This is a genomic window from Dactylosporangium thailandense (genome assembly GCF_059739745.1).
This window is the reverse complement of record NZ_AP029195.1, coordinates 6,255,451-6,368,438: the sequence shown is the minus strand read 5'-3', so window position 1 is coordinate 6,368,438 and position 112,988 is coordinate 6,255,451. Positions and strand designations below refer to the sequence as shown.

102 protein-coding genes and 5 pseudogenes (1 of these 107 running past the window's edge) are annotated in these 112,988 nt (G+C 71.8%); 55 read left to right on the top strand and 52 right to left on the bottom strand.

Translation table 11 applies throughout. From position 1 onward, the window contains the following. The first annotated feature begins 303 nt into the window (after positions 1–303). The 4 genes from AC6JBM_RS28005 to AC6JBM_RS27990 all read left to right on the top strand — a co-directional run bounded on the left by AC6JBM_RS28005 (position 304) and on the right by AC6JBM_RS27990 (position 6,386). A complete protein-coding gene (locus AC6JBM_RS28005) occupies positions 304–1,968 on the top strand; it encodes a fibronectin type III domain-containing protein (RefSeq protein ID WP_497977039.1) in 1,665 nt (554 codons plus the stop codon). A gap of 758 nt (positions 1,969–2,726) precedes the next feature. Next, complete coding sequence (locus AC6JBM_RS28000; protein WP_497977038.1) at positions 2,727–4,007, top strand: EAL and HDOD domain-containing protein; 1,281 nt, start codon at positions 2,727–2,729, stop codon at positions 4,005–4,007. 555 nt (positions 4,008–4,562) lie between these two features. Beyond that, positions 4,563–5,906 carry a dihydrolipoyl dehydrogenase family protein gene (locus tag AC6JBM_RS27995; RefSeq protein ID WP_497977037.1) on the top strand — a complete coding sequence of 448 codons (1,344 nt, stop codon included), beginning with the start codon at positions 4,563–4,565 and terminating at the stop codon, positions 5,904–5,906. Positions 5,907–5,936: 30 nt separating this feature from the next. Beyond that, positions 5,937–6,386, top strand: coding sequence for a VOC family protein (locus AC6JBM_RS27990; RefSeq protein ID WP_497977036.1), 450 nt, complete (start codon positions 5,937–5,939; stop codon positions 6,384–6,386). Between the two features lie 102 nt (positions 6,387–6,488). On the opposite strand, the gene AC6JBM_RS27985 is transcribed toward AC6JBM_RS27990, so the two are convergent. The 4 genes from AC6JBM_RS27985 to AC6JBM_RS27970 all read right to left on the bottom strand — a co-directional run bounded on the left by AC6JBM_RS27985 (position 6,489) and on the right by AC6JBM_RS27970 (position 12,119). Next, a complete protein-coding gene (locus AC6JBM_RS27985; RefSeq protein WP_497977035.1) occupies positions 6,489–9,233 on the bottom strand; it encodes a tetratricopeptide repeat protein in 2,745 nt (914 codons plus the stop codon). Between the two features lie 268 nt (positions 9,234–9,501). Then, on the bottom strand, positions 9,502–10,161 hold the full coding sequence (locus AC6JBM_RS27980) for a methionine ABC transporter permease (RefSeq protein ID WP_497977034.1): 660 nt from the start codon (positions 10,159–10,161) through the stop codon (positions 9,502–9,504). Between the two features lies 1 nt (position 10,162). Beyond that, positions 10,163–11,191 carry a methionine ABC transporter ATP-binding protein gene (locus AC6JBM_RS27975; protein WP_497977033.1) on the bottom strand — a complete coding sequence of 343 codons (1,029 nt, stop codon included), beginning with the start codon at positions 11,189–11,191 and terminating at the stop codon, positions 10,163–10,165. A gap of 1 nt (position 11,192) precedes the next feature. Then, positions 11,193–12,119 (bottom strand): MetQ/NlpA family ABC transporter substrate-binding protein, encoded by a 927-nt coding sequence (locus AC6JBM_RS27970; protein WP_350615622.1) that lies wholly within the window; start codon positions 12,117–12,119, stop codon positions 11,193–11,195. A 72-nt stretch (positions 12,120–12,191) separates the two neighbouring features. Here AC6JBM_RS27970 and AC6JBM_RS27965 point away from each other — a divergent pair, with 72 nt between their 5' ends. Further along, a complete protein-coding gene (locus AC6JBM_RS27965; RefSeq protein ID WP_497977032.1) occupies positions 12,192–13,496 on the top strand; it encodes a M20/M25/M40 family metallo-hydrolase in 1,305 nt (434 codons plus the stop codon). 45 nt (positions 13,497–13,541) lie between these two features. On the opposite strand, the gene AC6JBM_RS27960 is transcribed toward AC6JBM_RS27965, so the two are convergent. Further along, positions 13,542–13,874 carry a winged helix-turn-helix transcriptional regulator gene (locus AC6JBM_RS27960; protein ID WP_497977031.1) on the bottom strand — a complete coding sequence of 111 codons (333 nt, stop codon included), beginning with the start codon at positions 13,872–13,874 and terminating at the stop codon, positions 13,542–13,544. Positions 13,875–14,036: 162 nt separating this feature from the next. On the opposite strand from AC6JBM_RS27960, the gene AC6JBM_RS27955 reads away from it, so the two are divergent. Beyond that, positions 14,037–14,906, top strand: coding sequence for an alpha/beta fold hydrolase (locus AC6JBM_RS27955; RefSeq protein WP_497977030.1), 870 nt, complete (start codon positions 14,037–14,039; stop codon positions 14,904–14,906). Positions 14,907–15,393: 487 nt separating this feature from the next. Beyond that, positions 15,394–15,762 (top strand): hypothetical protein, encoded by a 369-nt coding sequence (locus AC6JBM_RS27950; protein ID WP_497977029.1) that lies wholly within the window; start codon positions 15,394–15,396, stop codon positions 15,760–15,762. A 103-nt stretch (positions 15,763–15,865) separates the two neighbouring features. Here the strand turns inward: AC6JBM_RS27950 and AC6JBM_RS27945 are convergent, their stop codons facing one another. Further along, positions 15,866–16,366, bottom strand: coding sequence for a MarR family winged helix-turn-helix transcriptional regulator (locus AC6JBM_RS27945; RefSeq protein ID WP_497977028.1), 501 nt, complete (start codon positions 16,364–16,366; stop codon positions 15,866–15,868). Positions 16,367–16,484: 118 nt separating this feature from the next. On the opposite strand from AC6JBM_RS27945, the gene AC6JBM_RS27940 reads away from it, so the two are divergent. Genes AC6JBM_RS27940 through AC6JBM_RS27905 form a run of 8 tightly spaced genes read left to right on the top strand, consistent with a single transcriptional unit; the run spans position 16,485 to position 24,831 of the window. After that, a complete protein-coding gene (locus tag AC6JBM_RS27940; protein WP_497977027.1) occupies positions 16,485–18,077 on the top strand; it encodes an ABC transporter substrate-binding protein in 1,593 nt (530 codons plus the stop codon). 2 nt (positions 18,078–18,079) lie between these two features. Continuing rightward, the gene (locus AC6JBM_RS27935; RefSeq protein ID WP_497977026.1) at positions 18,080–19,060 is read left to right on the top strand and encodes an ABC transporter permease; all 981 of its coding nucleotides are present in this window, start codon (positions 18,080–18,082) and stop codon (positions 19,058–19,060) included. Then, positions 19,057–19,908, top strand: coding sequence for an ABC transporter permease (locus AC6JBM_RS27930; protein ID WP_497977025.1), 852 nt, complete (start codon positions 19,057–19,059; stop codon positions 19,906–19,908). Before AC6JBM_RS27935 ends, AC6JBM_RS27930 begins: the two co-directional genes overlap by 4 nt. Further along, entirely contained in the window at positions 19,905–21,566 is a 1,662-nt protein-coding gene (locus AC6JBM_RS27925; protein ID WP_497977024.1) for a dipeptide ABC transporter ATP-binding protein, read from the top strand. Before AC6JBM_RS27930 ends, AC6JBM_RS27925 begins: the two co-directional genes overlap by 4 nt. Then, positions 21,551–22,624, top strand: a complete 1,074-nt coding sequence (locus AC6JBM_RS27920; protein WP_497977023.1) for an LLM class flavin-dependent oxidoreductase — start codon at positions 21,551–21,553, stop codon at positions 22,622–22,624. The genes AC6JBM_RS27925 and AC6JBM_RS27920 overlap by 16 nt, the downstream gene beginning before the upstream one ends. Then, on the top strand, positions 22,617–23,003 hold the full coding sequence (locus AC6JBM_RS27915) for a PPOX class F420-dependent oxidoreductase (RefSeq protein WP_497977022.1): 387 nt from the start codon (positions 22,617–22,619) through the stop codon (positions 23,001–23,003). Before AC6JBM_RS27920 ends, AC6JBM_RS27915 begins: the two co-directional genes overlap by 8 nt. 35 nt (positions 23,004–23,038) lie before the next feature. Then, a complete protein-coding gene (locus AC6JBM_RS27910; protein ID WP_497977021.1) occupies positions 23,039–23,914 on the top strand; it encodes a sulfurtransferase in 876 nt (291 codons plus the stop codon). Continuing rightward, complete coding sequence (locus tag AC6JBM_RS27905; RefSeq protein ID WP_497977020.1) at positions 23,911–24,831, top strand: LLM class flavin-dependent oxidoreductase; 921 nt, start codon at positions 23,911–23,913, stop codon at positions 24,829–24,831. Before AC6JBM_RS27910 ends, AC6JBM_RS27905 begins: the two co-directional genes overlap by 4 nt. Before the next feature lie 70 nt (positions 24,832–24,901). On the opposite strand, the gene AC6JBM_RS27900 is transcribed toward AC6JBM_RS27905, so the two are convergent. From AC6JBM_RS27900 to AC6JBM_RS27875, 6 genes are all read right to left on the bottom strand, one after another. Continuing rightward, positions 24,902–25,627, bottom strand: a complete 726-nt coding sequence (locus AC6JBM_RS27900; protein ID WP_497977019.1) for a sulfurtransferase — start codon at positions 25,625–25,627, stop codon at positions 24,902–24,904. Positions 25,628–25,703: 76 nt separating this feature from the next. Then, positions 25,704–27,263, bottom strand: a complete 1,560-nt coding sequence (nikE, locus tag AC6JBM_RS27895) for a nickel ABC transporter ATP-binding protein NikE (RefSeq protein WP_350615628.1) — start codon at positions 27,261–27,263, stop codon at positions 25,704–25,706. Beyond that, a complete protein-coding gene (locus AC6JBM_RS27890; RefSeq protein WP_497977018.1) occupies positions 27,250–28,158 on the bottom strand; it encodes an ABC transporter permease in 909 nt (302 codons plus the stop codon). Before AC6JBM_RS27890 ends, nikE begins: the two co-directional genes overlap by 14 nt. After that, positions 28,148–29,089, bottom strand: a complete 942-nt coding sequence (locus AC6JBM_RS27885) for an ABC transporter permease (RefSeq protein WP_497977017.1) — start codon at positions 29,087–29,089, stop codon at positions 28,148–28,150. The genes AC6JBM_RS27890 and AC6JBM_RS27885 overlap by 11 nt, the downstream gene beginning before the upstream one ends. A gap of 74 nt (positions 29,090–29,163) precedes the next feature. After that, complete coding sequence (locus AC6JBM_RS27880) at positions 29,164–30,786, bottom strand: ABC transporter substrate-binding protein (RefSeq protein ID WP_497977016.1); 1,623 nt, start codon at positions 30,784–30,786, stop codon at positions 29,164–29,166. A gap of 92 nt (positions 30,787–30,878) precedes the next feature. Beyond that, the gene (locus tag AC6JBM_RS27875; protein ID WP_497977015.1) at positions 30,879–32,258 is read right to left on the bottom strand and encodes an NtaA/DmoA family FMN-dependent monooxygenase; all 1,380 of its coding nucleotides are present in this window, start codon (positions 32,256–32,258) and stop codon (positions 30,879–30,881) included. A 304-nt stretch (positions 32,259–32,562) separates the two neighbouring features. Between AC6JBM_RS27875 and AC6JBM_RS27870 the strand changes: the two genes are divergently transcribed. After that, a complete protein-coding gene (locus AC6JBM_RS27870) occupies positions 32,563–33,225 on the top strand; it encodes a GntR family transcriptional regulator (RefSeq protein ID WP_497977014.1) in 663 nt (220 codons plus the stop codon). 66 nt (positions 33,226–33,291) lie between these two features. Here AC6JBM_RS27870 and AC6JBM_RS27865 read toward each other — a convergent pair whose 3' ends face one another. Next, complete coding sequence (locus tag AC6JBM_RS27865) at positions 33,292–33,966, bottom strand: alpha/beta hydrolase (RefSeq protein WP_497977013.1); 675 nt, start codon at positions 33,964–33,966, stop codon at positions 33,292–33,294. Between the two features lie 124 nt (positions 33,967–34,090). On the opposite strand from AC6JBM_RS27865, the gene AC6JBM_RS27860 reads away from it, so the two are divergent. Then, the gene (locus AC6JBM_RS27860) at positions 34,091–34,405 is read left to right on the top strand and encodes a winged helix-turn-helix transcriptional regulator (RefSeq protein ID WP_497977012.1); all 315 of its coding nucleotides are present in this window, start codon (positions 34,091–34,093) and stop codon (positions 34,403–34,405) included. A gap of 237 nt (positions 34,406–34,642) precedes the next feature. Here AC6JBM_RS27860 and AC6JBM_RS27855 read toward each other — a convergent pair whose 3' ends face one another. Beyond that, entirely contained in the window at positions 34,643–34,987 is a 345-nt protein-coding gene (locus AC6JBM_RS27855) for an ArsR/SmtB family transcription factor (RefSeq protein ID WP_497977011.1), read from the bottom strand. A gap of 51 nt (positions 34,988–35,038) precedes the next feature. On the opposite strand from AC6JBM_RS27855, the gene AC6JBM_RS27850 reads away from it, so the two are divergent. The 3 genes from AC6JBM_RS27850 to AC6JBM_RS27840 all read left to right on the top strand — a co-directional run bounded on the left by AC6JBM_RS27850 (position 35,039) and on the right by AC6JBM_RS27840 (position 37,808). Further along, positions 35,039–36,334 (top strand): enoyl-CoA hydratase/isomerase family protein, encoded by a 1,296-nt coding sequence (locus AC6JBM_RS27850; RefSeq protein ID WP_497977010.1) that lies wholly within the window; start codon positions 35,039–35,041, stop codon positions 36,332–36,334. Positions 36,335–36,351: 17 nt separating this feature from the next. Beyond that, positions 36,352–37,338, top strand: a complete 987-nt coding sequence (locus tag AC6JBM_RS27845; RefSeq protein WP_497977009.1) for an MsnO8 family LLM class oxidoreductase — start codon at positions 36,352–36,354, stop codon at positions 37,336–37,338. A gap of 113 nt (positions 37,339–37,451) precedes the next feature. Next, positions 37,452–37,808, top strand: coding sequence for a hypothetical protein (locus AC6JBM_RS27840; protein WP_497977008.1), 357 nt, complete (start codon positions 37,452–37,454; stop codon positions 37,806–37,808). A 32-nt stretch (positions 37,809–37,840) separates the two neighbouring features. Here AC6JBM_RS27840 and AC6JBM_RS27835 read toward each other — a convergent pair whose 3' ends face one another. The 5 genes and pseudogenes from AC6JBM_RS27835 to AC6JBM_RS27815 all read right to left on the bottom strand — a co-directional run bounded on the left by AC6JBM_RS27835 (position 37,841) and on the right by AC6JBM_RS27815 (position 40,817). Beyond that, complete coding sequence (locus AC6JBM_RS27835; protein WP_497977007.1) at positions 37,841–38,290, bottom strand: DUF1931 family protein; 450 nt, start codon at positions 38,288–38,290, stop codon at positions 37,841–37,843. A 202-nt stretch (positions 38,291–38,492) separates the two neighbouring features. Then, a pseudogene (locus tag AC6JBM_RS27830) lies at positions 38,493–38,666 on the bottom strand (HAD family hydrolase); the annotation flags it as partial. Positions 38,667–38,792: 126 nt separating this feature from the next. Further along, positions 38,793–39,353: a DsbA family protein gene (locus tag AC6JBM_RS27825; protein WP_497977006.1), complete on the bottom strand. Its 561-nt coding sequence runs from the start codon at positions 39,351–39,353 to the stop codon at positions 38,793–38,795. A gap of 60 nt (positions 39,354–39,413) precedes the next feature. Further along, complete coding sequence (gene trxA / locus AC6JBM_RS27820) at positions 39,414–39,848, bottom strand: thioredoxin (RefSeq protein ID WP_497977005.1); 435 nt, start codon at positions 39,846–39,848, stop codon at positions 39,414–39,416. A gap of 117 nt (positions 39,849–39,965) precedes the next feature. After that, on the bottom strand, positions 39,966–40,817 hold the full coding sequence (locus AC6JBM_RS27815; protein ID WP_497977004.1) for an aldo/keto reductase: 852 nt from the start codon (positions 40,815–40,817) through the stop codon (positions 39,966–39,968). 107 nt (positions 40,818–40,924) lie between these two features. Here AC6JBM_RS27815 and AC6JBM_RS27810 point away from each other — a divergent pair, with 107 nt between their 5' ends. The 9 genes from AC6JBM_RS27810 (at position 40,925) to clpB (ending at position 50,563) form a co-directional block, all read left to right on the top strand. After that, positions 40,925–42,349: an NAD-dependent succinate-semialdehyde dehydrogenase gene (locus AC6JBM_RS27810; protein WP_497977003.1), complete on the top strand. Its 1,425-nt coding sequence runs from the start codon at positions 40,925–40,927 to the stop codon at positions 42,347–42,349. A 92-nt stretch (positions 42,350–42,441) separates the two neighbouring features. Then, positions 42,442–42,648, top strand: coding sequence for an Hsp20/alpha crystallin family protein (locus AC6JBM_RS27805; protein WP_497977002.1), 207 nt, complete (start codon positions 42,442–42,444; stop codon positions 42,646–42,648). A gap of 50 nt (positions 42,649–42,698) precedes the next feature. Beyond that, complete coding sequence (locus tag AC6JBM_RS27800) at positions 42,699–43,460, top strand: DUF2267 domain-containing protein (RefSeq protein ID WP_497977001.1); 762 nt, start codon at positions 42,699–42,701, stop codon at positions 43,458–43,460. Positions 43,461–43,688: 228 nt separating this feature from the next. Continuing rightward, positions 43,689–44,183, top strand: a complete 495-nt coding sequence (locus AC6JBM_RS27795) for a YflT domain-containing protein (RefSeq protein ID WP_497986539.1) — start codon at positions 43,689–43,691, stop codon at positions 44,181–44,183. 51 nt (positions 44,184–44,234) lie between these two features. Next, on the top strand, positions 44,235–46,142 hold the full coding sequence (gene dnaK / locus AC6JBM_RS27790; protein ID WP_497977000.1) for a molecular chaperone DnaK: 1,908 nt from the start codon (positions 44,235–44,237) through the stop codon (positions 46,140–46,142). 3 nt (positions 46,143–46,145) lie between these two features. Next, positions 46,146–46,688 (top strand): nucleotide exchange factor GrpE, encoded by a 543-nt coding sequence (locus AC6JBM_RS27785; protein WP_497976999.1) that lies wholly within the window; start codon positions 46,146–46,148, stop codon positions 46,686–46,688. Beyond that, positions 46,681–47,643: a DnaJ C-terminal domain-containing protein gene (locus AC6JBM_RS27780; RefSeq protein WP_497976998.1), complete on the top strand. Its 963-nt coding sequence runs from the start codon at positions 46,681–46,683 to the stop codon at positions 47,641–47,643. Before AC6JBM_RS27785 ends, AC6JBM_RS27780 begins: the two co-directional genes overlap by 8 nt. After that, on the top strand, positions 47,640–47,939 hold the full coding sequence (locus AC6JBM_RS27775; RefSeq protein ID WP_497976997.1) for a chaperone modulator CbpM: 300 nt from the start codon (positions 47,640–47,642) through the stop codon (positions 47,937–47,939). The genes AC6JBM_RS27780 and AC6JBM_RS27775 overlap by 4 nt, the downstream gene beginning before the upstream one ends. Continuing rightward, complete coding sequence (gene clpB, locus AC6JBM_RS27770; RefSeq protein WP_497976996.1) at positions 47,921–50,563, top strand: ATP-dependent chaperone ClpB; 2,643 nt, start codon at positions 47,921–47,923, stop codon at positions 50,561–50,563. The genes AC6JBM_RS27775 and clpB overlap by 19 nt, the downstream gene beginning before the upstream one ends. 88 nt (positions 50,564–50,651) lie before the next feature. Here the strand turns inward: clpB and AC6JBM_RS27765 are convergent, their stop codons facing one another. Both AC6JBM_RS27765 and AC6JBM_RS27760 read right to left on the bottom strand, forming a co-directional pair. Then, positions 50,652–52,325, bottom strand: coding sequence for an FAD-dependent oxidoreductase (locus tag AC6JBM_RS27765; protein ID WP_497976995.1), 1,674 nt, complete (start codon positions 52,323–52,325; stop codon positions 50,652–50,654). A gap of 273 nt (positions 52,326–52,598) precedes the next feature. Further along, positions 52,599–53,750, bottom strand: coding sequence for a glutathione-independent formaldehyde dehydrogenase (locus tag AC6JBM_RS27760; protein ID WP_497976994.1), 1,152 nt, complete (start codon positions 53,748–53,750; stop codon positions 52,599–52,601). A gap of 542 nt (positions 53,751–54,292) precedes the next feature. On the opposite strand from AC6JBM_RS27760, the gene AC6JBM_RS27755 reads away from it, so the two are divergent. Continuing rightward, entirely contained in the window at positions 54,293–55,318 is a 1,026-nt protein-coding gene (locus AC6JBM_RS27755; protein ID WP_497976993.1) for an alpha/beta hydrolase family protein, read from the top strand. Between the two features lie 146 nt (positions 55,319–55,464). On the opposite strand, the gene AC6JBM_RS27750 is transcribed toward AC6JBM_RS27755, so the two are convergent. Then, positions 55,465–56,145: a serine hydrolase domain-containing protein gene (locus AC6JBM_RS27750; protein ID WP_497976992.1), complete on the bottom strand. Its 681-nt coding sequence runs from the start codon at positions 56,143–56,145 to the stop codon at positions 55,465–55,467. After that, positions 56,111–57,217: an epoxide hydrolase family protein gene (locus tag AC6JBM_RS27745; protein ID WP_497976991.1), complete on the bottom strand. Its 1,107-nt coding sequence runs from the start codon at positions 57,215–57,217 to the stop codon at positions 56,111–56,113. The genes AC6JBM_RS27750 and AC6JBM_RS27745 overlap by 35 nt, the downstream gene beginning before the upstream one ends. 113 nt (positions 57,218–57,330) lie before the next feature. Here AC6JBM_RS27745 and AC6JBM_RS27740 point away from each other — a divergent pair, with 113 nt between their 5' ends. Continuing rightward, positions 57,331–57,810 (top strand): MarR family winged helix-turn-helix transcriptional regulator, encoded by a 480-nt coding sequence (locus AC6JBM_RS27740; RefSeq protein ID WP_497976990.1) that lies wholly within the window; start codon positions 57,331–57,333, stop codon positions 57,808–57,810. Between the two features lie 54 nt (positions 57,811–57,864). On the opposite strand, the gene AC6JBM_RS27735 is transcribed toward AC6JBM_RS27740, so the two are convergent. From AC6JBM_RS27735 to AC6JBM_RS27710, 6 genes are all read right to left on the bottom strand, one after another. Continuing rightward, the gene (locus tag AC6JBM_RS27735) at positions 57,865–59,718 is read right to left on the bottom strand and encodes an Hsp70 family protein (RefSeq protein ID WP_497976989.1); all 1,854 of its coding nucleotides are present in this window, start codon (positions 59,716–59,718) and stop codon (positions 57,865–57,867) included. Beyond that, positions 59,715–61,679 carry a hypothetical protein gene (locus tag AC6JBM_RS27730; RefSeq protein ID WP_497976988.1) on the bottom strand — a complete coding sequence of 655 codons (1,965 nt, stop codon included), beginning with the start codon at positions 61,677–61,679 and terminating at the stop codon, positions 59,715–59,717. The genes AC6JBM_RS27735 and AC6JBM_RS27730 overlap by 4 nt, the downstream gene beginning before the upstream one ends. A gap of 8 nt (positions 61,680–61,687) precedes the next feature. Beyond that, complete coding sequence (locus AC6JBM_RS27725; protein WP_497976987.1) at positions 61,688–62,791, bottom strand: hypothetical protein; 1,104 nt, start codon at positions 62,789–62,791, stop codon at positions 61,688–61,690. Next, the gene (locus AC6JBM_RS27720) at positions 62,788–63,879 is read right to left on the bottom strand and encodes a hypothetical protein (RefSeq protein WP_497976986.1); all 1,092 of its coding nucleotides are present in this window, start codon (positions 63,877–63,879) and stop codon (positions 62,788–62,790) included. Before AC6JBM_RS27720 ends, AC6JBM_RS27725 begins: the two co-directional genes overlap by 4 nt. Beyond that, positions 63,876–65,804, bottom strand: a complete 1,929-nt coding sequence (locus AC6JBM_RS27715) for a protein kinase domain-containing protein (protein ID WP_497976985.1) — start codon at positions 65,802–65,804, stop codon at positions 63,876–63,878. The genes AC6JBM_RS27720 and AC6JBM_RS27715 overlap by 4 nt, the downstream gene beginning before the upstream one ends. 160 nt (positions 65,805–65,964) lie before the next feature. Next, entirely contained in the window at positions 65,965–67,215 is a 1,251-nt protein-coding gene (locus AC6JBM_RS27710) for a diguanylate cyclase domain-containing protein (protein WP_497976984.1), read from the bottom strand. Between the two features lie 78 nt (positions 67,216–67,293). Between AC6JBM_RS27710 and AC6JBM_RS27705 the strand changes: the two genes are divergently transcribed. The 4 genes from AC6JBM_RS27705 to AC6JBM_RS27690 all read left to right on the top strand — a co-directional run bounded on the left by AC6JBM_RS27705 (position 67,294) and on the right by AC6JBM_RS27690 (position 70,122). Beyond that, positions 67,294–68,082 (top strand): DUF4097 family beta strand repeat-containing protein, encoded by a 789-nt coding sequence (locus AC6JBM_RS27705; RefSeq protein ID WP_497976983.1) that lies wholly within the window; start codon positions 67,294–67,296, stop codon positions 68,080–68,082. A gap of 119 nt (positions 68,083–68,201) precedes the next feature. Further along, complete coding sequence (locus AC6JBM_RS27700; protein WP_497976982.1) at positions 68,202–69,335, top strand: RNA ligase RtcB family protein; 1,134 nt, start codon at positions 68,202–68,204, stop codon at positions 69,333–69,335. Further along, on the top strand, positions 69,332–69,940 hold the full coding sequence (gene prfH / locus AC6JBM_RS27695; RefSeq protein WP_497976981.1) for a peptide chain release factor H: 609 nt from the start codon (positions 69,332–69,334) through the stop codon (positions 69,938–69,940). Before AC6JBM_RS27700 ends, prfH begins: the two co-directional genes overlap by 4 nt. Before the next feature lie 38 nt (positions 69,941–69,978). Next, complete coding sequence (locus AC6JBM_RS27690) at positions 69,979–70,122, top strand: hypothetical protein (RefSeq protein ID WP_433087507.1); 144 nt, start codon at positions 69,979–69,981, stop codon at positions 70,120–70,122. Here AC6JBM_RS27690 and AC6JBM_RS27685 read toward each other — a convergent pair. Further along, positions 70,119–70,793 (bottom strand): hypothetical protein, encoded by a 675-nt coding sequence (locus AC6JBM_RS27685; protein ID WP_497976980.1) that lies wholly within the window; start codon positions 70,791–70,793, stop codon positions 70,119–70,121. The two genes, AC6JBM_RS27690 and AC6JBM_RS27685, sit on opposite strands and share 4 nt — an antisense overlap. Continuing rightward, positions 70,790–71,458 (bottom strand): hypothetical protein, encoded by a 669-nt coding sequence (locus AC6JBM_RS27680; RefSeq protein ID WP_497976979.1) that lies wholly within the window; start codon positions 71,456–71,458, stop codon positions 70,790–70,792. Before AC6JBM_RS27680 ends, AC6JBM_RS27685 begins: the two co-directional genes overlap by 4 nt. Before the next feature lie 81 nt (positions 71,459–71,539). Between AC6JBM_RS27680 and AC6JBM_RS27675 the strand changes: the two genes are divergently transcribed. Further along, complete coding sequence (locus AC6JBM_RS27675) at positions 71,540–73,186, top strand: methyl-accepting chemotaxis protein (RefSeq protein ID WP_497976978.1); 1,647 nt, start codon at positions 71,540–71,542, stop codon at positions 73,184–73,186. Positions 73,187–73,261: 75 nt separating this feature from the next. Further along, positions 73,262–74,053, top strand: a complete 792-nt coding sequence (locus tag AC6JBM_RS27670) for a hypothetical protein (RefSeq protein WP_497976977.1) — start codon at positions 73,262–73,264, stop codon at positions 74,051–74,053. 279 nt (positions 74,054–74,332) lie between these two features. On the opposite strand, the gene AC6JBM_RS27665 is transcribed toward AC6JBM_RS27670, so the two are convergent. From AC6JBM_RS27665 to AC6JBM_RS27650, 4 genes are all read right to left on the bottom strand, one after another. Continuing rightward, entirely contained in the window at positions 74,333–75,490 is a 1,158-nt protein-coding gene (locus AC6JBM_RS27665) for a serine hydrolase domain-containing protein (RefSeq protein ID WP_497976976.1), read from the bottom strand. 32 nt (positions 75,491–75,522) lie between these two features. After that, positions 75,523–76,341, bottom strand: coding sequence for a CPBP family intramembrane glutamic endopeptidase (locus AC6JBM_RS27660; RefSeq protein WP_497976975.1), 819 nt, complete (start codon positions 76,339–76,341; stop codon positions 75,523–75,525). A gap of 375 nt (positions 76,342–76,716) precedes the next feature. Next, on the bottom strand, positions 76,717–77,391 hold the full coding sequence (locus AC6JBM_RS27655; RefSeq protein ID WP_497976974.1) for a response regulator transcription factor: 675 nt from the start codon (positions 77,389–77,391) through the stop codon (positions 76,717–76,719). A gap of 403 nt (positions 77,392–77,794) precedes the next feature. Continuing rightward, the gene (locus AC6JBM_RS27650; protein WP_497976973.1) at positions 77,795–79,180 is read right to left on the bottom strand and encodes a sensor histidine kinase; all 1,386 of its coding nucleotides are present in this window, start codon (positions 79,178–79,180) and stop codon (positions 77,795–77,797) included. A 275-nt stretch (positions 79,181–79,455) separates the two neighbouring features. On the opposite strand from AC6JBM_RS27650, the gene AC6JBM_RS27645 reads away from it, so the two are divergent. From AC6JBM_RS27645 to AC6JBM_RS27620, 6 genes are all read left to right on the top strand, one after another. Next, positions 79,456–80,898: a M28 family metallopeptidase gene (locus AC6JBM_RS27645; protein ID WP_497976972.1), complete on the top strand. Its 1,443-nt coding sequence runs from the start codon at positions 79,456–79,458 to the stop codon at positions 80,896–80,898. A gap of 67 nt (positions 80,899–80,965) precedes the next feature. Continuing rightward, on the top strand, positions 80,966–81,898 hold the full coding sequence (locus AC6JBM_RS27640; RefSeq protein WP_497976971.1) for an ADP-ribosylation family protein: 933 nt from the start codon (positions 80,966–80,968) through the stop codon (positions 81,896–81,898). Between the two features lie 66 nt (positions 81,899–81,964). After that, entirely contained in the window at positions 81,965–82,957 is a 993-nt protein-coding gene (locus tag AC6JBM_RS27635; protein WP_497986538.1) for a S66 family peptidase, read from the top strand. Positions 82,958–83,438: 481 nt separating this feature from the next. Then, positions 83,439–83,867, top strand: a complete 429-nt coding sequence (locus tag AC6JBM_RS27630) for a DUF1707 SHOCT-like domain-containing protein (RefSeq protein WP_497976970.1) — start codon at positions 83,439–83,441, stop codon at positions 83,865–83,867. A gap of 45 nt (positions 83,868–83,912) precedes the next feature. After that, positions 83,913–84,035: a hypothetical protein gene (locus tag AC6JBM_RS27625; protein WP_497976969.1), complete on the top strand. Its 123-nt coding sequence runs from the start codon at positions 83,913–83,915 to the stop codon at positions 84,033–84,035. 230 nt (positions 84,036–84,265) lie between these two features. Further along, on the top strand, positions 84,266–85,522 hold the full coding sequence (locus tag AC6JBM_RS27620; protein ID WP_497976968.1) for a multidrug effflux MFS transporter: 1,257 nt from the start codon (positions 84,266–84,268) through the stop codon (positions 85,520–85,522). Positions 85,523–85,531: 9 nt separating this feature from the next. Here the strand turns inward: AC6JBM_RS27620 and AC6JBM_RS27615 are convergent, their stop codons facing one another. From AC6JBM_RS27615 to AC6JBM_RS27595, 5 genes and pseudogenes are all read right to left on the bottom strand, one after another. After that, positions 85,532–86,479: a phosphotransferase family protein gene (locus AC6JBM_RS27615; RefSeq protein WP_497976967.1), complete on the bottom strand. Its 948-nt coding sequence runs from the start codon at positions 86,477–86,479 to the stop codon at positions 85,532–85,534. 158 nt (positions 86,480–86,637) lie between these two features. Further along, a complete protein-coding gene (locus AC6JBM_RS27610) occupies positions 86,638–86,955 on the bottom strand; it encodes a hypothetical protein (protein ID WP_497976966.1) in 318 nt (105 codons plus the stop codon). A gap of 46 nt (positions 86,956–87,001) precedes the next feature. Continuing rightward, positions 87,002–87,127, bottom strand: coding sequence for a hypothetical protein (locus AC6JBM_RS27605; protein ID WP_497976965.1), 126 nt, complete (start codon positions 87,125–87,127; stop codon positions 87,002–87,004). Between the two features lie 91 nt (positions 87,128–87,218). After that, positions 87,219–87,371: pseudogene (locus tag AC6JBM_RS27600) on the bottom strand (DUF8548 family protein); the annotation flags it as partial. Positions 87,372–87,456: 85 nt separating this feature from the next. Then, positions 87,457–87,675: pseudogene (locus tag AC6JBM_RS27595) on the bottom strand (hypothetical protein); the annotation flags it as partial. On the opposite strand from AC6JBM_RS27595, the gene AC6JBM_RS27590 reads away from it, so the two are divergent. After that, positions 87,583–87,774 carry a hypothetical protein gene (locus tag AC6JBM_RS27590; RefSeq protein WP_497986764.1) on the top strand — a complete coding sequence of 64 codons (192 nt, stop codon included), beginning with the start codon at positions 87,583–87,585 and terminating at the stop codon, positions 87,772–87,774. The pseudogene AC6JBM_RS27595 and the gene AC6JBM_RS27590 sit on opposite strands and share 93 nt — an antisense overlap. 291 nt (positions 87,775–88,065) lie before the next feature. Here AC6JBM_RS27590 and AC6JBM_RS27585 read toward each other — a convergent pair whose 3' ends face one another. After that, positions 88,066–89,349 carry a hypothetical protein gene (locus AC6JBM_RS27585; RefSeq protein ID WP_497976964.1) on the bottom strand — a complete coding sequence of 428 codons (1,284 nt, stop codon included), beginning with the start codon at positions 89,347–89,349 and terminating at the stop codon, positions 88,066–88,068. Between the two features lie 381 nt (positions 89,350–89,730). Between AC6JBM_RS27585 and AC6JBM_RS27580 the strand changes: the two are divergent. Continuing rightward, positions 89,731–89,995 (top strand): annotated as a pseudogene (locus tag AC6JBM_RS27580) (IS5/IS1182 family transposase); the annotation flags it as partial. A gap of 253 nt (positions 89,996–90,248) precedes the next feature. Here the strand turns inward: AC6JBM_RS27580 and AC6JBM_RS27575 are convergent. The 3 genes and pseudogenes from AC6JBM_RS27575 to AC6JBM_RS27565 all read right to left on the bottom strand — a co-directional run. Continuing rightward, a pseudogene (locus tag AC6JBM_RS27575) lies at positions 90,249–90,431 on the bottom strand (DUF4279 domain-containing protein); the annotation flags it as partial. Between the two features lie 154 nt (positions 90,432–90,585). Next, on the bottom strand, positions 90,586–91,590 hold the full coding sequence (locus tag AC6JBM_RS27570) for an NAD(P)-dependent alcohol dehydrogenase (protein ID WP_497976963.1): 1,005 nt from the start codon (positions 91,588–91,590) through the stop codon (positions 90,586–90,588). Positions 91,591–91,834: 244 nt separating this feature from the next. Next, a complete protein-coding gene (locus AC6JBM_RS27565) occupies positions 91,835–92,959 on the bottom strand; it encodes a sensor histidine kinase (RefSeq protein ID WP_497976962.1) in 1,125 nt (374 codons plus the stop codon). A gap of 172 nt (positions 92,960–93,131) precedes the next feature. On the opposite strand from AC6JBM_RS27565, the gene AC6JBM_RS27560 reads away from it, so the two are divergent. Then, a complete protein-coding gene (locus tag AC6JBM_RS27560; protein WP_497976961.1) occupies positions 93,132–95,870 on the top strand; it encodes an Hsp70 family protein in 2,739 nt (912 codons plus the stop codon). 5 nt (positions 95,871–95,875) lie between these two features. Here the strand turns inward: AC6JBM_RS27560 and AC6JBM_RS27555 are convergent, their stop codons facing one another. Then, positions 95,876–96,094 (bottom strand): hypothetical protein, encoded by a 219-nt coding sequence (locus AC6JBM_RS27555; protein ID WP_497976960.1) that lies wholly within the window; start codon positions 96,092–96,094, stop codon positions 95,876–95,878. 99 nt (positions 96,095–96,193) lie between these two features. Here AC6JBM_RS27555 and AC6JBM_RS27550 point away from each other — a divergent pair, with 99 nt between their 5' ends. The 6 genes from AC6JBM_RS27550 (at position 96,194) to lexA (ending at position 102,844) form a co-directional block, all read left to right on the top strand. Next, positions 96,194–98,212, top strand: coding sequence for a hypothetical protein (locus AC6JBM_RS27550; protein WP_497976959.1), 2,019 nt, complete (start codon positions 96,194–96,196; stop codon positions 98,210–98,212). 252 nt (positions 98,213–98,464) lie between these two features. Continuing rightward, positions 98,465–100,051, top strand: a complete 1,587-nt coding sequence (locus AC6JBM_RS27545) for a methyl-accepting chemotaxis protein (RefSeq protein WP_497976958.1) — start codon at positions 98,465–98,467, stop codon at positions 100,049–100,051. 333 nt (positions 100,052–100,384) lie between these two features. After that, positions 100,385–101,176, top strand: coding sequence for a hypothetical protein (locus AC6JBM_RS27540; protein WP_497976957.1), 792 nt, complete (start codon positions 100,385–100,387; stop codon positions 101,174–101,176). An 82-nt stretch (positions 101,177–101,258) separates the two neighbouring features. After that, positions 101,259–101,453, top strand: coding sequence for a hypothetical protein (locus tag AC6JBM_RS27535; RefSeq protein ID WP_497976956.1), 195 nt, complete (start codon positions 101,259–101,261; stop codon positions 101,451–101,453). Between the two features lie 72 nt (positions 101,454–101,525). Beyond that, positions 101,526–102,050: a sigma-70 family RNA polymerase sigma factor gene (locus AC6JBM_RS27530; RefSeq protein WP_497976955.1), complete on the top strand. Its 525-nt coding sequence runs from the start codon at positions 101,526–101,528 to the stop codon at positions 102,048–102,050. After that, positions 102,047–102,844 carry a transcriptional repressor LexA gene (gene lexA / locus AC6JBM_RS27525; RefSeq protein ID WP_497976954.1) on the top strand — a complete coding sequence of 266 codons (798 nt, stop codon included), beginning with the start codon at positions 102,047–102,049 and terminating at the stop codon, positions 102,842–102,844. The genes AC6JBM_RS27530 and lexA overlap by 4 nt, the downstream gene beginning before the upstream one ends. Before the next feature lie 16 nt (positions 102,845–102,860). On the opposite strand, the gene AC6JBM_RS27520 is transcribed toward lexA, so the two are convergent. Further along, positions 102,861–103,250, bottom strand: coding sequence for an NUDIX hydrolase (locus AC6JBM_RS27520; protein WP_497976953.1), 390 nt, complete (start codon positions 103,248–103,250; stop codon positions 102,861–102,863). A gap of 64 nt (positions 103,251–103,314) precedes the next feature. Further along, the gene (locus AC6JBM_RS27515; protein ID WP_497976952.1) at positions 103,315–103,911 is read right to left on the bottom strand and encodes a TetR/AcrR family transcriptional regulator; all 597 of its coding nucleotides are present in this window, start codon (positions 103,909–103,911) and stop codon (positions 103,315–103,317) included. 97 nt (positions 103,912–104,008) lie between these two features. On the opposite strand from AC6JBM_RS27515, the gene AC6JBM_RS27510 reads away from it, so the two are divergent. Next, entirely contained in the window at positions 104,009–104,590 is a 582-nt protein-coding gene (locus AC6JBM_RS27510; protein ID WP_497976951.1) for a hypothetical protein, read from the top strand. Positions 104,591–104,682: 92 nt separating this feature from the next. On the opposite strand, the gene AC6JBM_RS27505 is transcribed toward AC6JBM_RS27510, so the two are convergent. Then, positions 104,683–105,615: a GNAT family N-acetyltransferase gene (locus AC6JBM_RS27505; RefSeq protein WP_497976950.1), complete on the bottom strand. Its 933-nt coding sequence runs from the start codon at positions 105,613–105,615 to the stop codon at positions 104,683–104,685. A 132-nt stretch (positions 105,616–105,747) separates the two neighbouring features. Here AC6JBM_RS27505 and AC6JBM_RS27500 point away from each other — a divergent pair, with 132 nt between their 5' ends. Further along, positions 105,748–106,971 (top strand): hypothetical protein, encoded by a 1,224-nt coding sequence (locus AC6JBM_RS27500; protein ID WP_497976949.1) that lies wholly within the window; start codon positions 105,748–105,750, stop codon positions 106,969–106,971. On the opposite strand, the gene AC6JBM_RS27495 is transcribed toward AC6JBM_RS27500, so the two are convergent. Continuing rightward, positions 106,892–108,211, bottom strand: a complete 1,320-nt coding sequence (locus AC6JBM_RS27495) for a phenylacetate--CoA ligase family protein (RefSeq protein ID WP_497976948.1) — start codon at positions 108,209–108,211, stop codon at positions 106,892–106,894. The two genes, AC6JBM_RS27500 and AC6JBM_RS27495, sit on opposite strands and share 80 nt — an antisense overlap. A 218-nt stretch (positions 108,212–108,429) precedes the next feature. Between AC6JBM_RS27495 and AC6JBM_RS27490 the strand changes: the two genes are divergently transcribed. Continuing rightward, the gene (locus AC6JBM_RS27490) at positions 108,430–110,340 is read left to right on the top strand and encodes a family 43 glycosylhydrolase (RefSeq protein WP_497976947.1); all 1,911 of its coding nucleotides are present in this window, start codon (positions 108,430–108,432) and stop codon (positions 110,338–110,340) included. Here the strand turns inward: AC6JBM_RS27490 and AC6JBM_RS27485 are convergent. From AC6JBM_RS27485 to AC6JBM_RS27475, 3 genes are all read right to left on the bottom strand, one after another. Next, positions 110,337–111,932, bottom strand: a complete 1,596-nt coding sequence (locus AC6JBM_RS27485) for a sodium:solute symporter family protein (RefSeq protein WP_497986537.1) — start codon at positions 111,930–111,932, stop codon at positions 110,337–110,339. The two genes, AC6JBM_RS27490 and AC6JBM_RS27485, sit on opposite strands and share 4 nt — an antisense overlap. Before the next feature lie 35 nt (positions 111,933–111,967). Continuing rightward, the gene (locus AC6JBM_RS27480) at positions 111,968–112,180 is read right to left on the bottom strand and encodes a DUF3311 domain-containing protein (RefSeq protein ID WP_433087535.1); all 213 of its coding nucleotides are present in this window, start codon (positions 112,178–112,180) and stop codon (positions 111,968–111,970) included. A gap of 79 nt (positions 112,181–112,259) precedes the next feature. Beyond that, positions 112,260–112,988: the 3' portion of a hypothetical protein gene (locus tag AC6JBM_RS27475; RefSeq protein ID WP_497976946.1), read on the bottom strand. Its footprint extends 684 nt past the window's final position; the window shows 729 of its 1,413 coding nt (coding positions 685–1,413); its start codon lies off the right edge, out of view; the stop codon is at positions 112,260–112,262.

The following is a 112,988-nucleotide window of genomic DNA, read 5'->3' as shown; positions in this document are numbered from 1 at the left end:
CCCCGTGGCCGATCGCCCTCGCCGCCGTGGCCCTCATCACCTGACGCTTCGCTTTCCTGGCATCGGTACCGTCGGCCATCGCCGAGATCCTCACCCGCCGCTGGGGCGCGTCGTGGCGCGAGCAGGTGCGCACCCCCCGGCGGCGATCGGCATCAGCTCGATGCGCAGGCGAGTGGCGTACCCGAGGCGTCAACTGGGCTGGCAACCGCGACGCCGGGGATCTGCGGCATACACAGCCCCGACGTGCAGTTCTTGAGCCACGCGTACCGGTAACTTTTGCCCTATTTGTGCGTTTAGTGCAGTGTGTGGTCTCCGCGCCTCGCCGCCGCGCTCGTCCTGCCCGCTCTCGCCACGCCGCTCGCCACGCCGGTTTTCGCCGCCGCGCTCGTTCTGCCCGTTCTCGCCACGCCGCTCGCCACGCCGGTTTTCGCCGCCGGACGGCCCGATACGATCACCCGTTTCGCCGGTACCGCCGGCCTCGCGCAACTGGCCGCAGACGCTCAAGGCGGCCTGGTCGCAGCCGATCCGAGCGGCGATCGAGTGGTGCGCATCGCACCCGACGGCGCCGTGGCGGTCGTGGCCGGCGGCCCGGAGGCAGGACTCGACGAGCCCGAGGGCGTCGCGGTCGGGGGCGACGGCACGGTGTACGTCAGCGACGCCCGTCACCGTGTCGCGATGATCACGCCGGATGGTCGAACGCGCACCGTCGCCGGCAACGGGGTGGCCGGCGCTCCGGTGCCCGGCCCGGCGCTCGCGTCCCCGCTGAGCGCCCCGGCCGGTCTGGCCATGGACCGCGAGGGCAACCTGTTCATCGCCGACGACGGCGCCGTGTTGCGCGTTTCCCCATCCGGCACGCTGTCCGTCGCCGCCGAGACGACAGATTCGCGCACTGTCGCTGTCGACTCGCTCGGCAACCTGTACGTCTCCGGTCCCGGCTGCAGCATCGAGCGCATCGCGGCGGACGGTGTGCGCTCCGCGTATGCGGGGTCGGGCTGCGGCCACCCGACGCCCGGTCCCGCACGCGAGTCGCGACTGGACGCGATCGAGCACTTGAGCGTGGACGATCGTGACAATTTGGTGCTCGCCACGGACAACGGGGTCGCGATCGTCGCGCCGGACGGCACGCTCAGCCTGCGCGGCGAGGGTGTGCGCGGTGAGGGTGTGCGCGGTGAGGGTGTGCGCGGTGAGGGTGTGCGCGGTGAGGGTGTGCGCGGTGAGGGTGTGCGCGGTGAGGGTGTGCGCGGTGAGGGTGTGCGCGGTGAGGGTGTGCGCGGTGAGGGTGTGCGCGGTGAGGGTGTGCGCGGTGAGGGTGTGCGCGGTGAGGGTGTGCGCGGTGAGGGTGTGCGCGGTGAGGGTGTGCGCGGTGAGGGCGTGCGCGGTGACGGCGTGGGCGGTGAAGGTGTGCGCGGGGAGGGCGTGCGCGGAAGGTCGGCGGTCGCGAGCCTGACGGGCGCGGTCTTCGTCGGTGGCCCCGAGGGCGTCGCCCGGATCGGTCCCGCCACACCGAGCGCCCCGCGCGATCTGCGTATCACGCCGCGCGATCGCTCACTCGAACTGTCGTTTCGCGCACCGTTGGACCCGGGCGCCGATCCGGTCACCGGCTATCAGGTCAGCCTCGACGGCGCCCAGACCTGGCAACCGCTGGCGACGGAGCCCGACGGGGACCGGCTGACGGCCGCCGTTTCGCGGCTGGACAACGGCGTGCAGTATGCGGTGCTCGTATCTGCTCGAAACGCCGGTGGCGTGTCGCCGGGCAGCGTCATTCTGCCCGCCGTGCCCGGCGCGGCGTTCCTGGCGGTGACCGGGCCGGATGTGGCGGTGCTCGGGTGGGCCGGGCTGTTCGCGGTGCTGGTCGGGGCGGGGCTGGTGGCGGCCGGAGCAGTAGAGCCGTCGTGCCGGCCGCGCCGTGTGCGGCGTTCGTGGCGGTGGCGGGTGCTGCCGTGGTCGGGCTTGGCCGGGTCGGGCTGACTGGGTGCGGCGTTCGTGGCGGTGGCGCGCGCTGTGGTCAAGCTTGGCTGGGACGGGCCGATAGGGCGCGGCGTTCGTGGCGGTGGCGGGTGCTGCCGTGGTCGGGCTTGGCCGGGTCGGGCTGACTGGGTGCGGCGTTCGTGGCGGTGGCGCGCGCTGTGGTCAAGCTTGGCTGGGACGGGCCGATAGGGCGCGGCGTTCGTGGCGGTGGCGGGTACTGCCGTGGTCAAGCTGGCTGGGACGGGCCGATAGGGCGCCGTTTCCGGTGAGGGGACGGATATCGCCGAGGCCGCGCGTGCCGGGACGGTCGCGGGCTGCTCGACGTGGAGCGGCCGGCGGTTGACGAGCGGCCGATGGAACGGGATGGAACGCGGGTGAAGCGGAGTCCGGTCAGCCCCCTGACCCGGCACGGCGGCCCGCGTGCATGTCTACCGCCTCGATGCCCGGGCGGGACCGGACCCGCCGGTGGCCCGCCCGGTTCGGTCGGTCCCGGGCCACCGGCCGGGCTGGCCGCCTTCCGCCGATGTCGGGCACGCCCGGCAGTGAAAAGGCGGATGCCGTTGTGGCCTTCGGAAATCACTGTCGAAATGGCCGTCCTGGCCTGCGCCGGCAGCCGCGGCCGGCCCCGGTTCAAGCTCGGGCGTCCGCTCCTGGTCCGGCCAGCCGGGCGCCCTTCGCGCCGGTTGCGAGCCCCGGGGTTTGCTGTCGATTTGCCGGTTTTGGCAGCATTGATGGGGGCTGGGGCCGACAATCGACGGGTGGAGCAACTGGACAACGGCGGTGGTGCGACCGCGCACGTCGGGCGGCAGCCGATTTACGACCGGGACGGGGCCGTCGTTGCGTACGAGCTGCTGTTCCGCGCCGGCACCGACGCGTTGAGCGCTGCGCGCACGGACGATCACGCGACAGCGCGCGTTCTTGTCGCCGCGTTCACCGAGTTCGGCCTCGAGGAGCTCACCGGCGGCAAGGTGTGCTTCCTCAACGTCACCAAGGCGTTCCTGACCGGGATGCTGCCGCTGCCGTTCGACTACAGCCAGGCCGTGCTCGAGGTGCTCGCCAGCGTCGAGGTCGACGATCAGCTCGTGGCCGGGCTGACGGTGTTGTCCGAACGTGGCTTTACGCTCGCGATCGATCACTTCGTGTGCGGCGGGCCCCGCGAGGTGCTGCTGCCGCTGGTCAGCTACGTGAAGATCGACATGCTCGCGGCCGACGAAGCCGGGGTGCGCGCGTGTGTGGAGCTTTGCCGGCGGTACCCCCACCTGCAGCTCGTCGCGGTGCGCCTCGAAAGTGCGGAGTCGCTGCGGCTCGCCTTCGAGCTCGGGTTCGATCTGTTCCAGGGGCACATTCTCGGGCGGCCGCACGTCGACACGACCTCGGCGCTCGCCCCGGGCAGGCTCGCTCGGCTGCGGCTGCTCGCCACGCTCACGGCGGACGACGTGGACCTCGACGAGGTCGTCGCGCTCGTCGGTCAGGATGCCGGTTTGAGCATGCGCGTGCTGCGCGCGACGAACGCGGCCACGTTCGGACTGAACCGGACGGTCACATCCGTGCGCGAGGCGATCGTCGCGATGGGGCTGAACCGGCTGCGGCAGTGGGTCACGCTCATGCTCGTCTCCGACCTCACCACCGCCGACCACGAACAGCTCGCGCGCATCCTGGTCCGGGCGCGGCTGTGCCAGCTGCTCGTGGACTCCTCCGAGTTCCCGGGCGCCGAGGGGCAGGGCGACGCGGCGTACCTCGGCGGTTTGCTCTCCGCCGTCGCCGACCATTTCGCCGTCCCCGTCGGCGAGATCGTGGACGGGCTGCCGCTGGGGCCGGAGCTGAGCGGGGCGCTGCGGGCGGGAGACGGCCCGCTCGGTGCGATCCTGTACGCGGCGCGCGCCTACACCGACCCGGACCCGGACAACGACCACGGCGAACCGGGCGCGATCGTCGCCGCGTATCTGTCGGCCCTGCGCTGGACCAACGGCGTCCTCGGGGAGCTGAGCCAGGAGATCCCGGACCGCGCCGAGGAGCGGCTGCACGCCCTTGCCGGCTGAGCGTTCGTGCAGTTGAGCGTTCGTGCAGTTGAGCGTTCGTGCAGCCGGTTCTGTTCGTGGCGCCGGTCGTGTGGCTGGTGCAGAACGTGTACTACGGCGGCAACGACGGCCTGATGCACGTGGGTCGCTCAGCACGGTGAACTGACTGCCCGTCCACCCCGCACGTTCACGGCGGGGGCTGGTTGAACTCCTGAACCGGGCCTCGCATGACGCATCCGGAACCCCATCGGATCCGTAGTCGCCGTCACGTGTGCGATGCCGGCATGCGGGGAAGTGGTGACGAGGCCCCGGATGAGGCCGGCGGTCCAGCGGTGCCGCTCGCACCGCGGGCCGAACCGTGTCGGTGGCGTCGGCGATGAGCTGTTGCCCGGGTCTGTGCGTGCTCGTGACGTCGCCGAGCTGTCGGCGGCGGCATGCTGCGGGTTCGCCCTCGCTCAAGTCGCCCCCCGCGGTGTGTAGCCGGTCCGCCGCGGGGAAGGAACCACCGTCCGCGGTCCCAGTACCACCCAGTCAGTACGTGGTCCGGGAGCAGGCCGCAGAGGAGGTACCCGAGCGATGAGCGACCACGACGTGATCGTCCTGGGCGGGGGCTCGCCGGGTGAGCACTGCGCCGGCGAGCTGGCCGACGGCGGCCTGCGCGTGGCCTTGGTCGAGCGGGATCTGGTCGGGGGCGAGTGCTCGTACTGGGCGTGCATCCCGTCCAAGACGCTGCTGCGGCCCGGCGAGGCGGTGCACGGCGCTCGCGAGGCGGCGGCCACGGCGCGCGTCGACGTGCGGGAGGCGCTGGCCTACCGCGACTTCATGGTCTCGGGCTACTCCGACGCCGGGCAGCAGCAGTTTCTGGCGGGCAAGGGCATCGACCTGATCCGCGGCACCGGCCGGCTCGCCGGGCCGGGTGTGGTCGAGGTCGACGGCGTGCCCCACACCGCCCGGCACGTCGTGGTGGCCACCGGCTCGGACCCGGTCATCCCGCCCGTCCCGGGCCTGCACGAGCTGGACGGCATCTGGACCAGCCGCGAGGTGACCGGCATGCAGGCCGTCCCGCGCCGCCTGCTCATCCTCGGCGGCGGGCCGGTCGGCACCGAGATGGCCCAGGCCATGCGCCGCCTGGGCGGCGAGGTGGCCCTGGTCGATGGCGCCGGGCATGTGCTGGCCCGCCAGCCCGAGCCGCTGGGTCAGGCGGTCGGCGAGGTCCTGCGGGCCGACGGCGCAGAGCTGTACCTCGGCATGCGCGCGACCGCCGCGCGGCGCGACGGCGCGGAGTACGTCCTGACCCTCGATGACGGTCGCGAGCTGCGCGGCGACCACCTGCTCCTGGCCACGGGCCGGCGTCCGCGGATGCCCGCCGGCCTGGACTCGGTCGGCGTCACCGCCGGCCCCCACGGCATCGGCGTCGACGCGCACCTGCGCGCCGACGATCGGCTGTGGGCCATCGGGGACGTCACCGGCATCCGGCTGCTCACCCATGTCGGCAAGTACCAGGGCGAGATCGTCGCCGCGAACATCCTGGGCGAGCCCCGCGAGGCCCACTACGAGGCCATACCGGACGTCGTCTACACCGACCCGCAAGCGGCCGCGGCAGGCGCCACCGAGGCCGCCTTCAGCGCCACCGTCCCGGTGTCCGAGGTGGCCAAGACGGCCACCTACACCCACGCCTACGCCACCTCCAACGGCTTCCTGACCCTGCTGTCCGACGGCGACCGGCTGACCGGCGCCTACGCGCTCGGACCCGAGGCCGGAGAGTGGCTGCAACAGGCCACCCTGGCCATCCGCGCCCGGGTGCCGCTGCCGGTGCTGCGGGACGTCATCCAGCCGTTCCCCACCTTCTCCGAGATCTATGTCGCCGCGCTGAAGGAGCTCCGCGGCCAGATCGCGGCCGCCCGTGGGCCGGGCGAATGACGTACGAGTCCCGACAAGTGGAGGTGCCAGATGGCCGAGCTCACACCGCCCGCCGGGGGAATGGTGCTGGCCCATTTCATCGTCTCGGATGATGTCGAGCGCTCGCGGCGCTTCTACACCGAGGTACTCGGCGGCAGGGTGGTCTTCTCCGGAGAGCCGACCTATGTCGCGCTGGCCAACAGCTGGATCGTCATCAACGGCGGGGGAGGCCCGACCGACGACAAGCCCGCGGTCACCCTGGAGACGCCACGCGAACCCGACCGGGTCAGCGGCTTCCTCAATATCCGGGTCGCGGACATCCAGGCCGTGTACGCCGAATGGAGCGCCCGGGGTGCTCAGTTCCTGACGCCGCCGAAGCAGCACCAGTACGAGATGCGTTGCTACATTCGCGATCCCGACGGTCATCTGATCGAGGTGGGCCAGACCACCGATCCGGAGGGGGACTGGTCGCCGTGGTTGCCGTCTCCCTCGGTGCCGTGACGACGGCGATGGTCGCTGCGGCCTGGGTGAGCCGGGCGAGAGGCCTCGTGCTGTGGCGGCTCAGACCCTGCTGGGCGGGCTCAGGGGTTGGTGGCCCGTCTGCTATCGAAGGCGTTGTACGACAGCCTTGGCCCTGGCCAGGTCTTGTTGGTAAGCGGGATGTGTCACGGCCAGCCGCTGGTAGACGGCGACAGCCTCCTCGGCGGCGGTCAACGCGTCCGTCCGCCGCCCCGTCGTTCCCGCCAAGCCGATCGCGAGGCTGCTCAGCGCCATCGCGAGCATGCTGTCGTGTCCGCCTGCCGGATCGGTCTCGGCCAATCGCCGCAGGATGGTGACGGCCTCCCCCGACGCCTTCAGACCTTCCGGCAGCGCGATGCGAAGACGGCCCAACGTGTACAGCGAGTACGCGAGACCCTTCCCGCTTCCTGAATTGGCCGCCTCCAAGCGCCGGAAGATGCCGATCGCTTCGCGCACAGCCGCCAGAGCGTCCTCCAGGCGCTTCGAATCGGCCAGCGCATCGGCGAGATTGTGCAGAGCCGTCGCGAGCGCGCGTTCGTTGATCACCGGGTTGAACGCGGCCAGCCGTCGGCGAATCGAGACCGCCTCTTCGGCCGCGGCCACCGCCCGATCACGGTCGTCGCCGGTCCCGGGCAATCTGGCACAAAGATTGTCCAACGACCGGGCGAGGTCCTCTTCATGAGCGGCCGGGTCGATTGCGGCCAGCCGCCGGCGAATCGCGAGCGCTTCCTCGGTCGCCGTGATGGCGTCGCTCAACCGGCCGTCGCTGAGCATGAATGCGTAGTCGTCGAGCGCTCGGGCGAGCGCGGCGTCGTTGCCGTCCGGGTCTGTTCCGTGCGCCGAACGGAGGAGGGCGACCGCCTCCTCGATGGCGACCAGCGCTTCGTCGCGCCGCCTCGACTCGTGATGGCGCTCCATGAGCCCGTGCAGCGCCTTGGCGAGTTGGGGGGTGTAGCTGGTCGGATCGGCAATGACCATCCGGCGGAAGATCGTGACCGCCTCCTCGGAGGCAGCCAGCGCTTCGGCTTGCCGTCCTGCCGAGGACAGCTGTGTGTCGAAGCCGAGCAGCGCCGCACCGAGGCCGGGCTCGTAGACTGCCGCATCGGTCTCGGTGAGCCGTCGCATGATGACGACTGCCTCTTCGGCGGCGGCCAACGCTTCGGTATGCCGCCCGAGCCCGGGCAGCCAGCGGCTGAGCCTGGTCAGATGGCGGGCACGGCCTTCGGCGGTGTCGGGCAGGGCCAGGCGCGCCGAAATGACCGCGACCGCGGTACGGATCAGGTTTTGCGAGAGCCGGTTCGGGATCAGTTCGTCAAGAGCGGCGAGCTCGTCAGCGGACAGGCCGGTCGCGTTCACGGCGGCGGCCACGGCCTCGTCAATCGGGCCGATACCGTTGCGGGCGGCCTGGATCGCGACCGGCAGGAGTCGACGCTCCTCCCGGAGCAGGCCCCGCAGCGCCTGCGCTGCCGCCGGTTCATAGCGTGCGGCGTTCGCCAGCGTGGAAACAAGACGCGCCGGGCGGGCGCCGGGCACGATCCCGGCCGCGGGTTGCCGCTCCGTGGGTTCCACGGCCGCGGAAGCGATGGCGGCCAGCTGGGACGGGTTGGCGACGAGGTACCCGACCACGTACCGCTCAACGAGCCGTCCGGGTAGGTGCGGGCTCAGCCAGCCTCCGGCTTTCGCCGGATACAGGCCGCGGATCCACAACGCCAAGTCTCGCAGGAGCTCGGCCCTCGCACCCGTCAGGCCGGGAAGCCGGCGCAGGACCTGGACCGCGTCGTCGAGATCATCCGCGCCGAGCAGGACGCCGGCCACGATGGCTGAGCGCAACAGCGGTAGACCGATCGCAGGCAGCCCGGCCGATACCGCGCGGTCCTGCCACCAGCGCTCCTCGATGTCGAACAACCGCCGCACAGCGTCGTCAAGGACGACCCGGCCGGAGAGGCCGTCCCGCACCGTGACGGCTGCCGCCGCGTGCACGAGCAGCATTGACACGGGCGCATCCGAGGAGACCAGGTTCGCCGCCGGAGCCGGGACGTCCCAGGAGCGGGCGAAATGCCGAATCGCCTGCGCGAACCGCTGCCGCTGACTCGATGCGTCCGGCGTGAGCGTGGTGAGCCGGACCTGCGGGCTCGCGGGCATTGCCACGTCGACGTCCTGCTCCAGGCCGGCTCGGACTCGCGACCACCATCCGGCGGTGTCGCGAGCGGCGGCGACGACGCGTACGTCATCGCTGTCGCGAACGACCTTGACCAGCATGTCGGCGAGATCCGGATAGGTATCGGCGTCGTCGACGATCAACAGCACGGGCCGGCCCGAGCCGGCGGCGGCAGCGACCGCTGCCGCGCCCTTCCCGCGACGGACCCAACCGGACAACCATGGCTTCTCGAGCCGCGCAACGGCCTCGACCAGCAGCCGTGTCTTGCCGGAGCCCGCGTCGCCGGTCATCAGCCACAGTCGCTGCGGCGACGGCTCGTCGCACCAGCGCAGCAGCCTCCGCACTTCAGCATCCCGGAGCGGGCTGAAGCCCACGATCTCGCGGTCCGGGTTGAGCGCTGCCAGGAGACTGTCACTGTCCTCGGCCGAGCCGAGCGCCGGGCCTGGATCGACCAACGTGTCCCATTCGCGGCTCAGCGCCCGGCGAGCGGTCCGCTGTTGCCATAACAGACCGCCGGCCAGGCCGGCGCCACCGGACACTGCGCCGAGACCGACCGCGACCGGCCACGGCACGAAGTTGGCGCCGGCCGCGGTCGCGGCCGCGGCGACCGTCAGGCCCGGTGCGGTGGCCGCGGACAGACGTCGCAGGCGTTCCCGAGGCCCCGTCGGCATTCGAGACTCCCCCACAGCCATCAATATGGAACGACCATCACCGTGTCACAGAACCGCCGGCGCGTGCAGGAGCGGATCGGCCATTGTTGCGGCACCGTGGGGACGAGGCCAGGCTCGAACGGTCAGCCGGATTGGCAAGGCGGCGCGACGTCGTGCGCGAAGTGGCAGCTCGCCTGTTCCGCGCCGAGTACAGCGGCGCCACCCTCCGCGAGCACCTCGGCCTGGCCCGGCCGGCGCCGCTGCCGGGACGGGTTCCCGGCCAGCAGGGCTAACGCCGCAGGGCGCGCCGGGCCAGAGCGTTGCCGAGGAACTGGCCCGCCTGCACGATCACGATGATGGTGGCGACGGTGATGTAGACGACCGGCCAGTTGTAGCGCTGCGAGCCGTACGTGACCGCGAAGTCGCCCAGGCCGCCGCCGCCGAACAGGCCCGCCTGCGCGGACATGTCGACCACGCCCACGAAGATGAAGGTGTACCCCAGGATGACCGGCCCGAGCGCCTCCGGTACCACCACGGTGAGCAGGATGCTGATCGGGCGGGCGCCGGCGGCCCGGGCGGCCTCGATAACCCCGGGCTCGACGGCGAGGAGGTTCTGCTCGATGATGCGGCTCACCGCGAACGCCGCCGCGAGCGACAGCGCGAACGTGACCGCGTCGGTGCCGATCGTCGTGCCGATCGTCACCAGCATGAGCGGCTGGATGGCGGTGAGGAAGATGACGAACGGGATCGGGCGCACCACGTTGACGAGGATGTTGATGATGACGAAAATCAGCCGGTTCGACAACAGGCTGCCCGGTCGCGTGGCGTACAGCGCCAGACCCAGGATCAATCCGAGCAGGCCGCCGGCCACGACCGAGATGACGACGATGTAGAACGTCTGCCAGATCGCCTCGCGGAACACCGGCAGGTTGGTGACGAACTCGTCCACGTCAGTCCTCCTCGACGACATCGACGCCGTCGGCGCGCAGCGCGGCCAGGGCGGCGTCGATGCCCTCGGCCGGGCCGGTCAGCTCGAACGTGAGGCTGCCGACCGCCCGCTGCTGCAGCTCGCTGATCCCGCCGTACACGATGCCGGCCGCCACCCGGTGCTCCAGGAACGTCTCGGCCAGGGCGGTCTGGAAGCCGGTGCGGTCCCGCACGGCCACGCTCACCAGGCGCCCCGGGTGCGTGCTGCGCAGCCGCTCCAGGGTCTCGGGCGACGGCCGGTCGCGCAGGGCGCCCCGCACGAAGTCGGCGGCGGCGGTACTGCGCGGCTGGGCGAACACGTCGTACACCGTGCCCGCCTCGGCGATCCGGCCGCCGTCCATGACCGCGACCCGGTCGGCGACGGCCCGGATCACGTCCAGCTCGTGGGTGATGAGCACGATCGTCACGCCCAGCTCACGGTTGACCCGGCCCAGCAGCGCGAGCACCTCAGCCGTGGTGCGCGGGTCGAGCGCGCTGGTGGCCTCGTCGGCCAGCAGCAGCGAGGGCTCGGTGGCCAGAGCCCGGGCGATGCCGACGCGCTGCTTCTGCCCGCCCGAGAGCTGCTCCGGGTGGTCGTGCGCACGGTCCAGCAGGCCTACGAAGTCGAGCAGCCGCGCCACCCGCCGGTCCCGTTCGGCCCGCGGCACGCCGGCGACCTTGAGCGGGTACGCCACGTTCCCCGCCACCGTCCGGGAGCGAAACAGGTTGAACTGCTGGAAGATCATGCCGATGTCGCGGCGGACCCCGCGTCTGTCCCCTTCGGACAGTGTGGAGATCTCGTGGTCGCCGACGAACACCCGGCCGCTCGTCGGCGACTCCAGGCCGTTGATGAGCCGGATCAGCGTGCTCTTGCCCGCCCCGGACTCGCCGATGACGCCGAACACCTCGCCCTGGCCGACCTCCAGGCTGACGTCGTCGAGGGCGACCACCCGGGAACCGTCGCGGCCCCGGGTGAACGCCTTCGTGACATGCTCGATGCGTACGTGCGGCACGTTACTTCTTGCCCGCGGCGACGGCCTGGTCCTGCACCGTCTTCAACAGCGACTGCAGCTCGCCCGGGGCGACCTTGCGGAACACCGCGGTGCCGCCGTTGGACTCCTGCACGCCCTGCTCGACGCTCGCCTCGTGGTAGAGCTCGGCGAGCTTGAGATACGTCGGGTCGTCCTTGTCGGCGGCGCGGGCCACGAAGATGTTGACGTAGGGTGCGGCGCTCGCGCTGGCCGGGTCGTCCTGGAACACGGCCGCCGTCTTCGGCAGCCCGGCACTGGTGGCGTAGTTGTTGTTGACGATCGCCGCGGCGACCGAACCGCTCTTGAGCGCCCCGGCGGTCTGCGAGGCGTCGAGCGTCACGACGTCGACCTTCTTGGTGTCGATGTCGGCCGTGCTGGAGAAGGCGGTACCGCCGTTCTTCAGCGTCACCAGCCCGGCCGCCTGCAGCACCAGCAGCCCCCGGGCCTGGTTGATGGCGTCGTTGGGGATGGCCACCTTGGCATTGGCCGGGATCGCCGAGGGCGACGTGTAGTTCAGCGAGTACAACGGCAGCGGGTAGACGGCCGTCGCGCCGATCGGCTGCAGGTCGTCGTGGGCGGTGACGTTGTAGTTGGCGAGGTACTGGATGTGCTGGAACTCGTTGAGCTCGAGCTGCTTCTCCTTCAGCGCCGGGTTCGGCTGGCTGTAGTCGTTGAAGTTCACGAACTGCACGGTCACGTTCAACCGCTGCTTGGCCAGGTCCGCGTAGGTCTTCCAGTACGGCTGGGATGCGTCGGTGACGCCGATGCGCACGGTCTTCGCGCCGTCGTCGTCCGATCCGCCGCGGGTGACGGCGAACACGACGATGGCGGCCACGACGACGACGGCGGCGATGCCCGCGATCCAGGGCCAGCGGCTGCGCTGCCGCGCCGGCAACTGAGGTTCTGACATGCCGCCAGGTTAGACCACTATTCCGATAGGAAAAATGTGTCATACATCTATCCGGAGGTCTAGGGTGGGGGCATGACCGCGAGTGCCGTGGACGAGGTTGCCGCGCTGACCAGCGACCTGATCCGGATCAACACGACGAACACCGGCGACCCGGCGACGCTCGCCGGTGAGCGGGTCGCCGCCGAGTACGTCGCGGAGAAGCTGGCCGAGGTGGGCTTCGAGCCGCAGTACGTCGAATCGGGGCCCGGCCGCGGCAACGTGGTCGTCCGGCTGGCCGGGGCCGACCCGGGCCGCGGCGCGCTGCTCGTGCACGGCCATCTCGACGTCGTGCCGGCCGACCCGGCCGAGTGGTCCGTGCACCCGTTCTCCGGCGAGATCCGCGACGGCTACGTGTGGGGCCGCGGCGCGATCGACATGAAGCACATGGTCGCGATGAGCCTCGCGGTGGCCCGGCAGTTCAAGCGCGACGGCACGGTACCGCCGCGGGATCTGGTCTTCGCGTTCCTCGCCGACGAGGAGGCCGGCGGCTTCAACGGTGCCCGCTGGCTGGTTCAGCACCGCCCGGAGCTGTTCGCGGGCGTCACCGAGGCGATCAGCGAGGTCGGCGGATTCTCGCTGACCCTCGGCGACGACGTGCGCGCCTACCTCGTCGAGACGGCGCAGAAGGGCATCATGTGGCTGCGGCTCAAGGCCGCCGGCACCGCCGGGCACGGGTCCATGGTGCACACCGACAATGCCGTGGCCAAGCTCGCGGCCGCGGTGGCCCGGCTCGACGCCCATCGGTTCCCGATCGTGCTGACCGGGGCCACCCGCGAGTTTCTGGAGGGCGTCGCCGAGCTGACCGGGGTGCCGTTCGATCCCGACGACCCGGAGGCGGCCGTGGCCCGGCTCGGCTCCGTCGCCCGGCTCATCGGCGCCACCCTGCGCGACACCGCCAACGTCACCATGTTCAACGCCGGGTACAAGACGAATGTCGTGCCGTCGCTGGCCGAGGCCACCGTCGACGGGCGGATGCTGCCCGGCCGCGAGGACGTCTTCGCCAAGACTTTGGCCGAGGTGCTCGGGCCGGATGTCGAGCTCGACTGGGACCAGCTCCCGCCGGTGGAGACGACGTTCGACGGACACCTGGTGGACGCGATGGCGGCGGCGATCTCGGCCGAGGACCCGGGTGCCCGGCTGCTGCCGTACATGCTGTCCGCCGGTACCGATGCCAAGTCCTTCCAGTTGCTGGGCATCCGCAACTTCGGCTTCGCACCGCTGCGCCTGCCGCCGGGTCTGGACTTCGCCTCGCTGTTCCACGGCGTCGACGAGCGGGTGCCGGTCGACGGCCTCGAGTTCGGCGTCCGGGTGCTGACCCGGTTCCTGCTCGCCAGCTGAGTCAGCCGGCCTCGCGCGCGGCGACAGCGACACGCTGGCCTCGGCTCAGCGGTCTGTGCCCGCTGCGTGGACCGTCACGGCGTCGAAAGCGGTGGCGTTGTCCTGGACCTGTCGCATGTTCTGCTCGGCCCATGCGCGCAGAGCCAACAACGGCGGGACGAGTGATGTGCCCAGCTCTGTGAGGCGGTAGTGCACGCGTGGAGGCGTGGTTGCCTCCACGCGGCGTGCGACGAGTCCGTCTCGCTCCAAGGATTTGAGCGTCTGGGCCAGCATCTTCTGGGATATCCCGGCCATCCGGCGTTTCAGTTCCGTGAACCGCAGTTCGCCCTGGACGCTCGCCAGCGAGAGAACGGCCATGGTGGTCCATTTCGAGCCCACCCGGTCGAGCAGAAGTCTCGTCGGACATGCGGGGTCGAAGAGGTCTCCTGAGCGGGACGGCGTTACCTGGGGGTGACCTGGTGTGTGCAAGGTGCCTTCTTGCTGCGTCGGGGGCGGTCTCCTACGGTTACCAGGTCGCCAAGTGTAAGTGAGGAGACCACTGTGCGCCAGGATGCATTCACTTCCCACATCCCCGCAGCCACCGTGCGCCGGATTCCGGTCGACGGCGTGGAACTCGCCGTGGAGCTCACGGGCCACGGCCCCGCCGTGCTGTTGCTCCACGGATTTCCGCACACCCGCGCGATCTGGCGGGACGTCGCACCGCAGCTGGTCGCGGCAGGGTTGCGGGTTGTCGCACCCGACTTGCACGGGCTGGGCGACAGCGGGCCTGCCATGCGCGGCTACGAGGCGCCGGTGCTCGCCGCGGATCTGATCGGTCTCCTGGACGTCCTCGACATCCGCCAGGCACATGTCGTCGGTATCGACCTGGGTGTGGCGCCGGCATTCGCACTCGCAGCGGCATTTCCGCAACGGGTGGTCAGTCTGACGTTGTCCGAGGGTCTGATCGGCTCGCTGCCTGGTGCCGAGGCATTCCTGCACAACGGGCCGCCATGGTGGTTCGGCTTCCATCGCGCCCCCGGCGGCCTGGCCGAAGCTGTCGTCGAACACGCCGAGGAGCGGTACGTCCGCCACTTCCTCGAGTCGGGAAGCCGCCGAGGCGTGCCGGAGGACCTTACGCGGATTCTCGTCGAGGCGTACCGCGGCCGGGAGTCCCTCACGAATGCTTTCGACCACTACCGCGCCATGCCGGCGAATGCCGAATGGATCTCGAACTGGGCGCGAGAGCACAGGTTGCGGATGCCGGTTCTGGCTATCGGTGGCAACGCCGTCGGTGAGGCCACCGCATTGCAGCTCCGGCCGATCTGCGGAACCCTCGCACAGCACAACCTCCCGGACAGCGGTCACATCACGCCGATCGACCAGCCGGACGCGTTCGCCGAACTCCTGGTCGATCACGCCGGAAGAATCTGAACGCGCACGCCGTTTGAGAAGGCCCCGGGCGGTTGATCGCGGCGGCGACAATCGACGGTGTGGACGTGGTGGGTGTGCGGCCGTCGAACGCGCCCCGCACGCTGCAACCGCTCTGGAAAGCCGCCGTAGCGGCCGGCGCGAGCACGGCGTCACCCTGCTCGTCGCCACCATGGCCGCGGCCGAGTCGGCGCCCGCGCCGCAACCTGTCCCCGACCCGGCAGCGGCACCCACAAAAGGCTGGCCGCGGGAACGGAAGACCCGCCGCCCCACGCCGCCGCTGGACGCGGGCGCACTGAGCGCGCTGCGCTCGGCCAGCACGGCAGCCAGGTGATCCCTTCGTCGGCACAACACACCTCTTGGTGACCATGCTTCGCGACGGCGACGACCCAGCCGCCGACCTCCTCCGCAGGATCGGCACGGACCCCGAAACAATCGCCGGTCACGCATCCACCACCCAGGGGTGACACGCCGCTGACGATGTGCATCGGTGCTCGATCAATCGGTCGTTCGGGTGGCCGGTTCGCCGGTCGAGGTGGCGTTGCCGGTCGGTGCGGCTCGTGCGGCGAGGAAGCCGACCGCGATGCCCAGTGCCGCAACGCCGGCCGCCAGCCAGAACAGGTTGGTGAAGGTGGAGTCGGGCAGCGGGCCGGTGCCGGCGGAGGTGATGACCGCGGCGGCGAGGGCGGTTCCCCACGGCGCTGCCGACGGTACGGGCGATGTTGTTGATGAGTTTCAGCGCCGGCACCACCACGGTCTGCATGAGTGCGGAACCGAAGACAGCCACCACGAGCGCGACCAGGACTCTGATCCCTCTGGCGTCCGGGCGTTCCTCCACCGTCGTCATGACACCCTCTAGTTCGATGAACGTACGATTCGCAGCGCGAACTACTTTAGTTCGCACTGCGAATAATCGTCAACGCGGCGAGGCTGCGCCTTCGTCGATGCGGTGTCGGCCTGTGTCAGTGTGGCAGCTTCCAGGGGTGGCCGGTCATGGTGGTGTGTGCCTGGAGTAGCCCTTGCAGTGCCGAAACGACGGCGTTCAGCACGGGCGCCGGGATGTCGGCTGCAAGCGCCTCGATGCGGGCGGTGATGGCGGCGTGGCAGTCGGCGGCGATGGCGGCGCCACTGGGCGTCAGTGCGAGGTTCCAGGCCCGCCGGTCGTTCTCGTCGGGCTGGCGCACGATGAGGCCGCGTTCCTGGACGCGGTCGACGAGCCCGGTGAGCCCCGACTTCTCCAGGTGTAGCAGGCGGCCGAGCTCGCGCATGGGCAGCGGGCCGCGGGTCAGTAGGCAGATGAGCTGGGTGCGTTGCGGTGTGAGTCCGTGCTGGCGGCTCACCTCGGCGAAGACGTGATTGACCATGTGGGTGCAGCGCACCAGGGTGTCGGCGAACGTCAGGGTCTCCGTACCCCCGAGTGCTTCGGTCGGGTCGGATGAGGCGGTCGCTCGTGTGACTCCCACTCCACCATCTTAGTTCACGTTGACAGTGGTCCGCATTGCACACTAATTTGGTTCGTATTGTAGGTAATACGCGTTGCGAACCATTGCCTCCCCGTGTGCCATTTCTCGAAGGACATCGATGTTTGCTTATCGGCGCCGTTGGCCGACCTTGTTCGCCGGCTCCGCTCTTGCCCTGGCCGGGCTGCTGGCGTCGTGCTCCAGCACCCCTTCCGACTCCGCGGAGGCGGGAACCCCGCACGCCGGCGGCACGCTGCTGATCGCGGCCGGCGCCGACCCGGGCTGCTTGGACCCCCAGCAGACCGGCCAGCTGCAGGCGCTGGACATCAGCCGGAGTCTGGTGGACTCGCTGACCGCCCAGGACCCCGAGACAGGCCAGATCGTGCCCTGGCTGGCGGAGTCCTTCACGATCAGCGCTGACGCCCGCAAGTTCAGCTTTGTGCTCCGCGCGGGGGTCTCCTTCAGCGACGGGACGCCCGTGAACGCACAGGCGGTCAAGGCGACCTTCGACGCGCTGTCGAGGCTGCCGCCCAATGGCGCGCCCGCATACATCCAGGGCTACACCGGTACCGCCGTCGTCGACGACACGCGTTTCGACGTCGGCTTCGGGCAGCCGAACACGCAGTTCCTGCAGGCCACCTCCACCGCCGGGTTCGGCATCCTGTCGGTCGCCACCGCGACCAAGCCACTGGCGGAGCGCTGCCGCGGCCAGTTCGCCGGTTCGGGGCCGTACGTGCTGCGAAGCTACACACCGAACCAGAGCGTCGTGCTCGCGCGGCGTTCGGAGTACGCCTGGCCGTCGTCGCTGGCAACGAACAAGGGCGCCGGCTACCTGGATGAGGTCAGGTTCAACTTCGTCTCCGAAGCCGGTGCCCGCACCGGCGCGCTGAGTTCTGACCAGGTGCAGGTCGCCGAGAACGTGCAACCGACCGACCAGGGCCAGTTCACGGGTCGCGGCTTCCATCTGCTGGTCAAGGCGGCCCCCGGGCTGGTGCCGCCGTTGTCGCTCAACCATCGCGGCGTACTCGCCGACCAGAACATTCGCACGGCCCTGCTGCGGGGCATCGACCGTGGTGCACTGGTCGGCACCGTGTTCAACGAGCACGTCCGCCCGGCCACCAGCGTGCTGGCCTCGACCACCCCGTACTTCGTCGATCAGAGCGTCAAACTGGCCTACGACCCTGACGGCGCGCGGCAGTTGCTCGCCGCGTCGGGCTGGACGCCAGGCCCCGACGGGATCCGAGTGAAGGACGGCCAGCAGTTGACGTTGCGGTGGCTCATCCCCGCACCGCTACCACCGGCGAACGAGTACGTGCAGCAACAGCTGCGCACAATCGGCGTGAATGTGGTGCTGGACGTGGTGCCGCCAGCCCAGTACGTGTCGCGGCAGTCGGCGGGGGACTTCGACCTCACGGCCGTCGCCGTCACCCGGGCCGACCCGGACGTGCTGCGCAACATCTTCTCCACCAAGGGCGCCAACCTCTGGCACCTGTCGCCCAGCCAGCTCGACACCTACCTCGAGGAGCAGGCCGCCGCGACGACCGCCGAGGCCCGGCAGGCCGCGGTGACGAGTGCGGCCGGCTGGATTCTCGACCACGCCGACACCGTCCCGCTCTACGAGACCGCGATTGTCCACGGCGTCTCCGACCGCGTGCGAGATCTGCGGGCAACCGCCTCGACCCAGCTGGACCTGCACGACGCTTGGCTGCGCTGACGATGCGATTCGTGGTCAATGGGACCGGCAGCTACGTGCTTCGGCGACTGGCGCAGGCGGCGGTGGTGGTCTGGGCGGCGTTCACGGTCACCTTTGCGGCGATCCGGTTGCTGCCCGGCGACCCGGTGGCACTGATGTTGTCCGGTCGCAACGGGTTCTCCGCGCCGACCCCGGAGCAGGTCGCCGAGGCACGGGCTCGGCTGGGTCTCGACCGCCCGCTGCTCGTGCAGTACTGGGACGCGTTGGCCGACGCGCTGCACGGCGACTTCGGGTCCTCTATCCAGACCGGCCGACCGGTATCGGCAATGATCAGCGAGACACTGCCGGCCACCCTCCAACTCGGCGCGGCGGCCCTCGTGCTCTCCCTCGCCGCCGGCACCGCCGTGGGGATCACGGCCAACCTCGTCGGCGCACCGTCGGCTCGCCAGTGGCTGCGATCGCTGCCCGCGGCGGGGATCTCCCTGCCGTCCTTCTGGGTCGGCCTGGTACTGCTGGAGCTGCTGTCCTTCCGCTGGCGGGTCTTCCCGTCGTTCGGCTCGAACGGGCTGACCGGACTCGTGCTCCCGGCGTGCACGCTCGCGCTACCCGGAGCGGCACTGGTGGCGCAGGTGCTGGGCAAGAGCCTGCACGACACGCTGCTGCAACCGTACGCGGACACGTTGCGCGCGAGCGGCGCCGGCGCGTGGCGCCTGGTGGTCGGGCACGGACTGCGCAACGCCGCCATCCCCACGGTGACCGCGGCCGGGCTGCTGGTCGGACACCTCATCGGCGGTGCCGTCGTGGTCGAGACGGTGTTCTCCCGTCCGGGGCTGGGGCGCATCACGCAGGCCGCCGTCGGCGAGCAGGATCTCCCGGTCGTGCAGGGCGCCGTCGTGGTCGCCGCCGTTGCCTTCGCGCTGACCAACCTGGCGATCGATCTGTTGTATCCGCTGCTCGACCCGCGGATCCGCGCCACCGTCCGGACGGCGGTGACGCCGGCATGAGCGACAGATCGCCGATCGCCGCGCGGCCGCGCCGCGTGGTCGGCGCCGTGGCGCGCCGTCCAGGTCTCGTGCTGTCCGCTGTGGTCCTGCTGCTGGTCATGGGCTGGATTCTGGTGCCGGATTGGTTCGGCGGTCAGTCGCCGACAGCCGGCGTTGTGCGACAGCGGCTCGAGCCCCCGAGCAGCCGGCACCTGTTCGGCACCGACCAGCTGGGCCGGGACGTCTACGCCCGGGTCGTGCACGCGGCCGGGCTGTCGTTGGGGACCGCGCTCGCCGCGACCGCCATCGCGTCGGCCGCCGGCGTCCTGCTCGGGCTGGCCGCCGGCTACTTCGGGCGCACAGCCGACGTGGTGATCTCGCGGATCGTCGATATCACGCTGTCCATTCCGTCCGTGCTGCTGTCGCTGCTGATCATCAGCGCGATGGGAAGCGGGACCCTCCACATCGCGGTCGCGGTCGCGGTGACCAGCATCGCCGGCTTCGCCCGGCTCGCCAGAGCTGAGGTACTGCGGATCCGTACGGCGGTCCACGTCGAGGCGGCCGCCCTCTGCGGGGCCCGCTGGTGGCGAATCCTCGCCCGGTACGTCGCTCCAGCGGTTGCCGGCCCGGTGCTCGGGCTGGCCGCACTGGACTTCGGCCTGGTCGTCCTGGCCGTGTCCGCCCTGAGCTTCCTCGGCTACGGGCCTCCACCGCCCGCGCAGGAATGGGGCGCCCTCGTCGCGTCGGGCCGCAACTACCTGGCGACGGCCTGGTGGCTGAGCACGCTGCCCGGTCTGACCGTCGCGGTCGTGGTGCTGGCCGCGAACAGACTGTCCCGAGCACTGGAAACCGAACGGAGCCACACGTGACCGAGCGACACCAGGTGCTGAAGGTCCGCGGCCTGCGGGTGACCTACAGGAGTCGGGCGGGTCGCGTGACCGCCGTCGATGGCGCCGACCTGACGGTCACCGCCGGGCAGATCACCGCCATCGTGGGGGAGTCCGGATCGGGCAAGAGCAGCACCGCACACGCCATCCTCGGCCTGCTGCCCCCGACCGGGCGCATCGAGGCCGGAAGCATCAGCCTGCGCGGGCAAGAGCTCGCCGGCCTGAGCCGGCGGGCATGGCAGCACATCCGGGGAGCCCAAATCGGGCTGGTACCGCAGGACCCCGCCGTGTCGCTGGACCCGCTCACGCCGATCGGCCGGCACGTCGCCGAGGTGCTGCGCATCCACGGCCTCGCCACGCGCACCACCGCGCCGGACAGGGCCGTCGAGCTGCTCGCCGAGGCGGGCATCCCCGACGCCGCCACCCGGGCCAGGCAGTACCCGCACGAGCTCTCCGGCGGCCTGCGCCAACGAGTCCTGATCGCCATGGCTACCGCCGCCCGGCCCGCACTGCTCATCGCCGACGAGCCCACGTCCGCCCTGGACGTCACCGTGCAACGACAGATCCTCGACCACCTGGACACCCTCGTGTCCACCGGCGACCTCGCGATCCTGCTCGTCACCCACGACCTGGCCGTGGTCGCGCAGCGCGCCCAGCATGTCGTCGTCATGTCCCACGGGCAGGTTGTCGAAGCCGGTCCGACCAGCGACATGCTCACCGATCCCCGCAGTGACTACACCCGCCGCCTGATCACGGACGCCCCCGGGCTGCGCAGCCGGAGACTGCGGCCGTCGGCCACCGCCACGCCGCCGCCCGCGGCGGACGCTCCCGCGCCGGGACCGCTCCTCGCGGTCGACCACCTGCGCCTCAGCTACCCCGCCCACGGGATTCGCGGACGAGGTCGGCTGGCCCGGGTCGCGGTCGACGACGTCAGCTTCACCGTACCGGCACGCACCACGCTGGGCCTGGTCGGCGAGTCCGGATCCGGCAAGACCAGCCTCGCCCGGCTGATCCTGGGCCTGGCCCGCCCCGACGCCGGCCGGATCCGCCTGGACGGGCGCGACATCACCGGGCTGCGACGGCGCCATCTGCGCACCATGCACCGCCGCGTGCAGCTGGTCTACCAGAATCCCTACGCGTCGCTGAACCCCTACTTCACCGTCGACGAGCTCGTCGGTGAACCGCTCCGCAACTACGGCATCGGCGATCGGGTCGCCCGTTCACAGCGCATCGGGGAGTTGCTGGACAGCGTCGCGCTGCCGGCCGGCATCCGCCGCCGCAGGGCGGCCGAGCTCTCCGGCGGACAGCGACAGCGGGTGGCGATCGCCCGCGCGCTGGCGCTCAACCCGGACCTGCTGGTCTGCGACGAACCCGTGTCCGCCCTCGACGTCACGGTCCAGGCGCAGATCCTGCAGCTCCTCGTCGACCTGCAACACCGCTACGGCCTCACGTACCTCTTCATCTCCCATGACCTCGCCGTCGTCCGCCAGATCGCCGACCGTGTCGCCGTGATGCGCGGCGGGCGGCTGCTCGAGGTGGCCTCAACCGACGACATCTTCGCCGCGCCCCGCCACCCCTACACACGAGCGCTGCTGGACGCAATCCCCAACCAGAAGGACCCATCGTGGAACTTGGACTGATCACCTTCGGCAGCCTGCTGCCTGACCCCACCACCGGCACCGCGCTCACCCAGCGGGAGCGCCTGCGCGACGTCGTGCGGGCCGCGCCGGTCGCCGAGGACCTCGGCTTCTCCTGGTACGCCGTCGGCGAACACCACTTCGGCGACCGGGACGTCATCCCCTCGCCGGCGATCGTCCTGGCCGCCATCGCCGAACACACCTCGCGGATCCGGCTCGCGACCGGGACCACGCTGCTCGCCAACCGCGACCCCGTGTTGGTGGCCGAGGACTACGCGCTGGTGGACCTGCTGAGCGAGGGCAGGCTGGAGCTCATCGCCGGCGGCTCGTTCTTTCCCGAGCCGTGGGCGGTATTCGGACAGAACCCGCAGAGCAAGGCTGTCCGCAAACGCGAGGGCGTCGAGCTGCTGACACGGCTCTGGCAGGAGGAGCGGGTGACCTGGACCGGACAGTTCCGGCCACCACTGCACGAGGTCCGTCTCCAGCCCCGCCTCGCGCAGGACCGCTTGCCGTTGTGGATCAGCGCCGGTGTCGGTACCGACTCCATCGACCTGGCGATCGCGCACGGCCTGCCGATGGTGGTCGGCACCACCGCGCGCCCGCCGCTGGACTTCGTCGACGTGTTCGCCGGGTACCGCCGGAGGTGGACCAGCAGCGGCCGGCCGGACAAGCCAGGTCGGCTCGGCGCGGCCAGCCACGCCTTCGTCGCCCGCACGTCCCAGGCCGCCCGGTCGCTGTGGCGCGATCACATCAACAACTACCTGTCGGTCAACGCCCCGTCGCACGGCCCGGCCCGCGGCCCCCTCCACTTCGACACCTACATCGGTGCCGACGGGCCGGCCCTGTGCGGCAGCCCCGCCGAAGTCCTCGACAAGCTCGGCCGCCTGCACGAGCTGTGGGGACACGACCTGCACCTGCTCGCCATCGACATCGGCGGTATCCCGTACGCGGACGTGCACACCGCGATGGAACTGATCGCCTCCGACGTCCTCCCGCACCTCACGCAGCCGGCGGGCGCCGCCGGTCGGGGATCGACCCCGGCGGTGAGCACGGGTGCTTGACCAGGACGTCCGCGAGCTCGCGACCGGCACCAACCTCGGCTTCTTCAGCACGCTCATGCCCACCGGCCAACCTCAGCTCAGCATCGTCTGGCCGCACGCCGACGAGGACCACATTCTGATCGGCACGCAGACAAGCCGGCAGAAGTACCGCAACGTCGTCGCCGACCCCCGGGCCGCGATTCTGCTCCTGGACGCCGCGAACCCTCGCCGATACATCGAGATCCGTGGTCGCATCGTCGGCACCGAGACCGGAGCCGCCGCCGTGCGGCTCGCCCACACCACCTTCACAAAATGGACCGGCAGCCCCACGCTGCGCCCCGCTGACGGGGAACGGGTGCTCCTGCGCCTGCATCCGCAACACATCCATCGCAAGGAATGAATCTGTCGCTTCCGGTCCTCGAGAAGGAGCCGCCGATGAGCATCGACCACCCACTGACCCTCGCCGATCTTCGCCCGATCGTCGACGCGGACTGGCTACGCCGATCCCTCGACCGCGTCGTCGTCGCCGACATCCGCTGGTACCTCGACGGACGCAGCGGCAGGGAAGCATACCTCGCCGGGCACATCCCGGGCGCGATCTGGGTAGACGTGGACACCATCCTGTCCGCGCCGCCGGACCCACGGGCCGGACGTCATCCCCTTCCCGACCCGGCCGAGTTCGCCCGATCCCTCGGCCAGGTCGGCATCCCCGACACGGTCACGGTCGTCGCCTACGACGACTCCGGCGGGGCCTACGCAGCCCGCCTCGTGTGGCTGCTGCGCCGGCTCGGCCAACCCGCGGCACTGCTCGACGGGGGCCTGGCCGCCTGGCCGGGCGATCTCGACACCGGGCAGGTCACCCTCCCGCCGGTCCGGCGCGCCACCGTCGAATGGCCGGCCGATCGGCTGCGAACCGCGGACGACGTCGAGCGGGCCATCACCAGCGGTGCCACCGTCGTCCTCGATGCCCGTGCCCCCGAGCGCTACTCGGGCGACAGCGTGCTCCACACCGACGTGCGCTCCGGCCACATCCCCGGCGCGAAGAACGCCCCATGGCCGGCAAACCTCACACCGGACGGCACCTTCGCCGCCCCCGACCGGCTGCGAGAGCGTTACGGCACGCTCGGGATCGACCCCGGTGCCGAGGTCATCGTCTACTGCGGCAGCGGCGTGACCGCATGCCACGACCTGCTCGCGCTCGAACTGGCCGGCATCGACAACACCGCGCTCTACCCAGGCTCCTGGTCGGCCTGGTCCGCCGATCCCAGCCGGTCGATCGCCACCGGCCCGCTACCGGCCGGTGCGGTGTGAGCGCCCTGTTCGAGCGGCGGCTGGTGTTCGGCGCCGGCGGGGCGGTCAGCGGGCTGTCCGCATCCCAGACGCTCGACCTCGCCCAGAGCGCCGACGAGCTCGGCTACGACCTGTTCACCCTCAGCGACCACCTGCACAGCCATCGCCCGACGATCGAACCCTTCACCGCGCTCGCGTGGCTGGCCGGCCGGACCACTCGCATCGAACTCGGCACCAACGTGCTCGCCCTGCCGTACCGGCCCCCACCCGTCGTCGCCAAGACGGCGGAAACCCTCGACCGCATCAGCGGAGGCCGGTTCGTGCTGGGCCTCGGCGGAGGCGGATTCGACGACGAATTCCGTGCCTTCGGCCTCCCCGAGCGCACCCCTGGTCAGAAAATCACCGGTCAACGCGAGGCGATCGCCATCATCCGCAGCCTCTGGACCCAGCCCACGACCACGCTCCACGGCAGCGAGTTCGACGTCACCGACGCCCGGATCGACCCCCAGCCCGAGCATCGGATCCCGATCTGGCTCGGCTCCTACGGACCACGCGCCCTCGCCCTCACCGGACAACTCGCCGACGGCTGGATTCCATCCCTGGGCAGAATCGGCCTTGACCGGGCCCGGCAGATGCGAGCCGCCGTGCGAGCCGCCGCCACAACGGCGGGCCGCGACCCCGACTCGATCACCTGTGCGTGCAACATCATCGTTCGCATCGACCCGTCGCTGGAGCCCACGCCACAGGCCGTCGTCGGGAGCGTGAGCTCGGTCGTCGGGCAGCTCCGTGAGGTGATCGCGGCTGGCTTCACCGCCCTGCTCCTGGCCGTCGCCACCGTCGCGGAGCAGGAACTCATCGCCAAGGAGGTCATTCCGGCTCTACGCGCCGAGGCCGCATCAGGCACCGGCCAGCTGCCGCCGTCGGCGATGGCACCCTGATGGAGAGTGTCGTGGAAACGTACAGCGGCACCACGCCTACCTGACGAGTGCTGCAGCCATGTCCGGCCGGTCAGGCCTGCTCGATTGGCCGGCCGGCATCGGCTGTCCACCCCGACCACGAGGCGACGTAGACCGGGACGGTGTGGCCGAGCGTGGCGTAGGCGAACGCGACAGTGGTGGCCGAGACCCCCGCGCCGCAGTACACGGCCGCCGGAACGGGGAGTGCGGACCGCAGGGTCTCCGCGCTCTTGAGTCTGCCGTTGTCGAACACGGGACTTGGTACGAGTCGCGCGCCGGGGATGTGACCACCGGCGTAGGCGGCCTTGTCGCGGGCGTCGAGAAGGTTCCCGCGGGCGCCGAACTTGGCTGCGCGATCGGCGTCGATCGTGGGCAGGTGACCGGGCGATGCGGTGAAGTCGCTCGGCACCGCGGGAGCCGTCGCGGCGATGTCCTCGGTGCCGCCGCCCTCCGCCCGGCAGGCGTCGAGCCCGCCGTCGAGGAGCCGGACGTCGGGCAGCCCGGCCCAGCGCAGGACGAACCAGGCCCGGGTGGCCGCGGAGACGAGTTCGGATCGGGCGGCGTAGACGATCACCGGCGTTCCGCCGTCGATGCCCCAGCTTCGTATCCGATCCGTCAGGCTGGGGGCGTCGGGCAACGGCAGCCTCCCGCGCTCGCCGTCCGCGGGTCCCGCGAAGTCGTCCTCGAGTTCGGTCACGTGGGCGCCGGCGATTTTCACCTGTGGCGCCGGAAGCGTCGCGGACGCCCGGCCGATGTGCAGCACGACGGGTCGTGGCACCGGATGGTCGATCAGCTCTCGGGCACTGATCAGGTGTTGTGTGCGGGGGTCGGACACGGGACTCCTCGGGATTGGTCTACAGCACGGACTCGAGCAGGACGCGGGTGTACTCCTCGGCCGGTGACCGGAAGACGTCGGCGACACGGCCGGACTCGACGGCGGTACCGCTGCGCAGGATCGTGACCGTGTGGGCGAGGCCGGCCACCAGGCGCAGATCGTGGGAGATGAACAGGTAGGTCAGCGAACGTTCGCGCTGCAGCGTCTGCAGCAGCTGCAGCACCTGATCCTGGATTCGCACGTCGAGCGCGGAGGTCGGCTCGTCGAGCACGATGAGTTTCGGGTTGAGGGCAAGCGCACGCGCGATCGCGACCCGCTGCCGCTGGCCGCCGGACAGTTCACGTGCCCGGCGCTGCAACACGTTGGCAGGCAGGCCCACGGCGTCGGCCAGCTCACCGATGCGTGCCTGTCGCTGCCGACGGTCCCCGGCGCGGTAGCCGACCAATGGCTCGCCGATGATGCGTGCCACCGTGTACCGCGGATCGAGCGAGCCGTACGGATTCTGGTGCACGATCTGCAGGTCGCGCCGGACCTTGCGCAGGGCAACGCGATCCGTGGGGTCGACCGGCTGTCCGGCGAGCCGCACCGCACCGGAGTCGGCGTGCAGCAGGCCCAGCACGATCCGGGCGAGGGTCGTCTTGCCCGACCCCGACTCACCGACGAGCGCGTGTGTGGTGCCCGACGGGACGTCGAAGGAGACGGCGTCGACCGCCGTCAACCGGCCGAAGGTCTTACTCACGCTGTCGACGGTGAGGGCCGGCCCCGGGGCCTCCCGGGCGGTGTCGTCGGCGCGTTCGGCGAGCGTGACGGCGACCGGCTTGGGGGCGCTCGCGAACAACGCTTCGGCATACGGCGCCGAGGCCACCCGGCCCCGGTCGAGCGTGACGACCTGATCGCTGTGCGCCGCGGCGAGGGCCAGATCGTGCGTGATGAGCAGGACCGCGAGGCCGAGCTCGGTGCGCAGTTGATCGAGCGTGTCGAGGATGCCCTTCTGGATGGTCGCGTCGAGCGCGGAGGTCGGCTCGTCGGCGATGAGCAGCCGCGGCCGTCCCGCGATCGCCGCGGCGATGAGCGCGCGCTGCAGCAACCCGCCGGACAACTGATGCGGATAGGAGTCCAGCACGCGGGCGGTGTCGGAGACCCCGGCCCGCCGCAGCAGAGCCTCCGCTGCTGCGGCCGGACCGTGCTCGGGTCCGGTAAGGCGGAGGATCTCGTACAGCTGGCTGCGCACTGTACGCAACGGGTTGAACGACATGGTCGGGTCCTGTGGCACGTAGCCGAGCTCGTGCGAGCGGAGCTGCCGCAGCTGCCGTCGCGACGCCCGGCCGAGGTCGGTGCCGTCGAACAGGATCGTGCCGCCCGTGGTACGCGCGTTGGCCGGCAGGATCCGCAGCACGGCGCCGGCGAGCGTGGTCTTGCCGGAGCCGGATTCCCCGATCAGCGCGACGGTCTCGCCGCCCCGGACGTCGAAGGAGACGTCGTGCACCACAGGGTTCCACTGCCGGGCAGCCCGGTAGGCGATCGACAGGTTTCGTACTCGCAGCAGCGGCGGATCGGCGGGTGCTTCAGAGCGACTCATCGAATGCCCTCGCGTCGAGGTAGGTGGACAGGCGGTTCACGGCGAGCACGACGATGACGACCACGGCGGCGGGGGCGTAGACGAGCCACGGCGCTGCGTAGAAGAAGTTCGCGCCCTCGGCGACGAGCTGCCCCCACTCCGGGTCGGGCGGCTGGGCGCCGAAGCCGAGGAACGACAGCGTCGACAGCGCCAGGATCGCCGCGCCGAACTCCAGAACCGCCAATGAGATGAGCGTCGTGGCGATGTTGGGCAGCAGATGTACGACCACGACTCCGACGCGGGTGGTGCCGGCGACTTCCGCGGCCTCGATGTACGGCGCCGAACGCACGCGCAGCGCTTCGATCCGGGCCACCCGGGCGAAGCTGGCGATCATCGAAAGTCCCACCGCGACGGCGGCGTTGGCGCTGGAGAACCCGAAGGCGGCGACGAACACCATCGCCAGGAGCAATGACGGGATCGCGAGCAGCACGTCGATGAGCCGCATCAGCGGTGTCTCCAGCCACCGTGGCCCGAGTGCCGCGGCGAGGCCCGTGACCGTGCCGAGGCTCACGGCCACGGCGACGGCGAGGATGGCGCTGAGCACCGAGGTCCGGGCACCGTGGACGATCCGCGAGTGCATGTCGCGGCCGAGGTAGTCGGTGCCCAGCCAATGTGCCCCGCTCATCGACGCGAGCTTGTCGGACGGGACGCCGTTGATCGGGTCCTGACCGGCGAGCAGCGAGGGCGCGACGGCCGAGACGAGCACGACCACAATGACGAGCACGGACAGCACGACGGTGGGCGGGATTCGGCGTCCCCGCAGGCGCGGGGCGGTGCCTGAGCGTCCGGCTTCGATACCGGGATCCGGTTCGGTACCGAGGTCGGCGAGCAGGGTGTCGTGGGCACTACTTGGCATGGCTGAACCTCGGCTGGACACGTGGGTCGAAGCGCGGATAGACGACGTCGACGAGGAGGTTGGCAAGCATGAACACCGCGGCGTTGACCACGACGATGCCGAGCAGCACCGGCTGATCGTGTTGCTGCACGGCCTTCTGGGTGAGCGCCCCGAGTCCGTAGCGGGTGAACACGGTCTCGGTGACGACGGCGCCGCTCATGAGGTAGCCGATGGTGATGCCCAGGACGGTCAGGCTCGGCAGCGCGGCGCCCGGCAACAGATGCCGGGTGAGTATCCGCAACTCGGGGATGCCCCGGGCGCGGGCGACGGTGATGTGCGGCAGCCGGTCCGCGGTGATCAGGCTGCGGACGAATACCTGGATCAGCGGTGGCGAGATGGTGATGCCGAGGACGCAGGCCGGCAGCAAGGTGGCGGCGAATCCGCCTTCGCCGTTGAGCGGTACCCAGCCGAGCTGGAACGAGAACGCCTGGATGAACACGACGGCGACCAGGTACACCGGCAGTGAGTAGACGAGCGACGGCACCGACATGAACGCCACGCGCAGCGCCGGGATGCGGCCGTACAGCGCGCCGAGTCCGACGAGGGCGGTGAGGACGAGCACGACCAACAGTGCGATGCCGCCCAGCTCCAGCGTCGGTGCGAAGGCGTCGGCGAGCTTGCCGGTCACGGGCTGCCCGTCGGCGAGCGAGTGTCCCAGATCGCCGTGCAGAGCCCGCAGCAAGCCTTCCGCGTACCGCAGCGCCGCGGGCTTGTCGACGCCGTAGTACTGCTTGAGCAGATCCACCGTCTGCGGCGTGTAGCCCGCGTCCGGGTCGCTGAGGCGGTTGCTGATCGGATCGCCGGGCAGCACGACGAGCACGACGAACACGAGCGTGTAGACCAGGAACAGAACCAGCGCGAGTACGCCGGCCCGCCGCAGTAGCTGTTTCACTGTGCGCTCTCTTCGCTCAGTCCGGGCGGGACGCGCACGCCCCGCCCGGTCGAGATGGTCGGTCCGGAGCCCGGCTACTTGCTCAGCCAGGCGTCGTAGAAGAACAGCCGCCCGTACGCGTCGACGTTCAGGTCGTGCACCTTCTTCGCCACGGCGAATGTCTGCTGGTTCGTGTCCAGCGGGATCACGTACGCCTGGTCGATCAGGTAGTTCTGCAGTTCGCTGACCGCCTTGGTGTAGCCGGCGTCGTCGGTGGCGTTGCTGAGCGCGTCGACATGACCGTCAAGCTCGGTGTCCTTGGCCAGCGCACCGCTGTTGAACCAGCTCGTGGTGACCGCGCTGTGGAAGTTGTTGCGCATCGGCCCGGACACGGTCGGCACGCTGCCCAGCGAGATGGACAGGCTCACGCCGGGCGCGCCGACCGCCGCCGTCTCGTTGTTGGAGTCGACGTTCTTGACCGTCAGCTCGACGCCCACCTTCTTCAGCTGCTGGGCCAGCAGGAGCAGTTCGGGCTGCGACTGCCGGATCCACGACACGGAGTACACCAGGAACGACAGGCGCTGGCCGTCCTTCGTGCGGAAGCCCTGCGGGTCCCGGGCGGTCCAACCGGCCTGGTCCAGCAGGTTGTTCGCCTTGTCCACGTCGTTGGTGAGCTTGGCGGACAGGTCCACCCAGCCCGGCACGCCCGACTCGATCACGGATGTCGCCGGCTTCCAGATGTCGGTGAAGTAGAGCGTGTCCACGAGCTCCTTGCGATTCACGGCGTGCTGGATCGCCTGCCGCACGCGGACGTCCGCCGTCGCGGCACTGTTCGGCCGGACGCGGATCTGCACCGAGTACGCGATCTGCTTGGCCGGCAGGACGGTGAATCCCGTCTGGCCGAGTCGCTGCTCGTCGGCCGTGGGCACGTCGCGAATGACGTCGGCCTGTCCGGACTGCAGCAGGCCGGTCCGCACGCTGTTCTGCCCGGCGATCCGGACGGTGATCTTGTCCAGGTAGGCGGAACCGGTGTGCCCGACACCGTCCGGAGCCCAGTCGTAGTCCTTGCGCTTGTTCAGGACGTACTGTTCGCCGGGGGTGTAGCTGTCGAACACGAACGGGCCGCTGCCGACGAGGTTCTTGATGTCGGAGCTGTCCTGGAAGCTCAGCTTGAGCGTCTTCTCGCCGACGATGCCGCTGTGGTAGAAGGTCAACGCCCGGATGAAGCCGTACGCCGGCCGGGAGAACTTCACCGCCACGGTGTCGGCGTCGGTCACGGTCGCGCTCTCGAAACCGGCGGGCCAGGTGTAGGTGCCCGGGATGCCGAGCGCCTTGTCGCCCTTGCCTTTGATCGTCAGGTTGTCGGCGACGACTTGCGCGTTCAGTGCCGAGCCGTCGCTGAACGTCACACCCTTGCGGATCTTCAGGGTGAACTGGGTACTGTCGGGGTTGGCCGTCCACGACTCGGCCAGCCACGGCCTGAGCGTGCTCGACTTCGCGTCCCAGTAGACGAGCCGGTCGACGAGAGCGCTGAAGATGATGCCCGGCTCCCAGTCGTTGACGTCGGTCCACTGGAAGTCGGGGTTGTCGTAGGAGGCGAGGTAGACCAGGTTGCCGCCGGACACCGGCTCGCCGGCGTTCTGCCCCGGCGAGGCCGCCGGGTTCGAGCCGCATGCGGCCAGGACGGCGACGAGCGCTGCCGCGATGGTCGCGGTCAATGCTGAGGCGGCACGGCCTGAGCGGCGCCGGATGCTGCCGGGCCGAGTAGGGGGTTGACCGTCGAACATGTGAAATAGCTCCTTCTCGGGGCTCATGCGATGCCGAGGTTCTCGGCCAGCAGACGGGACTCGTACTCGCGGCGGAACAGCCCGCGCCGCTGCAGTTCCGGCACGACGTTGTCGACGAAGAAGTCGGCCGGCCCGCGGTGGTACGGCGGGAACAGCTGGATCCCGTCGAAGACCCGCTCGACGAAGTTCGCCTCGAGCCAGTCGGCGAAGCCGGCGGTGTCGCCGACGAAGATCTGCTCGCCGTGCAGGTGGCTCTGCACCGCGTGGTACAACTCGGCCAGCGTCAGATCCTCGCCGAGCCGCTTGGCCAGCAGGTCGTGCAGCCAGTGCGCGTCGTCGAGCCCGCCGCGTTTGACGGTGCTCGCCTCCCTGGCCAGACCGCCGGTCTGGTTGGTCTTGAGGGCGTCGCCGTGCAGCCGTTCCAGCGGCAGCACGTCGGCCGCCCGGCTCGACGCCCGGACGCCGGCCAGGTCGACGCCGAACACCTTCGAGAAGTAGGCCGGGATGACCTCTTCGGTCTGGACGCGATGGGCGTCATTGAACTTCTCCCGCGCCTCGCGCTTGGTGCCGGCGACGAAGAACGTGATGCCGGGGATGATCAGGAACTTGTCGGGATCCCGTCCTGCCTCGGCGACCTGGTGCTTGACCTGTTGGTAGCGGCGTTTGCCCTCCTCGAATCCGTAGTACGGGGAGAAGCGCACCTCGGCGTGGCGGATTCCGAGTTCGAGTGAGCGGGCCGACTCGCCGACGTGGATCAGCGGCACCTTGGGCTGCACCGGCGGCGGCGCGTTCAGCGGGCCCCGGACCTGGAAGTGCTTGCCCACGAAGTCGATCGGGTGCCAGCTGTCCGGCCGGATCAGGGTGCCGCCGTCGCGGTCGTCGAGCAGGAGGTCGTGTTCCCAGCTGTCGTGCAGCAGCCGGAACAACACCTCGGTGAACTCGTCCGCGCGGTCGTACTTGGACTGATCGTCGGGCAGCGGCCAGCCGCCGAAATTGCCCGCCGGTCCGCCCTCGCGGTCGATGCCGTAGACGAGGTTCACGCCGATGCGGCCGGCGCTGAACCGGTCCGCGGTCGCGATCTGCCGGGCGACGAAGTACGGGTGCTCGAAGGAGGTGTTGTAGCTGGGGAAGAACCCGACATGCTCGGTGACGGCCGCGAGCGTTCCGGCGTACACCGAGTTGTCCCACCGGAAGACCCGGTTCAGGCGGTTCGGTTCGGTCGCGAGCGCGCTGCCGCTGAAGACGTAGTCGAGCTTGCCCCGCTCGGCGATGCGGGCGACGTCGACGATGACGCTCGGGTCCAGCAGTCCAGAGTTCGTGGCGCCCGGCAGCCGCCAGGCCTCCAGATCCCATCCGGTTCCATAGGCGGCCAGGCCGATCCTGAGCCGGCGTGCAGAAGACACGGCTGTTCCTTCCGTACTGAGAGAGGCACGCGCCACGGCAGGAGCCGCCGAACGATCGGCAGGCAGCGGGGATCGGGGGAGCGGCGCGCGGGGTGCGGTGAAAGAGGCTGGGCTGATCAGCGACAGCGCGCGCTGCAGACCAACATCATGTCGACGGCACGGCGGCGCGTCAGCAACGCTGAGCGCATTCCCGCCATCACCGAACCTCCATGTGGATCCACAATGAATCCATACCGTATCACTAGGAACTAAGCATGGCTACAGTGGTGATCGACAGCGGCGCACAGCGAGGAGATGTTCCCAGGTGGCAGCACAGCACGAGAACCCGGCGAAGCAGCTCGGCGCGGACGACATCTACGCCCAGATCCGGCGCCGGATCGTCGAGGGTCAGGTCACGCCGGGCCTGACGCTCGGCGAGGCTCAGCTCGCCGCCGAGTACGGCGTGTCCCGCACGCCGGTCCGCAACGCCCTGGCCCGGCTCGAGCAGGACGGCCTGTTCGAACGCGTGCGCTTCGGCTACGCGGTGCCCGTCCGCAGTCCCGAACAGGTCGTCGAGCTGTTCGAGGCCCGCATCATCCTCGACGTCGCCGCGGCCGAGCTGGCCGCGCAGCGGCGCAGCGAGCTCGATCTGGCCCGGCTCCGGCACCTTCTCGAGCAGGCCGAGGCCGCCACCGGGGCAGACCTCATCCACATCAACGACGCGTTCCACGACGCACTGCGCGACGCGGCCCACAACCCGACGGTGGCACAGTTGGCGAGCCGGGTCGACGCCCAGCTGGCCGCCTACGAAGCCCGGCCGGCCGGCACGCCCGACGATCGGCAGACCACCCAGGACGAGCACCGGCGGGTGTTCGACGCCGTCCACGACCGTGATCCGGCCCGCGCGCGCAGCGAACTGCGGGCGCACGTTGAACGGGCGCGCGATCTGCGTATCGCCGTGCTCGCCCGCGAAGACCGCAAGGCCTGATCCGCCGGGGGATCACCTCTCCGTCACGGCGCCGGCGGGCGCCCGTGACGGAGAGGTTCCGTCTCCTCAGTGCGCTTTGAGGAGGAGTTCGGTGAGCTCGAAGGGTATGGTGATCATGCAGTCGTGGCCGGTCGGCAGCTCAAACACCTCGTCCTGCGGGGGGACGGGGCGCCGCGGCGGAGCGTCGGCGGTGCAGTGGATGTGGGTGCGTGGGATCGCGTGCGCGGCCGGATTGTCGAAGGCGACCCGCTGTTGCAAGCAGCGGACCGGTTGGTCGGACAGCATCGTGTCCAGCCAGGCGAGGTCGGCCGGCTCCGTGACGCCGAAGGAGCGGGACATCGGTGGCAGGCGCCACGGGGTGTCGGTCCGTGCCGCCTGGTCGATCAGGTGCTGGGTGGCCGGCATCACGTCGATGGCGCTTTCGCCGTCTCGGGGAACCATGGCATCGAGGAAGACGAGGCGGGCGATCTTGTCCGGTGCGCGGTTCGCCGTTCCGGTGATGACCATGCCGGCGTAGCTGTGGCCGACGAGGATGACGTCGTCCTGGTCGTCGAGCAGGCGCACGACGTCGTCGATGTGCGTGTCGAGTCCGACTTCGGGGCTGAGGAGGTGGATGCGGTCGCCGTAGCCGGTCAGGGTCGGCGCGAGAACCCGGTGGCCGGCGGCGCTCAGCAGCGGTACGACGCGGTCCCAGGCCGCCCCGCTGTGCCACGCACCATGGATGAGGACGTAGGTGGACATGCCTATCCTTCGCTGTGTGAGGGTGTGAGTGGGAGTTCGTTCATGCTCTGACGAATCTCACGCACCGGGCAATCAGGCACATTCCGGTGCCTCGGTTCTCTGGAGGTACAGCGGATGTCGCCCGTTGATCGAGGACAAGTGGTCACTGCTTGTCATCTCGATGCTGCACGCGGGGCCGAGGCGGTTCAGCGAGCTCAAGCGGGGGCTGGACGGCATCAGTCAGCGGATGTTGACCGTCACCCTGCGTAATCTTGAACGCGACGGCATCCTCGTCCGTACCGTGCTCGAGGTCATGCCCCCGCACGTCGAGTACCGGCTCACCGAGATGGGCGTCACCCTCCACGAAGCCGTCAAGCCGATGATCGCCTGGGGCAGGGAGAACGTGGCCGGTGTGGAGCGGGCCCGTGCGGCCTACGACACCCGGACCGTCGTGGAATGAGCCGCGCGGCGACGCCATCCGGGTCGCCCGCGGCCTCGGCGGACCGGCGCTGAGGTGGCGCTCGTCGTCCTCGGCCGGACATCGACTGTGCCGACCCGCCGGCGATGACCCGGTGTGCCCGGCAGTCCGGCCGGCCGAAGGTTCGTGTGGTGGCCGCGCTCGCGAGCCGCTGCGACGGCGTTCTGCGTGGCGAGGGCTGCGACGGCGGAGCCGATGACAGCGCTCGCAGGGGACCGCTCAGGCCCGGTCGGCCGCCGTGCCGCCCAGCGGGACTTCGGTGGTGGTGAGGGCGTCGATCAGGCCGGGGAAGCGTGCGTCGAGCTCATCGCGGCGCAGCTCAATGGTGTGTGTGCGGCCGGCCACGACGGTGCGCGTCAGGCCCGCCTGCCGCAGCGTGCGGAAGTGGTGCGTCATGGTCGACTTGTGCACGCCGAAGTCCCAGTGCGTGCCGCATTTGCCGTGCGGCCGGCCGTCGGCGAGTGTCTGCACGATGCGCAGGCGGATCGGATCGGCGACCGCCCGCAGCACGTCGACCATCGTCACGTCGGCGATGTCCGGCATCGCGTCGTCTTCCCGGGCCATACCCCCACCCTACTGTTGGACATCCATCATACTATTGCCTATGTTGAAGGTATGACGGATGTCCAACAATCGGGCTCGGCGCGCTGGTCCTGGGACGCCGACGGCGTCGTCACCGTGACGCTCGACGACCCCGGCCGCACCGCGAACATGCTCAACCGCCGCCACTACGACGGGCTCGGCGACTGCCTCGACGACCTCACCCGGCAGCTCGACCGGCTGCGCGGCGTGGTCCTCACCTCAGCGAAACGCTCCTTCATCGCCGGCCCCGACTTCGTGCCGAGCGAGATCACCCCGGACGAGGCGGCCGGCACCTACGACCTGCTGACGCCGCTGCGCGACCAGGCGCGCCGGCTGGAGACCCTGGGCCGGCCGGTCGCCGCCGCGCTCAACGGCTCCGCGCTCGGCGGCGGCTTCGAGCTCGCGCTGGCCTGCCACTACCGGGTCGGCCCGAACGACCCGTCGGTCGTGTGGGCGCTCGCCGAGACCGGGATGGGCATCATTCCCGGAGGCGGCGGGACGGTCCGAGCGACGCGGATGTTCGGGATCGCCGCGACGGTGCTCGAGATCGTCGGGCCGGGCACGGCGTATCACCCGGCACAGGCGCTGGCCGCCGGCCTGGTGGACGAGCTGGCCGACGACGTGGTCGCCGCGGCGCGGGCCTGGGTGCTGGCGCAGCCGGCCGGGCGTTTCGTGCAGCGGTGGGAGCGGCCCGGCTATGAGATCCCCGGCGGCACCGCGGAGCCACCGAGTCTTGCCGAGGAGGTGAGACGCCGCTCGGCGGGGTCGCCGGTGCGTGCGCTCGCCGCGGTGCTGCAGGTGGCGGCGCGGAGCGCGGCGGCGCCGCTGGATGAGGCGTTCGAGATCGAGACGGCGGCCTGCCGGGCGTTGCTGAGCGCGCCCGAGATCCCGAGTCTGGCGCATCTCTTCTTCGCGATGCGTGCCGCCGCCACGGCACCCGCCGAGCGTCCTGCGACAGGCGAGCCTGCCGGGCTTCCCTCGGCAGGCTCGCACGCCGGCGTACGCGAGTTCCCACAGATCGTCGCCAACCCCCTCGCCGCGGTGTTCTTCGCCCCCGGCGCCCCGATCGTCGAAATCACCGACGCGGACCTCGTCCCCGAGGTCCGTGCGAGGGGCGGCATCCCCGTGCTGATCCACGGCGGCCACGTCTCCTTCGTGCAGACCCTCCTGGACGCCGGCCCCGATCCCGCCGCCATGACCGCCGCCGCCCGCCGCGCCCTCGACAACGGCCTGCGGATCGACCCGCCCGTCGCCGACGTCGCCTCGGTGCTCGCGGCCGGCTTCCCGTCCTGGACCGGCGGCGTCCTGCACGCCGGAGGCCTCGGGTGAGGTACTCACTCGTCGAATTGGCCCCGGTCGCGCCCGGCGGCACCAAGCGTGAAGCCCTGGACCGGGCTCTGGCCGCGGCCGAGGAGGCCGAACATCTCGGCTTTCACCGCTTCTGGTTCGCCGAGCACCACCACGTGACGGGATACGCCGCCCAGGACCCGGCCCCGCTGATCGCGGCGGCCGCCCAGCGGACCTCCCGGATCCGCCTCGGCTCAGGTGCCGTGCTCCTCAACCACTACAGCGCCTTCAGCGTCGCCGAACGCTTCCTGATGCTCGAATCGCTCGCCCCCGGCCGCATCGACCTCGGGCTCGGCCGCTCCACGGCCACACCCCTCATCGACCACGCGCTGCGCCGTGACCGCAGCAGCCGGCCGTCCGACGACTTCCCCGACCAGGTGCACGAGATCATCGGCTACCTCCACAACGCATTCGACCGCGCCCACCCCTTCGCGGCGATCGACCTCACGGCCGGAACCGACGGCGTTCCCGAGGTCTGGGTCCTCGGCTCCTCCGGCACCAGCGCCGGCCTCGCCGCGCGGCTCGGCATCGGCTACACCTTCGGCGGCCACATCAACCCCGCCCTGACTTCCCGCGCGCTACGGCACTACCGGGAAGGCTTCACGAAAACACCCTTCGGAACCGGCGCCCCACAGCCGATGCTCGCGCTGAACATCGTCGCCGCCGAAGACGAGGAGTCGGCCCACCGGCTGACCTGGCCCGCGCGAGCCCTGCGGGCCGGTGGACGGGACCGGCCCATCCCCACCGTAGAGCAGGCCCGGGCGGAGCTGAAGGTCTCGGTGAAGGCGCAGCCGAGCACGATTGTCAACGGCGTCGTGCCGCCGCAGATTTCCGGGACCCCGGCGACCCTGCGTGCCCAGCTCGAGCCCGTGATCCGGGAATCGGGTGCGACAGAGGTCATGGTCCAGGACATGTTGACCGATTCCGTGGCGCGAACCCGGTCACGCCAGATCATCGCGGAGACTCTGCAGGCCATCAACCCGTGATCGTCGCGTACTGGTCCGGCGCCGTCCGGGCGTACCAGGCAAGCGGTTCCGAGGTGTGCAGGCGCCTCCCGCGCAGTACGTCGACTTCAGCACGGTATCGAAGGCCTGAGCCGATGCCGAGGTTCCTGCTGCGCCGCCTGGCCGCCGTCCCGCTCACCCTGGCCGGCGTCTCAGTCCTGGTCTTCCTGGCCACCGACGTGCTGCCCGGCGACGTCGGGCGCACCGTGCTCGGCCGTGAGGCGAGCGCGGAGGCCGTGCTCGCCGGGGCGCGGCACGACACCTGGCTCGACCGCGCCGTCAGCGCCGCCGGGCTCGCGCTGGGCGCCACCCCCGAGTTCGTCACCGGCGTCATCCTGCTCGTGGTCTTCGCCGTGCATCTGCACGGGTTCCCGGTCTCGGCCCAGCCGGCCCCGGCGACGGCCCGTTCGCGTTCCTCGCCCGCCTGTTCCTGCCGGCGCTGTCGCTGGTGAATTCACGGAAAGTATGTGCTGGTGCCTTTTGATCACAGCAGAAGGTCGAAGATCCGGAGTGCTCCCTCCCAGTGTGCGGTCTGCGGGTTCTTGAGCTCCGGGTCCATGATCTTGAAGGTACGCGCGAGCGCGACGCTCAGGCCACCGACGATGCCCGGCAGCCGGCGCTCGGTCTCGTCGCCCAGCGCGAGGTCCAGCGGTGGCCTTGGGGTGAGCGCGTCCAGGATGGGGCGCAGCTCAATCTCTTCGTCGAGGTTCCGGAACTCGTGGATGCGCTCCTGTAGACCCTTCGTTACCGGCAGGTCGTGCGGCGCGATGACGTCGCGACCGTTCGCCTTCGTCGTGGCCTGTGCGATCAGGAGCAGGTCGTAGACCTTCTGGTCGACGAAGTCGCTGTAGCGTTTGAGGTCGTTCTTGTCCACGTCCAGGCTCGCCGCCGCCCGGAAGAAGCGTTCGAATCGGTTGATGGCTAGCACCGGCATCCCGGTACCTCCTTTTCTGCAGTCGCCGGGAGCTACCCGCAATCGAGCCGCGCATGCGCCGTCGTACCTCACCGGCTGAGGGCGGCGTCGCGTGATTCGAGCAGCGCCCGCGGATGGTCGTAGACGCGGACTGCGCCCGCCTCGAGCAGGTCTGCGGTGCTGATGCCGCCGCAGGTCCAGCCGATGCGGGGATGGCGAGCGCGCCGGCGGCGTAGATGTCCCAGACGGAGTCGCCGACGACCACCACCTCTTCCGGGGAGAGTTTGGTCCGGGCGAGCGCGACCTGGACGGTGTCCGGTGCCGGCTTGCTCGCGCCCGCGTCGTCGAGTGATGTGGCAGTGTGGACGAAGTCGTGTGCGTCGAGGGCGTTCAGCATGATGTGTCCAGCTCGGTCCGGGGCGCGGAGGAGGCGATCACGGCCCGCCTGCCCACGTTGATCCGCAGGACGGCGCTGGTGGTCGTCCGCGATCGGTGGCTGACGGTATCGACGGCGCGGCCAGCATCAGCGTTCGGCGTCCGCGGCGGCCTCGTCGACGGCGAATTCCAGCTCCGCCAGTGAGTAGCCGCCGTCGTGCCGGTCGCCGTTGATGAAGAACGTCGGCGTGCCGTTGACCCCGCTGTGGACCCCGCCGACGAAGTCCGAACGGACCTTGTCGAGGTACTGGTGGCTGCGGAGAGCCCCAGCGATCGCCTCGTCGTCGAGCCCTACGGCCTCGGCGCCCGCGAGGATCGTCATCGCGTCGAGCTCATCCTGATGTTCGAAGAGCCAGTCGTGCATCTGCCAGAAGCGGCGCTGGCTGCCGGCCGCCTCGGCGGCTTCCGCCGCCATCTCCGCGGACGGGTGGACATTCGTCAGTGGGAAGTGCCGATACGCGAACCGGACCGCGCCCTGTCGCCGGTGCAGCAGCTCACCGACGATCGGGTGGGCCCTCGCGCAGTACGGGCACTGGTAGTCGCCGTACTCCACGAGCGTGACCGGCGCGTCGACGGGTCCGAGCGTGTGATCGCGGTCGGTGACCGGTACGACGAGCCGGGCACCCGCGCTCTGCAGTGGCGTTGTCATGGCGTCTCGTCCTCCTGTTCATCGCGGCGCGCCTGGTTCGCCTCACGGCTACCTGAGTGGTCAGCGGATGCCCGCAAGGGCGGTGTCGGCCCATTGGCGCAACGCAGGCGCGGGCGCGGCGCCCGACTTGCGGGCGAGGACCTTCCCGTCGTGCATGATCAGCAGTGTCGGCACCGCCTTCACGTCGAAGCGCCGGGACAGCGTCGGAGCGGCGTCCACGTCGACCTTGACGAGCTTGAGGTTGCCGGCGAGCTCCCGGGCGACCTGCTCCACGGCGGGCGTCACCATGCGGCAGGGTCCGCACCAGGTCGCCCACAGGTCGACCACCACCGGGAGGGCCGACTGCTCGGCCACGGCGGCAAACGTGGTGTCGGTCGCGTCGGCGATCCACGGCAAGGGCTGATGGCAGTTGCCGCACCGCGGCACGCCGGGGGACGCCGCGGGGACACGGTTGCGGCGCCCGCAGTGCGAGCAGGCGACGATCTCACCGCTCATGCGGGGGAACTACCCGCAGTTGTGGCGGTCATGCACGATGTGTGCCCACGTCAGGTTCCCGCCACGGCGACACGTTCCGCCCGGCCGCGTCGGCCCGACCCGGCGCGGTGATCGAGGTCAGAGCACCTCGAGCGGCGTGGGGCCGTCCGGCGGCGGGAACGCGCGGTCGAGGTCGGCGAAGTCCTCGGCGGTGAGTCGCAGGTCCAGCGCGGCACGGTTCTCCTCGGTGTGCTCCGGGTGGGCGGCCTTCGGGATCGTGGTGAGCCCGTCCTGGCGGATCACCCAGGCCAGCGCTACCTGCGCCGAGGTGACACCGTGCCGCTCGGCGACGGCAATGACCGCCGGATGGCGCGGGACGGATCCCCGATGGTCGAACGGCGCGTAGGCCATCACGGTCAGCCCGAACCGCTGGCACGCCGGCAGCAGATCCCACTCGATACCGCGACGGGCCAGGTTGTACAACACCTGGTCCGTCTGCACGGAGCGGCCGTCGGGCACCGCGGTGGCCTCTCGCAGGTCGGTGGTGTCGAAGTTGCTGACTCCCCAGAACCGGATCTTGCCCTGCTGCTGCAGCAGTGTGAACGCCTCGACGGTCTCGTCGACGGGTACCGGGCCGGGCCAGTGCAGCAGGTACAGGTCGATGTGATCGGTCCGCAGCCGGTGCAGGCTGCGATCGCAGGCCTCCATCGCGCCCACCCGGTCGGCGTGCTCCGGCAGCACCTTCGTGACCAGGAACACCTCGTCGCGGCGGCCGAACACCGCGTCCCCGACGAGGCGTTCGGCGGCACCGTCGCCGTACATCTCGGCGGTGTCGATGAGGGTCATCTCCATGTCGAGGCCCAGCCGCAGCGCGATGAGCTCCTCGTCGCGGCGCATCGGGTCCTCACCGAGGCCCCACGTCCCCTGTCCCAGCACGGGAATCCGTTCGCCGGCCGGCAGTTCCACCATCCGCATGCTCAACGTCTTCATCGCAGCGCACTACCTCGGCCCGGGGTGGGCAAACCCTCGCTGGTTCGGGCGGTGCTCGCGGGGTAGCAGGCACGTTTCCCCCAACCGTTGCGCGGAAGGAGTACCCCATGTCTACGTCCGCCGCCGTCCGGCACAGCCCGATCGCCACCGTCAATCCCTACAACAACCAGCTCGTCCGTGAGTTCCCGCCGATGAGCCGGGAGGCCGTCGACAACGCAGCGCAGAACGCGTACAACGCATTCCAGTCCTGGCGCCGGGTCGGCGTCGACGAACGGGCCACGCTGGTCGGCCGGGCCGCGCGGCTGCTGCGCGAGCGCGGCGAGGAACTGGCCCAGCTGGTGACACTGGAGATGGGCAAGCTCATCGGGCACAGCCGCGCCGAGATGGACCTGTCCGCGAGGATCCTGCAGTACTGCGCCGACGAAGGGCCCGGGCTGCTCGCCGACGAGCCGTTGGAACTCGACGGCGGATCGGCCGTCGTCGTCAACGATCCCCTGGGCGTGATCGTGGGCGCCCAGCCATGGAACTTTCCGGTGTACCAGGTGGTGCGATTCGCCGGACCCAATCTGGTGCTGGGCAACACGATCCTGCTCAAGCACGCGAGCAACACCCCGCAGACGGCGCTCGCCATGGAACGGCTGTTCACCGACGCGGGGATACCACAGGGGGTGTACACCAACCTGCTGATCACCGGCTCCGAGGTCGACCGCGTCGTGGAACTCGACGTCGTGCGCGGCGCGTCGCTGACCGGCAGCGAGCGCGGCGGCGCCAGCGTCGGGGCCGCCGCCGGGCGCCGCATGAAGAAGAGCGTCCTGGAACTGGGCGGCAGCGATCCGTTCATCGTCCTCGACGGCGACAACCTCGAGCACACCGTCGATGCGGCCATGGCGGGGCGCATGCACAACATGGGCCAGAGCTGCGTGAGCGCCAAGCGGATGATCGTGCTGGCAGGCGCGTTCGACCGGTTCGTGACCGCGCTTGCCCAGCGCATGCGCGCGCTGCAGCCCGGCGATCCCGCCGACGAGGCCACCACGCTGGCGCCGCTGTCCTCGGAGCGTGCCGCCGAGAAGCTGTCGGACCAGGTCCTCGATGCCCTCGACAAGGGCGCCACCGCGGTCGTCGGCGGCGGGCGGGTCGATCGCCCGGGCGCATTCCTGCAACCCACGGTCCTCGTCGGCGTGACCCCGACGATGCGCGCCTACCACGAGGAACTGTTCGGCCCGGTAGCCGTTGTCCATCAGGTGCACGGCGACGACGAGGCGGTCGCGCTCGCCAACGACTCGCCCTACGGCCTCGGCGGTGCCGTGTTCGGCACCGATCTGGCGCGGGCCCGGTCGGTCGCACGCCGGGTCGACAGTGGGATGGTGTGGATCAACCACCCGACGTCGTCCGAGCCGAACCTGCCCTTCGGCGGCATCAAGCTGTCGGGGTACGGGCGTGAGCTGTCCTCGATCGGCTTCAAGGAGTTCGCCAACCGGAAGCTGGTCGTGACGATGCCCGCGGACACGCCCATCACCGACGCTCTCGGCTGACCGCAGCCGGCGGAGGTTCATCCGGACCAGGGGAAACACGTTCTCACGCGGCAGCCCATGATCGGAGGCGAGGCATCGATCCACCACGACTGTTGCACCGTGCACCTCCAGACGGCGTCGCGTCGCCGCTGGCGAGCGACATCGACGCCGGCCGGGTGGAGGCGACGTACAACAACGGCGTGCTGACCGTCAGCGTCGGCAAGAGGCGCGACGCGCAGCCGCGCCGTATCGGGATCCGGGGCCCAGCAGCAGGCACAGCAGGGCCGCACGGGCCAGGGTGGTCAGAGCCGGCAGGGTGACCGGCGTTGACCCGACCGAACAGACCGACGCTGGCAGGACGGTGACACTGATGGCAGTGCAGTACGAAGAGCTCCTTCGCCCGGTCGAGCAGAGCCTCGGCGACGAGGAAACCGCACTGCGGGCGGTCCGCGCCACCCTCGAGACGCTGGCTGAGCGGATCGGCAAGGACGAGGCGCTGCACCTGGTGCCCGCCCTGCCGCCCGAGGTGGCGCCGTGGCTGTTCACCACCGGACCGGCGCAACGGTTCGATTCCGCCGACTTCGTGAGCCGGGTGGCCCACCGGGAGGACGCGCCGGTCGAGACGGCGCAGCGGCACACGACGGTGGTGATGACAGCGCTGGGCCAGGTGCTGGACGACGAGACCTACCGGCACCTCACGGCACGGCTACCCCGCACGTACGCGCCCCTGCTGCCGAAGGGGGAATTCGCCGGCGGTGTCCCGGCGGACAGCTTCGTGCGCAAGGTCGCGGACCGCGCCGGGCTCGACCCGGGGCACGCGCAGCACGTGGCGGAGGTCGTCCTGGAGACCTTGGCCCGGCGGATCGGCGGCGAGGCCGAGGACCTGATGACGTTCCTGCCGGTCCAGCTGCATCCGGCGCTGCGGCGAGGCCAGGAGGCACCCGATCCGGACCTCGCTCCGGAGGAGTTCGTCGTCGAGGTCACCCAGCGCACCGGGTTCCCCCCGGACCGCGTGATCCGGTACATCCGGGCCGTGCTGTCAACGGTGCGGGACGTCGTCGACGACGAGGAGTTCTTCGACGTGCAGGTGCAACTGCCGGGCCGGTACCGCGAGCTGTTGCGGGAGCCATGAACGCACCAGTCTCACCCGCGAAGGATGGGCACCGTCGCCCCGACCCGGTGAAGGCTCGGAAACCGGGCCGCGAAGGGAGTGGGCCCTCACGATGCGTCCGGGGCGGTCGGCAGATCGTCGCCGGCTGATTCCTCGGAAAGGAGCGCTGTCATCATGACCGTACCCGGCGATACCACAAGCCCGTACGAGAGCAACGCGATGCCGTTCCGTACGAACGAGCGCCCCGCCATGCCGGGCGCCGCCGAGGGCCGCAGCGGCCGGGGGAGGGACGCCCGGGCGGAGGAGCGGCCGATGGTGACGGTCGCGACGTATCCGGACTACCTGTCCGCGCAGGGCGCCGTGGACCTCCTGTCCGACAAGAAGTTCCCCGTCGACCGCGTCACCATCGTCGGCACCGACGTACGCCTCGTGGAGAAGGTGCTGGGCCGGATGACCACGGCTCGCTCGGCGCTGGCGGGAGCCGGCACCGGCGCCTGGTTCGGCCTGCTGATCGGCATCCTGCTCGGCGTCTTCGCCGTCGGTGCCTGGTGGCAGGTCGTCGTGTTCGGCGTCGTCGCGGGTGTCGTATGGGGTGCTGTGTTCGGAGCATTCGCCCACGCGATGACCGGTGGCAGGCGGGACTTCAGCTCCGCGAGCGCCATCCAGGCGAACACGTACTCGGTGATGGTCGATGCCGAGTACGCCGACCAGGCGCGGCAGTTGCTCCGCACGCAGGAACGCTGACAGCGCGCCCAACACAGGCGAGCGTCCGCACAGGCGAGAGGAGACCGACTCATGGCCAGGGCTGTAGGGATCGACCTGGGCACGACCAACTCGGTGATCGCCGCGTTCGAGGGCGGCCAGGCGACGGTCGTGCCCAGCGCGGAGGGCAGCCGCACGACACCGTCGGTGGTTGCCTACACCGACACGGGTGAGCGCCTCGTCGGGCAGTTGGCCAGGCGGCAGGCGGTCCTGAACCCGAAGGGCACGATCTACTCGGCGAAACGGTTCATCGGCCGCAAGTTCGACGAGTCCGCCGAGGAGATCAAAACGGTGACCTACGACGTCGCGCCGGGTCCGGACGGCATGGTGCGCTTCGAGGTACGCGGCAAGCTGATCTCGCCGGAGGAGGTGTCCGCGCAGATCCTGCGCAAGCTCGCCGAGGACGCCGGCAAGTATCTCGGGGAGAAGGTCACCGAAGCGGTGATCACGGTTCCGGCGTACTTCAACGACGCCCAGCGGCAGGCGACCAAGGACGCCGGCAAGATCGCCGGTCTCGAGGTCCTGCGGATCATCAACGAGCCCACCGCAGCCGCGCTCGCCTACGGGCTGGACAAGAAGGGCCACGAGACGGTCCTCGTGTTCGACCTGGGCGGCGGCACGTTCGACGTGAGTATCCTCGACGTCGGCGACGGCGTGGTAGAGGTGCGCGCCACGGCCGGGGACACCCACCTGGGCGGCGACAACTTCGACCACCGCCTGGTTGACCACCTCGCCGATGAGTTCAAGCGGGAGCAGGGCATCGACCTGCGCAAGGACCCGCAGGCGTTGCAGCGGCTCACCGAGGCCGCGGAGCGCGCCAAGATCGAGCTGTCGTCGGTGACGCAGACGCAGGTGAACCTGCCGTTCATCACCGCCGACGCGAACGGGCCGAAGCACCTCACGGCGACGGTCACCCGCGCCAAATTCGAGGAGCTGACGCACGACCTGCTGGAGCGGACGATGGGTCCGGTACGGCAGGCGATGAGCGACGCCAAGGTCAGCGTGGACGACCTCGACGAGGTCATCCTCGTCGGCGGCGCGACGCGGATGCCCGCGGTGCAGGCCCTCGTCCGCCGGCTGACCGGCGGCAAAGAACCCAACATGACGGTCAATCCCGACGAGGTGGTCGCGCTCGGCGCGGCGATCCAGGCCGGGGTGCTCAAGGGCGAGGTGCGCGACGTCGTGCTGCTCGACGTCACCCCGCTCTCCCTCGGAATCGAGACCCTGGGTGGGCTCATGACGAAGGTCATCGAGCGCAACACCACCATCCCGACGCGGCGCAGCGAAGTGTTCTCCACCGCGGAGGACAACCAGCCCGCAGTCGACGTCGTGGTGCTGCAGGGCGAGCGGGAACGCGCCGCCGACAACCGGGTCCTCGGCCGGATGCGGCTGGAGAACATCCGTCCGGCCCCGCGCGGCGCGCCGCAGATCGAGGTCACCTACGACATCGACGCCAACGGCATCCTCAACGTCTCCGCCCGGGACAAGGACACGAACGCGGAACAGAAGATCACCATCACCGAGAGCGGCACGCTCGACACTTCCGAGGTCGAACGGCTGGTCCGCGAGGCCGAACAGCACCGGGCCGAGGACCGGCGGATGCGCGAGGAGGTCGACGCCCGCAACGCGCTGGACAGCATCGCCTACCAGGTCGAGCGCCGCCTGGGCGACCTCGGTGACCAGGTGCCGGAGCACGAGCGGGCCCGCGCCTCGATGCTCGTCGAGGAGGCACGGCAGGCGGTGCGTGACCGGGCGCCGCTGGACCGGGTCCGGCAGCTGACCGAGGACCTTCAGCAGGCGCTGTACTCGCTGAGTGCCCAGCCCGCCGGTGCGCAGGCAGGGCCGGGACCGGGCGGGCAGCAGGCGGGCGAGCAGCAATCCGCCGGCGCCCGCGCCCAGGGCAGCGATGACGTCATCGATGCCGACTTCTCCACGGGGTGAGCCATGACTGAGCCGATCGCATCCGCGCCCCCGACACCGCCGTCCGGCGGCGACGAGGTCGCGGAGCTCACCGATCGTTTGCACCGGGCGCTCGCCGAGGTGGAGAACACCCGAAAGGCGGCCGACCGCGACACGGCGGCGCTGCGGCTGTCCGAGCGGCTCGCCGTGTCGGCGGCATGGCTCCCCGTCCTCGACCATATCGACCTGGCGTTGCGGCACGCCGATGCCGACCCGGAGTCGATCGTCGCGGGCGTGCGGCAGGTGCGCGAGCAGGCCGTGCGCGTCCTGTCGCAGCTCGGCTTCGAACCGATCGACACGCCGGGCGTACCGTTCGACCCGCAGCGGCACGAGGCGGCCGAGGTGGTCCGGGACACCGGCGCCGAGCCCGGCACGGTGGTGCAGGTGCTGCGGCCCGGGTTCGCGGCCGGGGACCGGCTGCTGCGGCCCGCCGTGGTTGTCGTGAGCGCGTTGCCGGAACTGCCCGGGGACACCATCACCGGCACCGGGGACGACACCCGACGGGACGGCGGAGCGGACGGTGGCTGACGGAACCGACTTCTACGAGGTGCTCGGCGTGCCCCGGGACGCCGACGCGGAACAGATCCAGCGCGCGTACCGGACCCTGGCGCGCCGCCACCACCCGGACGTCAACAAGTCGCCAGGTGCGGAGGATCGGTTCAAGAAGATCAACGAGGCGTACGCGGTGCTGTCGGACCCGAAGAGCCGGCGCAAGTACGACCGGTTCGGCGAGGCGTGGCGGCAGGTGCCCGACGACTACGAGCAGGCCGGTGCCCGGGCCGGCGCCCGGGCCGGCGGGGGTGGCGCCGGGTTCGGAAGCTTCGGCGGGTTCGGCGGGCCGCGAGAGTACTCGTCCCGCGCCGGCGGCGGGATCGACGTCGAGGACCTTCTGGAGAGCCTGTATGGTCGGCGGTCCGGGCGGGCGCGCGGCTACGGGCCCTCGCCTGGCGCCGACACCGAGGCCGAGATCACGATCAGCGTCGAGGACGCCTACCACGGCGTCCGGCGCCGGATCACGCTGCCGGACCCGAACGGGCAGCCGCGGCAGTACGACGTGAACATCCCGGCCGGGGTCACCGAGGGGCAGCGGGTCCGGCTGGCCGGACAGGGCTCGTCGGGCGCCGGCGGCGGACCCGCCGGCGACCTGTACCTGGTCGTCCACCTGGCGCCGCACCCGCGCTACCACGTCGAGGGCCGCGACATCATCGTGGACCTGCCGGTGGCGCCCTGGGAAGCGGCTCTCGGCGCGACCGCGCCGTTGGAGACGCCCGGCGGAGCCGTGCAGGTGCGGGTGCCCACGGGCTCGTCGTGCGGGCGGCGTCTGCGACTGCGCGACCGCGGCCTGCCGAACCCCCGGGGCAACCCCGGTGACCTGTTCGCGACAGTCAAGATCGTGGTGCCGACGCAGTTGCCCGAGGAGGAGCGCCGCCTCTTCGAACAGCTGGCGAAGGTGTCGTCGTTCGAGCCGCGAGGTGCGTCATGACCTATGCGCTGGTGCGGCCGCGGTACCTGTCGCTGGACGCGTTCGCTGCCGCCGCCGGACTGCACCCGGACCTGGTCGCCCGGCTCGCCGCGCTGGGACTGTTGGAGCCGTCGGTGGACGCCCGCGGCATCCGCTGGTTCCGGGCGGCGGACTTGGCCGTCGCGGCGCGGATCCACCGGCTGCACACCGGCCTGCCGCTCAACTACGCCGCCATCGGTGTCGTGCTCGACCTGCTCGACCGCATCGACGAACTGGAAGCAACGCTCAGGAGGCGGTCATGGATCTCAACCGACTGACCGAACGATCTCAGCAAGCCCTCCACGACGCCCAGACCAAGGCCCTGCGCTTCGGCCACCCCGAGGCCGACGGGGAACATCTGCTGCTGGCCCTCATCGACCAGTCCGAGGGTATCGTGCCGCGGCTGCTGGTCGCCATGGACGCCGACGTCGACCAGGTCCGCGAGCGGGTCGAGAGCGAACTGCAGCGCCGGCCGTCGGTCTCCGGGCCGGGCGCCCAGCCCGGCCAGGTCATGGTCACCCAGCGGCTGGCCCGGTTGCTGCAAACCGCCGAACGCGAGGCCGGCCGGCTCAAGGACGAATACGTCTCCGTCGAGCACCTGATGCTCGCCCTCGTCGACGAGGACACCGGCACGGCCGCCGGCCGGATCCTGCGCGACTTCGGCATCAGCCGGGAGCGGCTGCTCACGGCCCTCACCGGCATGCGCGGCTCGCAACGGGTCACCTCCGCCAACCCGGAGGTGGCGTACGAGGCCCTGGAGAAGTACGGCCGGGACCTGGTCGCCGACGCGCGCGCCGGCCGCCTCGACCCCGTCATCGGCCGCGACGAGGAGATCCGCCGCGTCGTACAGATCGTGTCGCGCAAGACGAAGAACAACCCGGTACTCATCGGCGACCCCGGTGTCGGCAAGACCGCCATCGTCGAGGGTCTCGCCCAGCGCATCGTCGACCAGGACGTGCCCGAGGGCCTGCGGGACAAGACGATCTTCGCGCTCGACATGGGCTCGCTGGTCGCCGGGGCGAAGTACCGCGGCGAGTTCGAGGAGCGGCTCAAGGCGGTGCTGTCCGAGGTCAGCGCCGCGGAGGGAAACATCCTGCTGTTCATCGACGAGTTGCACACCGTCGTCGGCGCCGGTGCCACCGAGGGAGCGCTCGACGCCGGGAACATGCTCAAGCCCATGCTCGCCCGTGGTGAACTGCGGATGATCGGCGCGACGACCCTTGCGGAGTACCGCAAGCACATCGAGAAGGACGCGGCCTTCGAGCGGCGGGTCCAGCCGATCCTGGTCGAGGAGCCGACGCCGGAGGATGCCGTCACGATCCTGCGCGGGCTGCGCGAGCGGCTGGAGGTGTTCCACGGGGTGCGCATCCAGGACGGCGCGCTCGTCGCCGCGGTCCAGCTGTCCCATCGGTACATCCCGGACCGCTACCTGCCGGACAAGGCGATCGACCTCGTCGACGAGGCCTGCGCCATGCTGCGCACCGAGATCGACTCCCAGCCGGCGGAGCTGGACGAGGCCAGCCGCCGGCTGATGCGGCTGGAGATGGAGCAGGCCGCACTGTCCAAAGAGGAGGATCCGGCGAGCGTGGCCCGCCGCGACCAGATCCAGCGGGAGGTCGCCGATCTGCGCGCCCAGGTCGACGCGATGCGGGCCCAATGGAACGCCGAACGGCAGGCGATCCGCAAGGTCCAGGCGCTGCGGGAGGACATCGAACGCATCCGCCGCGATGCCGAGCACGCCGAACGCGCCTACGACCTGGACCGCGCGGCCGAGCTCCGGCTGGGCAAGATGCCCGAGCTGGAGCGCAAGCTGGCGGCCGAGGAGGAGCGGCTCACCTCGAAGCAGGGCGGTCACCGGCTCCTGCGTGAAGTGGTCACCCCGGACGAGATCGCGCAGGTCGTCTCCCGATGGACGCACATCCCGACCAGCCGGCTGCTCGAAGGCGAGCGGGAGAAGCTGCTGCACCTCGACGAGGTGCTGCACGAACGGGTCATCGGCCAGGACGAGGCGGTGCAGGCGGTCACCGACGCGATCATCCGGGCCCGCTCCGGCATCCGCAACCCGCGCCGCCCGATCGGTTCGTTCCTGTTCCTCGGCCCCACCGGGGTCGGCAAGACGGAGCTGGCCAAGGCGCTCGCCGAGGCGCTGTTCGACACCGACGAGAACATGGTCCGCCTCGACATGAGCGAGTACCAGGAACGGCACACCGTCGCCCGGCTCGTCGGCGCCCCGCCCGGCTACGTCGGCTACGAGGAGGGCGGCCAGCTCACCGAGGCCGTGCGCCGCAGGCCGTACTGCGTGCTGCTGCTCGACGAGATCGAGAAGGCGCACACCGACGTGTTCAACACCCTGCTGCAGGTGCTCGACGATGGCCGCCTCACCGACTCGCAGGGCCGCACCGTCGACTTCCGCAATACCGTCGTGATCATGACCAGCAACATCGGCTCGCAGTACCTCCTCGAAGGCGTCACCAGCGACGGAACGCTCACCGACGAGGCGCGCGCGGCGGTCATGACCACACTGCGCGGGCACTTCCGGCCCGAATTCCTCAACCGCGTCGACGAGACCGTGCTGTTCAAGCCGCTGACCCTGGCCGAGATCGAGCAGGTGGTCGACCTCATGCTCCAGGACCTGCGCGACCGGCTCATGGAGGACCGCCGCGTCGGGCTGCAGGTCACCGAAGCCGCCCGGCGGCACATCGCGGCCGAGGGCTTCGACCCGGTGTTCGGTGCCCGGCCGCTGCGCCGGTATCTGCAGCGGCAGATCGAGACGCCGATTGCCCGCATCCTGCTGCGGGGCGAGATTCGCGACGAGGCAGCCATCCAGGTCGACCTCGGCCGGGCCGGTCTCCAGATCGAACCGGTCGGCGCACCGGCCGACGTCGGCGCCGCGCCGTCATAGCCGCGAGCCACACCGCTCGCCCCGCCCTTTGGGGTGTCGTGCCGGGGCGAGCGGCTTGGCCACCACGCCGCGCGCGGGCCAAGAAGAGCTATCTGAGAGTGGCGGCGGTGTCGTCGGCGACGCGGCCGGCGCTTTGGAGGTACTTCCACACCAGCTGCACTGCGGTGGCGCCTTCGCCCACGGCCGAGGTGACTCGCTTGATCGACCCCCGGCGCACGTCGCCGGCGGCGAACACGCCGGGCAGGTTGGTCTGCAGCAGAGGCCGTCGCTGCGGGTCCGGCTCGTCGCTGTCCGGGCCGGTGAGGATGAAGCCGTCCTCGTCGGTGGTGACCTGACCGGTCAGCCAATCGGTGCACGGCCGCGCGCCGATGAAGACGAACAGCGCACGGGCGGGAATCTCGCGGCGCTGCCCGGTGCGCCCGTCCTCGACCACGAGCCGTTCGAGTGTCTCGCCGCCCAGCAACTCGCGAACCTCGGTGCGGAGGTGGATCTCGACGCCCGGTGTCGTCTCGATCCGATCAACCAGGTAGCGCGACATGGTCTCGCCGAGGTCCTTGCAGCGGGCCAGCAGGTGCACGACCGGCGTGTACTTCGACAGGAACAGCGCTGCCTGGCCCGCCGAGTTGCCACCGCCCACGACCGCGACCGGGTCGTCGCGGCAGAACAGTGCCTCCGACAGGGTCGCCGCGTAGTACACGCTGGTCGCTTCGAACTCCTCGAACCGCGGGACGTCGAGCTTGCGGTACTGGACGCCCGTCGCGATCAGGACGGTCCGGGCCGTGACCTCACCGCCGTTATCGAGCTCGATGACATAGTTGCCTTCTCGCTCCAGCAGCCCGCGCGCCCGAGCCGGCACGCTGAATCTGGCTCCGAACTTCTCCGCCTGCACGACCGCCCGCTCGGCCAGCTCCCCGCCGGAGATCCCGGTCGGGAAGCCAGGATAGTTCTCGATCCGCGACGATCGGCCGGCCTGACCGCCGGTCGCAAACTCGTCGAGGGTGACCGTCTCCAGACCCTCCGAGGCGCCGTAGACGGCGGCGGCGAGGCCCGCCGGGCCCGCCCCGACAATGGCGAGGTCGCACACCGTGGCGCAGGGTCGAGGTGCGGGCAGGCCCACCTCGTGTGCCAGCTCCGCGTTGCTCGGGTTGCGCAACACCTGCCCGGCCGGGCAGATCACCACCGGAGTCTCCTCCGGTCGCACGTCCAGCCCGCGCAGCAGCGTCTCGGCGTCCTGATCCTTCTCCAGGTCGACCCATTGGTAGGGAATGCGGTTGCGAGCGGCGAACTCGCGCAGCCGCCGGTTGTCGGGCGAGAAGCAGGATCCGATGATCCGAAGCCCGGCTCCGCGGCCGATGAGCAGGGAGCGGCGGATCAGGTACGCCTTCAGGATCAGGTCACCCAGGTTGGAATCCTGCGCGATAACGGCCTTGAGACGGTCGACCGGCACCCTGAGGACCTCGCCCGGCTCGCGCACCTGCGATGTGAAGAAGGCGGCCTGGCCGGTGAAAAGGCTCAGCTCTCCCAGAAACCGCTTGGGGCCGTGCACGCTGATGACACGTTCGTCGCCGCCGAACCCGTCGACATTGGCTACCTTGCCGGCGAGCACCACGAAGAAGTCGTAGTTCTCCTCACCCTCCCGGATGAGCACCTCGGCGGTCTGCGTGCGGTGGCGCCGGCCCTCGGCGGCGAGGGCGTGGATCTGGGCGTCATCCAAGCGTGGGTAGGCCCCGTAGCGGTCCGGCGTCTCGAGGAGCACGTTCACATCCACCCCCTCAGCGGGGGTACCGTCTACCCGAAGCGTCGCCGGCTAACCCCCTCGTTCCCCCGGCCATGTCGGGGCTCAGACAGAGCTCGAAGCATGCAGCGGCATCCTCGCGCTCCGACGCCTCGCTCAGCAGCAGCGCCGTGTCGCCCAGGTCGCCGATGGAAGCGTCGACCTGGGCGACGCAGTGGGCCGGTGGACGTCGGGTCGGACCCGCCGTCGCACGACGGCGAAGGATGGATGTGTTGCGATACGACGCCCAAACCCTTCGCGTCAGAGGTCCGGGTGCATGATCACCTTGGTCCAGCCGCGCTCACGCTTGTCGAAGTGCTCGTAGCCCTCCGGGGCCCGCCGCAGCGGCAGCTCGTGCGACACGATGTACGACGGCCGCGCCTTGTCCTCGACGATGAGGTTGAGCAGCGCCCGGTTGTAGTTCTTGACGTTGCATTGCCCGGTGGCCATCGTCTGGCCCTTGGTCCAGAACATGCCGTAGTCGAAGGCGGCCTTCCCGTGCTTGTACAGCTGATCGGGGCTGCCGGGGTCCTCGGGTGTGAAGACGCCGACGACGCCGATCGTGCCGGCGAACTTGACGGTCTGCACGAGTGAGTTCACCGTCATCTCCGGGTGCTCCCGCCCGGACGCGTCGTGGGCCTGGTAGCCCACGCACTCGCAGCCCCGGTCCGCGCCGAGGCCGTTCGTCTCCTCCATCACCCGGTCCACCACGGACTCCTTGGAGGCGTCGATCGGAATCGCACCGATCTTCGCGGCGAGTTCCAGGCGGTCCTGATGGTAATCGACCACCATGATCTTGGCGGCGTTCTTGATCGTCGCCGAGAGCGCGGCCATCTGACCCACCGGCCCGGCGCCGTAGATCACCACCGAGTCGCCGGGCTGCACGCAGGCGAGCTGCGTCGCGTGCCAGCCGGTCGGGAAGATGTCCGACAGCATCACGTAGTCGCGCTGCCGGTCCCGGTCGCGAGCGTTCTCCGGCAGCACGAGGCAGTTGAAGTCACCGAAGGGCACCCGCAGCATCTCGGCCTGGCCGCCCTCGTACGGGCCCATGCCGGCGAAGCCGTACGCGGCGCCGGCCATGTTCGGGTCCGGATTCATCCGCAGGCAGAAGGCGGTGAGCCCGTGCTCGCAGTTCGCGCAATACCCGCAGGAGATGTTGAACGGCAGGCATACCATGTCGCCGGCGCGGACCTTGTCGACGCCCTCGCCTACCTCGACCACCTCGCCGAGGTTCTCGTGGCCGAGGATCCGGCCGGTCTCCATGTTTGTGCGGCCGTCGTACATGTGCAAGTCGGAGCCGCAGATGTTCGTGGTAGTGATCCGGACCAAGACATCTTGCGGGTGCTCGATGCGCGGGTCCGGCACGTCCTTGACCGCGACGTCACGCGGTCCCTCGTATACGACAGCCTTCATGACTCGCGCAGTACCCGGCCACTGGGCGTTGAACGGGCCGGCCGGGCGAACCGGGGGATGTCCCTATGCCGTCGCGACGGTGAGCGGTTGAGGAACGATTGTTCTTGACTGATCGTTCCTCAACGATTTATCGTCGGGGCATGGGCAGGCGAGGGCGTTCGATGAGGACGAGGTGGTGCGCGCCGCCAAGGGCGGTGTCCATCGGACGACCTCGTCACGCATCTCGGCGTGCACCGCAACGCCCCGTACGAGACGTTCGGCAGCAAGCGCGGCCTCTGCCTTGTCGCCCTGCGCTGCACCTCGCCGACGACGTCGGTCCCTTGGTCGAAGTGCTCGCCGGGGCAACGGATGCCGCGACCGCGCTGCGGCTCGTCACGTCTGGCCGGCCTCGGTCTGCTGCTGCTCGCGGCGGTCGAACGGGCAGCGGCCGACGAGGAGGTCGCTCCCCGGCGAGCGCTACGCCCGCCTGGTGCTCCAAGTCGGCAACCCCAGCGCGACCGTCGCGCTGGTCGAGAACGCCCTACGCCGAAAGAGGTAAGCCGATGATCTCCCACCTCGTCGCGGTCGTGACGTCGTTGGCCGTCGTGACCGCCACCCCCGTCGAGGCGAGGCCCGGCCTCGTGCCCGCCGCCGACCGGGAGGTCGTCTTCACCGTCGACGGGACGACGACATACGGCACCCTGCACGTTCCCGCGCACCGTGCCGGGCAACGGTTGCGCGCCGCACTACTGCTGCCCGGTAGCGGACCCAGCGACCGCGACGGCAACCAACCGTCCGCGTCCCCGAATACCCTGAAGCAGGTGGCGGAGGCGCTCGACAGCGACCGAGTCGCCACGCTGCGGTTCGACAAGTACGGCACCGGCCGCACCGGGCTCGGCGCCTATCGCGACCACCCGGAAGCACTCGACTACCCGGCCTTCGTCCGCCAGGCAGGGGCCGCCTACGAGTCGTTGCGCGACCAGCCGGAGACCGACCCGCACACGCTGATGGTCGTCGGGCACAGTGAGGGCGCAATGACCGCGCTGCTGCTCGTCGACACCGTCAGCCCGCGCCCCACCGGCCTGGCACTGCTGCAACCGCAGGCGATCCGCCTGCTGGACCTGGTCGCGCTGCAACTGCACGCCCAGGTCGCCGAGGCGACTCGGCAGGGCCAGCTCACCACCGAACAGCAGCGCGCGATCGACGCGGCGGTCGACGCCGCCGTCACCGCCCTGCGCGAACACCGACCGGTCGATGCCACCAACCTGCCGCCCGCGGTCGCCCAACTCTTCGCGGGCTTCCAAGGGCCGAGCGGCCGGTTCGTGGACAGCGACGACGCCGTCTACCCGCCGGACACCGCCGCAGCCCTGCGGCCGGGGACCAGGGTGCTGCTGACCTGCGGCACGAACGACGCCCAAGTCCCTTGCGCCACAACAGACGCCCTGACCGCCGCACTGCGCCGCGCGCACGTCGGCGGCCCGGGCCGGGTGCCGCTGCCCGGAGTGGACCACCTGCTGCACGACGCCGACCACCCGAACACCCTCGCCCCGACCGCGCTCGACGCCCTGCACCGGTTCGTGAAGTGCTGAGGTAGACAGACCGAGAGCGGAGCGAAACCCCGAACCGCCTTGTGCCGGCCCGGCCTGATTCGTGCTGTTGTTGGCGCGCGACCGGAAGGAGGCCACCTCAATGCCTGGCCGCCGGGCGCTCAGTCCGTCGGCTGAGCCTGCCGGGCCTACCGGTCGCAGAACACCGCTTCGATCAGCCCGGCCAACGCCTTGGGGAACACTGCACTGATGGTCAGCGAGGCGGTCAGGGTCTTGCTGCCGTCGGGTCTGCTGATCATCAGCGCTCCGTAGCCGCCCGGAGCGCCGCCGTTGTGGTGCACGATCGTGCCGTTGCCCGGGCCCAGGTCCTGTACCCACAGCCCCAGCCCGAGGCCGAGCTTGCCGTGCGGCGTAAGCATCTCGGCCAGCAGCGGGGCCGGCAGCAGCTTGCCGCCCAGCAGCGCGGTGATGAAGGTGCGGAGGTCGCCGGCGGTCGAGATCAGGTCACCGGCGCCGGCCAGCAGGGAGGGGTTCTGGCGGCTGACGTCGGCCACCTTCCAGTCTCCGGCGTCCTGGTAGCGGTAGTAGCCGTGGGCGTGTGGCCCGGGGAGATCCGGCGAGGTGGCCGACACGACGGTGTCGGACAGGTCGAGCGGCCCAAGGATCCGCCGCTGCGCCTGATCGGCGTAGGAGCAGCCGGTGACCTTCTCGATCAGCAGCAGAGCCAGCGTGTAGTTGGTGTTGGCGTAGCTCTGGTCGGTGCCCGGCTCGAATCGGGGCCAGGGTACGAAGGCGGACGGCTGTTCGGTCTGGAGGATCCGGTTTCGGTACTGGTCATGACGCCTCCTCAGGAGCCCGGCGGGGCACATTGACGGAGGTGAGGAAGAAGCTGCGGATGTCGTCGGCGAGCTCGTCCGGCACCTCCATCGCGGCGAAGTGGCCGCCGCGTTCGAATTCCGACCAGTGCCTGATGTCGTAGAGCCGTTCGGCCAGCGGTCGCACCGACTGGGTGATGTCGTGCGGCAACACCGCCACGCCGACCGGCACCGGGCACGGCTCCGTTCCGCGCGGGGTCTCGCGGGACAGCCGGGCCGAGGAAGCCGCGGTGGCCGTCAGCCAGTACAGGGCAATGCCGGTGAGCATCCGCTCGTCACTGATCGGCGAGCGCGGGTCGGTCCACTGTGCGAAGCGTTCGGCGATCCAGACCAGCTGGCCGGCCGGCGAGTCGGTCAGCGCGTAGCCGATCGTCTGCGGGGTGGTGGCCTGCAGCGTCTGGTACGGCGGACGGTTCGCCATCAGCTGCCGGACCTTGTCCAGCCGAGCCGCGTCCGTCGCGGACAGTTCGATGCCGGGGACGGGCCGGGTCGGCAGGTAGTTGACGTGCACCCCGACGACCTGCTCGGGTGCCACCGCGCCGAGCGCCAGGGAGATGCCCGCGCCGAAGTCGCCGCCCTGCGCGCCGTAGCGCTCGTACCCGAGGCGGCGCATGAGCTCGGCCCAGGCCCGTGCGACCCGGACGATGTCCCAGCCGCGCTCGTGGGTCGGCCCGGAGAAGCCGAACCCCGGGATGGACGGCATCACCAGGTGGAAGTCGCGCGACAGCGGCTCGATCACGTCGAGGAACTCCAGGAACGAACCGGGCCAGCCGTGGGTGAGGATCAGCGCGAGCGCGTCCGGCTTCGGCGACCGGACGTGGACGAAGTGGATGTTCTGGCCGTCGATCTCGGTGGTGAAGTGCGGAAGCTTGTTGAGTTCGGCTTCGTGCTCGCGCCAGTCGTAACCGGTGCGCCAGTACTCGGCCAGCTCCTTGAGCCGGGCCAGCGGGAAGCCGTAGTCCCAGCCGGCGTCGGCGACCTCGTTGGGCCAGCGGGTGCGGGAAAGCCGATCGGTCAGGTCGTCGAGGTCAGCCTGCGGGATGTCGATGCGGAACGGCTCGATCATGGTCGCCACCTCCGGCAAGATCGTTTGCGCTCTAAACGTTAGAGCGATAAACGTTTGTGGAGCTAACGGTAACATGATCGTTGGTGGCCCGAACGATTCGTTAGACTCGTCACATGGAGCACCCGGTCGAGAAGACACCCGCCAGGTGGGAGAGCCTGCCCAGCTGGCTGCTCACCCAGACCGCCGGCCACGCGCACCGCCTGGTGGGCGAAGGGTTCTCGTCCGTTCACGCCCGCGGCTACCACTACCGCCTGCTGGCAACGCTGGAGGAGTCCGGCCCGGCCAGCCAGGCCGCCCTGGGCCGCCGCAGCGGCATCCACCTCAGCGACATGGTCGCCGCGATCAACGAGCTCGCCGACCACAACCTGGTCGAGCGCGCCCCGGACCCCGCCGACCGCCGGCGCAACATCATCACCCTGACCACCGCGGGCAAACGGCAGCTGCGGCGGCTGGAGAAGCGGCTGGCCGAGACCCAGGACGAGCTGCTGGCCCCGCTGGAGCCCGAGGAACGGCGGCAGCTGACCGAGCTGCTGTCCAAGCTGCTGGCCCACCACGACGGGCGAACCGGCATCCCCGAAGAGCCTCGGCGCTGAACGGGATCACGCCCGGAGGCCGGCCGCCGTCCAGCCCCAGCAGTTGCGGCCGGCTCAGTGGGCGTAGCGGTCGCCGGCGTACTGCTCCAAGGCCTCCTTCACCAGCTCGTCGCCGAAGGCGCTGGTGCTCGTCAGGAAGAAGACGCTGTACGGGCGGGACCAGAAGCGCGCCGTGCCGTGGTCGCTGCCGAGCGCGGTGTTGCTCGCCGGCGTGCAGACCAGCCAGCGGCTGCCGCGGTACGGCCGGATGTACACCGTCGCCATGAGCGACCACGGGAAGGTGGTGTCGTGGCCGCCCTTGGTCACCGTGATGCCCGTCGCGTCGATCCTGATCGGGCGGGTGTCCCGCGCGCTCACCGCCCACTGGAACAGCTTCCACACCAGGCCCGCGCCGCCGCCCAGGATCAGCAGCCAGCTCAGCAGCGTGAACAGGATGCCGTCGAAGAGGCCCAGGACGATGCCGGCCACGAGGACCGCGGCGAAGCGGACCGTCGCCCGGCCGTGGTGGCGGTACGGGTTCGGGATCAGCTTGCGCTTGTCCTGCGGCGGCGTGCCGTAGGGCGCAGGCGCCTGGGAAGCCGGCTGCGGGATGCCGTAGGGCGGTGGAGCCGGCTGCTGCGGCATCTTCACCGTGACCGACTCACGACGGGTCGGCGGCGTGACCGGCGGCGGCCCGGCCACGACCGGCTCCCGCAGCGTCCCACCATCCCGCGCGGGAGCATCGAACGGATGACCCACGGTGTCACCCCGCCACGGGGCGAGCGTGGGCGGAGCGGAGACGGGCACGCCGACGGGAGCCGCGGGCAGCGGCGCCGTGCGGGTCCGGGGCGGCGGCTCGTTCGCCCGCATCGCGAGGTACCGCAGCGCCCCTTCGGCCACGACGAGCTCCGGGTGCTCCACCCGGCGCGGCGAGCGGCCCGTCGCCTGGCCCAGCAGCGTCCCGACGAGCGGGGTGCGGGTCGCGCCGCCGACCAGGAACAGCTCGGCGCGGTCGTCCCGGCCGATCTTCGCGCGGCGCAGCACCTGCTCGGTCATCGCGACCGTGCGCTGCAGCAGCGCCCGGGCGTCGCGCTCGAAGTCGCCGCGCGTCACCGACACGTCCTCGTCGACGAGGGGTACCTGCACGCGCGCGACGCGCTCGGTGCTGAGCCGCTCCTTCGCGCCGCGGCAGTCGTCCCACAGCAGCCGGGCCGACCACCGGTCCGGGCCCTCGGGCTCCATGAGCCGGGCCCACTCGTCGGGGTGGCGGTCGCCGACCGCGCGGCCCACGCGGCGCTGGACGACCTCGTCCAGGTCGAGGCCGCCCACGTCGTCGAGGCCGGCCTTGGCCAGCTGCTGGAACTCGCGGCCGGTGCGCAGCACGGCGGTCACGTCGCAGGTGCCGGCGCCGAGGTCGAAGACGACGAGCGGGTCCCCGTCGGCGACCGTCGCGCCCGACGCGATGAGCTGGGCCGCGGCCGCCTCGGGCTCGCTGACCAGCGTCGGCTGGTGCAGCCCGGCGTGCCCGGCCGCGGCGCGCAGCACGCCCTGGCGGTCGGCGGACCAGGCCGCCGGATGGGTCAGGATCACCGTCAGGACGTTGGTCCCGGCCAGGCGGACGGCCTCGGCGTACACCTGGGCCAGCGTCGCCCCGATCAGCTGCGCGATGTCGAACTCGTCGCCGCCGAGCAGCACCCGCTGCTCGCCGATGCGCCGCTTCGGGTTGGGCTCGTAGCGGCCGGGGTCGAGGCGGGCCGAGCGCACGGCGGCGTTGCCGGTGACGAGCGAGCGGTGCTCATCGGCCCACACGGCGGAGGGCAGCAGCGGCCGGCCGTCGAACTGCAGCGCGAACGGGGCCTCGCCCGGCGGCTGCAGGTAGGCGACCGTGTTCGTGGTGCCGTAGTCGATGCTGAGCCGGAACTCGCTCACTTGGCTCCCCCCTGCATGGCGTAGATGACGACCGCGACGAGCGCCACCACGACGAGCGCGGCCCCGCCCACCATCAGCAGCAGCCGCGGCGGGACGCGCGGGGGCCGCTCGGCCGCGGGGACGGCCGCCGAGCGGGTCACGGTGCCGCCGGACGGCGCGGCGCGCTGGCGAAGCGTCGTGCGCCGCTCGGCGAGCAGCAGCTCGGCGCGCTCCGGCCAGATGTCGCTGAGCCCGGCGGCGAGATAGAAGTCCCGCGCCGCGAGCTGGTCGACCCGCGCCTTGCCGACAAGGCCCGCCGGGAACCTGCGAAGGGCATAAGCCAGCGCCGGCGGTACCTCCGGAGCGTCCTCCCGCGCGAGGAACTTCAGCACGTCGTGCAGCTCGCGGCCCTGCTCGGCGCCGAGCCGCGGGCCGAACACGGCCAGCAACAGCCGGTACCACCGGTCCTGCGCGACCGGCGCGTCGCCGGGCAGGAACGGGATGCAGTAGATGAGGAAGTCGGTGCGCTCCAGCGCGGTGTGAGCCTGGTCGACGGCCGCGGGGTCGAACCGGCGGCTCTCGGCGGCGCTGAGCAGCAGCTCGGTCATCTGCACGTCGGAGCCGGTGTGCCGGTTGGCCAGCTCGATGAGGTCGGCGAGCGCGATGCGGTCCATGAGCGCCCGGACGCCGGGCGACTGCAGCGCGGGCGGCACCCCGAAGGACGCGGCGAGCTGGGCCATCTCGACGATCGCGGCCGGGCTGGCGCTCGCGTTGCGGCCGTGGCCGGCCCAGGCGCGCAGGTGGGCGTCGACGAGCCCCGGGTCGAACGCGGAGCGGCGCAGCGTCTCGCGCAGGGTCTTGCTGGCCCCGGCCCGCATCGCCCGCTGCACGACGTGCCGGGTGAGGACCTGGCTCGCGCCCGGGTGGCGGGCGGCGAGGGCACCGCCGGGCTGCCAGGCCTGGTACGCCCCCGCGAGGTCCCCGTCGTTGAGCTTGGCCGCCTCGCCCTCGATCTGGCGCTGCCCGGCCTCGGTGCGCAGCAGCTCCAGGTGCTCGGGCGCGGCCCGGCCGGAGGTGACCGCCTCCAGCAGCGTGGTCTGCAGGATGCGGCCGCCGACGAGCACGTCGCTCTGCCACTGCCGCACGTCCGCGGCGCCGGCGATGCTCCGCCCACCGCGCAGCGGGGCGAGCTCGGCCGCGCCGCCGCGGCGCCACATGTCGGCGAGCTGCTGGGCGAAGCCGTCGACCTGGCCGCCGTTCGGGCCGCCGCCGGTGCCCGGGTACAGCCGCTCGCGGGTGGCCGCGTAGCCGCTGCCGCCGGTGACCGCGTCGAGGAAGACCAGCCGGGGCAGATCCGGGTCGGTGTCGTCGTCCTCGTTGGCGGCGAAGGTCAGGTCGCGCACGTCGCCGAGCACGTCGACGAGGCCGCGCACGAGGGCGGTCGCGGGCGCGTCGGGCAGGACCACGGTGAGCGGGGCGGCCGGGTTGGCCAGCACCCGGTCGAGCAGCTCGTCGAAGACCGGGCCGGGGTCGGTGACGGGCTGGGCGTTGGCGGCGTCGGCGTGCTCGCGCAGGGTCGCGTACGGCACGGCGCCGAGGCGGCCGGGCGGGTAGGCGCCCGGGTCGTTGCGCCCGGCCCAGTGCGGCCAGTGCTCGAGGCCGAGGGCGAGCTGCACGGTGACGAGCTCGGCCGGGCCGATGAGGGCGTGCGCGATCGCGGCGCCGGGGCGGTTCTTGTCGTCGCGGGCCGGCACCTTGTGCAGGATCACGCCGTGGCCCTCGACGCGCAGGTAGGCCAGCGACGGGCGCTCGTTGCGGCCGGGGGCGCGGGTGATGCGCAGGGCCAGCCGCTCGTCCCACCACGCGACGGCGGACTCGGGCAGCGAGGTGGCGTCGGGGCCGACGCCGTCGTTGCCGGCGGCCGCCGACCGGGCCCGCCAGCGGAACACGATCTGTTCGATGCGTCCCGTTGCCTGTGTCATCGGACTCCTCAGTTCCCGAGGATGGAACGGTCTAGGACGCCGGTCATGGCGAACAGGGACAGCAGCGGGCGCAGGACCCGGCGGGGGCCGAAGCCGTCGGCCGGGAAGTGCCCGTCGACGGGGGCGACCCCGGCCGCGGAGGCGTAGTGCAGGCTCACGTCGCTGACCCGGTTGACCGGCGGCAGGAAGCGCTCGGCGCCGTTGGTGGCGAGGAACTCGTACACCTCCTCGCTCTCCTCGGCGACCGTGTGCAGCCGCGTGTTGTCGTCGCGGCCCAGCCAGCGGGCCACCTCGGGCCGGCGCGCGGCGAGCAGGTCGGACTTGGCAACCACCATCGCGGCCGGGATCGGCAGGAACTGGGTGCCGGACTCGCCCCGCACCTCGACCAGCCGGTCCATGACCGCGTTGAAGGCCGGGTCGCCGTAGACGGTCGCGGGCTCGCCGAGCGCGGCCGGCAGCGCCTTCTCCGGGTCGACCACGAAGATGAGCGCGTTGACGGCGGACAGGAACGACGTGTCGAGGAACCGGTCGCCGGAGCGGCGCCGGCGCAGCTGCTCGCCGGCCACGTCGAAGAACGCGACGGCGAAGTCGCGGCGGGCGTGGGCGCTGTACACCTTCGCCACATAGCTGAACGCGATCGGGCTGATCTGGGTCAGCGGCAGCTGCTCGCGCCGGTGGCAGAACGGCTCCACGTACCGGGTCATGTAGTTGTGCTCGATGGCCTCGTCGAGCCGCTCGACGCGCAGGCCGAGGTCGGCCAGCTCCAGGTTGTTGCGCAGCGCCTCGACCATCGCAGCCAGCAGCAGCGTCTTGCCGGCCGCGCGGTGCCCGACGAGGCCGATGACGATCGGGTCGCCGTAGTCGCCGTAGCGGTCGGGCAGGTAGTGCGTGGTGGCCATGCCGTCGCGCATGAGCGTGCAGGAGCGCTGGGCGCCCAGCCGCCGCTCGGCGAAGGCCTCCCTGGTCTCGTCGGCGCCGCGGGGGCGGAACGGCCGGTGCTGCTGGGTCTCCACGTCGACCTCGACCCGCTGCGCCTTGCTCCAGTGGATCCACTGCAGGCAGATCGGGCAGAGCACGCGGCCGAGCAGGCGGCTCGGGCTCGCGAGGTTCACTTGGACCCTCCCAGGTTCGTGGCGATCAGGATGATCAGCAGCAGGGGCACGCCCACGACGACGAGCGCGATGACGCCCATGATGATCCGGCTGCTCAACTCGTCGCGGCTGTACCACAGCACGTCGGCGAGGCCGCGGGCGAAGCGCCACGCGACCTGCTGGGGCGCCTCGCGCCGTTCGCGGTACTGCCGCTTCGCCGCCACCAGCCGCCGGAACTCGTCGCGGGCGGGGCTGAGCGGCACGGCGGCCCGGGCCACGGCGGGTGCGGCGACCGCCGGCGCGGGGGAGTACTGCTGCGGGATCTTGATCGTCGCCGTGGTGGCGTCGGACGGGTCCGAGCTCTGCCAGACCGGCTCGTAGCGGGCGTCCTCGACCCGCCGCAGCAGCTCGTGGGTGTCGGGGCGGTCCCGCGGGTCGTCGGCGAAGACGCCCTCGAGCAGCGCCGAGAGGGCCGAGCCGCCGCCCCGCCCGAGCTCCTCCCGCACGGCCGGGGCCGCGTCCGGCCCGCGCTGCAGGGCGATGCAGAACACGACCATCCCGGCCTGGTACACGTCGTGTGCCTCGGTCGCCAGCCGCAGCCCGTCCGGTCCCGGCGGCGGCTGCCACTGCGGGTCGAGGGCGGAGCGGGCCGGCTCGCCGACCGCGACCGTCTCGCCGAGGTTGACGAGCTGGGCGTGGATGCCGTCCCACAGCACGAACTCGGGCATGATCGCGCCGTGCGTGAGCCCCGCCTTGGCCAGGGTCTGGATCGCCAGCAGCAGGTCGCCGAAGATCGTCAGCAGTGTCTCGGGCAGCGGCGCGCCGGGCTGCCCGGCCACGGGGACGCCGCGGTACGTGCTGGTGACGTACGGCTCCGGCCCGCTCAGGTCCGACTCGACGACCCGGCACACCTGCGGCGGGTACGTGGTCCCGGGCAGCGCGTCGAGCTGCCGCCCGGCGTGGACCTCGGCGTGGACGAGCCGCTGGGCGTCGGCGTTGCGGGCGGTCCGGCGCAGCACGCGCTCGCCGGTGTCCGTCAGGCGGCCCCACTGCAGCTCGAACTGGTCCGTGAAGCGCCGGTCCGATTCGAACTCGATGTGCACCGTCATGTGGGCAGTCGCTCCCCGTCGTCGGCGTTGATGGCGAACAAGGTGTATCCGTTGTCGAGGTACAGCACCCCGCCGGCGACGACCGGCGCGCGGGTGACCACGATGTCCGGCGCGGACCAGCGCGGGGTGCCGTCATGGCGCGAGTAGGCGTGCAGCACACCGGCGTCGACCACGTAGACCAGTGTCCGGGTCGCGTGCACGCCCGGCCACACGGCGACGCCCGGCACCTTCCAGCGGATCTCGCCGTCGGGGCCGAGCGCGGTCAGCCCGCCCGGCTCCGCCACGAAGACCGCGCCCGGGACCGCGTGCGGCACCCCGTCGCCGGGCCGCCGCCAGCGCAGCGCCCCGTCGGCCGGGTCGAGGCCGAGCAGCTCGCCGCCCGCGGGCTGCACCACGATCTCGGCGGTGGCGGCGGGCGCGAGGCGGGGCGGCAGACCGGCGCGCCGGAACCGGGGCACCCCGTCGTGGACGCCGAGGCCGAGCAGCTCGTCGCCGGCCCGCACCAGCACCAGGTCCCCGGCGGCCGCCAGCGACCCGGCCGGCGTGGGCAGTTCGCCGTGCGACCAGCCGGTGCTGCCGTCGCCGCGCCGCTGCCGGATCATGCGCCCCTGCACGATCGCGACGCCGCCCGGCACCGGCACCGGATGGACCGCCGAGGCCGCGGTGCGCCACACCTCGGCGCCGGTTGCGGCATCGACGGCGAAGAGGTTGCGCTTGCCCGGGCCGAGCACGTGGACCTGCCCGTGCGCGTAGACCGGCTCGCCGTGCGCCGCGACCGGGAGCTGCCACCGCTGCGCCCCGGTGCGCAGGTCGAGCGCGACGGTGCTCGTCTGCGCGGGGCTGATCAGCGTGTCGCCGGCGAAGACGGGACGGTACCCGGGGGTCGTCGGCTCGGGGTGCCGCCAGCGCACGCTGCCGTCGGCGGCCTCGAGCGCGTGGATGCCGTCGTCGGCGCTCACCACGACGACGCCGCCGTGCGCCACGACCTCGCTGCGCGCCATGGCGTGACCGGCTCGCCACGGACGGTTCCGGCCCGGCCTGAGCAGCGCGCGTACGGCGGCCTGGCGGGCGTCGATCGCGGCCAGGACCGGCGCGGGCAGCCAGGGCCCGGCGGGCTCGGCGAGGCCGGCGGCGAGACGCTCGCGGACCTGCCGCGCCGTGGGCCGGTCCTCGGGCGCCGCCTCGAGGCATTTGCGCAGCGTCCAGGTCATGCCCGCGGGCACCCCGACCAGGTTGGGGGCGGAGTAGTGCACGGCGTAGAGGTATTCGGCCATGTTGCGGCCCTCGAAGGGCAGCCGCCCGGTCGCGGCGCGCACCAGCACCGCGGCGAGCGCGAACACGTCCGAGGCCGGCGTGCCCGCCTTGCCCGCGAACCGCTCGGGTGCGATATAGCCGACGGTACCGTGAAAATACTGCGACGCCGTGAGCCGGGCGGCATCGTCGGGCCGCGCGATCCCGAAGTCGATGATCCTGATCTGGTCGCGCAGGACGAGCACGTTGCTCGGCTTGAGGTCGCGGTGCACCACGCGCGCGTTGTGGATCGCGGCCAGCCCGCCGGCCAGCGCCGCGCCGAGCCGCCGGACGAGCTCCTCGGGCAGCGCCCCGGCGAGCTCCTCCACCTCCGCGAGGGTGATGCCGGGGAGGTACTCGGTCGCCAGCCACGGCGGCGCCCCGGCGGGATCGGCGTCGAGCAGCCGGGCGGTGTGCTCGGACTCGATCTTCGCGGCGAGCTCGACCTCGCGCCGGAACCGCTCGACGAGCTCGTCGTCGTAGCCGGCGCCGAGGTGCAGCGTCTTGACGGCGGCGGCCGCCCCGGCCGCGTCCCGGCCCAGGAAAACCTGGCCCATGCCGCCGGCACCGAGCCGCCCGAGCACCTGGTACGGCCCGAGGCGGCGCGGGTCCTCGCTCCGTAACGGGTCAACCACCGCAGCTCACGACGTCCATGGTGCCTGCCTGGCGCAACCCACCCCGGCCGCACCCAGCGTGACGGCGCCGCCACGGAACGGACCGTTCATCGAACCGATATGCCCGCTGCCGCCCTGAACCGCACCCGCCGCGAAGGTGAACCGGCGGTGTGGCGGCCCGCTACGGGTGGGCGATGGCGAAGCGCGTCAGCCATTCGGCGTCACGGGACTTGTCGCTGAAGGCGACGTGGCCGGGGCGGTGCTTCGCGCGGTACATGGCCTCGTCGGCGAGCTGGACGAGGCGCTCCGGGGCGATCGCCGTCTCCTGCGGGGACTCGACCACCGCCACGCCGATCGACGTCGCCACCGCGACCGTCTCGCCCGAGGACAGCGTGACCGGCTCGGCCACCGACTCCAGGATGCGCTCCAGCACCGGGGGGATGCGGTCCGCGGCGCCGATCATCTCCAGCAGGACCACGAACTCGTCGCCGCCGACCCGGGCCACGAAGTCGGTGCCGCGGACCGTGGCCGTCAGCCGGTGCGCGACCGCCACCAGCAGCTCGTCGCCCGCCGCGTGGCCGTAGCGGTCGTTCACCGGCTTGAAGCCGTTGAGGTCGAGGAACAGCACCGCCATCGGGCCGCCGCCGCGGTGGACCCGGCCCGCGGCGTCGTGGATGCGGTTGACCAGGCGGCGGCGGTTGGCCAGGCCGGTCAGGGCGTCGTGGGAGGCCGCGTGCTCCTGGAGGCGCTGCTCGGTGACGTCGCGGTTGACGTACACGAAGCCCGTCCCCAGGCCGTCGGGGCCGGTGAGCGTCGACACCGAGGACAGGACGGTCAGCGGGGCGCCGTCGAAGCGGCGTTCGCGCAGCTCGCCGCGCCACCGGCCGAAGGCCTCCAGATCCTCGAGGACCTGGCGGGGGCCGACCTCGACGCCGTCGTCCGTCGAGCACGTGGTGGCCAGCAGGGCGAAGAGGTCGCAGCCGATCGCCTCGCCGGCCGGGTAGCCGTACAGCCGCTCGGCGCCCGCGTTCCACGAGTCGATCACGTTGTCGGCGGTGCAGGAGATCACGGCGTCGGAGATGGCGTCGAGGAGGTGGGTCTGGCGCCGCGCGTCGTCGAGCAGGGCCAGCGCGGCGCCCAGGGCCCGGCCGTGCTCCAGGGCCGCCGAGGCCACGGCCGCGACGGCCCGCACGAACTCGGCCTCGTCGGGCGGCAGCTGCGCGTCGACGCAGACGGCGCCGACCGCGCGGCCGTGCAGCACGAGCGGCGCGGTGAAGACGCCGGACGCGCCCGGCTGCAGGGTCGCGGACACGGTGCGGTCCGGCAGCTCGGGGGCGAGCGCCGTCGTGAGGTACCGCAGCATGCGCTCCTCATCGGGTGCGGCGTCGAGCAGCCGCGCACCGATGCTCGCGACGACACCGAACCGGGACACGCATCTCCATCGGCACACGGCGGCCGGAGCTGAACCAATGTACGATGGCGCCATCATGGCGCCACGGGAGGGCCTCGCATGCCGACCACGTTCGACACGGCCGGGCCGGTCGCGGTGAAGGTCGTCCTCGACACCGGCCGGGTGCGGGTGGTCGCGACCGAGCGCCCCGACGCGGCCGTCGCCGTGCTACCGGCCGGGACGAGCGCGTCGGCGGTGAGCGCGGCCGAGCAGACGACGGTCGAGCACGCCGCGGGCGCCCTCACGGTGAAGGCCCCGCACCGGGCGATCCTGCGCCCGGGCGGCGGCATCGACGTGTTCCTCGAGGTGCCGGCCGGGTCGAGCCTGGAGGTGCAGACCGTCCGGGCCGACATCAGCGCGCAGGGGCGGCTGGGCGACTGCCGGTTCGGTACCGTCTCCGGACCGATCCATCTCGAGCACGTCGGCGCGCTGAAGGTCTCCACGTCCGGCTCCGACGTCGTGGCGGGCCGCGTCGACGGGGTCGCCGATGTGCAGGGGGCGACGTCGAGCGTGCGGCTGCAGGACTGCGCCGCGGACGTCGAGGTGGCCACCGCGAACGGGGGCATCACGATCGTGCGCGCGGCGGGCAGCGTGAGCGCGAAGACCGCCAACGGCTCCATCCGGGTCGGCGAGGTGTCCCGCGGGAAGGTCCTGCTGAGCACCGCGCGCGGGTCGATCGAGGTGGGCATCGCCGCCGGCACCGCCGCGCTCGTGGACGCCCGCTCGACGCTCGGCAGCGTGCACAACCTGATGGCGGTGCGCGGCGGCCCGGAGGGGTTCGCCGAGCGGGCCGAGATCCACGCGCGGACGTGGTACGGCCAGATCACCCTCCAGCGCGCCATGCCCTGAGGGCGCGTAATTCGATTGCCGCGGCGCCGCCCGGGCGCGAGACTCGGGGGCATGACGTACTGACGGACCACCCCAGCCCCTTCCTCCGTCCGTGCCGTCTCCTCGAAGGACCTCTCCTGTTGTCTGCCAGCGTTTCCCTGTTCGCGTCCGAACACAGCTGGATCGAGTCCGACGCCGTCGCGCAGTGCCACCAGGTCGCCGCGCTCGACGGCATGGTGCACGTGGCCGGGATGCCCGACCTGCACCCCGGCAAGGGCGCGCCGATCGGCGCCGCCATGCGCTCGTCCGTGCTGTACCCGTTCCTCGTCGGCTCCGACATCGGCTGCGGCATCGCCGTGTTCCCGATCGCGCTCAAGAAGCCGTCGCCGGAGCGGCTCGCGGCCCGCTTCCCGGACCTCGACGTGCCGCTCGCGCCCGACCCCGACGACCCCGCGTGGGCGTTCGCGTCGGGCGGGCGGCCGGTTCCCGCCGGGTACACCGAAAGCCTCGGCACCGTCGGCCGCGGCAACCACTTCGTCGAGCTCGCCCGCGTCCAGTCCATCGAGGACACCGCGCACGCGCAGCGGCTCGGCCTCGCCGCCGGCGACCTCGTGCTCATCGTGCACAGCGGGTCGCGCGGCCTCGGCGAGCGGATCCTGCGCGCGCACACCGAGGTGCACGGCGCCGGCCCCGCCGCCGACCCGCCCGCGTACCTCGCCGCGCACGACGACGCCGTGCGCTGGGGCTCGCTCAACCGGCGGCTGCTCGCGGCCCGCGTCGCGCTCGCGCTCGGCGCCGAGCCCACCGAGCCGGTCGTCGACCAGTGCCACAACCTCGTCGAGATCCGCGACGGGGACTACCTGCACCGCAAGGGCGCCGCGCCCGGCGACGGCCGCGACGTGCTCGTCGCCGGCACCCGCGGCACCCCGTCCTACCTGGTGGCCGCGCACGCCGGGGCCGGCGCGGGCTGGTCGGTCGCGCACGGCGCCGGGCGCAAGATGTCCCGCGCCGACGCCCTGCGCCGCGGCCGGGCCAAGCACACCGTCGAGGAGCTGCGCCGCACGCCGGTCGGGTCCTACGTGGTCTGCGGCGACCGGCAGCTGCTGTTCGAGGAGGCGCCGACCGCGTACAAGCGCATCGAGCAGGTGATCGCCGACCTCGTCACGCACGAGCTGGCCACGCCGGTCGCGGTGACGGTCCCCATCGTCACCTACAAGACCGCGGAGCCGGAGCCGGCTCGCCGGGACAAGCGGCGTTCCTGGACCAGATCATGACGGTGTACCTGATGTTGTCCGCCGGCCGCGGCCCGCTGGAGTGCTCGTGGGCCGTGGCCGAGCTGGCCGCGCGCCTGGAGTCCGACGCGGCCCGGCGGGCGGTGCGCGTGCGCCGCGCCGAGAGCGTGCCCGGCGAGCGGCCGGGCACGCTGCGCTCGGTGGTGCTGGAGCTGGACGGCCCCGCGGCGCAGGAATGCGCGGCGGCGTGGACGGGCACGCTGTGCTGGCAGGCGTCCAGCCCGTACCGGCCGAATCACGGGCGCAAGAACTGGTACGTGATCGCCCAGCGCTGCTCGCTCGACGCCCCGAGCACCGCGTTCGACGAGTCCGACGTGGACGTCGTGCCCTGCCGCACCGGGGGCCCCGGCGGCCAGCACCGCAACAAGGTCAGCACCGCGGTGCGGGCCACCCACCGCCCGACCGGCACCGTCGTCGTGGTCGACACCGAGCGCCAGTTCGGCCTGAACCGCCGCCTGGCCATGCGGCAGCTGCGCGAACGCCTCGAACGCGGCGACCGTGCCGCGGCCCGGGCCCTGACCACGGCCCGCTGGCACGTCCACGACGAGCTGATCCGCGGCGACCCGGTCCGCACCGAGCGCCCCTGAGCCGTTGGCGTGGAACGGGATGGAACGCCGTCAAGGGCATGAGACTCAAGACCGTCGTCCTGCGCACCCTGCTCGCGTCCGCGCTCGCCACCGGCGCCGCGGCCCTGATCGACGCGGGCCCGGCCCACGCCCGCCCGCTGCCGATCTCCGAGACCTGCCCGACCTGCGTCCGCAACCCCTAGGACGGCGGCTGGGCCGGGCCGTACCGGGTCACCATCCAGGCCAGGTCCAGCCACCGGTCGTGGTCGGGCGCGCCGGGACGGGGACGGCCCGCCCGCGCGGCCGCGACGCCCGCCGCCCAGCGCTCGTCGCCGCCCGGATAGCGGGCCCGCTGCCGCTCGCCGTAGGCGGCCACGAGGTCGGGGCGGCCGCGGCTGGCCAGCCACTCGACCACGCCGTCCGGGTTCACCGTGCTGTCCCCGGCGAACGAGCCGGCGATCGTCTCCGGGTCGCTCGCCTCGGCGAACCAGGGCAGCACCCCCTCGCGGATCTTCATCAGGCAGTCCGCCCGCGCGGCGGGGTCGAGCCATTCGAAGACCCCGTCGTGGAAGCTGCCGTAGATGTACCCGTTCGCGCGGCCGGACGCGTAGCCCATCGCGATCGCGCAGTAACGGTCGTCGCCGCCGCCCCGCCATGCCCGCAGCGCCGGGTCGCGCGCGGCGAGGTAGGCGACCGCGCTGACCGACTGCCCGGTCCGGTTGCAGGAGCTCGGGCTGAACGCGATCTCCTGGATCAGGCCGTCGCGCTCGCGCTGGAGCGCCTTCTGCCGGGGACGCCACGCGAAGCCCTCGGCGGCCAGGGCCGCGCCCAGCCACTCGCCGGCCTCCTGCAGGACGATGCGCGGGGCGGTCACTCCTCGTCGAACTCCTCGTCGCCGCCCTCGATGTCGAGCAGCCCGAGGTGGACGCCGTCGACGTGGCGCAGGTAGCTGCCGTACGGCGGGGCGAGTTCGTCGGACCACGTCACCGCCGTCGTCTCGCCCGGGCGCAGCAGCGGCTCGCCCAGCGGCGGGGCGGCCGCGGCCACCGCGGACCAGTCGAGCTCGAACGTCCCCCCGGAGCCGGGCGGCGTCGGCAGGCCGCCGGCGTCGATCGCGGCCAGCGCCGCGGCGGGGCCGGCGTGCAGCTCCAGGACGTGCGCGAAGACGCGCAGGGCGGTCATCGTCTCGTCGATGTCGCGGTGCACCCGGTTGAACAGGTCGCGCAGCTCGCCCCGGCGGCCGCCCGCGAGCAGCGCCGCCGCGGCCCGGTCCAGGCCCGGGTCGCCGGTGCGCAGCAGCGGGTGCAGGTCGGTGCCGGCGACGAGCTCACCGGCGCGCACGGTCCACAGGTGCAGGATCGCGCCGTACCACAGCACGAGGTACGCCAGATGCCCCACGTCGTAACGGTCCTCGAACCCGGCCCGGAGCCGGTCGACGGTCAGCGCGCCCCGCAGGTCGCCCTGGCGGGCCCCGCCCGGGCCGACGGAGAACTCCAGGACGTAGCAGCTCGCGCGCACGAGGTCCGGCTCGGGTTCCACGACGCTATTTGATCAGACCTAAACCCGGGGCGGGAGCGGCCGATGATGCGGACATCCGCTGCATTCAGATAGGACGGCACCGTGAACTCCTCGCCGATCGAGGTGAACGTCCGGCGTAACGCGTTCGCCGGGTGGGTCGCCGACAGGCCCGTGAACGTCAAGAACCTCATCGGCGTGAGCGTGGTGGCCCTGGTCGCCATCGGCGTCGGCGTGCTGTCCATCGTGAGCATGGGGCGCATCAACGACCGGCTCGAGAACCTGCAGTCCGAGCACCTGGAGAGCGTGGCGCAGCTGGTGGTGATCCGGCAGGGCGTCGCCGAGAACTACCGGGCACAGTCGCTGTTCGCCTGGGCGGCCTACGACCCGACGCTCGGCCCGCGGGCCCAGCAGGCCCGCAGCAACGGGGACGCGCTCATCGACAAGGCGCTGCAGACGTACCGGAAGCTGACCGCCTCGTCCGCGCCGCGCGCCGCGGCCGTGGACACGTTCGCGACCGCCTGGGCCGACTACGCGAACCTGCGCAACGTGGTGGTGTTCCAGGAGCAGCCCAAGGCCGGCACGACGGTCACGAGCGACGCGGCCGAGCGCAACACGCTGTGGCAGAGCCTCGAGGCGCAGATGAACGACTCCCTGGCGCAGCTGCAGCAGCTGGAGAACACGGAGGCGTCGAGCGAGGCGGCCGCGGCGCTGAACGCCTACCACACCTCGCGCAACTGGACGATCGGCTCGCTCGTCGCCGGGCTCGTCGTCGCCTTCGCGATCGTCGGGCTCATCGGCCGGCGCATGAACCGCCAGCTGCACTCGGTCTCCACGACGCTGCGGGCCGCGGCCGACGGCGATCTCACGAAGCGCGCCGACGTGCTCTCCCGCGACGAGCTCGGGGCCATGGCGGTGGCCGTGAACCAGGCGAATGAGGGCATCGGCCGTACCGTCGACACGCTCGCGACCGCCGCACGCACCCTGGGCGCGAGCACCCAGCGGCTCACCGGCGTCACCGCGCGCATCGGCGACAGCGCGCAGGCGGCCGCGTCCCGGGCCAACGTCGTCGCCGGCGACGCGGGCACCGTCTCGCACAACGTGCAGACCCTCGCCGCGGGCTCGCAGGAGATGGGCGCCTCGATCCGCGAGATCGCCCAGAACGCCAACGACGCCGCCCGGGTCGCCTCCGAGGCGGTGGGCGTGGCCGAGACGACCAACCAGACCGTGTCGAAGCTCGGCGACTCCAGCACCGAGATCGGCAACGTCGTCAAGGTGATCACCTCGATCGCCGAGCAGACGAACCTCCTCGCGCTCAACGCCACCATCGAGGCGGCCCGCGCGGGCGCGGCCGGCAAGGGCTTCGCGGTCGTCGCGAGCGAGGTGAAGGACCTGGCGCAGGAGACGGCCCGGGCGACCGAGGACATCTCCCGCCGGGTGGAGGCGATCCAGTCCGACACCGCCAACGCCGTCGACGCGATTGGCGAGATCAGCCGGATCATCGCGCGGATCAACGACTACCAGCTCACCATCGCCTCGGCGGTGGAGGAGCAGACGGCGACCACGGGCGAGATGAGCCGCAGCGTCGGCGACGCGGCGCACGGCGCGACGAACATCGCGGGCAACATCGCCGGCGTGGCCGAGGCGGCCCAGTCGACCACGTCGACACTGTCCGAAGTGGACCAGACGGTGGCCGAGCTGAACCGGGTCGCGAGCGATCTGCAGGCGGCGGTCGGCCGGTTCCGCGTCTGAGCCTCGGCCGGTTGGCACGCTCGCTCGTGCGGGCCTATGTTCCTGCTCCCACTTCCTATGGGGCAGGAGACTGCGATGGCGGCCGCACTGGAAACCGTACCGGATCATGCGTCGGGGCAGCGCGCGGGACGGGGGCGCGGGCCGGCCCGGGTCCTCGCCGCGATCGTCGCCGCCCTCACCATGGCCGCGCTCGGCGCCTGGCTGGGCTGGCGCGGCGCGCCGGCCCTCCCGTCCGACGCGGCGGCGGTCGAGCTCATCCAGCCCGCCGCGCCGGCCGCGCAGTTCGCCGTGACGGTCCGCCAGGAGGCGCCGTTCGCCTACGAGCACCCGGACGAGCCCCTGACCTGGCTCATCGGCAACGACGACTACAACGCCGGCTGGGTCGGGCTGACCGTCTCGGGCACCAATCCCGGCTCCCTGCGCGCCGGGCTCGAGGCGCAGGGCTGGCACACCAGTGACGACCCGTACCCTCCCACCGCCGGCGGCTTCGCCGCGAGCAAGGGGGAGTGGTCGCTGGAGGTCCGCCCCGGCGTGGCCCTCACCGTCGACCTGGCCCGCGCCGAGCCCGGCCGCGTCGGGCCGCTCACCGTGGCCGGCTACGTGCTGGGCCTCGCCGCCGGCGCGCTGCTGGCCCTCGGGGTGCGGCGCCTGGGGCTGGCCGCCCTGGTCGCGGGCCTGGTGCTGCTCCTGCCCGGCACCGTCCTCACGACCGGCGACCTGGTCTTCAACCGCACACTCCCGGCCGACGTCACGCCGCCCGCCCTGTGGGGCGACTATCTGTTCTTCGGCGTCCGCCTGCTCAGCACCGCCGGCGTGGTCCTGCTCGCCGCCGCGCTGCCCCTGGGCCGGCTGAGCGCCCGCCGCTGAGGGCTCCGCCGGCGTGCTGCTGCTCGCCGCCGCGCTGCCCCTGGGCCGGCTGAGCGCCCGCCGCTGAGGGCTCCGCCGGCGTGCTGCTGCTCGCCGCCGCGCTGCCCCTGGGCCGGCTGCGCGCCCGCCGCTGAGGGCTCCGCCGGCGTGCTGCTGCTCGCCGCCGCGCTGCCCCTGGGCCGGCTGCGCGCCCGCCGCTGAGGGCCCCGCCGGCCCGGGCTGTCACGAGAACGCCGGGGCAGCCGTCGGCCAGGGGCAGCGGGGCCTTCACCGTCACCCTCAGATGAGCTTCTGGGCCTCCCACATCGCCATCAGCAGACCGAGGCCGCGCGTGTCGCCCGCGGCCGCGAGCCGGTTCGGCACGTACGTGAACGTGGTCCGCGCGTCGAGGTCCGCGAGGGCGATCGACCCGCCGAGGCCGCCCCAGTAGAGCGTGTTCGGGTTCGGCATCAACCCGCCGACGGCGAAGCCGAGCCCGAACCGCAGCGGCATCGACAGCACCAGGTCGGTGCCCTCGACCTGGACCTCGAGCGCCCGGCGGGCCCCGGCCTCGGACAGCAGGCGCCGGCCCCCGGCCTCGCCGCCGCACGCGAGCACGGCGAGGACGTTGGCGACCGCCCGCGCGTTGCCGGTGCCGTTGCCGGCCGGGATCTCCGCCGCGCGCCACGCCCGGCTGTTGGCGTCGTCCACCCGGAGGTCGGGGACGGCGGCGTTGGCCTGCAACGGCGTCGGGTCGGCGAACGGCATCGTGCTGCCGCCGACGGGCGGGACGAGCTCGGCCACGCGGGGCTCCTCGGACTCGGGCAGCCCGATGTGGAAGTCGGCGTTCAGCGGTACCGCCACCTCTTCGCGAAACAGTGTGCCCAGCGAGCGCCCGGTGATCCGGCGGAGGACCTCGCCGACGAGGAAGCCCTGGGTGATCACGTGGTAGCCGCTGGCCGTGCCCGGCGCCCAGAAGGGCTCCTGCGCGGCGAGCAGCCCCGTCATCTTGTCCCAGTCGTAGAGGTCCTCGACGGTGACCGGCTCGGCCCAGCCGGACAGGCCGGATGAGTGGCTCAGCAGGTGCGCGACGGTGACCGCGTCCTTGCCGGCGGCCGCGAACTCGGGCCAGTACCGTGACACCGGCGCGGTCACGTCGAGCTCCCCGCGGTCGGCGACCAGCAGCGCCGTCAGCGCCGTCATGGTTTTCGTGACCGAGTACACGTTGAGGATGGTGTCCCGTTGCCACGGGCGCGTCCGGGCCGCGTCGGCGTGCCCGCCCCACAGATCGACCACCGTTTCGCCGTCGACGGTGATGCACACCGACGCGCCGACCTCGGCATCGCTCGCAAGACCCTGTTCGAACACCGCGCCAACGGGCGCGAACCGCTCATCCACGAACCCCTGCACGGTGCGGAGTATCCGGCGGCGGGCCGCGCCGCCGCCACCGAATATCACGCTCCGATGTTGTTGATCACTCTGGGCAACCCCTAGCCACGGGCCGCCGCCCTCAGCCGTCCGGTCCGCGCCGCCCACACGATCAGCACCAGCGCCGGGATCGTGATGACGACCAGCGTCACGACGCTCGCCTCCGGCCCGAACTCCCCGCCGGTGAGCCACTGCGGCCCGGAGAGCGTGGTCCGGAACAACGCGTGCGACGCGTCCTCGCCCGAGGAGTGCACCCCGAACACCCCGGCCTGGACCGTGTTCCAGGCGAAGTGGAACCCGATCGTGAGCCACAGCGACCGGGTGAAGAGGTACAGCACGCCGAAGAGCAGCCCGCCGGTGAGCACGATGCTCAGCACCGCCGGCACGGTGGCGTTGGCGTTGACGAGGTGCATCGCGCCGAACAGCAGCGACGAGACGGCCAGCGCCACCCAGCCGCCGAACCGCTCGGCCAGCATCCTCGTCAGCACGCCGCGGAACACGATCTCCTCGTTGACCGCGACGACCGCCATGACGCCGGCGGTGATCGCCAGGCTGCGGGCGGAGTCGCGGGTCTGCGAGTCCCAGCCGCCGAGCAGCCGGATGCCGAGCATGACGAGCCCGAACGCGGCGGCGCCGAGCAGGAGGCCGGGCAGCAGCCAGCGCGCCGCGTTCGCGGGGGACACCTCGCCGGCGCTCGGGCGGCGCTCGATCCAGCGGCTGAGCAGGGCGTAGCCGACTACGGCGGCGATCGCGCCCGTGAAGCCCGCGGAGACCGCCCATGTGAGGTCGTCGGCCCGCGCGGCGGTCACTCCCTCGGTGACCGCGAGGAGCACGAAGGTGCCGATGAGCATGAGCGGGAACCGCACTACAAACCTGGACATGACGAGCAAGATAGGGATCGATCCGGGCGAAAACGTCCCTCCGCCGGGGACATTCGGTGTGGCTCGCGCGGGGGACAACGGCGCGGTCACGCTTCGCAGCGAACGCCTCGGCCTGCTGTTTCTGTCTGCCACACCGCCGATGGCACACGCAGCCGCGCGTGGTCCAACGGCTCGCCCCCGCCGCGGGGTTGGCCACGGCCGGGCCTGGATGCGCGACTGCGCGAATGCGCGAATGCGCGGCTGACGGTGTTCGCGGTTGCGCGTGGCGAGCGGTTCGGCCGCGTGTCGGGTGACGACGGCTGTTCTGGATGCGCGACTGCGCGAATGCGCGGCCGATGGTGTTCGCGGTGCGCGTGGGACCTGAGCGCGGCCCGGTCATGCGTCGGGGCGGACAAGTCCGGTCTGGAACGCGTAGACGACAGCGTGCACACGGTCGCGGAGGTCGAGTTTCATGAGGATCCGGGAGACATACGTCTTCACGGTCTCCTGACTCAGCATCAGCTCGGCCGCGATCTCGGCGTTGCTCATCCCGCGCGCGATGAGCGTCAGCACCTCGGTCTCGCGCGGCGCGAGCGCGGCAGCCGGCCCGGGCGCGCCCTCGGCCGGCCGGATCCGCGAGCCGAAGTGCCCGATCAGCCGCCGAGTGACGGCGGGGGAGACGAGCGCTTCCCCGTTGGCGACCGTGCGTACCCCGGCGATCAACTCGGCCGGCTGCGCGTCTTTGAGCAGGAACCCGGCCGCACCCGCGCGCAGCGCCCGGTACACGTATTCGTCCAGATTGAACGTCGTGACCACGAGCACCTTGAGCGGTTCGGCGGCGTCGGGCCCCGCGAGTCGCCGGGTAGCTTCGATCCCGTCGAGTACGGGCATCCGGATGTCCATGAGCACGACATCGGGCCGCAGCTCCCGGGCGAGGCGGACGGCCTGCTCCCCGTCACCGGCGACCCCGGCGACGGCGAAACCGGGCTGGAGCCCGAAGATCGTGGCGTACGCGGTGCGAATCAACGCCTGATCATCACAGACAAGAATGCGCACCGGCGCGCCGCTCATTCGCGCACCCTCCCGCGCATCAACGTGCGTTTTCGTTTCGCTCACGCGCACACCACCCGTTCACTAGTCCAAGCCCACGCGCGCATCGCACCCGCTCAAATCCGCGCAGTTCGTCCGTTCGTCCGCTCGTTCGTCCGTGCGTGCGTGTGTCCGCTCGTCCGTGCGTCCGCTCGTCGGTGTTCACGCCCGCTCGGTCTCGTGCTGTTCCGTCGCTCGTCTGTATGTGAGTTGCGTTCGCTCATCGGCGCGCTGTCCGTTCGCTCATCCGCTGGGTGCTCATCGCCGCTCGCCCGCGTGCTGTCCATTCGTTCATTCGTGTGCTGTTCGTTCGCTCATCCGCGGGTGCGTATCGCTCGCCCGTCCCTGCGCTGCTCGTTCGCTCATTCGCGCGCGTTCTGTCTGCTCATACGCGCACGCCGGTGGGGATGGACGCGCGGATCAGGAAGCCGCCCGTGGGCGTTGGGCCGGCCTCGAAGTCGCCTCCGAACACGCTCACCCGTTCTCGGAGGCCGGCCAGGCCCCGACCCGTTCGCGTCGCCCCGGTGTCCACGACCGTGGAGCCGTCCGTGTGCACCTCCACGGCGACTCGATCGTCCGAGTGCGCGATTCGCACGCGAGTGGGCCGGCCGTGCGCATACTTCACCGCGTTCGTGAGCGATTCCTGCACGACCCGGTACACGGTGAGACCGACCCCGCCGCCGGTCGGGAGTGCGATGCCCTCCTCGTGCCAGTCGACGGGCTGGCCGAGTGTGCGCGTTCGCTCAACGAGGTCGGCGATCCGTCCGACGACCGGGCGGGTGCTCGGGTCGTCCTCGTCCGCGTCGAGTACGCGCAGCAGGTGCCGCAGCTCGACGAGGGCCTGCCGTCCGGTGCCGGCCACCGAAGCCAAGCTGTCGCCGATGAGTGCCAGACCGCCGTTGGTGAACGAGGGGCCGTCGTCCGCAAACGACCGGCCGCCGCTGGAGATCGCCGGACCGTCGTCGACGGGTGTTAGGCCGTTGGTGGCCGGTGCAGGCCCGCCGATGGCGATGGTCGGCCCGCTGCCGGTGAGTGGCACCGGGCCGTCGTCGGTGGGTGCCGGGCCGCTGGTGGCGAGCTCGGGGGCATCGTCGGTAAGGGTCGAGGCGTTGCCGGTCGGCGCCGGGCGGTCGTGCGTCAGGGGCGTGCTGATGTCGAGTGCCATCGCCGCCGCGTCGGCCTGCAGCACCATTGCGGTCACGTGGTGGGTCACGACGTCGTGCAGTTCGCGGGCGATCACCGCCCGTTCCGCCGCGGCCGCGAGGGCCATGCTGTCCCGGCGGTGCCGCTCCGCCGCGGCGCGCTGGTGGCGCATCCAGCGCCCGGCCAGCCAGAACGCGGCGAGCAGGGCGCCGAACTCCGCGTACTGCACGACGTTCTGCTCCGAGCCCATCCGGTGCAGGAGCACCGCCAGTCCGGTGTAGGCGACGGTCAGGACGACCGGCAGCACAGTGCGTCGGCGCGACTGGTGGGCGCCCAGGGCGTACAAGGCGAATGGAAATCCCAGCGTCGCCGCCGAGTGGGCGTAGCCGAGGCACTGGTAGAGGCCGAAGGGTACCGCCGTGAGCACGGCGCACGCGGCCGGCCACCGCCGCCGGATCGCCAGCGGGGCGCAGAGGGCGACGACCAGGAACCAGCCGAGCGCGTCCAGAGGGCGGTCGGGGAACTCCGGCAGGTCGGCGCCGATGCCCGACATGCCGGGCACGAGCGCCAGCACGAGCAGGCCGCCGGCGCCGACCGAGTCCGGCAGCCGTTCCCACCAACGGGTCATGGCCGGAGCATAGTCAGCCGCCGAGGTCCGAGATCCATCCCCGCGCCGGCGACTGCCGCGCCCGGGCAGCGACCGCACCGACGCCGGGCCGCGGCGACGCGATCCCGTCCGGGCCGCACGCGAAGCCCGGCGGGGCGGGGGCAGGCTCGTGCCTGACGCCGATGCCAGGCGCGACGGCAATGTCCGAACGGCCGATGGGGGCTGTCGCGGTATGGACCGGACGGTATGCATCCGGCCCTTGAACGTACATATTCAAATATGCGAATGTGCACGCCATGCTATCCAGACCCGCGGCGCTGACACTGATCGTGTCCGCCACGCTCCTGCTGGCCGGTGCCGGCCTGGCCATCCCGGCCGCCGCCGCGCCTCCCGTGACCCTCACCCCCGCACTCGCCGCGGCGCCCGACATCGCCGTCGCCAACGTGCAGGCCCACCTGACCCAGCTCGGCTCGATCGCGTCGAGCAACGGCGGCACCCGCCGCTCGGGCACCGCCGGCTACACCGCGTCGGTCGCCTACATCAAGGGCAAGCTGCAGGCCGCCGGCTACACGGTCGCCGAGCAGACGTGCACCAGCTGCACGTACCGTGCGAACAACCTCATCGCCGACTGGCCGGGCGGGCCGTCGGACCAGATCACCATGCTCGGCTCGCATCTCGACAGCGTGGCCGCCGGGCCGGGGATCAACGACAACGGCTCGGGCTCCGCGACGCTGCTGGAGAACGCGCTGGTCCTGGCGCAGCAGAACCCCACCATGAGCCGCCACGTCCGGTTCGCGTGGTGGGCCGGGGAGGAGCAGGGCCTGCAGGGCTCCGCGTTCTACGCCAACGCGCTGAGCACCACCCAGCGCGGCCAGATCAAGGCGTACTACAACTTCGACATGGTCGGCTCGCCCAACGGCGGCTACTTCATCAACCACATCACGTCGACGGCGGCCGCGCCGATGAAGGCGTACTGGGACTCGCTGGGCCTGCAGCCGGAGGAGAACACCGAGGGCGCCGGGCGCTCCGACGACTACTCCTTCGAGCGCGTGGGCATCCCGACGTCGGGCTACGCCGCGGGCGCCAGCGCCAGGAAGACCTCCGCGCAGGCGTCGAAGTGGGGCGGCACCGCTAACAGCGCCTACGACTCCTGCTACCACCAGGCCTGCGACACGACCGCCAACATCAGCGCCACCGTGCTCAACCGCGCCGCCGACGGGGTCGCGTCGACGATCTGGGCCGCCTCGGTGGGCGGCACCACGACGCCGCCGCCGACCGGCTGCACCGGGGCGCAGCTGCTGACCAACCCCGGCTTCGAGTCGGGCGCGACGGGCTGGACGGGCACCACGGGCGCGATCGGGCAGTGGTCCTCGCAGGGCCAGGCCGCGCACGGCGGGACCTACAGCGCGTGGCTGCTCGGGTACGGCTCGACGCACACCGAGAGCCTGTCGCAGTCGGTCACCATCCCCGCGGGCTGCTCGGCGACGCTGACGTTCTGGGTGCACGTCGACTCCGCGGAGACCACGACCACGACGGCCTACGACAAGCTGACCGTCACCGCGGGCTCCACGACCCTGGCCACCCTGTCGAACCTGAACAAGGCGACCGGGTACGCCCAGAAGTCCTACAGCCTGTCAGCCTTCGCGGGGCAGAGCGTCACGCTCAAGTTCACCGGCACAGAGGACTCCTCGCTGCAGACCTCGTTCGTCCTGGACGACGCCGCCGTGCAGATCAGCTGACCCCCGACCGGCGGGCGGGACCGGCCCCGGACCGGTCCCGCCCGTCTCCGGCTGATATCAAGGGCAGATGTCCTCCCTTGAGCAGATGCACGAGCGCTTCCCGCTGGTCGAGAGCCATGTCCGGCGGGTGTACGGCCTGAGGCTGCCCCGCCACCTCGCGGTCTTCGCCGCGTTCTGGGCGTCGCTGCCCGCCGGCGCCGCCGCGTGCCTCGGCGAGCGGCTCGGCCTGTCGCCGTGGGGGATCACCGACCTGTTCGCCGACGGCGGCCTCGACCGCGTCGCGCGCGACGGGCTCGACGAGCGGCTGCACTGCCGGTTCCGCCGCGACCCGGCCGAGTTCGTGACGGTCATGAGTGGCGACAGCGACGGGCTGCACTTCGGATTCTGGTACGACGACCCCGCCGAGCTCCCCTCGTTCATCGCCTTCAACTGGGCGCGCGACTCGGCCGAGACGTGGACGAACGGCGCCCCGACGCTGCTGGAACAGATCCGCATCCGCCTCGCCGCCGCGCGCCGTGACGTCGAGCTCGACGGACCCGAGCACTACGAGGGCCTGCCGCCGTTCGAGCCGCTGGAGGCGGCCCTGGACGCGTTCGCGGCCGCGGACGCCGAGGCGCGCGCCGCCGACGGGCCGCCGCGCTGGGCCGACCCCACCGGCCGCCCGGACGCCGCGATCACGATCGGCCCGGTCCTGCCGCCCGGCGCCGGCGACCCGCGCGTCGCCGAGGCCGCCGCCCGCCTCGACTCCTACCGCGACCCCTCGGCCGCCGCCCCGGTGATCGCGCAGGCCCGCGCCGAGCTCGCGGCCGGGCGCCCGGCCCTGGCCCTGATGGTCGGCGGCGAGCTGCACTGGCTGGACGCGGACGAATACCGGGCGGAGTCGACGGAGCTGCTCGCGGGCGCGTACCGGGCGCTGGGCCGCGACGCCCTGGCCGAGATCGTCGAGGTTCACCACGCCAACCGCGACCTGCGCTCGGTCGAGGTCCTCGTCGCGCGCTGAGAGGCCGGCGGAGTGGACGCGTTGGTCCGGCCCCCGAAGGCCCGCCCGGGTGACCGCATCGCGGTGCTGTCGCCGTCCTTCGCCGCACCCGGGCTCTTCCCGGCCGTGCACGAGCGGGCGATGCGCCGGCTCGCCGAGGTCACCGGGCTGGTGCCGGTGGAGTACCCGACCACGCGCCGGGCCGGCGCATCACCCGAGGACCGCGCGGCCGACGTCAACGCGGCGTTTGCGGACCCGTCGGTCCGCGCCATCATCGCGACCGTCGGCGGCGAGGACCAGATCACCGTCGTACCGCACCTCGACCCCGCCCTCGCCCGCGCCGACCCGAAGCCGTTCCTCGGCACGAGCGACAACACCAACCTGCACCACTGGCTGTGGGCCAACGGCATCGCGAGCTTCTACGGCGGCTCCACCCAGGTGCACCTGGGCCCCGGCCCGGCCGTCGACGACGTGCACGCCCGCTCGCTGCGCGCGGCCCTGCTCACCGGCGGGCGCCTGGAGATCACCGACCCGGGCTCGTCCGAGGACGTCGGCGTCGACTGGAACGATCCGCGGGCGCTGACGTCGTACGGCGACCGCGTCCCGACCGAACCCTGGAGCTGGCACGGCCCGGCGCGCACGGTGACCGGCCGCACCTGGGGCGGCTGCCTGGAGGTGATCGAGTGGGTGCTCACCGCGGGCCGGTTCCCGTTCCCGCCCACCGCCCTCGACGGCGGCGTCATGCTCCTGGAGACCTCCGAGGAGCTGCTCCCGGCCCGCAACGTGGCCTGGATCGTGCGCGCCCTCGGGGAGCGGGGCCTGCTGGCGGCGGTCTCGGCGGTACTGCTGGCCCGCCCGCCGGTCTCGGACTTCACCCGCCGCCCGGCGCCGGCCGAACGGGCGCGCCTGCGAGCCGCCCAGCGCGACGCGGTCCTGGCCGAGGTGACCCGCTACAACCCGGAGGCGGTCTTCGTGTCCGGCATCCCGTTCGGCCACACGAGGCCGCAATGGCTCCTCCCGCACGGCGGCGACGTCACGGTCGACGGTGCCGAGCGGCGCGTGTACGCCGACTTCGGTTAGGGCCGCGGCCCGTGCCGGAGTCCGTACGCCTTGACACCGGCCGAGCCTCGTCGCAGCCCCAGCACCACGAGGCGTCGGCCGACCGCCCGGCCGCCCGACTCACCCGCCGGGCGGCCCGAAGTCGAAGCCGGACCCGGTCACGCCGAGCTCCGCGCGGACCTCGGCGAGCAGTACCCGCATCCCGAACAGCGCCGCCTCGATCGCGGCGGAGCCGTCGGCACGCGGCGTGGCGGTCCATGCGAGGACGGGGTTGCCGTGGAGATCACCTCACCCCATTCAGGGACCACAGCCAAGCCGGCTACACCGGGCGGCTCGGCAACATCCAGGCCCTGTACCGCGACATCACCGCCCAGACCCTCGTCCGCGCCTTTGCTGACATGCTCACCTGCCGCCGCGGCATCTCCTCACCTGAGGCAGAAGGAGCCGCAGGTCAAACCAGCGCACCGGCCCAACCGAACGGGTCTGCTGTTACCGTGAATTGATGAGCGTCACCCGGGTATCGGATGCCGAACGTGAGGCCGTCGTCGCGCGGCTCAGCGCGGCTGCCGCGGAAGGCCGCCTCGAGTTCGCCGAATTCGAGGATCGAGCCTCCCTCGCCTACGCGTCGCGGACTGAGGCGGACCTGGCCCGGCTTGTCGCCGACCTGCCGCCACCCCAGTCCAGCGCGGTGGAGCTTCAGGCGTGGCTGGTGCCGGCGCTTTCCATAGTCGGCGGCTGGGCCTGGCTTCCACTGTTTCCGGGCTGGAATTGGGCTCCGGCAACCGGCCTGGCCGGTATGGCCTTGGGCGTTGCGGCCTGGCGCGCCTCCCGCCATTGGCCACACCGCCTGACCGCCCTCGTGGGTCTGGTCGGCGGGGTGATCGGCGTGGGTCTGATGATCGCCGGCGTGGCAATCATGCTGCACCACTGACGGAAGCTCGGCACCGACACCACGGCGACGACCGCGAGCACGCCGATGACCACGAGCCCGATCGGCCGCTCGACGGGACGCACCCACACGGTGGCGTACGCGTTCGCGAGCGTGTCGGTGGCGAGCACGGCCGCGCTGAGGTACACCCCGGCCGCCCGCCGGGCCTAGAGCAGGATCGCGGCGAGCGGGTTGAGCACGGTCAGCGCGGTGTAGTAGACGCGAGCCAGCAGCGCGACGACGAGCAGGCCGGCGACGAACGGCCTCACCGCCGGAGCCCGGCGAGGCGCCGGCGGGAGCGGCGGTCCCGGGTCGTGGACGCTCCGGCCCGCGAACGCAAGCGAACGTGACCGGGGTAACGACCGGGAAGAACCCGGAGTCCGTACGCCTTGTCACCAGTCGTGGCCCAGACCCTGACGACGACCCGATCCGGCGACCGCACGACACCCGGCGAACTGCTGCCCGCCTCGCGCCGGTTCCGGCTGGTGCTGCTGCTCGGATTCCTGACCGCCCTCGGGCCGCTCACCATCGACATGTACCTCCCGTCGCTGCCGACGATCACCAGCGACCTGCACGCGTCCGCCGCCGCGGTGCAGCTCACGCTCACCGGCACCCTCGCCGGGCTGGCGATCGGGCAGCTGATCGTCGGGCCGCTCTCCGACGCGCTCGGGCGGCGGCTGCCGCTGCTCGCCGGGATCGGCGTGCACGTGGTCGCGTCGGTGCTGTGCGTGTTCGCGCCCGACCTGGCCGTGCTCGGCACCCTGCGCGTGCTGCAGGGGCTCGGCGCCGCGGCCGCGTCCGTGGTCGCCATGGCCATCGTGCGCGACCTGTTCAACGGCCTCGCGGCGGCGCGGCTGCTGTCGCGGCTCATGCTCGTCGTCGGCGTCGCGCCGATCCTGGCCCCCACGGTCGGCGGCCTGGTCCTGAAGCTGACCCAGTGGCGGGGCGTGTTCGTGGTACTGGCCGTCGCCGGCCTCGCGATCCTCGCCGCCACGGCGTTCGCGCTGCCCGAGACCCTCCCGCGGGAGCGCCGGCGCGGCGGCGGGATCGCCGGCACCGTGCGCGACTACGGGCGGCTGTTCGCCGACCGCGTGTACGTCGGGCTGATCGTCGTCGCCGGGCTGTCGATGGCGGCGCTGATCGCGTACGTGGGCGGGTCGAGCTTCGTGTTCCAGGACCAGTACGGCATGAGCGAGCAGCAGTTCGCGCTCGTCTTCGCGGGCGGGGCCGTCGGCCTCATCGCCGCGACCCAGCTCAACGTGCGGCTGCTGCGCCGCTGGTCGCCCCAGCGGATCCTCGCCGCCGCGCTCCTCATCGGCGTCGCGTCCGGAGCCGTGCTGCTCGCGCTCGCCGCGACCGGCGCGGGCGGGCTGTTCGGCGTGCTCGTGCCGCTGTGGGCGGTGCTCGCGATGGTCGGCCTGGCCATGCCCAACGCGCCCGCCCTGGCGCTGTCCCGCCACGGCGAGGCGGCCGGCACCGCCGCCGCGCTGCTCGGCGCCGTCCAGTTCGGTGTCGGCGCGACGGCCGCCCCGCTGGTCGGCGTCCTGGGCGCGGACTCCCGCGCCATGGCCGTCGTGGTCTTCGGCGGCATGACGGCGGCGGTGCTGGTGCTGTGGCTGGTGGTACGGCCCGACCTCCGAGCAGAGCACGAGCACTAGCACCCTGGGTCAGGCGTACGGGTTGGAAGGGCCGAAGAGCATGGTGACGCGCTCGTGTTGCCGGGTGAACTCGTCCGGCCGGCGGCCGCGCTGTTTCCACAGGACGGCGAGCCATCGCAGGGCGCACGTGCGCTGGTTGGCCGCGAAACGCCCGCGGTTGACGTCGGTGACGCCGAGTTCGGGCAGTACCTGCACCAACACGGAGTCAGGAACGTCACGGGCGCTGATGTGCTCGATTTGATCGGCGGCGTCGAACGCCCGGTTGCTGCATCCGGCGTATTCGAAGTCGACGCAGGCGGCTCCGTCGCGGGTCTGGAGCCAGTTGAGGAGGTTCGCGTCCCCGCGGGACAGGACCGGCTCGTCGTGCTCGATGACTAGGTCGGCGTCGTTGTTGCCGTGCCATGCGGCGAGTAGTTCCCGCATGGCCGGTGCCAGTGGGTCGTCCGCCTGTTGGTCGAGCAGATCGGGCCATGTCCGGGTCAACCGAACCAGATAGTGTTCGCCGCTGTCGATGCGAGGTAGCGCGGCCATGAGCCCGGACAGGGGGACCGCTTGCAGTCGCCGCGTCGTGCATGCGAGGCCGCGCAGCGCGTGCAGTTGGTCGTCGGCCTCGATCAAGCAGTATCCGTGCAGAAGCGTCATCCCGATGGCGGGTTCGGCCTCGGCCGGGTCCAGCCACAGCGGGGTCGGGACCGTCCGGAGGCGCTGCGGCTCGAGGAGGTTCAGTGCCGCCCACTCGCGCTCGGCGCGGCGCCGGTCCGTCTTCGTGAAGAACTTGATCACGGTTTCGTCGCCGCCCGGCGATGTCCAGCGATACAGATCATGCTGCATGCCCTCGGCGAGCGGGCTCACGCCCAGCTCGGCCAGAGACTCGCCGAGGGCGTCGCCGCCACTCGCGCGAGCCCGCCGGAGCGCGGCGAGCAGGTCCTTGGGGGCATCGCGGGAAGGTGCAGCCATGGTGCCTTCGGCTCGGAGGTGATGGGGAGCTGACGGACCGACCGTCGTAGCTCGCGGTGCTGTGCTCGTGTAACGCCGCGGACGTTCACCCACGATGGAGCAGACGATGCGCCATGCGAACCGCACGATCATGGTGGTGGGCGGCTCGATGACTGGGATCAGGGCCGCTCGGGGCGCTGTAGCACTGTGGCTTGCACGGAGTACGAAGGGGCATCGCCGCTGACGACACGGTACATGACCTGCTGGATCTGCCGGTCGTCGGCGAACAGCGCAACACGGCCGAATTCGCCAAGATGTGACAGATCAAGATTCGGGGAGACCCGCCTGCCTTGCAACACATCAGCGATGCCACCGAGGAAGTTCGTCCCATCGCCAGGCGGGCGCGGCATCGGCGACCGGACCGTCACATCGAGCCCGATGTCTTCGGTCGCTGTCGTCCAACCCGGCCTCCGACACCGCGGCAGCCGCCGCAGCAAGCAGGCGCTCTACGCGCTCACGTTGTGGATGCCGGGCCGCGAACAGCTAGGTCGCCTCGTTCTTGACCGGCGGCCAGCCTGCCACGTCGAAGCCGATCGCGGTCACCCGGCCAATCGCCGGCCGCGCGCGTTCGGCCTTCCAGATGGCGCGGTCCACCATCCACGGCGTCACTGGCCGACGGAGGCGCACGGTCAGCTCCTTGGCCGCGCGTTCCAGGACAGTACGGGGCCTCGGCAACGGTTACTTCGCAGCCGCGCCGGGCCAGCCACCGCAGGACCATCCGATCCGGCTTGCTGATCTGGTCGGAGCCGCACAACATCCACAGATAACCCCGCCTCACGCCGTATTGGCCGTCGCCCGGAACAGCGGCCAGCGCTTGGTCGACCTCGTCCCAACGCTCTTTGTCGCTCATCAGGCTGTCCGCGGCGGCCAGGTCGGATCACCCCGTGGTTGATGAGCACCTCCGCGTAACGCCACACGGCGTCTGCCTTCGTGATTCCGCCCCTGGTGGAGGTGAGCTGGCCATTCGTATCCAACCGCAGCGCTGTGGCGGTCGGATAACGCTCAAGCAGCGTCGGCAATGGCAGTGGGTCCGCTGGCAGAGGCTGGGAAGCATCGAGAAGCGGATGAGCGTCACCGTTACGTTCGGCTATGCGCCGGACGAGCGGCACCACGACCTGGTGGTAGCTGGCGGCGATCGACCAGACCGCATCGATCACGCAGTACGAGAGGCTTCCCCACCGCTCCTTGCGAGGTTCGAGAGCCATCCCGGTCAGGGTGTCCACCACGTCGAACGACATGCCGCGCAGATTGCCTGAACGCCAACCCGGACAACATCGCCCGACCAGTCGGTCTTCGCGCCTGCATCGCCCGCCACCCGCATACCCGCAGATCAGACACCCGGTGGAGCGGACGCTGCGCCATGTAATCGCGCAATCATGGTGCTGGCGCGGCCGACCTCCGCCAAGTTGGCATTCGTAGTGCGATATAGCCGCTCTTGACTTGCGCCGACCTGACCAGCTGTGGCGGACAACGGCGTGGTTCGCAAGCGACGCATGCACCGCTTCACAGCCGTCGACCAACGCCGCCATGAGCAAAGATGACCGCGTTTATGATAAACCAAGGGGAAGGGCGGTGGGTTCATCGTAAAAGTTGACAATACGCACATCAGTACACCTCAAGGAGTCGGCTTCAAAGAACGAGACCGTGGCGATTGAGACGTTTCCCTGCAATTCAACTGTCCGCTGCTCGTAGGTGCCGTCAACGCTGTTGGCAAACCAAGTCGGCACGACCACCTCCCGATCCTGCCCGACGTCGCTGGTAACGAACGATTCCCCGATTAATGTGGCCGTCCCGGAAATGAGACACATGACACCAATCCGGCCGTCGCCGGCTGTGAACACTGTCCACGACTCGGCTGACAACGGATACGGATGCTCATCGTCTGGATGTGCTGGCAGGTCAACGTTGAATCGATCGATCATGAGAGTACCGTCGACCGCACCTGAGTACGAGATAGCTGTACTCGCGCACGGTAAAGGCTGCCATTTGGCCCTTGCGCTCTCGATCTTCTCCAGCCATCCGGTCCACAACTCTGGCCGGCTCCTTAACGCCTGGAAAAGAGTGCGGTTATTCCAGTGCTCGGGGTCAAAGCCAGACAATTTCCTGAGCAGTGCGTTGATGTCGGTGCAAACGAAGGCGGCGTCTCGCCGTTCGCTCGTCAGGCGGTGCACTAGGTCGGGGTGAACCAACGACCAGACTGCATTCGGCCGCCTAGACGATGCGAAGTCGCTTGTGTTCGCTGTCGCCAGAATCACGGCGTCCGCGTCAATCCTGGCGGCGAATTCGAGCCCCGTCTGCCAGATCACGTAGTCGGCAAAACCTCCGCCCTTCTCATTGAAAGGCTTGTGCCCGTTCGAAACGAGATTGACAATTTCGTCCAGGTCTGCCGCGCCGGCCTTGCCGATCGCGAAATCAAATGCGCGCTGGGCCGAATGCACTGCCGAATCATGCCAGTACTGCACGCCGGAAATCACGTGTTCCGGTTGACCGGAGCCGTAGTAGACGTCGCTTATTGTTGCGTCAACGAAAACGGACAACCCCATCAAGCGTTGAGGATCGCGCCTGATGTCGCGGAACCGTAGAAATTTTCGCATGTTCGCCACATGCTCTCGTGCTTCCTGCTGCGCATGCTTGGCGTGCTCGGTCAAAGTTGCTTCAGGGACGACAACGCTGACATTCGGCAGCAAGCCGAGAGAAAGCAGGCTTAGTGTAGGTGCCCGGGTCAGGAAGTGGTCATTAAAGATCTTGCTCGTGTCGACAACCACGACAATGTTCTTCTTGTCGTCCAGGCGGGGCTCAAACTCCGCCATATCAGGCATCGCGACGTGCATCAATCTGGCGTGAAAGCATGCTCAAAGACGCTACTTGAGTACCCCCGGGGTTTGCAACAAAATAGACCCATGTTCCACAGGATCGCGGGGTGTCACCCGGATCGTTCGGGGTTCTGGGTGCCGCTGGGCACGCTGGTTCGCGTAATGCCGCACATGGTGGGTCGTCAGGAATTAACCCCCAAACCCCTCGATCCAGAAGGAGGGGGAGGCACCTCGATGGCCGGGGGCGCGGAGAGCGGACGTGTTGCGCAGCCGAATGCTGAGCCACTTTCATCGTGACGCCGCAGGTCGTCGATGGTGTGACCTGCGGGGATCGACGTAGCGGGAGACTCCCGGTGAGACAGCTGTCGACCAAGACTCGATGCCCCAACCGAGAGCCTCATTGCTGTCCTTCCTGTCACGATCACGCTGCCCACCCACACCCTCAACCACCTCGCGACCTGAACCGTCCGGAACGCCACCAGCGTCGAAGGCGATGGCGGCGCCTCGAGGGACAACAAGCGCTGCTGGTCTTGGCGCACCTGCGCAACGGCGACACGTGTACCCGGCTGGTCGCCGCTTCGCCATCGCCACTAGTACCGCCTACCTGCTCGCCGCCCACGCCAACGACGTCACCGCCGCCGCTCGCCGCGCAGCCCGACTGGCGCGCCGTCCAAGCGCCATCGCTCTAGACCCGGCTCCGCTGTGCCAGCGTGCCGTCAACGGATTCCACGTCCGCGTTCGTGGCATCGGTGGACGCTCAGTTGCAACCCTCAAGACCTGCAAGATCCTGACCAAGCTGCGCTGCTGTCTATGACGCGCAAGCATGATCGTCCAGAGCATTCTGGTCCTGCAACTGGTTGAGGCGCAGCACCACCGGTCGAGCGTCATGGCGGTGGTTCCTCCTCGTAGATGTCCAGCTACAAGTCCCCAGGCAGATCGAGCAGGCGCTGCATCGTGGTCCGGTCCAACTCTGCCGCGTGCTCGGTTGCATAGGAGCCGAGGTAACACAGCCAGTTCGCCTCGTATCCCGCGCCCACCAGTTCCCAGAGCTGATCCGCCACCGGCTCAAGGATGTCCAGCAGCCGACGCGACTGCGCGGCGAGTTCGACGTCGTCCTCGCGATCTGGTCCGGGCCGTCGCTCCCGCCAGGCACCGCTCGGCGCTGCGCGCCGACGCTGTCAGCTCCGCGGGTGGGCCCGCTGATCTCCTGTCAGCCCGACGGTGCCGGAAACTCCGGCACCGTCCCGCCCGCGTTCAGACGGTGATGACGACCTTGGCGCGGGCGTGGTCGATCTCCAGGTAGCGCACCGCCTCTGCCGCTCGGGCCAAGGGGAAGGTGCGGTCGACGACGGGGGTGATGTCGCCCGACTCCAGGTACCCGCGCAGCGTGGCCAGGCCCTCCGGGCTCGGGGGTACGTTCGGCATCGGGTGCACGCGCTTGTCGCCGAAGCGGGCGGACAGCTGGGCGCGGATCACCAGGGCCATGGGGCCGAAGACGCGCGGGCGGCCGCCGGCCGAGGTGCCGCCGCCCGCGGTCACCAGGCGGCCGCCCGGGGCCAGGGGGCGCAGCAGGTTGCTCAGGGTGTGGTTGGCGACGAGGTCGAGGATGACGTCGTAGCGCTGGGCCGCGCGCGTGAAGTCCTCGCGCGTGTAGTCGATCGCCTCGTCGGCGCCCAGTTCCGTCACGAGGCCGAGGTTGCGGGTGCTGCAGACGCCGGTGACGTGAGCGCCGAAGGCCTTGGCGAGCTGGACGGCGAAGGTGCCGACGCCGCCCGAGGCGCCGTTGATGAGCACCGTCTCGCCCGGGCGGACCGCGGCGATGTCCCGGAGGGCGACCAGGGCCGTGGTGCCGGCGAGCGGTACCGCCGCCGCCTGCTCGAACGTGAGACCGGCCGGTTTGCGCTCGAGGCAGCCGACGGGGACCCGGGCCAGCTCGGCGAAGGCGCCGTCGTCCTCGCGCAGGTCGCCGTAGACCTCGTCGCCCGGCTCGAAGCGCGTCACGCCCGGGCCGACGGCCTCGACCACGCCCGCGAAGTCGCTGCCGCGGACCGCGCGCCGCGGGCCGCGCGGGCCGAAGTGGGACGGCATCATGACGCGGGCCAGGTAGGGGTCGCCGCGCATGACGTGCCAGTCGCGGGCGTTGACCGCCGCGGCCCGCACCCGGACGAGGACCTCGCCCTCGCCGGGCACGGGCGCGTCGATGTCGATGAGCCGCAGCTCCTCCGCGGAGCCGTACCGTTGCTGCACAATCGCCTTCATGCCATCGATGGTGGCCGTGCGGGCCGCGGCGCTCATCGGCACATGGGCCTCGGCTTTCCCGTACTTTCGGCGGCGCCCGGTACGAGCTCGCGACCGCCACACGGGCACGGCCGAGCACCCGCGGGCCTCGTCGCGAAGCCCGGCGTCCGTGCGGTGCGGGGAGTGGCGCGTCGAGCGTCCGTGCGGTGCGGTGCTGCCCTCAGGTGCGGCGGAGCGTTCCGAGTGGCCTGGAACAGCGCGGGTCTCAGGCGCGGGGGAGGACCGCGGTGACCATCCAGCCGCGGGTCGGGGCCGGGCCCGCCGAGCACGTGCCGCCCACCAGACCGGCCCGCTCCGCCATGCCCACCAGACCGAAGCCGGCCGGTGCGGGCGCGCGGCCCGCGGGGGCGTCGCCGTCGTCGGTGACCCGCAGCCGCACGGCGGCGTCGTCGGCCTCCACGTGCACCTCGATGCGCGTCGCGTTGCGGGCGTGACGGCGGGCGTTGGTCACCGACTCCTGGGCGAGGCGGAACAGGGCCGTGCCGATCGGCGCCGGCAGGTCGTCGAGGTCGCCGGTGACCGCCACGTCGACGGCGGGGCCCGCGCGGTGGGCGCCGGCGAGGCCGTGCAGGTCGGCCAGGCCCGGCGTGGGGGCCAGGTCGGCGGGCTCGTCGGTGCGCAGGACCCGCACGATGCCGCGCATCTCGGCCAGGGCGCGGGTCGCCTCGGCCTCGATGAGGCGCAGCGCGTCGGTGGCGGCGTCGGGGTTGAACGGGGCCGTGGCCAGGCCGGCCTGGGCGCGGATGACCATCGCCGAGACGTGGTGGGCGACGGTGTCGTGCAGGTCGCGGGCGAGCCGCTCGCGCTCGAGGAGCTTCACCTGGTCCAGTTCGCGGTGGCGGGCGCGCGCGCGATACCGCACCGCGGCCCCCAGCGCCGTCACGGCGAACAGCATGCCGACGCCGCCGAGGGTGTCGTTCGGCCCCGAATGACCAGCGAGCAGCCCGACCGTCAGCTTCGCGAGGATGATCGCGGTGCCCAGGATCGTCTGGCGGCCCGAGCCCCAGCGGGTCAGGGCGTAGCCGAGCAGGAGCACGAACACGAAGGCGTTCAGCCCCAGGTCGAGCCCGATGACGAAGGGTGCGATCCCGCAGGCGCCGAACGCGATCGCCACCGCCGCCAGGGGCCGGGTGCGGCGGATCAGCAGCGTCGGCAGCACCGCGAGGCCGACGGCGCCCGCGAACCAGCGGAAGGGCAACTCGGGCCGCAGCAGCACCTCGAGCACCATCGCGACCGCGAACCCGGCGAACAGCACCCAGTCCCGCCACACCCGTGCGGGGGCGTCGGCCGGGCCGGCCTCGTCCCAGAAAGAGCGCAGTCGAGCGAGCATCTTGCTCATGGTATGGGCGGGACCCGCGGGGCGGATCGGACCAAAGTACGACTTCCCCGGACGCCGGTTTTGTCCGCTGTACCGCACGACCGCCCGATTACCGCGCAACGTACGCATCCGTCCTCGCCGTTCTGTGGCCTTTGACCCGCTTTGGTCGTATTAACTGGTACGCGTGGGGGGCTACCACCTGGGGATCGACTTCGGCACCGCACGCACCACCGCGGTGCTGGCCAGGCCGGACGGACGGCGCGAGCTGCTGCTGCTCGAGCCGTCCGCGGTGTGCCTGGACAACGCGCCCCACTTCGTGGCCGGCAGCGCCGCCTGGGCGGCCGGCGAGGCGAACCCGGACCGCTTCGAGCCGTTCCCGCGCCGCACCATCGACAAGGGCTCCGTCGTGCTCGGCGGCGTCGAGTGCCCGGTCCGCAGCCTCTTCGCGGCCGTGCTCACGCACATCGCGGCCGTCGCGCGCAAGGTCGTCGGCGGCCCGGTCGCGAGCGTGGCGATCACGCACCCGGCGCACTGGCACCGGCCCCAGACGCAGGTGCTGGAGAAGGCGGCGGCGCTGGTCGGCCTGCGGCCGCTGCGGCTGGTGCCGGAGCCGGCCGCCGCGGCCCTGCACGCGGACGAGCTCGGGTTGCTGGCGTTGCCGGACGGTACCGCGGCCGTGGTTCTGGACCTCGGCGCGGGATCCGCCGACGCCGCCGTCGTCCAGCGCACCGGCCGGAGCGTGTCCGTGCTCTCCTCGGCCACCGTCCCGGAGGCGGGCGGCCTGGCCCTCGACGCCGCGATCCTCACCCACCTCGGCTCGACCTTCGCCCGGCGCAAGGTGTGGCGCTGGAAGCCCGACCGCGCGCTGCTGGAGGGCGCGCGCGAGGGCCGCGAGGAGCTGAGCGCGATCAAGGCGGCCACGATCCCGGTACCGTGGTCCGCCTCCGGCACGCCCCTCACCCGCACCGAGTTCGAGAACCTGGCCCGGCCCGCGTTCGAGCGCGCCATGCACGCCGCGGCGTCCCTGGTCGCGGCGGCCGGGGTGCCGGAGCTGGCCGGCGTGCTGCTCACCGGCGGCCTCGCGCACACCCCGCTCGTGACCGAGATGCTGGTCGAGACGCTGGGGGTGCTGCCGGTACACCTCGACGGCCCCGTCCTCGCCGAGGGCGCCCTGCTCGCCGAGCCCTCGCCGGTCCCGCGCCGCCCGCGCCCGGCCCCGCCCGCGGCGGCCCCGGCCTCGGCGCCCCCGGCTCCCGCGGGCGGCCCTCGTGTGGACCCGAACGAGATCTGGGCCGCGCTGCGGCAGCAGCCCGACGACCGCCGTGCCCCGCGTCCCGCCGCGCCGCCGGCCGGCCCGGTCGGCCGGGTGTGGGCGGCCTCGGCTCAGGCGGGCGCGCAGGCCGCGTCCGACTGGGCGGCCGCCGCGCCCGCCAGTCCCCCCGAGGACCCTTGGGCGGCCCTGAAGCGGGAGAGCGCCGCGGGCGCGCCCCCGTCGGCGCCGTGGCGCACCGGCGCGGCCTCGGCTCCCCGCAAGACGGGCCGCATGCTCTACGACGCCCGCGCCGCCGCGACCCCCGCGCCCGCCGCGGTGGAGCCGCCGCCGGTCGCGCCGGCTCCGGCGGTCGCCGCCGCCCCGCCCGAGCCGGTCGCCGCCAAGCCCAAGCAGCTGGAGCCCTGGGAGATCCGGGCCGAGCTGTGGGCGCTGGAGCAGGACAAGCCCTGGCGGTTCGAGAAGGAGCTCAAGGCCATCCGGGCCGAGTGCCGGACGGCGGAGATCGAGGCCCGCACGGTCCGGGCCGACCTCGTCTCCATCGCCAACGAGGTCATGCAGCTGCGCAGCGAGATGGACCTGGCCGACACGGACCTGAACGCGGCGGGGATCGGGCTGCGGGCGGCCGGTGCGGAGCTGGACGTCTTCGAGGCCGAGCTCGACCTGATGGTGACGAAGTTCCGGACCCTGCGCGAGTCGGAGGAGGCGGCCGCCCCGCCCACGCTGCCGACGCCCGAGCCAGAGCCGGAGCCAGAGCCAGAGCCGGAACCCGAGCCCGAACCGGAGCCGGAAGTCGAGGAGGCCGCGGAAGAGGAGGCGGAGGAAGAAGAGGAAGAGGAAGAGGCGTCCGAGTTCGTGCCGTGGGCGTCCGTCTCCGGCAGCGAGGCGGTGGAGGAGCCCGACCTCCTGGCCACCCTGCGCGCCATCAGCGACCCCCAGGAACCGGGCACGGAGGACGAGGACGAGGACGAGGACGACGAGCAGCCCGAGGAAGCCCGTCCAGTGGCCGAGCGCGCGGACGACGGCCCCGTCGCCGCCGGCGCGACCACGAAGGTCGAGGCCGAGGCGGACGTCGAGGACTTCGGGGCGCTCGTACGGGTGGTCCGCCGCTACATGCAGTCGGCCCGCCGCGGCGACCTCGCCGACCCGATGGACGGCGACGACGGCGGGGACCCCGACGCCGAGCCGCCGCTGTCCGACGTCGCCGTCTCGCCCGCGCCGCGCTTCCCCGCGCCGAAGCTCACCCTCGCCGACCGGCCGCGCAAAAAGGCCCGCACGCGAGCGTTCCACTGGCGCTGGGCCACGTCACAGTCGCAGGCCAAGCCCGGGACGACACGGCCCCGGGCGCATCGGCGGCGGCGGCTGAGCCCGCCGGTCAGCGCCGCGCTCACGCTGTTCGTGGCGCTGGTCGCGCTCGGCTCCGGCACCGTCGTCGCCCTGAACATGACCGGCTCCCTGCCGGAGCGGCGGTTCCAGGTGGGGGAGTGCGTGGCCCAGACCGCCGACCGCGCGACGGTCGTCGACTGCGACGCCCGCGGCGCTTTCGAGATCACCAAGCAGATCCCGAAGGCCGAGCGCTGCCCGGACGTGAACCAGCCCTTCGTCATCAAGGACGACGCCCTGTTCTGCCTGGTGCCGGTCGGCCGCCGGTAGGCCGGCTAGGGGACGGTCCGCTCGATCGCCGCCGGCCCGAGCTCGTCGAGCTCGGCCTGCGCCCGGCGCACGTTGCCCGGCGTCGGGTCGCGCCCGTCGGCCGCGGCCAGATCCTCCGCCGTCCACTCCTGGTCCGCCCCGGTGCGGGCGGCGTGCTGCCCGGACGCGTCGACCGTACGCGCCGCGGCCGGATTTCCCGAGATGATCGGTGTGTTGTCGTCCATGCCCAGGCAGTACCCGCCCGAGCCGGTGCTAAGCGCTGCGGCCGGAGTACCATCGCAGCGCACCGCATCGATGACGTTCGGTAACCGAGGGTGAGGGCGATGACCGACCGCGAGCCGGAGGAGCCGTCGCCGTGGGCCCGGCCGGCCGAGCCGTCGCCGTTCGACGCGCCCTCGCCGTGGTCCTCCCCGCCCCGGTGGGCCGAGCCCGAAGCGGCGCCGATTTCGCCGGCCCCGGACGTCCCGCCGACCCTGGACGCCCCGGAGGTCGCGGACATCCCAGAGGACCCGGACGTCCCGGCGACTCCGGTAAGGGCGAGGCGACGGCCGGCCGCGCTCATCGCCGCCGGGGTGGTGCTCGCCGTCGCGGTCGCGGCGGTCGCCGGGTTCGTCGTGCTGCGGCCGTCCGGGAGCAGGTCCGCCTCCGACGCGATCGCGGGTGCGGTCGCGGCCATCGCGGCATCGGGCGGTACGACGGCGGCATTGACCTTCGGCGATCGCAACGGCACGCTCGTCGATGCCGAGTTCACCGTCACCGCGGCCGGGCTCGGCACCGGCGTCGTCACCGACCCGGGCGGCGGCCGGGCCGAGGTGCGCACCAACGGCACCCGGACCGTCGTGCGCGCCGACGCCGACTGGTGGTCGCGCCGCGCCCCCGGGCAGGCGTCCGCGCTCGCCGACAAGTGGATCCTGCCCCGGGACGGGCTCATCCTGCCGATCGACATCACCCGCGCGCTGACGCCGAAGGGGATCGCCGAGTCGGTGCGCTTCGCCGCGTCCGGGCACCCGAAGGCGGCCGGCACCGTGCCGTGGCCGGGCGGGGACGCCGACCTGCTCGACAACACCGGCTGGCTGCTGCTGCTCACGCGGGCCGAGCCGCGCTCCGTCGTGTGGTTCGGCGGCCACCTGACCGGCTTCGGTCCCCTGCAGCCGGCCGCGCTGCGTCGCGGCGGCGGGGCGGGCCCGCACTTCGTCCCCGCCTACCAGCCGAACACCGTCCCGCCCTACGTCGGCGTCACACTGTCCACTCCGGACGGTGCCGCGCTCGCCAAGGTCGCCGAGCAGGTCGGGCAGGTGCTCCCGCCCCCGGACCGGGCCGCGGCAGCCGATGCGCCCGAGCCGCCGCTCACGCAGGCGACGGTGCCGCTCACCGCGCCGCGGTTCGTGACCCAGCCCGACGACGAGGGCTGCGGCGGCGGGCAGTGCGCGTGGACGGTGAAGGTGACGAACACCGGCACCGCCCCCTGCGACGCGACCCTCATCGCGACCGTGAACCCCGGCATGGAGCCGCGCAGCACGCGCCTCGGGGTGCTGGCGCCGGGCGAGTCCCGCACGACGCCGTCGATGACGTTCCGGGAGCAGGCCCCCCGGGCCCTCTACAACGCGCAGGTGTACTGCCCGGCGCTCGACGGCCTCGACCCCGCCGCCCGGCAGCGGGTCGCCGCGCTGCAGCTCGACCCGTCGCAGTCGCCGAGGGTCAAGGAGCTCGACCCCGCCCTGCAGACGGTGCTCCTGGGCGCCGCCGACGCGATGGTCCGCGGCCGCCCGAGCCTGTCGCCGGCGGACCGGCAGCGGGTGCTCGCCGCGCTCGACCTGGTCATCGCCGGGCAGCTGATCCCCGAGGTGCGGATGATCACCGGGTCGGGCCGCGTCGAGAACCCGGACGCGCTGCCCGAGATCCTGCGCAACGCGTCCGGCGCCGCCCCGGCCGCCGACCAGCTGCCGTTGCGCCGCGAGCTGGAGCTGGCCGCGAACCTGCTCCGCAACGACCCCGGGGCGCGCCTGCGGCTGGACGACAGGACCCCCTCGCTCACGGACACGGCGTCCGGGAAGGTGTACCGGCTCGCGGCCGTCACCGGCGACCGCCTGCTGCCGGACCGTCCGGCGCCCGCCGGCAAGCTGGTCCTGATGGTGTACCTCGAGCCGACCCGTCCCGAGCACGACCTCGGCCGCCCCGGGTTCGTGCGCCTGCTGCACGAGCCGCGCAACCGGGCCGCGGCGGCGGACACGCTCTGCCCCGGCGGCCGGCCCGCGGTCGCCGAGCTGGTGCTGGCCAACCGGCACGGCGAGGAGCGCTGGAGCGCCGCCCAGCTGCACGAGCTGGCCGACGCCTGTCCCTGAGACCCGGGGCGGCCGCCGGTCGGGACGGCCGGCCCGGGGCACTTTCCGCCCGCTCGTGCACCTGATCACGACGCTGCTCGACCAGCGGGCGGGCACGGAACGGGCGGCGTCGGCGTGGCTGATCCACATCGGTAAGGCAATCCCGGAAAAAGCAAGGCCCGTTGCAACTGCTCGATCAAGAACCTCAACTGCGCGGTTCCTGGGCCGATGTCGACGGATGCAGGATCTTGTCGACGCAAGGAACGGTGCACCGTGACGGACGTGGCAGCCAGGGGCGGTGGATGGCTGGCCGACCGCACCATCCGGACCAAGATCCTGCTCGCGTTGACGGCCATGGCGCTCACCGCGGTCATCACCGGCGCGTCCGCGTTGTCACGGATGGCCGCGATGGACGACAAGGTCAGCCAACTGCACGCCGTGAACGTCCGGCAGCTAGTCCTGCTCGGCGACATCCGCGGCGCCCAATCGCTGATCAACCACAATGCGGCCGTGCAGGGCAACGCCAACGGTGATCCACAACTCATCCAGGCCGCCCAGCAGGGCACCGCGGCGGCGATCCAACAGCTGAACACCGCCCTCGACGCCTACCTGAAACTCCCCAGGAGCGCCGCCGCACAGCGAACCGTCGATGAGTTCACCTCGCTCTGGCAGCAGTTCACCGGCGCCATCGCCGCCATCGCCGCCGGCCGACCGCCAACGATCGACTTCGGCAAGGTCGTACCCGGGATGGAGGCCGCCGTCGCCGCACTGGCGCAGCAACAGGCCGCCGACGCCGACGCCGCGGTGCGGGACGCCCATACGCAGCACTCCAAAGCCCGGCTCGAGGTCCTGCTCACCCTGCTCATCGGCCTGGCCGTCGCCGCCGCCCTCGCCCTGTACGTCGCCGCGTCGATCACCAGACGGCTCACACCGGTCGTCGCCGCCATGGATGCGGTGGCCGCGGGCGACCTGTCCACGACCACACCCGTCGGCGGGCGGGACGAGATCGGCACCATGGCCGATGCGGTCAACCGAGCTACCGCCAGTGTCCGCGAGACGGTCACCGCGCTCGCCCGCAGCGCCGAACTGGTCGCCCGCAGCTCCAACCAGCTCGACACCGTCACCGCAGGCGTCGCCGGCAGCGCCGAGTCGGTCTCCGCCCGCGCCCGCGACGCCGACCACACCGCCGCCCAGGTCTCCGGCAACGTGCAGACCGTCGCCGCCGCTGCCGAGCAGATGTCCGCGTCGATCCGCGAGATCGCCCGCAACGCCAGCGAAGGCGCCCGCGTCGCCGGACAGGCCGTCACCGTCGTCAGCACCACCAACGAGACCGTCTCCAAACTCGGTCAGTCCTCCGCCGAGATTGGCAATGTCGTCAAGGTGATCACCGCCATCGCCGAACAGACAAACCTCCTGGCGCTCAACGCCACGATCGAGGCGGCCCGCGCCGGCGAGTCCGGCAAGGGCTTCGCCGTGGTCGCCTCGGAGGTCAAGGACCTGGCGCAGGAGACGGCGCGCGCCACCGAGGACATCGCCACTCGCGTGCGCACCATCCAGGCGGACACCGAGAGTGCCGTCGCCGCGATCGAGCAGATCAGCCTGATCATCGGCGAGATCTCGCAGTACCAGACGACCATCGCCTCCGCCGTCGGTGAGCAGACCGCCACCACGAGCGAGATGACTCGCAATGTCGGCGAGGCGGCCGGCGGCGCGCAGACCATCGCCGCCACCATCGCCGAGGTCTCCGCCGCTGCCGAGGAGACCAGCCGCAACGTCGCCGTCGGCCGCGAGGCAAGCGGCGAACTTGCGGGCCTCTCCCACGAGCTGCAAAGCCTTGTCGCACGATTCAAGCACCGGTAGGCCCGCGGGCGCGCGAGCACAGCGGCGACGCCGCGGCCACTCCCGTCCGGCCAAACCGACGTCAGGCCGGAGGCCGGCCTCAGCGGTCACGGGCTCCAACTCGGATCCGCGGTGCCGGACTCGAGCTCCGCAGCGCCTGGCTGTCAGTCACGAGCCGGGTCGTGCTGACCGGCGCGTCGGGCTGCGCGGCGCTCGACTTCGTGCGCCTGGCCTGAGGCAACCTATCCGACTGTTCCACCGCTGGTTGCCGACACTGTAAGCCGCGTCGTAGCCCCCGCTGCGGCGCGGCCCCTACCCTCCGGGTGCACGTCTTACCTGGAGGACATACAGCTCATGAAACCCATAACTGTCGCGCTCGTCGGAGCGCTCGCGCTCGCCTCCCTGGCGGGCTGCGAAACCTCGGTCACCACCACCGGCACGCCGGCCTCGGCCCGGGCGGTCAACACCGCCCTGCCCCCGCCGGAGGCGCTCGCCAAGTCGGTCAAGGCGCTCGGCACCACCGCGTTCAACGTCGCCGTCAAGCAGGGCGTCATGACCGGCGGCGGCCGCGTGGACCCGGCCGCGGGCAAGGCCGTGCTCTCCATGGGCGGCAACGTCGACCTGGGCGCCGGCGTCGGCGTCACGCGCCTCTCGCTCGGCTACACGGTGCTCGCGCCGGAGCTCTACATCAAGGCCGACTTCGGCGACACCCTCAACGAGCACTACGGCATGGACCCGACGACCTGGATGCACGTGGACCGCGCGAAGCTCACCGGCAACGCGCTGCCGCTCTCCGAGGACGGCAAGCTGGACGTCGGCATCACCGAGCTGCTGTCGGGCACGGCGGACGTGCAGCGCACGGACAAGACGCACTACACCGGCACGATCGATGTGTCGGCGGTGCGGGGCTCCCTGGCCCCGACGCAGGACTCGGTGCAGAAGGCCGGCGCGAAGGCCAAGGCGATCCCCTTCAAGGCGACGCTCGACGAGGAGGGCCGCCTGACCGTGTTCACCATCGACGGGGCCTCCATCGATGAGGATCTCGCGATGGAGCTGACCTTCACGGGGTACGGCTCGATCGACCCCGTCACCGTCCCGGCCGGCGCCATCGAGTGCCCGGCCTCGGTGTACGAGCTCATCGGCTGAGCCGCTTCAGCCCGCGGCGCCGGCCCCTCAGTCCGGCGCCGCGGCCGTTGCACGCTACGGCCCGTCTGATCCACACCATGGCATGAGCAACAACCTCTCCCCACGAGCGGGGCACAACAGCAGGCGCGACCTCGGCGCAGTCGTCGCGCTGTGCAACGCACTGGCCGCCGCGATCGGCGCCGTGTACATCGCCACCACCTCGGCCGTGGCCACGGCCATCGCCGCGGCATCGGTCACCGTCACGGCAATCCTCGCGCTGCGCCGCCGGTACCGGTGACAATGGCCACGCAGCGCCTCCGCCCGGCTCCGGCATCCCGGCACACCTGTCCAGAGAGGCGGGATCAGTGACTTGGACAGCGAATGCGAGGACTTCGACAAGTTTTTCCGAACCCAGTATCCGCGGCTCGTGAAACACCTGATGACGCTGGGCACGGGCTCCGAGGAGGCGAAGGACGCGGCATCGGAGGCGATGATCGAGGCGTATCGGCAGTGGGACACGATCGACTGCCCGGCGGCCTGGGTGCGGGTCGTCGCCCGGCGCACGGCCGCTCACAACGCCGAACGGGACCGGGAGGGACTGCGCCGGTCCGTCGTCTCGCACCTGGCCACCGTCGCCGGCCGGGCACTGCAGGAGCCCGCCTTCCTCGAGGAGGACCAGCGGACCGTCCTGAACCTGCTCGCCTCGCTGCCCGCGCGGCAGCGGACTGTCATGGCGTGGCATCTCGACGGGTTCACTCCCGAGGAGACGGCCCGGCACCTGGGCATGCGCCCGGCGACCGTCCGTTCCCATCTCCGACACGCACGCCGCGGTCTCGCCGAGGCGGCCGTCGAGGCCGGGATCTATCCTCCGCGGCCGCAGGAAGGATCGCGATGACGGCGTACGAGCCCGACCAGCGTTTCGACGCGTGGCTGCGCAGCGTCGACGACCGTCTGGTCGACGCGACCGAGTCCAGCATCGACGTCGATGCCGCTCTGGCGCGGGTCAAGCGGGGCGCCGGCGGTGGCCCGGCCGAGCCGGTCCGGCGGGAGCGCGCGCTCGCGATCGTCGCGGGCCTGACCGCGCGACAGCAGCGCATCCTGGAGTTCGTGCGGGACTCGACCGAGCGCAACGGCTACCCGCCGAGCGTCCGGGAGATCGGCGAGGCGGTCGGGCTGGTTTCGCCGTCGAGCGTGGCCTACCAGCTCAGGGAGCTCGAACGGAAGGGGTACCTGCGTCGTGACCCGGACCGGCCGCGCGCGGTGGGGTTGCGCGGGCCGGCCGTCGAGGCCACCGGGCGGGCGCCGGCCGGGACGTCGTCGGTCGCCGTGCCGTTGGTCGGCCGGATCGCCGCGGGCGGACCGGTGCTCGCCGAGGCGACGGTGGAGGGGTTCGTAACGCTGCCACGCAGCCTCGTCGGCGACGGGACGCTCTTCGCGCTCACGGTGACGGGCGACTCGATGACCGACGCGGCGATTCACGACGGCGATGTGATCGTGGTGCTGCCGCAGGCGCAGGCGGACGATGGGGAGACGGTGGCGGCGATGCTCGACGGTGAGGCGACCGTCAAGGTGTACCGGAAGCGGGACGGGCACGTGTGGCTCATGCCGCGCAACCCGGCCTACGCCCCCATCCCGGGCGACGACGCCACTATTCTCGGGAAGGTCGTGGCGGTGGTCCGGCGCGGATGAGCGAGGCTGCCCGCGGTCACCTGACCGCGGGCAGCAGGTGCTCGCGCAGGAGGGGGGCGAGCTCGACGGTGGCGGGGCGGGCGGGGTCGAGCCAGTAGAGCTCCTCGATCTCCGCCAGCGCCTCGACCGGCCCGGACAGCGGGGCGGTGTAGACGTCCGCGTCGACGGTGAAGCCGGCCTCGTTCGCGGCGGGGGCCTCGAAGCGGCCCACGTGCCCGAGCGCCGACGGGTCCACGCGCAGGCCCAGCTCCTCGGCCAGCTCGCGCACCAGGGCGTCCGCGGCGGCTTCGCCCGGCTCCAGCTTGCCGCCCGGCTGCATGAAGACGCTCGTGCCGCGCTTGCGCACGAGCAGCCAGCGGCCGTCGGGATCGCGGAGCACGGCGGCGACGATGCGGAGCACTGGCACGCGACGAGACTATCCCGCGCGGGCCGCAGTCAGGCCGGGTGGCCCGCCACGGCCGGCGGGCGGCTCACGCGAGGGCGCCGTGCAGGAACAGGTCCACGAGCTCGGCGGCGGTCACGTCCGGCGCGAGCGGCGAGCGGCCCCGGGCGAAGAGCAGGCCCAGGAACACGTCCGCCGCGACCTCGGCGGGGATGCGCAGCCGATCCCGTTCGGGTTCGAACAGCTCGGCGACGGCCGCCTTGGTGGCGGCCTGCGACGCCTCGCGGCCGGGCGCGCCGGCCGGCGGGGTGCGGTGCAGGGGCCGGCCGGTCGAGGCGAGCGCGCCGAGCACCGCGCCCATCCGCCCGAGGTGGCCCTGCAGCGCCTCGGCCGCCTCGACGAGCCGGTCGGCCAGGGGCTGCTCGAGCGAGATCGTCTCCAGGTGGCTCAGCAGCTGCGCGGGGTCGAGCGCGCGCGCGATGCACGCCTGGATGAGCTCGTCCTTGTCGGTGAAGACGCGGAAGATCGTCGCCTCGCCGATGCCCGCGGCGCGGGCGATCTGGGCGGTGGTGACCTGGCTGCCGTGCTCGGCGACCAGGGGCAGCGCGGTCTGCAGGATCATCTCGCGGCGCTGCTCGGTGCTCATGCCCGGCGCGCGCCGCCGCGGGGCGCTGGGTTCCGTCATGCTCGCAACGGTACGGAGTGAGTACTCACTCCGTCAAGCGAGGTATTGCCCGATGTGTATACCCTCGGGGTCTGTCCGGACGCGGGGGAGGCGTGCGATGCGGTATCTGCGGGGACTGCTGGCCGCCGCGGTCGTGGCGGGCGCGGGCGGGCTGTGCTTCTGGGCCGGGCACATCGGCGCGTCGAGCTGGTGGCGCGGGGCCGCGACCGTGGTCATCGGGCTGGTCGCCTGGCTGATCCCGACCTTCGTCGTGGGGCTGATCGTGACCGGCGACGGCGAGGCCGGCTGCGTGATGTACTTGCCGGCGCTGCTGCTCGTCGGCGCGCTGATCTGGCTCGTGGCCATCGACATCGAGGTGCGCACCGGCCAGTGGCAGGCGGTCACGGTCATGGACACGCGGTGCGTGTCCACGGACAGCGGGTGCGCCTGGCAGTACCGCGTGAGCGACGACAGGACCGAGAGCGACCTCGGCTGGATCCCGTGCGGCGATCGCGGCCTCGGCCCCGGGGACCACACCCGGCTGCACGTCGACCCCGCGGGAAGGCACCGGTCCAGCCTGGAGCCGTGCGCGTTCACCTCGCCCGGCTGGACCACGGGCCTGCGCGTGGTCGAGGGCCTCTGGGTGCTGACCATGCTCGTCGCGTTCGGCGCGGCCGTGTTCACCGAGGACTTCGGCTGACCGGTTGACACGCCGGAAGTATCGACGTACAACAATGTGAGAGCGCTCTCACGAACCCCGCCCGGGCCGGCCGCCAGCGGTCCGGGCGGGGCTCACACCCTCCGGATCCGGCGCAGCACCGTCCACTGCGGCTCGAACGTGAAGCCGAGTGACTCCTTGGCCTCGCGTGCCCCCTTGCCCGCCAGCACCATCGGCCGCCCGGCGTCGAGCAGGAACTGCAGCTGCCGGCTGAACTGGTCGAACCACAGCCCGGTGCGCCGGTCGCCGAGCGGGGGAGCCGCCCACGGGCCCAGCAGCGGCGCCACCGGATGGTCGAACATCGCCGCCGCCGCGATCAGGGCGCCGCCCGGTTCCCGGTACGTCAGCACGCGCACCTCCGGCAGCGCCATCATGGTCTCGAACAGCCGCGGCGACCACATGCGCAGCGGCGGCCAGCGCACGGTGTGGTTGCGCCGGGCCGCGTCCGCGCTGAGCCGGTGCATCTCGGCCAGGTCGACGCGGGCCTCCTCGCGGGGGCCGAACCAGACCACCGTGTCCGGGTCGGCGTCGATGCGCCGCAGCAGCCGCCGCTGGTCGCCCCGGCGGGACTTGCTCAGCGTGCCCAGGTACCCCTCGTAGCCCCCGCCCCGGTTGCGCAGCACGGCCACGGGCGCCCCGGCCCGCACGAGCGTCACGCCCGGCAGGAAGACGGGCAGCTCGTCGCGGTACACCTGGCGATAGGCGATCGCGGGCACCCTGGGCCCGAACTCGGCCCGCACCGCCCGCTCGAACGCGAGCACCGCCTCGCCCAGCAGCCCCGGCCCCGGCCGCCCGGCCGGGTCGAGCGTCCCCGGCAGCCCGTCCGGCAGGCCCAGGCCCGGCAGCGCGCCGATCGCCGGGTGCTCGACGTCGGCCACCCCGCCGAGCACGCGCCGCCGCCCCAGCCCGTGGACGCGGGCCCCGGCCAGGCCGATCGGGCGCCCGCCGTCGCGGAACACGCCCGCGATCACGCCGCCGCCGCGCTCGGCCGCGATCGTGTGGATCACCGGCCAGTCCCACAGGTGGTGCAGGTTCGCGTGCTTGACGGCCTCGGCCCAGCCCGGCGGTGGGGCGGGGGAGAGGGGGTCGGCGAGCTCGAGGACGAGTCCGGTGACGGATGCGGATGCTTCAATGGCGGCATGCGTGCTCGCACCGTGGCCCTGCTGCTCGCCGGACGCGGGGCCGGGCGGCTGGCCCAGTACGGCGCCGGATTCGCGCTGCTGGCCGTCTGGGGCCCGGACCGGTTCGCGGGCTACGCGGCGGCCGTCGGCGTCGGGCTGTGGGCGTTCGCCCTGGCCGCCACCGGCGTCGAGCGGTCCGCGCTCGTCACGCTTCAGCCCGTCGCCGCCGGTGACCCGGTCCCGGCCGAGCGGCGGGCGCTGGAGGGGATGTTCGCCGCGCTCGGCCTGCTCCCGTTCGCGCTGTCGCTGGCGGCGTGTGCGGCGGCCGGGCTGGTGGAACCCGGCGGCCCGGCGGTCCGCTACGCCGCCGGGATCGCCTTCATGACCGGCACCGGCGCCCTGGCCGTGCTCGTCGCCCTGCTCCGGCTGCGCGGCCGCCCCGGGGCCGACCCGGCCGCCTACGCCGTGCTGTCCGTCGCGTACGGCGCCGCCGTCGCCCTCGCGGCCCTGGCCGGCCTCGGGGTCGGCGGCGTGCTCGCGTTCCTCATCGCCGTCACCGCCGCGATCGTGGCCGTGCTGCTGCTCGTGCTGCGGCCCATCGGGCGCGGGTTCGGGCGCGCGGCCGTCGTCGCCGCCCTGCGCACCGCGGGGCTGTTCGCCGCCGGCGACGTGCTCGGCAACGCGGCCGTCTCCGTGCTCTACGCCGAGCTGGCCGCCCTCGCCCCCGCCGCCCAGGGCAGCCTGCTGTACGTCGGGCTGACCGTCTCCGTGGCGCTCGGCGCGCTCAGCAACTACGTCCTGCGGCTCTGGCAACCTGCGATCCTCGTCTGGTTGGCGGCCGGCCCGGCCTCGGCGCCGGTCCGGCTGCGGCGCGGGCTGGTGATCGCCGGGGCGGCCGGGCTCGTCGTGACCGTCGCCGCCGGCCTGGCGGGCAACGTGGTCGTCGCGCTCGCGGTGGAGATCGTGACGTTCCTGGCGGTCTCCGGCGCGGCCTTCGTGATCGAGAGCATCGACGACCGGGCCAGGCTGAACTCCGCGCTGAGCGCCCTGGCCGGGCTCGGTGTCGTGGCCCTCGCCGGCCTGCTGCTCGTTGCGTCCGGCGGCGCGGCCGGCGCGCTGGTGGCGATGGCGGCCGGCTGGCTGGCGCGGGTGCCGTGGCTGTTCACGGCGGCCCGGCCGCGGACCCCGGCGCCCCGGGCCGAAATCGGGAGCGCACCAGGCGAGCCTTCCCGCCCGGCGTGAGCTCGAGGCGGTCGATGCGCCGGAAGTGCAGCGGCAGGTCGAAGCCGAGCAGGTCCCGCAGCATCCCGCGCACGCCGTCGCACACCTCGTCGAAGCCGAGCCCGGCCGCCGGGTCCAGCTGCAGCGAGACCGTCACCTCGCCGGCCTCGTCCTGGCGCACCGAGAACTCGGCGATGCCGGGCTGCTTGAGGGTCACCGCCGCGAACGCGCCGAAGTAGACGACGGTGCCGTCGCGCAGCACCAGGCTGTCCTCGATGCGCCCGTCGAGCAGGCGCATCCGGCCGAACCGGCTCCCGCACGGGCACGCGCCGGGCACCACGGCGACGCGGTCGTCGATGCGGTACCGCACCAGCGGCATCGCCCGCTCCCGGAAGTGCGTCACGACCGCCACGCCGGGCGTCCCGGGCGGCACCGGGCGCCCGTCGGCCGGGTCGACCACCTCGAACACGACCCGGTCGGCGTCGACGTGCATGGACCCGTGCCGGCACTCGGTGGCGATGGTGAGCACCTCGAACGCCGAGTACTCGTCGCGCACCGGCACCCCGAAGCCCTCGCTGAGCAGCGCCCGCGTCTCGGCCGTGAGCAGCTCCGACTCGCTGAGGATCAGCCGCAGCGAGCGCCGCAGCCGGGCCAGCTCCTCGCCGGTCAGCTCGCGCAGCACCGCGCGCAGCATCACCGGATAGCCCATGAGCACGCCGGGCCGCAGCGCGAGGATCGCCTCGGCGAGCTCGCGTTCGGGCAGCCCCGCGTGCACGACGGTGCGCCGGAAGACCCCGAAGCGCTGGAACCAGCGGCTCGGCCGGGGGAACGGCTTCAGGTGCGCGATCGTCCACCAGGGCCGGCAGCCGGCCCGCAGGAACCGGCGCAGCAGCGTGGCACCGTGGTAGCCGTAGGCGCCGGCGTCGTGGCGCACCCGTAGCACCGAGCCGGTCGACCCGGCCGTGGTGTCGGTCTGGAACCAGCCGCGTTCGGGGGCGTGGAAGCGCTCGGGGTCCGCGCGGACCTGGGCCTTGGTCACGATCGGCAGCCCGGCGAGGTCCGGCAGCCGACGCAGCGGCCCGGCGTAGGCGGGGTCGCGGTAGTGCGCGACATCCGCCCGGGCCGCGGCGAGCATCGCGTTGACCCCGGCGAGCTGCCGCCGCTCGATCGCCGCGGCCGACCGCCGCGGGGCGATCAGCGCGGCGGCGGCGTACAACAGCTCGCGAACGGCCACCGCGGCACCCTGGCTCATGCGATCCATCGCAGTGATGATCGCCGTCGATATCAAGAGCGCGGTCGTGTTTCCGACCCAAACGATCGATCAGAGCGACCATGCTCGATGGCATGCCCCTGCGCCGTGGGTCAAGTCTTGACAGAACCGGCGACTCCAACCCATCGATGACGCTTGACTCGTCCGTTGGGTTGTGTGCATCTTTGACGGAACCTGAGCGTTTTCCTTCGACATCGGAGCCGCCACCGATGAAACGCCGCCTCCTCGCCGGCCTGACCGCCGCCGGGCTCCTCCTCGCGCTCGCGCCCGCGCTCCCCGCCGCGGCCGCGCTGCCGGACTACACCACCGCCGAGGCCGGAAACCCCTTCGCCGACGGCTGGTACGCCGACCCGGACATCGCCATCTACAACAACACCTACTGGGTCTTCCCGACCACGTCGAAGAGCTACGCGGAGCAGACCTACCTCGACGCCTTCTCCAGCACCGACCTCGTCACGTGGACCAAGCACAGCAACATCCTCACGACCGCGAACGTCTCCTGGGCGTCCTACGCGGTGTGGGCGCCGGCCCCGATCGCCCGCAACGGCAAGTACTACCTGTACTTCGGGGCCAACGACATCCAGAACAACTCGGCCCTCGGCGGCATCGGCGTCGCCGTGGCCGACAACCCGGCCGGCCCCTACCGCGACGCGCTGGGCAAGCCGCTCATCGGGCAGTACTACAACGGCGCCCAGCCCATCGACCAGGACGTCTTCGTCGACGACGACGGGCAGGCCTACATCTACTACGGCGGGCACGGCCACGCCAACGTCGCCCGGCTGAACGCCGACATGACGAGCATCGGCACCTTCCCCGACGGCAGCACCTACAAGGAGATCACGCCGTCCGGGTACACCGAGGGCCCGCAGATGTTCAAGCGCAACGGCAAGTACTACCTGATGTGGTCCGAGGGCGGCTGGACCGGCCCGGACTACTCGGTGTCCTACGCCATGTCGAGCTCGCCGACCGGCCCGTTCACGAAGCTGGACAAGGTCCTCGCGCAGGACCCGGCGGTCGCGAAGGGCTCCGGGCACAACTCGGTCGTCAACGTACCGGGCACCGACACCTGGTACATCTTCTACCACCGCCGCCCGCTGAGCGAGACCGACGGCAACCATCGCCAGCTCGCCTACGACCGGATGACCTTCAACGCCGACGGCACCATCCAGCGCGTCACCATGCGGGTCAAGGACAACTTCGCCGACGGCAACGCCTTCGGCTGGAAGACCTACGGCGGCAGCTTCGCCGCGGTCGGCGGCCGCTACGAGGCCGGCAGCTCGCTGGGCGGCAAGGCGTTGCTGGACACCAACTTCGGCGACTTCACCTACGACGCCGACGTGACCGTCACGTCCGGCTCCGGCGACGCGGGCCTGGTGTTCCGGGCCACCGGCGCGGCGAACGGCACGGACGCGTACAACGGCTACTACGCCGGGATCAGCCCCGCCGGCCGGGTGGTGCTCGGCCGGGCGGCGAACAACTGGACCCAGCTCGGCACGGCGAACCTCACCGTGGCGGCCGGCACGACCTACCACCTGCGCGTGACCGCGATCGGATCGTCGATCAAGGTGTACGTCGACGACATGGCCAATCCGAGGATCTCCGTCACCGACGCGACCTACGCCTCCGGCGCCGACGGCGTGCGGGTCTTCAACGCCGCGGCCGCCTTCGACAACGTGGCCGTCGGCGCGCCGACCGGCCCCGGGACGAACCTGGCCCAGGGCCGCCCCGCGACCGGCTCGACGCCGTGCGCGGCGTCGGAGGGACCGGAGAAGGCGGTCAACGGCAGCGTCTCCGGCGGCAACTCGGACAAGTTCTGCTCGTCGGTCGCGGGCCCCTGGCTGCAGGTCGACCTCGGCGCGACGAAGAGCATCACCCGCTTCGAGGTCGCGCACGCCCAGGCCGGCGGGGAGGCGGCGGCGTACAACACGAAGGCGTTCACCATCGCGGTCTCCGTCGACGGCACGACGTGGACCCAGGCCGTGAACGTCACGAACAACACGGCCGCGAACACCACGCACCCGGTCAGCGGGGTCTCCGGGCGGTACGTGCGCCTGACCGCCGGCACCCCGACCCAGGGTGCCGACGGCGCGGCGCGCATCTACGAGCTGCGGGTCTTCTAGCGCGGATGGCGGTGCACGGCGTGGACGCCGGCGGGGCTCGTGGGCAGGCCGTCGAGGAGGTTCTCGAGGCGCTTGACCATCGGGTCGTCGGCGTCCGCGTCGTAGTCGTCGGGGCGGGTCAGGTCGCGGCCGGGGCGCACCCGGGCGGCGCGCAGCAGCAGCGTGCCGGCCACGGCGACGGCGAGGTTCACGAGCAGGGCGACGATCCCGACGTACACCGGCCAGCCGCCGATCGTGGTGATCGAGCCGCCGAAGTGCGCCTTGGCGATCGTGCCGCCGGGGCCGGCCTGCGGGATGCGGTACAACATGACCACCCCGGCCGCGAGCCCCGCCACCAGCCCGGCGATCAGCGCCAGGCGGTGGAACCAGTTGGTCAGCAGGCCGATGAAGCCGGCCGGGATGGTCTGCAGGATGATGACCCCGCCGATCAGCTGCAGGTCGACGGAGAACGCCGGGTCGAGCAGCAGGATGCAGCCGACCGCGCCGATCTTCACCACCAGCGACGTCCAGCGGCTGACCCGCGCCTCCTCCGCCGGGGTGGCGGCCGGGCGCAGGTAGGCGCGGTAGATCGAGCGCGTGAACGCGTTCGCGGCGGCGATGGACATGACCGCGGCCGGGATGAGCGCGGCGATGCCGAACGCGGCCAGCGCGATGCCCGACGACCACGGCGGGAAGAGGCCGTGGAACAGCTGCGGCATCACGGTGTTCAGGTCGCGGCCGACCGGCAGCACGCCCTGCGAGAGCGCGAAGAAGCCGAGCATCGCCATGAGCCCGAGCACCAGGCAGTAGATCGGCAGGGCGGCGGCGTTGCGCTGCACCGTCGAGCGGTCCTTGGCGGCGAGCATGGTGGTCAGCGCGTGCGGGTACACGAAGATCGACAACGCGGAGCCGATGACCAGGGTGAGGTACGCGCTCTGCCCGGCCGACCCGCCCAGCAGCAGCCCGTCCGACGGGTTCGGGGTCGCGGCGAAGTGCGCCCCGGCCCGCTTGAACGACTCGCCCCAGCCGCCGTTCATGGCCACGATGAGCAGCGCGGCGACGACCACCCAGCCGAGCAGCACGTCCTTGGCGATCGACAGCAGCGCGGGCGCGCGCAGGCCGGAGCGGAACGTGCACAGCGCCACGACGGTGACCGCGGCCAGCAGCGGCCACTCGCCGGCCAGCCCGACCGTCTGCAGCACCGCCTGCAACGCGCTGAGCTGCACCGCGATGTAGGGCATGGTGGCCGCGATCCCGGTCAGCGCGACGGCCGCGCCGAGTCCGCGGGAGCCGAACCGGGCCGCGGTGAACTCCCCGGGGGTCACGAACCCGTGCCGGTGCGCCACCGACCAGGCCCGCGTGGTGAAGATGAACGACAGCGGGGTGGTGATCGTCGCGAACGGGATGGCGAAGAAGCCCATCGCGCCGACGCCGTAGGTGAGGGCGGGGACGGCGACGAACGTGTACGCGCTGTACATGCTCCCGCCGAGCAGGAACCACGTCGTCCAGTTGCCGAACGCCCGCCCGCCGACGCCCCACTCCTCGAGGCTGTGGATGTCGCGCGGCCGGCGCCAGCGGGCCGCGCCGATGCCGAGCAGCAGCATCGCGCCCATGAGCCCGGCGAAGACGACGGACTCGACTCCGCCGCTCACCGGTCGAACTCCCGGCGGCGGTTGCGCAGGTGCACGGTGGCGAGGATCAGCATCGCCAGCAGGACGCAGGCCATCTGGTACCAGTAGAAGAACGGCACGCCCCACAGCATCGGGGTGGCCCGGTCGTACAGGGGTGTGAGCAGCGGCGCGATCGTCGGTACGGCCAGTAACCAGTAGCCGGAGCGGCGGCGTCGGGCAGGCGGGGCCATCGAGCCTCCTTGCATGGACGGATCCCGGGGTGTGGCGCGATGGTACTGGCAAGTAACTTCGCGCGACACCCCGTCCGGCTCACCGGCGCAACGCCCGCCCCGCCCCCGCGATCACCGTCGTCGCCAGGACCCACCCCGCGGCCATGATCGCCACCGCGACGGCCTTGTCCGGGCCGGTCGGGTTCCAGGCGTGCTCGTGCCCGAGATCCACCAGCGGCACCAGCAGGTCGAGGGTGTAGAGCAGCGGATCCCAGCTCGGCCCCTCGCCCGGCTTGACCGGCGCCAGGGGGCCGCTGTGCGCGAACCACGCCGCGCCCCCGCCGAGCACCGCCAGCAGCCACAGCAGGGCACGCGCCGGACGGTAGCCGAAGCCGATGGTCGCGTCCTGCACCGCGCCCCACACCGCGCCGAGGCGCCCCATCGCCCGGTGCCGCAGCCGCTCCCGTTCCCGCAGCACCTGCCGCGCCTCCTGCTCCCGGCCGTCGCGGCGCAGGGCGGCCGCCAGCTGGTCGTAGGGCCCGGGCGCGAACGACGGGTCGTAGCGGGCCATCCAGGCCAGCCGCTCGCGGGCGGTCCAGGCCGTCGCGTCGTTCGAGCGGCGGCTGATCCGCTCGTACGTCAGCCCGGCGAGCTCGATCGCGCACGCCCGCGGCCAGCCGGCCGGGTCGTCGACGAGCCGGCCCACGTGCGCGTCGCGCAACACGACGGTCCCGGCCGACGACGGGTCCGGGCGCAGCGTCAGCATCGCCGTCTGGGCCTCGATGAGCAGCAGCGCGTACCCGTCCGGCGCGCGCAGCACCGTGCGCTG

Excerpts from the sequence above, each read along its gene's own strand:
- AC6JBM_RS27670 (WP_497976977.1), top strand. The coding sequence starts at position 73,262 with ATGGCGGCCGCACTGGAAACCGTACCGGATCATGCGTCGGGGCAGCGC.
- AC6JBM_RS27515 (WP_497976952.1), bottom strand. The coding sequence starts at position 103,911 with ATGACGGAACCCAGCGCCCCGCGGCGGCGCGCGCCGGGCATGAGCACC.
- AC6JBM_RS27815 (WP_497977004.1), bottom strand. The coding sequence starts at position 40,817 with ATGAAGACGTTGAGCATGCGGATGGTGGAACTGCCGGCCGGCGAACGG.
- AC6JBM_RS27650 (WP_497976973.1), bottom strand. The coding sequence starts at position 79,180 with ATGACCCGTTGGTGGGAACGGCTGCCGGACTCGGTCGGCGCCGGCGGC.
- AC6JBM_RS27640 (WP_497976971.1), top strand. The coding sequence starts at position 80,966 with ATGTCCTCCCTTGAGCAGATGCACGAGCGCTTCCCGCTGGTCGAGAGC.
- clpB (WP_497976996.1), top strand. The coding sequence starts at position 47,921 with ATGGATCTCAACCGACTGACCGAACGATCTCAGCAAGCCCTCCACGAC.
- lexA (WP_497976954.1), top strand. The coding sequence starts at position 102,047 with ATGACGGCGTACGAGCCCGACCAGCGTTTCGACGCGTGGCTGCGCAGC.
- trxA (WP_497977005.1), bottom strand. The coding sequence starts at position 39,848 with ATGAGCGGTGAGATCGTCGCCTGCTCGCACTGCGGGCGCCGCAACCGT.
- AC6JBM_RS27660 (WP_497976975.1), bottom strand. The coding sequence starts at position 76,341 with ATGTCCAGGTTTGTAGTGCGGTTCCCGCTCATGCTCATCGGCACCTTC.
- AC6JBM_RS27655 (WP_497976974.1), bottom strand. The coding sequence starts at position 77,391 with ATGAGCGGCGCGCCGGTGCGCATTCTTGTCTGTGATGATCAGGCGTTG.
- AC6JBM_RS27970 (WP_350615622.1), bottom strand. The coding sequence starts at position 12,119 with ATGTCAGAACCTCAGTTGCCGGCGCGGCAGCGCAGCCGCTGGCCCTGG.
- AC6JBM_RS27940 (WP_497977027.1), top strand. The coding sequence starts at position 16,485 with ATGTTTGCTTATCGGCGCCGTTGGCCGACCTTGTTCGCCGGCTCCGCT.
- AC6JBM_RS27645 (WP_497976972.1), top strand. The coding sequence starts at position 79,456 with ATGCTATCCAGACCCGCGGCGCTGACACTGATCGTGTCCGCCACGCTC.
- AC6JBM_RS27720 (WP_497976986.1), bottom strand. The coding sequence starts at position 63,879 with ATGACGGTGCACATCGAGTTCGAATCGGACCGGCGCTTCACGGACCAG.
- AC6JBM_RS27480 (WP_433087535.1), bottom strand. The coding sequence starts at position 112,180 with ATGGCCCCGCCTGCCCGACGCCGCCGCTCCGGCTACTGGTTACTGGCC.
- AC6JBM_RS27935 (WP_497977026.1), top strand. The coding sequence starts at position 18,080 with ATGCGATTCGTGGTCAATGGGACCGGCAGCTACGTGCTTCGGCGACTG.
- AC6JBM_RS27750 (WP_497976992.1), bottom strand. The coding sequence starts at position 56,145 with ATGTGCCCCGCCGGGCTCCTGAGGAGGCGTCATGACCAGTACCGAAAC.
- AC6JBM_RS27550 (WP_497976959.1), top strand. The coding sequence starts at position 96,194 with ATGACCGACCGCGAGCCGGAGGAGCCGTCGCCGTGGGCCCGGCCGGCC.
- AC6JBM_RS27555 (WP_497976960.1), bottom strand. The coding sequence starts at position 96,094 with ATGGACGACAACACACCGATCATCTCGGGAAATCCGGCCGCGGCGCGT.
- AC6JBM_RS27630 (WP_497976970.1), top strand. The coding sequence starts at position 83,439 with ATGAGCGTCACCCGGGTATCGGATGCCGAACGTGAGGCCGTCGTCGCG.
- AC6JBM_RS27785 (WP_497976999.1), top strand. The coding sequence starts at position 46,146 with ATGACTGAGCCGATCGCATCCGCGCCCCCGACACCGCCGTCCGGCGGC.
- AC6JBM_RS27910 (WP_497977021.1), top strand. The coding sequence starts at position 23,039 with ATGAGCATCGACCACCCACTGACCCTCGCCGATCTTCGCCCGATCGTC.
- AC6JBM_RS27500 (WP_497976949.1), top strand. The coding sequence starts at position 105,748 with ATGCGTGCTCGCACCGTGGCCCTGCTGCTCGCCGGACGCGGGGCCGGG.
- AC6JBM_RS27615 (WP_497976967.1), bottom strand. The coding sequence starts at position 86,479 with ATGGCTGCACCTTCCCGCGATGCCCCCAAGGACCTGCTCGCCGCGCTC.
- AC6JBM_RS27690 (WP_433087507.1), top strand. The coding sequence starts at position 69,979 with ATGAGACTCAAGACCGTCGTCCTGCGCACCCTGCTCGCGTCCGCGCTC.
- AC6JBM_RS27990 (WP_497977036.1), top strand. The coding sequence starts at position 5,937 with ATGGCCGAGCTCACACCGCCCGCCGGGGGAATGGTGCTGGCCCATTTC.
- AC6JBM_RS27730 (WP_497976988.1), bottom strand. The coding sequence starts at position 61,679 with ATGACACAGGCAACGGGACGCATCGAACAGATCGTGTTCCGCTGGCGG.
- AC6JBM_RS27810 (WP_497977003.1), top strand. The coding sequence starts at position 40,925 with ATGTCTACGTCCGCCGCCGTCCGGCACAGCCCGATCGCCACCGTCAAT.
- AC6JBM_RS27835 (WP_497977007.1), bottom strand. The coding sequence starts at position 38,290 with ATGCCGGTGCTAGCCATCAACCGATTCGAACGCTTCTTCCGGGCGGCG.
- AC6JBM_RS27995 (WP_497977037.1), top strand. The coding sequence starts at position 4,563 with ATGAGCGACCACGACGTGATCGTCCTGGGCGGGGGCTCGCCGGGTGAG.
- dnaK (WP_497977000.1), top strand. The coding sequence starts at position 44,235 with ATGGCCAGGGCTGTAGGGATCGACCTGGGCACGACCAACTCGGTGATC.
- AC6JBM_RS27570 (WP_497976963.1), bottom strand. The coding sequence starts at position 91,590 with ATGAAGGCGATTGTGCAGCAACGGTACGGCTCCGCGGAGGAGCTGCGG.
- AC6JBM_RS27855 (WP_497977011.1), bottom strand. The coding sequence starts at position 34,987 with ATGGCCCGGGAAGACGACGCGATGCCGGACATCGCCGACGTGACGATG.
- AC6JBM_RS27705 (WP_497976983.1), top strand. The coding sequence starts at position 67,294 with ATGCCGACCACGTTCGACACGGCCGGGCCGGTCGCGGTGAAGGTCGTC.
- AC6JBM_RS27985 (WP_497977035.1), bottom strand. The coding sequence starts at position 9,233 with ATGCCGACGGGGCCTCGGGAACGCCTGCGACGTCTGTCCGCGGCCACC.
- AC6JBM_RS27840 (WP_497977008.1), top strand. The coding sequence starts at position 37,452 with ATGCCGAGGTTCCTGCTGCGCCGCCTGGCCGCCGTCCCGCTCACCCTG.
- AC6JBM_RS27825 (WP_497977006.1), bottom strand. The coding sequence starts at position 39,353 with ATGACAACGCCACTGCAGAGCGCGGGTGCCCGGCTCGTCGTACCGGTC.
- AC6JBM_RS27775 (WP_497976997.1), top strand. The coding sequence starts at position 47,640 with ATGACCTATGCGCTGGTGCGGCCGCGGTACCTGTCGCTGGACGCGTTC.
- prfH (WP_497976981.1), top strand. The coding sequence starts at position 69,332 with ATGACGGTGTACCTGATGTTGTCCGCCGGCCGCGGCCCGCTGGAGTGC.
- AC6JBM_RS27850 (WP_497977010.1), top strand. The coding sequence starts at position 35,039 with ATGACGGATGTCCAACAATCGGGCTCGGCGCGCTGGTCCTGGGACGCC.
- AC6JBM_RS27795 (WP_497986539.1), top strand. The coding sequence starts at position 43,689 with ATGCCGGGCGCCGCCGAGGGCCGCAGCGGCCGGGGGAGGGACGCCCGG.
- AC6JBM_RS27540 (WP_497976957.1), top strand. The coding sequence starts at position 100,385 with ATGAAACCCATAACTGTCGCGCTCGTCGGAGCGCTCGCGCTCGCCTCC.
- nikE (WP_350615628.1), bottom strand. The coding sequence starts at position 27,263 with ATGAGTCGCTCTGAAGCACCCGCCGATCCGCCGCTGCTGCGAGTACGA.
- AC6JBM_RS27565 (WP_497976962.1), bottom strand. The coding sequence starts at position 92,959 with ATGCTCGCTCGACTGCGCTCTTTCTGGGACGAGGCCGGCCCGGCCGAC.
- AC6JBM_RS27930 (WP_497977025.1), top strand. The coding sequence starts at position 19,057 with ATGAGCGACAGATCGCCGATCGCCGCGCGGCCGCGCCGCGTGGTCGGC.
- AC6JBM_RS27485 (WP_497986537.1), bottom strand. The coding sequence starts at position 111,932 with ATGGGCGCGATGCTGCTGCTCGGCATCGGCGCGGCCCGCTGGCGCCGG.
- AC6JBM_RS27800 (WP_497977001.1), top strand. The coding sequence starts at position 42,699 with ATGGCAGTGCAGTACGAAGAGCTCCTTCGCCCGGTCGAGCAGAGCCTC.
- AC6JBM_RS27510 (WP_497976951.1), top strand. The coding sequence starts at position 104,009 with ATGCGGTATCTGCGGGGACTGCTGGCCGCCGCGGTCGTGGCGGGCGCG.
- AC6JBM_RS27495 (WP_497976948.1), bottom strand. The coding sequence starts at position 108,211 with ATGGATCGCATGAGCCAGGGTGCCGCGGTGGCCGTTCGCGAGCTGTTG.
- AC6JBM_RS27740 (WP_497976990.1), top strand. The coding sequence starts at position 57,331 with ATGGAGCACCCGGTCGAGAAGACACCCGCCAGGTGGGAGAGCCTGCCC.
- AC6JBM_RS27535 (WP_497976956.1), top strand. The coding sequence starts at position 101,259 with ATGAGCAACAACCTCTCCCCACGAGCGGGGCACAACAGCAGGCGCGAC.
- AC6JBM_RS27965 (WP_497977032.1), top strand. The coding sequence starts at position 12,192 with ATGACCGCGAGTGCCGTGGACGAGGTTGCCGCGCTGACCAGCGACCTG.
- AC6JBM_RS27490 (WP_497976947.1), top strand. The coding sequence starts at position 108,430 with ATGAAACGCCGCCTCCTCGCCGGCCTGACCGCCGCCGGGCTCCTCCTC.
- AC6JBM_RS27590 (WP_497986764.1), top strand. The coding sequence starts at position 87,583 with ATGAGCGTCACCGTTACGTTCGGCTATGCGCCGGACGAGCGGCACCAC.
- AC6JBM_RS27745 (WP_497976991.1), bottom strand. The coding sequence starts at position 57,217 with ATGATCGAGCCGTTCCGCATCGACATCCCGCAGGCTGACCTCGACGAC.
- AC6JBM_RS27760 (WP_497976994.1), bottom strand. The coding sequence starts at position 53,750 with ATGAAGGCTGTCGTATACGAGGGACCGCGTGACGTCGCGGTCAAGGAC.
- AC6JBM_RS27865 (WP_497977013.1), bottom strand. The coding sequence starts at position 33,966 with ATGTCCACCTACGTCCTCATCCATGGTGCGTGGCACAGCGGGGCGGCC.
- AC6JBM_RS27755 (WP_497976993.1), top strand. The coding sequence starts at position 54,293 with ATGATCTCCCACCTCGTCGCGGTCGTGACGTCGTTGGCCGTCGTGACC.
- AC6JBM_RS27625 (WP_497976969.1), top strand. The coding sequence starts at position 83,913 with ATGACCACGAGCCCGATCGGCCGCTCGACGGGACGCACCCACACGGTG.
- AC6JBM_RS27585 (WP_497976964.1), bottom strand. The coding sequence starts at position 89,349 with ATGCACGTCGCGATGCCTGATATGGCGGAGTTTGAGCCCCGCCTGGAC.
- AC6JBM_RS27890 (WP_497977018.1), bottom strand. The coding sequence starts at position 28,158 with ATGCCAAGTAGTGCCCACGACACCCTGCTCGCCGACCTCGGTACCGAA.